The sequence below is a fragment of the Nonomuraea aurantiaca genome, assembly GCF_020215705.1.
Taxonomy (GTDB): Bacteria; Actinomycetota; Actinomycetes; order Streptosporangiales; family Streptosporangiaceae; genus Nonomuraea; species Nonomuraea aurantiaca.
Genome location: NZ_JAIWNB010000021.1, coordinates 112,753 through 202,186 on the forward strand (window position 1 = coordinate 112,753; position 89,434 = coordinate 202,186).

The 89,434-nt window shown below is 69.7% G+C and carries 92 protein-coding genes (1 of these 92 cut by a window edge); 37 read left to right on the forward strand and 55 right to left on the reverse strand.

What is annotated here, in order from left to right; genetic code table 11:
* A protein-coding gene (locus tag LDL49_RS38375) for a hypothetical protein (protein WP_225298928.1) crosses the window boundary here: on the forward strand, positions 1-461 show its 3' portion. The gene continues 751 nt to the left of window position 1, outside the view; the window shows 461 of its 1,212 coding nt (coding positions 752-1,212); its start codon lies beyond the left edge, outside the window; the stop codon is at positions 459-461.
* Here LDL49_RS38375 and LDL49_RS38380 read toward each other — a convergent pair.
* The gene (locus tag LDL49_RS38380; RefSeq protein WP_225298930.1) at positions 458-676 is read right to left on the reverse strand and encodes a DUF4229 domain-containing protein; all 219 of its coding nucleotides are present in this window, start codon (positions 674-676) and stop codon (positions 458-460) included. The two genes, LDL49_RS38375 and LDL49_RS38380, sit on opposite strands and share 4 nt — an antisense overlap.
* Before the next feature lie 256 nt (positions 677-932).
* Between LDL49_RS38380 and LDL49_RS38385 the strand changes: the two genes are divergently transcribed.
* A complete protein-coding gene (locus LDL49_RS38385) occupies positions 933-1,151 on the forward strand; it encodes a BldC family transcriptional regulator (protein WP_225298932.1) in 219 nt (72 codons plus the stop codon).
* Between the two features lie 93 nt (positions 1,152-1,244).
* Here the strand turns inward: LDL49_RS38385 and LDL49_RS38390 are convergent, their stop codons facing one another.
* Together LDL49_RS38390 and LDL49_RS38395 are read right to left on the reverse strand one after the other, a co-directional pair.
* Entirely contained in the window at positions 1,245-1,487 is a 243-nt protein-coding gene (locus LDL49_RS38390; protein WP_225298934.1) for a hypothetical protein, read from the reverse strand.
* A 10-nt stretch (positions 1,488-1,497) separates the two neighbouring features.
* Positions 1,498-2,535 (reverse strand): hypothetical protein, encoded by a 1,038-nt coding sequence (locus tag LDL49_RS38395; RefSeq protein ID WP_225298936.1) that lies wholly within the window; start codon positions 2,533-2,535, stop codon positions 1,498-1,500.
* Positions 2,536-3,112: 577 nt separating this feature from the next.
* Here LDL49_RS38395 and LDL49_RS38400 point away from each other — a divergent pair.
* The gene (locus LDL49_RS38400; RefSeq protein WP_225298939.1) at positions 3,113-3,418 is read left to right on the forward strand and encodes a PLDc N-terminal domain-containing protein; all 306 of its coding nucleotides are present in this window, start codon (positions 3,113-3,115) and stop codon (positions 3,416-3,418) included.
* A gap of 336 nt (positions 3,419-3,754) precedes the next feature.
* On the opposite strand, the gene ccsA is transcribed toward LDL49_RS38400, so the two are convergent.
* The 13 genes from ccsA to LDL49_RS38465 form a co-directional block, all read right to left on the reverse strand.
* On the reverse strand, positions 3,755-4,714 hold the full coding sequence (ccsA, locus tag LDL49_RS38405) for a cytochrome c biogenesis protein CcsA (RefSeq protein ID WP_225298941.1): 960 nt from the start codon (positions 4,712-4,714) through the stop codon (positions 3,755-3,757).
* Complete coding sequence (gene resB, locus LDL49_RS38410; RefSeq protein WP_225298943.1) at positions 4,704-6,245, reverse strand: cytochrome c biogenesis protein ResB; 1,542 nt, start codon at positions 6,243-6,245, stop codon at positions 4,704-4,706. Before resB ends, ccsA begins: the two co-directional genes overlap by 11 nt.
* On the reverse strand, positions 6,245-6,967 hold the full coding sequence (locus tag LDL49_RS38415) for a cytochrome c biogenesis CcdA family protein (RefSeq protein ID WP_225298945.1): 723 nt from the start codon (positions 6,965-6,967) through the stop codon (positions 6,245-6,247). Before LDL49_RS38415 ends, resB begins: the two co-directional genes overlap by 1 nt.
* Positions 6,960-7,538, reverse strand: coding sequence for a TlpA family protein disulfide reductase (locus tag LDL49_RS38420; protein WP_225298947.1), 579 nt, complete (start codon positions 7,536-7,538; stop codon positions 6,960-6,962). Before LDL49_RS38420 ends, LDL49_RS38415 begins: the two co-directional genes overlap by 8 nt.
* 55 nt (positions 7,539-7,593) lie before the next feature.
* Complete coding sequence (locus LDL49_RS38425; RefSeq protein WP_225298948.1) at positions 7,594-8,232, reverse strand: histidine phosphatase family protein; 639 nt, start codon at positions 8,230-8,232, stop codon at positions 7,594-7,596.
* Positions 8,233-8,512: 280 nt separating this feature from the next.
* Positions 8,513-9,436, reverse strand: coding sequence for a LysR family transcriptional regulator (locus LDL49_RS38430; RefSeq protein WP_225298950.1), 924 nt, complete (start codon positions 9,434-9,436; stop codon positions 8,513-8,515).
* A gap of 191 nt (positions 9,437-9,627) precedes the next feature.
* On the reverse strand, positions 9,628-10,929 hold the full coding sequence (hemL, locus tag LDL49_RS38435) for a glutamate-1-semialdehyde 2,1-aminomutase (RefSeq protein WP_225298952.1): 1,302 nt from the start codon (positions 10,927-10,929) through the stop codon (positions 9,628-9,630).
* 31 nt (positions 10,930-10,960) lie between these two features.
* Positions 10,961-11,590: a bifunctional DNA primase/polymerase gene (locus LDL49_RS38440; protein WP_225298954.1), complete on the reverse strand. Its 630-nt coding sequence runs from the start codon at positions 11,588-11,590 to the stop codon at positions 10,961-10,963.
* A 130-nt stretch (positions 11,591-11,720) separates the two neighbouring features.
* Positions 11,721-12,704: a porphobilinogen synthase gene (gene hemB / locus LDL49_RS38445; RefSeq protein WP_225298956.1), complete on the reverse strand. Its 984-nt coding sequence runs from the start codon at positions 12,702-12,704 to the stop codon at positions 11,721-11,723.
* Positions 12,701-14,257: a bifunctional uroporphyrinogen-III C-methyltransferase/uroporphyrinogen-III synthase gene (locus tag LDL49_RS38450; protein WP_225298958.1), complete on the reverse strand. Its 1,557-nt coding sequence runs from the start codon at positions 14,255-14,257 to the stop codon at positions 12,701-12,703. The genes hemB and LDL49_RS38450 overlap by 4 nt, the downstream gene beginning before the upstream one ends.
* Positions 14,254-15,159, reverse strand: coding sequence for a hydroxymethylbilane synthase (hemC, locus tag LDL49_RS38455; protein WP_225298960.1), 906 nt, complete (start codon positions 15,157-15,159; stop codon positions 14,254-14,256). Before hemC ends, LDL49_RS38450 begins: the two co-directional genes overlap by 4 nt.
* Entirely contained in the window at positions 15,156-16,412 is a 1,257-nt protein-coding gene (locus LDL49_RS38460; RefSeq protein ID WP_225298962.1) for a glutamyl-tRNA reductase, read from the reverse strand. Before LDL49_RS38460 ends, hemC begins: the two co-directional genes overlap by 4 nt.
* The gene (locus LDL49_RS38465) at positions 16,409-17,086 is read right to left on the reverse strand and encodes a redox-sensing transcriptional repressor Rex (RefSeq protein ID WP_225298963.1); all 678 of its coding nucleotides are present in this window, start codon (positions 17,084-17,086) and stop codon (positions 16,409-16,411) included. The genes LDL49_RS38460 and LDL49_RS38465 overlap by 4 nt, the downstream gene beginning before the upstream one ends.
* Before the next feature lie 116 nt (positions 17,087-17,202).
* On the opposite strand from LDL49_RS38465, the gene LDL49_RS38470 reads away from it, so the two are divergent.
* On the forward strand, positions 17,203-17,439 hold the full coding sequence (locus LDL49_RS38470; protein WP_225298965.1) for a glutaredoxin family protein: 237 nt from the start codon (positions 17,203-17,205) through the stop codon (positions 17,437-17,439).
* A gap of 30 nt (positions 17,440-17,469) precedes the next feature.
* Here the strand turns inward: LDL49_RS38470 and LDL49_RS38475 are convergent, their stop codons facing one another.
* A complete protein-coding gene (locus LDL49_RS38475) occupies positions 17,470-19,053 on the reverse strand; it encodes an antibiotic biosynthesis monooxygenase (RefSeq protein ID WP_225298967.1) in 1,584 nt (527 codons plus the stop codon).
* A gap of 178 nt (positions 19,054-19,231) precedes the next feature.
* Here LDL49_RS38475 and LDL49_RS38480 point away from each other — a divergent pair, with 178 nt between their 5' ends.
* Positions 19,232-19,870, forward strand: coding sequence for a sigma-70 family RNA polymerase sigma factor (locus LDL49_RS38480; protein ID WP_225298968.1), 639 nt, complete (start codon positions 19,232-19,234; stop codon positions 19,868-19,870).
* Positions 19,871-19,941: 71 nt separating this feature from the next.
* On the forward strand, positions 19,942-20,574 hold the full coding sequence (locus LDL49_RS38485; protein WP_225298970.1) for a DUF5667 domain-containing protein: 633 nt from the start codon (positions 19,942-19,944) through the stop codon (positions 20,572-20,574).
* A 56-nt stretch (positions 20,575-20,630) separates the two neighbouring features.
* Here the strand turns inward: LDL49_RS38485 and LDL49_RS38490 are convergent, their stop codons facing one another.
* A complete protein-coding gene (locus LDL49_RS38490; protein ID WP_225298972.1) occupies positions 20,631-20,834 on the reverse strand; it encodes a zinc ribbon domain-containing protein in 204 nt (67 codons plus the stop codon).
* A complete protein-coding gene (locus LDL49_RS38495; RefSeq protein WP_225298974.1) occupies positions 20,827-21,804 on the reverse strand; it encodes an RNA-guided endonuclease InsQ/TnpB family protein in 978 nt (325 codons plus the stop codon). Before LDL49_RS38495 ends, LDL49_RS38490 begins: the two co-directional genes overlap by 8 nt.
* A 70-nt stretch (positions 21,805-21,874) precedes the next feature.
* Here LDL49_RS38495 and tnpA point away from each other — a divergent pair, with 70 nt between their 5' ends.
* Both tnpA and LDL49_RS38505 read left to right on the forward strand, forming a co-directional pair.
* Positions 21,875-22,291: an IS200/IS605 family transposase gene (gene tnpA, locus LDL49_RS38500; protein WP_225298976.1), complete on the forward strand. Its 417-nt coding sequence runs from the start codon at positions 21,875-21,877 to the stop codon at positions 22,289-22,291.
* Between the two features lie 130 nt (positions 22,292-22,421).
* Entirely contained in the window at positions 22,422-23,297 is an 876-nt protein-coding gene (locus tag LDL49_RS38505) for an HAD family hydrolase (protein ID WP_225298979.1), read from the forward strand.
* A 171-nt stretch (positions 23,298-23,468) separates the two neighbouring features.
* Here the strand turns inward: LDL49_RS38505 and LDL49_RS38510 are convergent, their stop codons facing one another.
* The 10 genes from LDL49_RS38510 to LDL49_RS38555 all read right to left on the reverse strand — a co-directional run bounded on the left by LDL49_RS38510 (position 23,469) and on the right by LDL49_RS38555 (position 31,853).
* Positions 23,469-24,464: an LCP family protein gene (locus tag LDL49_RS38510; protein ID WP_225298981.1), complete on the reverse strand. Its 996-nt coding sequence runs from the start codon at positions 24,462-24,464 to the stop codon at positions 23,469-23,471.
* A gap of 2 nt (positions 24,465-24,466) precedes the next feature.
* Positions 24,467-25,048, reverse strand: a complete 582-nt coding sequence (locus tag LDL49_RS38515) for an RNA polymerase sigma factor (RefSeq protein WP_225298983.1) — start codon at positions 25,046-25,048, stop codon at positions 24,467-24,469.
* A gap of 197 nt (positions 25,049-25,245) precedes the next feature.
* Positions 25,246-26,040: an SDR family NAD(P)-dependent oxidoreductase gene (locus LDL49_RS38520; protein ID WP_225298985.1), complete on the reverse strand. Its 795-nt coding sequence runs from the start codon at positions 26,038-26,040 to the stop codon at positions 25,246-25,248.
* A gap of 51 nt (positions 26,041-26,091) precedes the next feature.
* Complete coding sequence (locus tag LDL49_RS38525) at positions 26,092-27,090, reverse strand: HesA/MoeB/ThiF family protein (RefSeq protein ID WP_225298987.1); 999 nt, start codon at positions 27,088-27,090, stop codon at positions 26,092-26,094.
* Between the two features lie 106 nt (positions 27,091-27,196).
* Positions 27,197-28,093 (reverse strand): lysophospholipid acyltransferase family protein, encoded by an 897-nt coding sequence (locus LDL49_RS38530; RefSeq protein WP_263656030.1) that lies wholly within the window; start codon positions 28,091-28,093, stop codon positions 27,197-27,199.
* Positions 28,090-29,085, reverse strand: a complete 996-nt coding sequence (locus tag LDL49_RS38535; RefSeq protein WP_225298989.1) for an NAD-dependent epimerase/dehydratase family protein — start codon at positions 29,083-29,085, stop codon at positions 28,090-28,092. Before LDL49_RS38535 ends, LDL49_RS38530 begins: the two co-directional genes overlap by 4 nt.
* 22 nt (positions 29,086-29,107) lie before the next feature.
* On the reverse strand, positions 29,108-29,206 hold the full coding sequence (locus LDL49_RS38540) for a 30S ribosomal protein bS22 (protein ID WP_018654693.1): 99 nt from the start codon (positions 29,204-29,206) through the stop codon (positions 29,108-29,110).
* A gap of 177 nt (positions 29,207-29,383) precedes the next feature.
* On the reverse strand, positions 29,384-29,587 hold the full coding sequence (locus LDL49_RS38545) for a helix-turn-helix domain-containing protein (RefSeq protein WP_026214222.1): 204 nt from the start codon (positions 29,585-29,587) through the stop codon (positions 29,384-29,386).
* A 311-nt stretch (positions 29,588-29,898) separates the two neighbouring features.
* Complete coding sequence (locus LDL49_RS38550) at positions 29,899-30,681, reverse strand: phosphatase (RefSeq protein ID WP_225298991.1); 783 nt, start codon at positions 30,679-30,681, stop codon at positions 29,899-29,901.
* Positions 30,682-30,689: 8 nt separating this feature from the next.
* Complete coding sequence (locus tag LDL49_RS38555) at positions 30,690-31,853, reverse strand: acetoin utilization protein AcuC (RefSeq protein ID WP_225298993.1); 1,164 nt, start codon at positions 31,851-31,853, stop codon at positions 30,690-30,692.
* 136 nt (positions 31,854-31,989) lie between these two features.
* Between LDL49_RS38555 and LDL49_RS38560 the strand changes: the two genes are divergently transcribed.
* The 4 genes from LDL49_RS38560 (at position 31,990) to LDL49_RS38575 (ending at position 35,532) form a co-directional block, all read left to right on the forward strand.
* Positions 31,990-33,168: a sensor histidine kinase gene (locus LDL49_RS38560; RefSeq protein WP_225298995.1), complete on the forward strand. Its 1,179-nt coding sequence runs from the start codon at positions 31,990-31,992 to the stop codon at positions 33,166-33,168.
* A complete protein-coding gene (locus tag LDL49_RS38565) occupies positions 33,165-33,824 on the forward strand; it encodes a response regulator (protein WP_225298997.1) in 660 nt (219 codons plus the stop codon). Before LDL49_RS38560 ends, LDL49_RS38565 begins: the two co-directional genes overlap by 4 nt.
* Before the next feature lie 80 nt (positions 33,825-33,904).
* Positions 33,905-34,795 (forward strand): ABC transporter ATP-binding protein, encoded by an 891-nt coding sequence (locus tag LDL49_RS38570; RefSeq protein WP_225298999.1) that lies wholly within the window; start codon positions 33,905-33,907, stop codon positions 34,793-34,795.
* The gene (locus LDL49_RS38575) at positions 34,792-35,532 is read left to right on the forward strand and encodes an ABC transporter permease (protein WP_225299001.1); all 741 of its coding nucleotides are present in this window, start codon (positions 34,792-34,794) and stop codon (positions 35,530-35,532) included. The genes LDL49_RS38570 and LDL49_RS38575 overlap by 4 nt, the downstream gene beginning before the upstream one ends.
* A gap of 57 nt (positions 35,533-35,589) precedes the next feature.
* Here the strand turns inward: LDL49_RS38575 and LDL49_RS38580 are convergent, their stop codons facing one another.
* From LDL49_RS38580 to LDL49_RS38600, 5 genes are all read right to left on the reverse strand, one after another.
* Complete coding sequence (locus LDL49_RS38580) at positions 35,590-36,774, reverse strand: ABC transporter permease (RefSeq protein WP_225299003.1); 1,185 nt, start codon at positions 36,772-36,774, stop codon at positions 35,590-35,592.
* Positions 36,771-37,520 carry an ABC transporter ATP-binding protein gene (locus LDL49_RS38585; RefSeq protein ID WP_225299005.1) on the reverse strand — a complete coding sequence of 250 codons (750 nt, stop codon included), beginning with the start codon at positions 37,518-37,520 and terminating at the stop codon, positions 36,771-36,773. Before LDL49_RS38585 ends, LDL49_RS38580 begins: the two co-directional genes overlap by 4 nt.
* Entirely contained in the window at positions 37,517-38,884 is a 1,368-nt protein-coding gene (locus tag LDL49_RS38590; protein ID WP_225299008.1) for an efflux RND transporter periplasmic adaptor subunit, read from the reverse strand. Before LDL49_RS38590 ends, LDL49_RS38585 begins: the two co-directional genes overlap by 4 nt.
* Positions 38,885-39,033: 149 nt before the next feature.
* Positions 39,034-39,828 carry a pyrroline-5-carboxylate reductase gene (gene proC / locus LDL49_RS38595; RefSeq protein ID WP_225299010.1) on the reverse strand — a complete coding sequence of 265 codons (795 nt, stop codon included), beginning with the start codon at positions 39,826-39,828 and terminating at the stop codon, positions 39,034-39,036.
* Positions 39,829-39,930: 102 nt separating this feature from the next.
* Positions 39,931-40,812 carry a proline dehydrogenase family protein gene (locus tag LDL49_RS38600; protein WP_225299012.1) on the reverse strand — a complete coding sequence of 294 codons (882 nt, stop codon included), beginning with the start codon at positions 40,810-40,812 and terminating at the stop codon, positions 39,931-39,933.
* Between the two features lie 205 nt (positions 40,813-41,017).
* Between LDL49_RS38600 and LDL49_RS38605 the strand changes: the two genes are divergently transcribed.
* The 6 genes from LDL49_RS38605 (at position 41,018) to clpB (ending at position 48,233) form a co-directional block, all read left to right on the forward strand.
* Positions 41,018-41,362, forward strand: coding sequence for a hypothetical protein (locus LDL49_RS38605; RefSeq protein ID WP_225299014.1), 345 nt, complete (start codon positions 41,018-41,020; stop codon positions 41,360-41,362).
* Between the two features lie 268 nt (positions 41,363-41,630).
* Positions 41,631-43,502: a molecular chaperone DnaK gene (gene dnaK, locus LDL49_RS38610; RefSeq protein WP_225299016.1), complete on the forward strand. Its 1,872-nt coding sequence runs from the start codon at positions 41,631-41,633 to the stop codon at positions 43,500-43,502.
* On the forward strand, positions 43,502-44,098 hold the full coding sequence (grpE, locus tag LDL49_RS38615; RefSeq protein WP_225299018.1) for a nucleotide exchange factor GrpE: 597 nt from the start codon (positions 43,502-43,504) through the stop codon (positions 44,096-44,098). Before dnaK ends, grpE begins: the two co-directional genes overlap by 1 nt.
* Positions 44,099-44,118: 20 nt before the next feature.
* On the forward strand, positions 44,119-45,303 hold the full coding sequence (dnaJ, locus tag LDL49_RS38620; protein ID WP_225299020.1) for a molecular chaperone DnaJ: 1,185 nt from the start codon (positions 44,119-44,121) through the stop codon (positions 45,301-45,303).
* Between the two features lie 3 nt (positions 45,304-45,306).
* Positions 45,307-45,657: a heat shock protein transcriptional repressor HspR gene (locus LDL49_RS38625; protein ID WP_113703558.1), complete on the forward strand. Its 351-nt coding sequence runs from the start codon at positions 45,307-45,309 to the stop codon at positions 45,655-45,657.
* A 5-nt stretch (positions 45,658-45,662) separates the two neighbouring features.
* Positions 45,663-48,233: an ATP-dependent chaperone ClpB gene (clpB, locus tag LDL49_RS38630; protein ID WP_225299022.1), complete on the forward strand. Its 2,571-nt coding sequence runs from the start codon at positions 45,663-45,665 to the stop codon at positions 48,231-48,233.
* A gap of 130 nt (positions 48,234-48,363) precedes the next feature.
* On the opposite strand, the gene LDL49_RS38635 is transcribed toward clpB, so the two are convergent.
* The gene (locus LDL49_RS38635; protein WP_225299024.1) at positions 48,364-48,894 is read right to left on the reverse strand and encodes a tetratricopeptide repeat protein; all 531 of its coding nucleotides are present in this window, start codon (positions 48,892-48,894) and stop codon (positions 48,364-48,366) included.
* Positions 48,895-49,058: 164 nt separating this feature from the next.
* On the opposite strand from LDL49_RS38635, the gene LDL49_RS38640 reads away from it, so the two are divergent.
* Positions 49,059-49,424 carry a hypothetical protein gene (locus LDL49_RS38640; protein ID WP_225299025.1) on the forward strand — a complete coding sequence of 122 codons (366 nt, stop codon included), beginning with the start codon at positions 49,059-49,061 and terminating at the stop codon, positions 49,422-49,424.
* Between the two features lie 21 nt (positions 49,425-49,445).
* Here LDL49_RS38640 and LDL49_RS38645 read toward each other — a convergent pair whose 3' ends face one another.
* From LDL49_RS38645 to LDL49_RS38660, 4 genes are all read right to left on the reverse strand, one after another.
* Complete coding sequence (locus tag LDL49_RS38645; RefSeq protein ID WP_372470523.1) at positions 49,446-50,108, reverse strand: TetR/AcrR family transcriptional regulator; 663 nt, start codon at positions 50,106-50,108, stop codon at positions 49,446-49,448.
* Positions 50,109-50,130: 22 nt separating this feature from the next.
* Positions 50,131-51,849 carry an SDR family oxidoreductase gene (locus LDL49_RS38650; protein WP_225299027.1) on the reverse strand — a complete coding sequence of 573 codons (1,719 nt, stop codon included), beginning with the start codon at positions 51,847-51,849 and terminating at the stop codon, positions 50,131-50,133.
* A 41-nt stretch (positions 51,850-51,890) separates the two neighbouring features.
* Positions 51,891-52,982 (reverse strand): CapA family protein, encoded by a 1,092-nt coding sequence (locus LDL49_RS38655; protein WP_225299029.1) that lies wholly within the window; start codon positions 52,980-52,982, stop codon positions 51,891-51,893.
* A 72-nt stretch (positions 52,983-53,054) separates the two neighbouring features.
* Positions 53,055-53,888 carry a helix-turn-helix transcriptional regulator gene (locus LDL49_RS38660; RefSeq protein ID WP_225299031.1) on the reverse strand — a complete coding sequence of 278 codons (834 nt, stop codon included), beginning with the start codon at positions 53,886-53,888 and terminating at the stop codon, positions 53,055-53,057.
* Between the two features lie 107 nt (positions 53,889-53,995).
* Between LDL49_RS38660 and LDL49_RS38665 the strand changes: the two genes are divergently transcribed.
* The 3 genes from LDL49_RS38665 (at position 53,996) to LDL49_RS38675 (ending at position 57,387) form a co-directional block, all read left to right on the forward strand.
* On the forward strand, positions 53,996-55,396 hold the full coding sequence (locus LDL49_RS38665; protein ID WP_225299032.1) for an MFS transporter: 1,401 nt from the start codon (positions 53,996-53,998) through the stop codon (positions 55,394-55,396).
* A 118-nt stretch (positions 55,397-55,514) separates the two neighbouring features.
* Positions 55,515-55,922, forward strand: coding sequence for a Fur family transcriptional regulator (locus tag LDL49_RS38670; RefSeq protein WP_225299034.1), 408 nt, complete (start codon positions 55,515-55,517; stop codon positions 55,920-55,922).
* Between the two features lie 19 nt (positions 55,923-55,941).
* Positions 55,942-57,387 (forward strand): catalase, encoded by a 1,446-nt coding sequence (locus LDL49_RS38675; protein WP_225299036.1) that lies wholly within the window; start codon positions 55,942-55,944, stop codon positions 57,385-57,387.
* Positions 57,388-57,663: 276 nt separating this feature from the next.
* On the opposite strand, the gene LDL49_RS38680 is transcribed toward LDL49_RS38675, so the two are convergent.
* Both LDL49_RS38680 and LDL49_RS38685 read right to left on the reverse strand, forming a co-directional pair.
* Positions 57,664-57,891, reverse strand: coding sequence for a DUF397 domain-containing protein (locus LDL49_RS38680; protein WP_225299038.1), 228 nt, complete (start codon positions 57,889-57,891; stop codon positions 57,664-57,666).
* A gap of 55 nt (positions 57,892-57,946) precedes the next feature.
* Positions 57,947-58,810 carry a helix-turn-helix domain-containing protein gene (locus LDL49_RS38685; protein ID WP_225299040.1) on the reverse strand — a complete coding sequence of 288 codons (864 nt, stop codon included), beginning with the start codon at positions 58,808-58,810 and terminating at the stop codon, positions 57,947-57,949.
* A 673-nt stretch (positions 58,811-59,483) separates the two neighbouring features.
* On the opposite strand from LDL49_RS38685, the gene LDL49_RS38690 reads away from it, so the two are divergent.
* The 6 genes from LDL49_RS38690 (at position 59,484) to LDL49_RS38715 (ending at position 65,133) form a co-directional block, all read left to right on the forward strand.
* Positions 59,484-59,699: a hypothetical protein gene (locus LDL49_RS38690; protein WP_225299041.1), complete on the forward strand. Its 216-nt coding sequence runs from the start codon at positions 59,484-59,486 to the stop codon at positions 59,697-59,699.
* Between the two features lies 1 nt (position 59,700).
* Positions 59,701-60,342 (forward strand): hypothetical protein, encoded by a 642-nt coding sequence (locus LDL49_RS38695; protein ID WP_225299043.1) that lies wholly within the window; start codon positions 59,701-59,703, stop codon positions 60,340-60,342.
* A 147-nt stretch (positions 60,343-60,489) separates the two neighbouring features.
* On the forward strand, positions 60,490-62,679 hold the full coding sequence (locus LDL49_RS38700) for a molybdopterin-dependent oxidoreductase (protein WP_225299045.1): 2,190 nt from the start codon (positions 60,490-60,492) through the stop codon (positions 62,677-62,679).
* 1 nt (position 62,680) lies between these two features.
* Complete coding sequence (locus tag LDL49_RS38705) at positions 62,681-63,292, forward strand: HD domain-containing protein (RefSeq protein WP_225299047.1); 612 nt, start codon at positions 62,681-62,683, stop codon at positions 63,290-63,292.
* 120 nt (positions 63,293-63,412) lie between these two features.
* Entirely contained in the window at positions 63,413-64,234 is an 822-nt protein-coding gene (locus LDL49_RS38710; protein ID WP_225299049.1) for a Rieske (2Fe-2S) protein, read from the forward strand.
* A 59-nt stretch (positions 64,235-64,293) separates the two neighbouring features.
* Positions 64,294-65,133 (forward strand): NmrA family NAD(P)-binding protein, encoded by an 840-nt coding sequence (locus LDL49_RS38715; RefSeq protein WP_225299051.1) that lies wholly within the window; start codon positions 64,294-64,296, stop codon positions 65,131-65,133.
* Positions 65,134-65,350: 217 nt separating this feature from the next.
* Here the strand turns inward: LDL49_RS38715 and LDL49_RS38720 are convergent, their stop codons facing one another.
* The 4 genes from LDL49_RS38720 to LDL49_RS38735 form a co-directional block, all read right to left on the reverse strand.
* Positions 65,351-65,572: a DUF8836 family protein gene (locus tag LDL49_RS38720; RefSeq protein ID WP_225299053.1), complete on the reverse strand. Its 222-nt coding sequence runs from the start codon at positions 65,570-65,572 to the stop codon at positions 65,351-65,353.
* Between the two features lie 30 nt (positions 65,573-65,602).
* On the reverse strand, positions 65,603-66,358 hold the full coding sequence (locus LDL49_RS38725) for a sulfite exporter TauE/SafE family protein (RefSeq protein WP_225299055.1): 756 nt from the start codon (positions 66,356-66,358) through the stop codon (positions 65,603-65,605).
* 32 nt (positions 66,359-66,390) lie between these two features.
* The gene (locus LDL49_RS38730; protein ID WP_225299057.1) at positions 66,391-67,314 is read right to left on the reverse strand and encodes an SPFH domain-containing protein; all 924 of its coding nucleotides are present in this window, start codon (positions 67,312-67,314) and stop codon (positions 66,391-66,393) included.
* Positions 67,315-67,382: 68 nt separating this feature from the next.
* Positions 67,383-68,171 (reverse strand): ABC transporter ATP-binding protein, encoded by a 789-nt coding sequence (locus tag LDL49_RS38735; RefSeq protein ID WP_225299059.1) that lies wholly within the window; start codon positions 68,169-68,171, stop codon positions 67,383-67,385.
* A 70-nt stretch (positions 68,172-68,241) separates the two neighbouring features.
* Between LDL49_RS38735 and LDL49_RS38740 the strand changes: the two genes are divergently transcribed.
* Positions 68,242-69,009: an Rv1486c family protein gene (locus LDL49_RS38740; RefSeq protein WP_225299061.1), complete on the forward strand. Its 768-nt coding sequence runs from the start codon at positions 68,242-68,244 to the stop codon at positions 69,007-69,009.
* 40 nt (positions 69,010-69,049) lie between these two features.
* On the opposite strand, the gene LDL49_RS38745 is transcribed toward LDL49_RS38740, so the two are convergent.
* Positions 69,050-69,991: a CPBP family intramembrane glutamic endopeptidase gene (locus LDL49_RS38745; protein ID WP_225299063.1), complete on the reverse strand. Its 942-nt coding sequence runs from the start codon at positions 69,989-69,991 to the stop codon at positions 69,050-69,052.
* A 136-nt stretch (positions 69,992-70,127) separates the two neighbouring features.
* Here LDL49_RS38745 and LDL49_RS38750 point away from each other — a divergent pair, with 136 nt between their 5' ends.
* Positions 70,128-71,327 (forward strand): sensor histidine kinase, encoded by a 1,200-nt coding sequence (locus LDL49_RS38750; protein WP_225299065.1) that lies wholly within the window; start codon positions 70,128-70,130, stop codon positions 71,325-71,327.
* Entirely contained in the window at positions 71,324-71,938 is a 615-nt protein-coding gene (locus LDL49_RS38755; RefSeq protein WP_225299067.1) for a response regulator, read from the forward strand. Before LDL49_RS38750 ends, LDL49_RS38755 begins: the two co-directional genes overlap by 4 nt.
* Here LDL49_RS38755 and LDL49_RS38760 read toward each other — a convergent pair.
* Positions 71,930-72,553: a response regulator gene (locus LDL49_RS38760; RefSeq protein ID WP_225299068.1), complete on the reverse strand. Its 624-nt coding sequence runs from the start codon at positions 72,551-72,553 to the stop codon at positions 71,930-71,932. The genes LDL49_RS38755 and LDL49_RS38760 overlap by 9 nt on opposite strands.
* On the reverse strand, positions 72,550-73,665 hold the full coding sequence (locus LDL49_RS38765) for a GAF domain-containing sensor histidine kinase (RefSeq protein ID WP_225299071.1): 1,116 nt from the start codon (positions 73,663-73,665) through the stop codon (positions 72,550-72,552). Before LDL49_RS38765 ends, LDL49_RS38760 begins: the two co-directional genes overlap by 4 nt.
* A gap of 112 nt (positions 73,666-73,777) precedes the next feature.
* On the opposite strand from LDL49_RS38765, the gene LDL49_RS38770 reads away from it, so the two are divergent.
* The 3 genes from LDL49_RS38770 to serB are packed head-to-tail and all read left to right on the forward strand — an operon-like array spanning position 73,778 to position 76,708.
* On the forward strand, positions 73,778-74,434 hold the full coding sequence (locus LDL49_RS38770; RefSeq protein ID WP_225299073.1) for an SDR family oxidoreductase: 657 nt from the start codon (positions 73,778-73,780) through the stop codon (positions 74,432-74,434).
* A complete protein-coding gene (locus LDL49_RS38775) occupies positions 74,431-75,441 on the forward strand; it encodes an S-adenosylmethionine:tRNA ribosyltransferase-isomerase (protein WP_225299075.1) in 1,011 nt (336 codons plus the stop codon). Before LDL49_RS38770 ends, LDL49_RS38775 begins: the two co-directional genes overlap by 4 nt.
* Positions 75,442-75,490: 49 nt before the next feature.
* Entirely contained in the window at positions 75,491-76,708 is a 1,218-nt protein-coding gene (gene serB, locus LDL49_RS38780; RefSeq protein WP_225299077.1) for a phosphoserine phosphatase SerB, read from the forward strand.
* Here the strand turns inward: serB and LDL49_RS38785 are convergent.
* The 4 genes from LDL49_RS38785 to LDL49_RS38800 form a co-directional block, all read right to left on the reverse strand.
* Positions 76,698-77,174, reverse strand: coding sequence for a SixA phosphatase family protein (locus tag LDL49_RS38785; protein ID WP_225299079.1), 477 nt, complete (start codon positions 77,172-77,174; stop codon positions 76,698-76,700). The genes serB and LDL49_RS38785 overlap by 11 nt on opposite strands.
* Before the next feature lie 345 nt (positions 77,175-77,519).
* On the reverse strand, positions 77,520-79,838 hold the full coding sequence (locus LDL49_RS38790) for a sodium-translocating pyrophosphatase (RefSeq protein ID WP_225299081.1): 2,319 nt from the start codon (positions 79,836-79,838) through the stop codon (positions 77,520-77,522).
* 772 nt (positions 79,839-80,610) lie between these two features.
* Positions 80,611-81,042, reverse strand: coding sequence for an ATP-binding protein (locus tag LDL49_RS38795; protein ID WP_225299083.1), 432 nt, complete (start codon positions 81,040-81,042; stop codon positions 80,611-80,613).
* Positions 81,043-81,044: 2 nt separating this feature from the next.
* Complete coding sequence (locus tag LDL49_RS38800; protein WP_020542579.1) at positions 81,045-81,395, reverse strand: STAS domain-containing protein; 351 nt, start codon at positions 81,393-81,395, stop codon at positions 81,045-81,047.
* Between the two features lie 219 nt (positions 81,396-81,614).
* On the opposite strand from LDL49_RS38800, the gene LDL49_RS38805 reads away from it, so the two are divergent.
* Positions 81,615-84,332, forward strand: a complete 2,718-nt coding sequence (locus LDL49_RS38805; protein ID WP_504854022.1) for a DEAD/DEAH box helicase — start codon at positions 81,615-81,617, stop codon at positions 84,330-84,332.
* Between the two features lie 379 nt (positions 84,333-84,711).
* Here LDL49_RS38805 and LDL49_RS38810 read toward each other — a convergent pair whose 3' ends face one another.
* Complete coding sequence (locus LDL49_RS38810; RefSeq protein WP_225299085.1) at positions 84,712-85,302, reverse strand: TetR/AcrR family transcriptional regulator; 591 nt, start codon at positions 85,300-85,302, stop codon at positions 84,712-84,714.
* Positions 85,303-85,381: 79 nt separating this feature from the next.
* Between LDL49_RS38810 and LDL49_RS38815 the strand changes: the two genes are divergently transcribed.
* Positions 85,382-85,822, forward strand: a complete 441-nt coding sequence (locus LDL49_RS38815; protein ID WP_225299087.1) for a VOC family protein — start codon at positions 85,382-85,384, stop codon at positions 85,820-85,822.
* 23 nt (positions 85,823-85,845) lie between these two features.
* Here LDL49_RS38815 and LDL49_RS38820 read toward each other — a convergent pair whose 3' ends face one another.
* On the reverse strand, positions 85,846-86,007 hold the full coding sequence (locus LDL49_RS38820) for a hypothetical protein (protein ID WP_225299090.1): 162 nt from the start codon (positions 86,005-86,007) through the stop codon (positions 85,846-85,848).
* Between the two features lie 78 nt (positions 86,008-86,085).
* Positions 86,086-86,364 (reverse strand): hypothetical protein, encoded by a 279-nt coding sequence (locus LDL49_RS38825; RefSeq protein WP_225299092.1) that lies wholly within the window; start codon positions 86,362-86,364, stop codon positions 86,086-86,088.
* 1,378 nt (positions 86,365-87,742) lie between these two features.
* Between LDL49_RS38825 and LDL49_RS38830 the strand changes: the two genes are divergently transcribed.
* Positions 87,743-88,102, forward strand: a complete 360-nt coding sequence (locus tag LDL49_RS38830) for a hypothetical protein (protein WP_225299094.1) — start codon at positions 87,743-87,745, stop codon at positions 88,100-88,102.
* The last annotated feature ends 1,332 nt before the right edge of the window (positions 88,103-89,434 follow it).

Sequence of the window (89,434 nt, forward strand, 5' to 3'; positions counted from 1 at the left end):
CCTCCTACGTACGCGGCCTGGACTTCGCGCCCGACGGCAGCTACTTCGCCGTCGTCACCACCGGCGGACCGGTGCGCGGGAAGCGGCTGTGCGACAGCACGGCCAGGTTCGAGACGTACAGCAGGGGCGAGCGGATCGCGCCCACCTGGGTCAACAAGACCGGCGGCGACTCACTCTACGCAGTGGCGGTGACCGGCGCGGCGATCTACGTCGGCGGCCACCAGCGCTGGCTGAACAATCCGCTGGGCCACGACTCGGCCGGGCCCGGAGCGGTGCCCCGCGAGGGCATCGGCGCCATTCATCCACTCACCGGAATGGCGCTGACTTGGAATCCTGGCAGGGAGCGCGGGATCGGGGTCAAGGCATTTCTGGCGTACAGCGGCGGACTACTCGTTGGTAGTGACACAACGAGACTCGGACGGGAGTACCATGCCCGGATTGGCATGTTCCCCCTGCCCTAGTCGCCCTGCGGCTTCGGCCGGTCGATCTTGTCGCTGATGCGAGTGCTAAGGGCGTCACGCTGCTTCGAGAGCAAGACGTAGCTGGCGATGCCGCTGATCAAGAAAGACGCGATGATCAGTAGCACCGGGTTTTGCAGGCCTAGCAGGCGCAGCACGCCGAGTGTCACGACAAACAGGCCGATCCGCGACGCGGTGTATACGAGAACGGGATGCACAGATCGAGGTTACTCGCCCTGTGTGACACGGTCGCTCTTCGCATCGGGCGCCAGCACTGCTAGTGTCCCAGTTAGGGTGTTTCGTAAAGAAACACCCACGAGAGCCCCAAAGAGGCTCTATCATATAACAATCGGGCAGTCAGCTGATAACAACCCGTGATCTTTGTCGAAAACCACGGATAAATCAGGCTTCGCTCGACACACTGGTTACCTGTCCGCCCGCTGGCAGGAAGCGGGATGCGAGGGGGAGAGATTGGTGGAGAGTAGCAGCGAGCGTCTGCTGACCCCAGGAGAGGTTGCCGCCCTCTTCCGGGTAGACCCAAAGACGGTTACGCGCTGGGCCGCGGCAGGCCGCATCAGTAGTATCCGCACCCCCGGGGGGCATCGTCGGTTCCGCGAGTCGGAAGTGCATGCCCTTCTTCGAGGCGAGGACGTTCTAACGGCCGACAGGTCGGGCGAGTCCCCGCGTGTTTGACGTTCCATCAGACGGTGATCCTGCCCGCAGGGTCGCCGTCTCCCCCTGTCTGTAAACGTCATCAGAAGCTTCTCGACCTCTGACCGGGCCGGCCTAGGCGTCTTCCTGCTCCGCCTTGAAGGCCAGGAACTCCTGCTCCAGGTCGTCGTTCTCGATCAGCCAGCGCTCCCGGCGGTCCGCCGCCTCCTCCTCCGTCAGGGACTCCGGTAGCCACGTGTCGTAGTCGGGGTCGCCAGGTTCGAGTTCCACGTACGCGTTGCCGATGAGACGCCCGTCTTCGCTGGTCAGGCTCTGCGGCACACGCAAAGTCCCGTCAGCGAGCCGGATGACGTACATGGCTCATCACCTAGATTCCGTAGCGCCGGTTGAAGAACAGCATGACGTTGAGCGCCGCGCGCGTGTCGCCGCCCAGCATGTCGACGAGGGCCGGTCGCTGGCGCGAGGCGATCGCGGCGAACGCGTCGGCGAAGAACTCCTTGCGCCCCAGCCCGTCCCCCTGGCGGTGGAACGCGGAGACCAGGAGCGGCGTGATGTCCTCGTACAGCATCGCGAATTCCCGCGAATCCGACACCCAATCGCCGTAAGCCGAGTCGACGTCGTCGATGGCGTGCCCGACCTCGTGCATCATCACGTCGGGCGTGGGTGAGGGGCGGTCACCCACCACGATCTTCCCGTCGCCGTAGGCGCCGGCGCAGATGTCCCACGAGGCCCGGCCGGACGGCAGGGGGGCGCCGCGCAGGTAGCCCATGTCGTCCAGGTCCGGCACACCGCCCGCGCCCACGTAGATGCCTTCGAGGCCGTCGGCGAGCTTCTCCTTCAGCAGGTCGGGCAGCATGGCCAGGCTCTCCACGGCCCGCACCACCTCCGGCGACGGCGGACCCTCCCCGGCGTCCCACTGGCGGTGCAGGATGGTCTCCAGCTTCCCGCAGTGCCGCAGGCCGTCGCCGAGCGAGGGCGCGTCGGGGCGGTTGGGTCGCGCCCGGAGCGCCACGTCGTCGAGCTCGAAGTCGTGCCACGTGTACGGCGGGCGGTCCACGACGGCGGCCGACAGCCGCTCCCCCGCCTCCCAACGCCGCGGCTCCCCGGCTTCGGCGGCATCCCAGCGCCGCGGCTCTCCGACTTCTTCGACACCCCAGCGCTGTGACTGCCCGGCTTCGGCGGCATCCCACTGCTGGTACTCCTCCTGCTGCCGGAACCCCTCCGGTCGGCGGCGCCCCGTCCAGGACCGTCCCCCGGAACCGTCTTCGCCGCCCTGGCGCCGCTCGCGACCCACCCAACCGAACAGCGCGAAGCTCCCCTCACTCCCGATCGAGTCCCGTCCGGCGGGCTCCCGGCCCGGCCACATGCGGCCCGGCCAATCCCGATCGGCTCGCTCGCGCCCCATGTGCTCGTGATCCGGCCGCTCGTAGTCCGACCGCTCGTAGTCCGACCGCTCGCGGTCCGGCCGCGCGGACGCCGGGCGGTCGCGACCTTTGGCCGCGCCCCCGGAACCGGGCCACCCGCGCCTGTCCCCGCCGGACCGCCCGTTCCTGTCTCCTGACCACCCGTGCCTGTCCCCGCCGGCGCCGGGCCGCCACGGCCAGGCCAGCCGTCCCGGGCGGTCTTCACGGGCCAGGTCCGGACGCCCCTCCGGGCCAAGTCTGCCGGGGGGCGTACTCCGGTCGTTCGTCCAGATGGAGCGGTCCGCGTCAGGGGGCGCCTCACTGCGGCGGGAGAAGAGATACGAGCCGCGCCGCCACCAACGACCCCGCCGATGGCGGCCCTTGTCGTTAGAAAAGGCCATCGCACCCCTCAACGCCGTGGGACGCCCGCGCGCATGGCACCCGGCCGCCCCGAACGGCGGTCCCAGCGGGCGGACGCCGCTGAATCGAGTCCACCGTACGACGTAGGTCTCGCTGGAGTCACCTGAAATGGGACAACGGGAAAACACGATCACGACGCGAATGGCTTACAGTTCGGACATGGTAGGTGTCGTTATCGGCCTGGCGCTGCTGGCCTTCTGGCTCTACTCGTTGTTCGACGTCATCACCACGCCGGAGGAAGAGGTAAGGAACGTACCAAAACCGCTCTGGGTGCTCGTCGTCGCACTGGTGCCCCTGGTGGGCGGGGCCGTCTGGATGATCCGCGGCCGTCCCCAGCAGACCCGCGAGACCTGGCCGGTCCCCCCGCGACCGGGCTCCCGCCGCCGCTCGGCCCCCAAGGGCCCGGACGACGACCCCGAATTCCTCCGCGACCTCGACCGCCGCATGCGGGGCGACGACAGCTAGAGCGGCGTCCACGACCGTCCACCGGGCATCCGCTCTGCCTCGCCTGTGACGGGGGTTCCCCTCCATGGGCCCCTGTCACGACGCGCCCCCGAAAAGGGCTACCCCTCCAAGGGCCCAGCCATCACGGACCGACTTCTTCCGCTCCCCGGAGAGGGCAATCCTTCAGAGGGGACCACACCCACGCCGGACCGTCCCCCTCCCTCCGGAGGGGCATCCTCACAGGGACGTCAGCCACGACGGACCGCCCGCTTGCCCATCCCCGAAGGGGGTATCACCCTCAGGGACCCCAGCCACCACGGACCGTCACAGGGATCGAGACGGCCGTGGGACAGACGATCAGCCCGACACATCCGCATAGCTGTGCAGCCCCGAGATGAACATGTTGACCCCCACCAGGTTGAACAGCAGGCACCCGAACGCCAAGAGCTGCACGATCGTCGCCGCGCGCCCGCGCCATCCTGCGGTGACCCGCGCGTGGAGGTAGGCGGCGTAGGCCACCCATGTGATGAAGGCCCAGACCTCCTTGGGGTCCCAGCCCCAGTAGCGACCCCATGCCTTGTCGGCCCAGAGAGCGCCGGCGATGACGGCGAAGGTCCACACCGGGAAGGCGAAGACGATCGCGCGATGGGCCGCCCGCTCCAGGTCGGCCCGTGACGGCAGCCGGGACATCCCATCGCCGCGGATCAGGTAGAGGATGCCCGACACACCGGCCACGATGAACAGGCCGCTCGCCAGGATCGCCGCCGTCACGTGGATGGCCACCCAGTACGAGTTGAGCGCCGGCACGACCGGACCCGCCGCCGTGTAGAGGACCTTGACCGCGAAGCCGAGCCCCAGGGCGGCCGTCACCATGACGAAGGCGCCGAGGAAGCGGACGTTCTGCCGGAGCTGGGTGCCGAGGAAGGCGGTGACCGCGGCGAAGCAGATGGCCACCACGAACTCGTACATGTTGCCCCACGGCCACCGGTCCACGGCCAGGCCCCGGGTGACGATGGCGGCCAGGTTCGCGGCCCAGCCGAGCCAGCCGAGCGCCATCGCCGCCCAACCGGCCTTGCGCGCCCAGGCCGGCGGCTCGACGACCGGCTCCGAAGCGACCTCCGCGGGGACGTCTGAGGAGCCCCCCGCCGAGCCGACTCCGGCGCCCACGGGCTGCCTGGCGGGTACGGCGGCCGAGTCGGCTTTGGAGCGGCCGAAGGCCAGCTCCAGCGCGAACCCGATCATGGCGGCCAGATAGAGCAGGACGGCGGCGACGACGAAGAGGTCGCTCACCCCGGCCAGTTGCTGCTCAGCGGGCATCCTTGCCTCCAGCTGATAGGACCTTGACGATGTCGGCGAACTCCTCGGTGAAGCCCGCCGCGGACCCTTCGGTACGGGTAAGACCGCCGACCTCGGCCACGCCGTCCTTGACCCGCACCCACACCCGGCGGCGGCGGATCATCAGCGACAGCGCGATGGCGACCACGGCCGTGCCCGCGGCGACCAGGGCGGGCAGCCGCCCCGGGTCGTAGGCGATCTGGAGCGTCATCCACTCCTTGACCCCGGTGAACTCCAGCTTTCCGGTCCCCTTGGGCAGGTCGATCGACCCCCCGACCGCGAGCGGCGCCTGCCCGGTGCCCATGACCAGCGGGGTGAGCTTGCGCATCACCTCGGGCGGCGCGAGCTCGTAGACGGACTGCGGCCGCCCGGAGCGTACGCCGAGGTCGCCGGAGAAGGCCCCGAGGAGCTGGACCTGGGGGTTGAGCGCGCCGGGGAAGAGCGAGGCCCCCGCGCCGTCACCCGTGGGCAGGAAGCGCAGCAGGAACCCGAGCTGCGACGGCTGGGCGTCGGGCACCTTGACCACGCAGCCCGAGGTGAGCGTGGGCTTGCTCTCGATCAGGCAGGGGACCGGCCCTTCGAAGGCGACCTGCCCCTTACCGTCGGTGACCTTGAAGACGGGCGCGTAGCCGTGGCCGAGGAGGTAGGTCTGGGTGCCGTTGACCTCCAGCGGCTCGTTGACCTTGAGCGTGTAGTCGCGCGTGGGCGCCCCTGGCGCGTCGTTGACCTTCATGAAGGCGGAGTAGTCGAGCTCCTGCCCCCTCTTGGCACCCTCGACCTGGTAGGTGGCCTGGAAGTCCGTGAGCGTGAACGAGAACGGCTCCAGCGACTCCGCCGACACCTGATTGCCCGGGATGAACCGGTCGTAGGCGGCGACCGTGTTGGCGAAGCCGTCGCCCTCGACCACCAGCACGTTGCCGCGGTAGCCGTACAGGGAACCGAACCCGATCGCGACGAGCAGGCCGAGCAGGGAGACGTGGAAGAGCAGGTTGCCCGTCTCGCGCAGGTAGCCCTTCTCCGCGGCCACCCAGCCGTCGCCGACCTCGACGCGGAAGCGGAGCCCGCGCAGCCGCCCGGCGGCCTCCTCGACCGTCAGCGGGTCGTCCAGCCGCGAGAAGTGCGGCAGGCGCGACAGGTTGCGCGGCGCGGCCGGTGGGCGGCGGCGCAGCTCGCGCACGTAGGTGGCGGTGCGCGGCAGGACGCAGCCGATCAGCGAGGTGAACAGCAGCAGGTAGATCGCGGCGAACCAGGCCGAGGTGAAGACGTCGAACAGCTGGAAGCGGTCGTACCACTCGGCGAGCGTCGGGCTGTTCTGGAAGAGCTGCACCACCTTGTCGGGCTCGACACTGCGCTGCGGCACCAGCGAGCCGGGCACGGACGCCAGCGCGAACAGGAACAGCAGGATCAGCGCCGTCTTCATCGAGGTGAGCGTGCGCCAGCCCCAGCGCAGCCAGCCCACGGGCCCCATTCCGGCGGGCCGCGCCCGCTCCCTCTCAAGCTCGTCGACGGTCATCAGATCACCGGCCTGAAGGCGCCGATCAGGCCCTGCATGGTCGCGATCATCTCTCCCCAGAGGCCGGTCACCAGCAGGATGCCGACGGCCACCATCATGCCGCCGCCGATCCTGGTGATCAGCTGTGAGTGCTTGCGGATCGCGCGGAACGTGCGCAGGGCCTTGCTGTAGGCGAGAGCCGCGCCCACGAAGGGCAGTCCGAGGCCCAGCGCGTACGCCACGGCGAGCAGCGCGCCGCGCGAGGCGCTGCCCTCGTTCAGGCCGAGCGCGAGCACGACGGCCAGCGTGGGCCCGATGCACGGCGTCCAGCCCAGCCCGAACACCACGCCCAGCAGCGGCGCCCCGGCCAGTCCCGCCGCGGGCAGCTTGTGGATGCGCACGTCGCGCATAAGGCCGGGCAGCACGCCCAGGAAGGCCAGGCCGAGCAGGATCGTCAGGACGCCGAGCACCCGCGTGATGATCTCCGCATTGCCCAGCAGGACCGCACCGAGACCGCCGAACAGCGCGCCGCTGAGCACGAACACCAGCCCGAAGCCGGCCACGAACAGCACCGTGCCGAGCACCAGCCGCCCCCGCTTGGGGTCCTCGCTCATGCCCGTCACGTACGACAGGTAGCCAGGGACGAGGGGCAGCACGCACGGCGACAGGAAGGACACCACCCCGGCCAGCACCGCGATGGGCACGGCCAGGAGCAGCGAGCCCGAGGCGACGACGTCATTCATCGCGCACCTTGGTCACCGCGTCCATCAGGTCGGTGTACTTGACCGCGCCCAGCGCCCTGGCGGCGATCCTGCCCTGCGCGTCGATGATCAGCGTGGACGGGATGGCCGCGGGCGGCACCGTGCCCTGGAAGGCCAGCGCGACCTTGCCCGGCTGGTCGAAGATGCTCGGGTAGCCGGTCTGCTCGGTGCGTTCGAACGCCTGCGCGTCGGCCTTGCGGTCCTTGAAGTCGACGCCGAGGAACTCCACGCCGCCCTTGGTCTTGGCGGCGACCTCCTTCAGCACCGGCGCCTCCGCCCGGCACGGCCCGCACCACGACGCCCAGAAGTTGAGCACCACGACCTTGCCCTTGTGGGCGGCGAGCGACGCGGTCGCGCCGTCGAGGGTCTGCCCGCCGATCTCGGGGGCGGCGTGACGGTCGGCGGCGGCGAACACCTGCATCTTCCCGTCGCCCGCGACGAAACGGGTGTCGCCCGCCTGCGGCTGGCCCGACTGGTTGGCGCCCGCGCAGCCCGCGAGGCCGCCCGCGACCAGGACGGCCGTAAGGACATGGGAGATGGACTTGGCGCGCACGGAGGAAGATCTCCTTGTACTACGACCGGTAGAGCTTGCAACTCTACCGGCGAGGTCAGGCGCCCGGCACGCTGGGGCCCGTCGCCAGTGATCCGGCAGGCTCGCTGTAGCCGACGCTGACCAGACGGTCGCCGTCGAAGGTGAGCGTGGTGAGGCTGGCCAGGTTGCACTGCCTGCGCCGGGGATCGTGCCAGAGCCGGCGGCCCTCGGCCGCCATCCTGATCGCCCAGATCGGCAGCTGGTGGCTGACCAGGAGCGCCTCGTGCCCGCGCGCCTCCGCCCTGACCTCCTCGATGATCGAGCGCATCCGCTTGACGATCGCCGGATAGGGCTCGCCCCAGGACGGGCGCAGCGGGTTCCAGAAGTAGCGGTAGTTCTTCGGATCGCGCAGGACCGCCAGGCCCTGGCCGACCTTGCGGCCCTGGAGCATGTTGGCGGCCTCGATCAGCCGCTCGTCGGTGTGCACCGGCAGCTCCAGCAGCGCGGCCAGGGGGGCGATGGTCTCCTGCGCGCGTTCGAGCGGCGAGCTGTAGAGGGTGACGATGTCACGGCCCGCAACCGACTTGGCCACCGTCTCGGCCATCAGCCGGCCGGTCTCGGACAGGTGGTAGCCGGGCAGCCTGCCGTACAGGACGCCTTCGGGATTGTGCACCTCACCGTGGCGCATCAGGTGAACTACGGTGGTTTCAGCCATGGTGTGCCACAGCCTATCCCGCTCTGCCCGTTCCGCGATCTCGGGCAGCCCGTGACCAACCCCGGCGCGCCGCCCCCGAAGGCGGACCCCTCGCAGGGACCCCGACCACAACAGACCGCCCGCTTGTCCGCCCCCGAAGGGGCATCCCCCAGAGGGACCCCAGCCACAACGGACCGTCCACTTACCCACCCCCGAAGGGGTATCCCTCCATAGGGACACGAGCCACGACGGACCGTCACACGTGGATCGAGACGGCCGCGTAACGAAACGCCCCAAGAACCTAGGCAACCGCCCAGGAGTTCTCCTTCGTACGGCTGGCGTCCGCGAGCGCCTCGACCGCGGCCCGGATCGCCGGTCGCCGGGCCGCGTCGCTCCGCCAGATGACGTAGATGCGGCGCGACTGCCGGGGCCGCAGCGGCACCACGGTCACCCCGTCGGGCACGCAGTCGCGCCCCAGCCGGGGGATGATCGCGCAGCCGAGCCCGGCCGCCACCAGCGCCATCTGGGTCGGATATTCATCGGCCATGCAGGAGATCTCGGGTTCGAGCTGCGCGTTGCGCAGCGTGTAGACCAGCCAGTCGTGGCAGACGGTGCCGGGTGAGGAGCTGATCCACCGCTCGTTCGCGGGCAGCGCCGCCAGCTCGACCTCCTTGCTGCCGGCCAGCGGATGGTCCGCGGGCAGCACGATGTCGGCGATGTCGTCGAGCAGCGTGGACCGCGACAGCCCCTCGGGCAGGGCGATCGGCCGGTTCAGCCAGTCCTGGATGACGCCCAGGTCGAGCTCGCCCCTGGCCACGTCGCGCACGATGCGCTCCGGCTCGCGCTCGTGCATCTGGACGTGCAGGTCGGGATGGCGCCGCTTGAGCGCGGTCAGAGCGGGAGGCATCAGCCCGCGGGCCGCCGTCGGGAACGCGGACATGTTCAGCCGTCCCACGACCTCGCCGCGCAGTGCCTCGAAGTCCGCCTCCGCGGTCTCCACCAGGGCCAGGATCCGCTCGGCGTGGTCGGCGAGCAGCCCGGCGGCGTCGGTCAGCCGGACCCCGCGCCCGTTGCGCTCCATGAGCCGGGCACCGGTCTCGCGCTCCAGCTTGGCGATCTGCTGCGACACGGCCGACGGCGTGACCATGAGCGCGTCGGCCGCGGCGCCCACCGAGCCGTAGATGTGCACAGCGTGAAGGGCCTTGAGACGGTTCAAGTCCAACATGTAAGCCAGTCTAAAGGGTTTAGCGTAGAAAGTCTCGCTTGTCCTTCACTCTGTAGCAGGAGAAAATATATGCATGAGAAACAACAAGGCGCGGAAGCAGCAGACGACCACCATCTCCTACCTCAAGACCCTCGCCGAGCAGGCTCGGGAGCAGCGCGTCCGCTACCAGAAGCCGGCCGCCAAGTAACCGATCAGAGGACCGCCGCGGCAGCCTTGGCGGCTGCCGGCAGGGCGTCGGCGATCCGGTCGAGCGCCTCGTCGTCGTGAGCGGCCGAGAGGAACCAGGCCTCGTACGCGGACGGCGGCAGGTAGACCCCGCGATCCAGCATCGCGTGGAAGAAGGCGGTGTACGCCGCGGTGTTCTGGGCCCGCGCCCCGTCGAAGTCCGTCACCGGCGCATCCGTGAAGAACACCGAGAACAGGCTCCCCGCCCGCTGCAACCGGTGCGGCACACCCGCCGCGGCGAGGGCGTCGGATGCGGCCTGGCCGACCGCCAGCGCCGCCGCGTCCACCTTGGCGTAGGAGCCGGCGTCGAGCGCCCGTAGCGTGGCCAGTCCGGCGGCGCACGCCAGCGGGTTTCCCGACAGCGTGCCCGCCTGGTAGACCGGCCCCTCCGGCGCCAGGCAGGACATGACGTCGGCCCGCCCGCCGAAGGCCGCCGCCGGCAACCCGCCGCCCATGACCTTGCCGAAGGTCATCAGGTCGGCGTCGACCGGGTCCAGCCCGTACCAGCCCGAGGGCGAGACCCGGAAGCCCGTCAGCACCTCGTCGATGATCAGCAGCGTCCCGTTGGCCGTGCACAGCTCGCGCAGGCGGGCGTTGAACCCGTCGAGCGGCGGCACCACGCCCATGTTGGCCGGGCACGCCTCGGTGATGACACAGGCGATCAGCCCGATGTTCTCAGGTGAGGCGAACGCCTGCTCCACCGCGCTGATGTCGTTGTACGGCAGCACGATGGTGTCGGCCGCCGATGCCCCCGTCACGCCCGGGGTGTCGGGCAGCCCGAACGTGACCACGCCCGACCCCGCAGAGGCCAGCAGCGCATCCACGTGACCGTGGTAGCACCCGGCGAACTTGACCACCTTCGACCGCCCGGTGAACCCGCGGGCCAGCCGCACCGCGCTCATGGTCGCCTCGGTGCCCGAGCTGACCAGGCGGAGCTTGTCCACGGGCGCCACCCTGGCGACGATCTCCTCGGCCAGCTCGACCTCGCCCGGTGTGGCGGTGCCGTACGAGAGGCTGTGGGAGAGCGCCGACGAGACGGCCTCGATGACGGCGGGGTGGCGGTGACCGAGGATCATCGGGCCCCACGAGCAGACCAGGTCGACGTAGCGGTTGCCGTCGACGTCGGTGAGATAGGGGCCCTGCCCGGAGGCCATGAAGCGCGGCGTGCCGCCGACCGCGCCGAACGCGCGGACCGGGGAGTTGACGCCACCCGGCACGATGGCGCGGGCGCGGGCGAACAGGTCCTCGGAGTTCTGTGTACGGCTCACGCGCTCCAGGTTAGTCCTGGGCCACGGCGGTCTAGTCGGCGAGCCAGTCGAGGATGCGCAGCGGATCGGGCAGCGGACGGCCGTCCGGCGGGCGCAGCCAGGAGACGGGCTGCCCGGTGGGCAGCGTGGAGGGCGGGGCCAGGACGTAACTGTCGCGGCAGTGCCAGCGCAGGCCCGGATTGTCCTCGATGGTGCCGGGCTCGCAGTCGAGCTGGCAGGACCACCACTCGTCCTCGTCGTCGGGATTGCCGCGCGTGGCCACATAGAACAGAACCCGGTCGCCGTTGGCGGCGACCGGGCCCGAGTGCGCCGAGGCGCCGTCGATCCGGGTGAGGGCCGACAGGCCCGTGTCGAGCGGTACGTCGAAGACGTCGAACACACGGCCGGTGGGCAGAATCACATTGGCGTCGGGGTCCATCCGCCACCAGCGGGTGAGCTGGGTGGCGTCCGTCGTGGCCTGCAGGTGCCAAGCGGGAGACAGCGGATGCGCGCCCGGATCGGGACAGCCGAGCCGGTCACAGGAGCAGGAGCGGGCGCCCTGACGCAGCGGATGGGCACCCGGCACGCTCGGCCAGCCGAGAGCGGCATAGCCCAGGACGGAGTCGATCCGTGTCGGGCGCGGCCGTTTCTTGGTACGCCGAGCGAGTGGTACCCCCACCATGGTGTCTCCCGTCGATCCAAGTGCCTGAAGAGGCCCCGGCTCCTGGCTGCAAAGCACACGCGGGACACACCAGCACTTGTTATCGCACTCTAACGCACACGGCTCAGTGATCAACGGCAAACCCCCTGGTTCACAGGCGGCGCGCCACCTCGGTGGCCCAGTACGTCAGGATCAGGTCGGCGCCCGCGCGCTTGATCGAGACCAGCGATTCCATGATCATCCGGTCGCGGTCGATCCAGCCGTTGGCCGCGGCGGCCTCGATCATCGCGTACTCGCCGCTCACCTGGTAGGCCGCCACCGGCACGTCGACCTCGTCGCGGAAGCGGCTGATGACGTCCAGATAGGCCATCGCGGGCTTGACCATGACGGCGTCGGCGCCCTCGGCGAGGTCGAGGCGTACCTCGCGCATCGCGTCCCCCAGCGGCCCGGCCGGGTCCTGCTGGTGGGTGCTGCGGTCGCCGAACTGCGGCGCGCACTCGGCGGCGTCGCGGAAGGGGCCGAAGAGGGCTGAGGCGTACTTGGCGGTGTAGGCGAGGATCGGCAGGTCAGCGAAGCCGTCGGCGTCGAGCGCCGCCCTGATGGCCCCGACCTGGCCGTCCATCATGCCGCTCGGCGCGATCATCTGGGATCCGGCCCTGGCCTGGGCGACCGCGATCGACGCGTAGCGCTCCAGCGTCGCGTCGTTGTCGACGTCGCCGGACGGGGTCAGCACGCCGCAGTGGCCGTGGTCGGTGAACTCGTCGAGGCAGGTGTCGGCCATGACCACCACCGCGTCGCCCACCTCGGCGCTCACGTCGCGCAGTGCGACCTGCAGGATGCCCTCGGGGTCGTCGGCCGCCGAGCCCCGAGCGTCCTTGACGGCGGGGATGCCGAACAGGATCACCCCGGACACCCCGGCGTCGGCGGCCTCGTGGGCGGCCTTGCGCAGCGAGTCGCGGGTGTGCTGGAACACGCCGGGCATCGAGGCGACCGGCTGCGGCTGGTCGATGCCCTCCTTGACGAACAGCGGCAGGATCAGGTCCGCGGGGTGCAGCCTGGTGCCCGCCACCATGCGCCGGATCGCGGGGCTGCGGCGGAGCCTGCGCGGCCGGGCGACCGGGTAGTCAGCACTCATTTGGCTCTCCTTCTGGCGCCTCTGCGGTTCTGCGACGGCCGGCGTGGGCTGTCGCCGGCGGCGAGGGCCGCCTGGCGTTGCTTCGCGCCGTACGCGGCCAGCGCGGCGGCCAGGGCGGACGCCGAGGGCCGGTCGGCCATGACGTCGACGCGCAGCCCGAACTCCTCGGCGGTCTTCGCGGTCTGCGGCCCGATCACCGCGATCACGGTGACGTTGTGCGGCTTGCCGGCGATGCCCACGAGGTTGCGCACGGTCGAGGAGGAGGTGAAGAGCACCGCGTCGAACCCGCCGCCCTTGATCGCCTCGCGGATCGGGGCGGGGGGCGGTGCGGCTCGTACGGTGCGGTAGGCCGTGACGTCGTCGCACTCCCAGCCTAGCTCTGTCAGGCCGGCCACGAGGGTATCTGTGGAAATGTCGGCCCGCGGCAGGAGCACCCGGTTGATCGGGTCGAGCATCGAGTCGTACGGCGGCCACTCGGCCACCAGGCCCTCCGACGACTGCTCGCCCGAGGGCAGCAGGTCGGGCTTGACGCCGAACTCGACCAGCGCCCGCGCGGTGGCGTCGCCCACGGCGGCCACCTTCAGCCCGGCGAAGGCGCGGGCGTCGAGGCCGTACTCCTCGAACTTCTCGCGCACCGCCTTGACCGCGTTGGAGCTGGTGAAGGCCACCCACTCGTAGCGCCCGGTGACCAGGCCCTTGATCGCGCGGTCCATCTGCTGCGGCGTGCGCGGCGGCTCGACGGAGATGGTCGGCACCTCTTCCGGCACGGCGCCGTAGGAGGTGAGCTGCTCGGACAGCCTCTCGGACTGCTCCTTGGTACGTGGCACCAGCACCCGCCAGCCGAACAGCGGCTTGGTCTCGAACCACGACAGCTTGTCGCGCTGCCCGACCGCGTCACCGACGACGATCAGCGCGGGCTCGGTGAAGCCCGCGTGCTTGATGTCGGCCTGCAGCCTGGCCAGCGTCGAGACGACGGTGTACTGCTCGGTCGTGGTGCCGCCGCTGCTGACCGCCACGGGCGTGCTGTCGGACTTGCCACCGGCCACCAGCGCCTTGCCGATCGCGACGGCCCCGGCGAGGCCGTTGTAGATGACCAGCGTGCCCTGGCAGGCGGCGTGGGCGGCCCAGTCCTGCTCGTGCGCGGCGTCGACGATCCGGAACTCCGGCACGTCGGCCGCCGGCGGGATGCCCGCGTAGGTGAGCACCGCGGTCGCGGGCGGCACGCCGGGCACGATCTCGAAGTCCACCTCCGCCGCGGCGCAGGCCGCGACCTCCTCCTCGATCGAACGGGCGATCGAGGAGAACAGCATCGGGTCGCCCTCGCACAGGCGTACGACGAACTGCCCAGCCTTGGCGCGCTTGACGAGGTCGCCGGACGCGATCTCCACGCCTTCGCGGCAGTGGCGCAGGTATGAGCCGAACAGCTCCTCGTCGAGGGCGACCGCGTCGGCCTTGGCGAGCAGTTCGGCGCCGCGGAGCGTGAGGAGGTTCGGATCGCCGGGGCCCGCGCCCACGAACGCGAGGAAACCGGAGGTTGGACTATCGGAGCTCAACGGGATTGCTCCCCCATCAATCTGTCGGCCCCTTCGGAGATCATCTCGGCCGCGAGGAGCTGGCCGAGTTTCACAGACTCGGAAGGAGAGCCGGCGGCGGACTTGCGCACCGCCTGCTGGCCGTCGAGAGAGACGACCATGGCGGTGAGGTTCAGGGTCTGCCCGTCATCGACGGCGAAGGCACCCACGGGGGATGAGCAGCCGGCCTCGAGGGCGGACAGGACAGTGCGCTCGGCCGTCACCGCGGAGCGCGTCCGCGGGTCGTCGAGCACACCGAGGAAGGAGATCAGGTCGGCGCGGTCGGAGAGGCACTCCACGGCCAGGGCGCCCTGCCCGGGGGCGGGCAGCAGCTCCTCGATCTCGAAGATCTGCGCGATCTCGGTGTCCCTGCGGATCCTGGTCAGGCCCGCCGAGGCGAGCACGACCGCGTCTACCTCGCCGGCGGCGATCTTGCCGATCCGGGTGTCGGCGTTGCCGCGGATCGGGACGTACTCGAGATCGGGGCGCAGCGCCCTGAGCATGGCGATCCGGCGCAGCGAGCCGGTGCCGACCCTGGCCCCGGTGGGCAGGTCGGCGAACTTCGCCGGGCCGACCAGCGCGTCGCGGTGATCGTGCCGGGCCAGGATGGCGGCCAGCGTCACCCGCGGGTCCGGCTTGGTCGGCAGGTCTTTCAGCGAATGGACGGCGAAGTCGATCTCGCCCTCGATCAGCTTGTCACGCAGCGCGCTGACCCACACGCCCGTGCCACCCAGCTGCGCCACCTGAGCCTTGGTCACGTCACCGAACGTGGTGACGCCGACCAGCTCGATCGCGCGGCCGGTCAGGTCGGTGTAGGAGTCGGCGACCATCTGCGACTGCGTGGTCGCCATCAGGCTGCGCCGGGTGCCCAAGCGCAGTGTCACAACTCCACCTCCCTCACGGCTTCGGGCATCTTCGGATCCAGGTCGAACAACTCGCGCAGCGCTTCGGCATAATGATCGCCTCCCGGGCTGGTGGCGAGCTGTTTGACACGCACAGTGGGCTCGTGGAGCAGCTTGTCGACGACCCGCTGCACAGTCTGCGCCACCTCGTCCCTGGCCTTGCCGTCGAGCTGGGGCATGCGCATCAGGAGCCGGCCCAGCTCGGCCTCGACCACGGTCGCCGCCTTGCTGCGCAGCGCCACCACGGTCGGAGTGACCTTGGCGGCCCGCTCGGCGCTGAGGAAGGCGGCCAGCTCCTCGGCGACGAGCCTGCGCACCGAGTCGACGGTGTCGCCCTCCCTTGAGCCTATGCCCGATTCCTGGATGGTCTCCAGGTCGACCAGCGTGACGCCCGGCACCTCGCGCACGGCAGGGTCGATGTCGTGCGGCAGCGCCAGGTCCAGCAGGAACGCGCCTGAGGGAACGATGTCGGGGGTGATGACGTGCCGGCCGCCGCCCGTGCAGGAGATGACGATGTCGGCCGCCGCGAGCTCTCGGGGAACCGCGGCGAACTCCACCGCCCTGCCACCTACGGACGCCGCCAGGCGTACGCCGCGTTCGAAGGTGCGGTTGGCCACCACGATGTCGGTCACGCCGGCGCGGGCCAGCGTGGTGGCGGCCAGCGAGCTCATCGAGCCCGCGCCGACCACCAGCGCCCGGCGCCCGGCGAGGTCGCCGGCCAGCGCCAGTCCGGCGGTGACGAGGGAGGCGCCCGCCTTGTCGATGTCGGTGTCGGCGTGGGCGCGCTTGCCGACCCGCAGCGCCTGCTGCACCAGCTCGTTGAGGGTGGCGCCGATCGTGCCCTGCTTCTGCGCCAGCGTGAGCGCCCGGCGAACCTGGCCGAGGATCTGCCCTTCGCCCACGACCATCGAGTCAAGGCCACAGGCCATCGCGAACAGGTGCTCGACGGCCTGGTCTTCGTAGTGGACGTAGAGGTGCGGCTGCAGCTCTTCCACGGGGACGCCCGAGTGGACGCCCAGCAGGCGGCTGATCGCGGTGACGGCGCCGTGGAAACGGTCGACGGCCGCGTAGATCTCTACTCTGTTGCACGTCGAGACCACCATGGCCTCCGCGACGCACACGTCCTGCTGCACGTCGTGCAGGAGCTTGACGAGCGCCTCGCCTGACACGGATACGCGCTCGAGCATGGCCACCGGAGCTGTCCGGTGGCTGAGTCCGATGGTGAGAAGACTCATTGACTGTCCACGGCCATAAGTGGCCCCCCTGCTTTGCGCTGCTCATGGAACGCAAGGATCTGCAGTTCTATTGATAGGTCGACTTTACGGACATCCACGCCATCTGGTACAGAAAGCACCACGGGCGCGAAGTTCAGGATGCTGGTGACCCCGGCCGCCACCACACGATCGCAGACTTCCTGCGCCGCTACCGCGGGTGTCGCCAGAACCACGATCGAGACTCCACGCCGTTCGATGACGGCTTCCAGGACGTCTATGTGCTCAACATTCAACCCCGCTATATCGTCGCCCACGACTTCGGGGTCGGCGTCGAGAAGCCCGGCCACACGGAAGCCCCTGGAGACGAAACCACCGTAATTGGCCAGTGCCCGGCCCAGATTACCCACTCCGACGATGGCCACGGCCCAGTCCTGGGTCAGGCCCAGCTCGCGGGAGATCTGGTAGACGAGGTATTCGACGTCGTAGCCGACGCCTCGCGTGCCGTACGAGCCGAGATGGGACAGGTCCTTGCGGAGCTTCGCGGAGTTGACTCCCGCGGCCATGGCCAGGTCCTCGGAGCTGACGGTCGCGACACCGCGTTCGGCCATCCCGTTCAACGCCCGCAGGTACAACGGGAGCCGGGCGACCGTTGCCTCGGGGATCCCGCGGTCACGGGACTGGGACGGGCTCTTCACGTGCCGGAGCTCCAGGGGACGAGCGGCCTGCCGGCCGCGTGAATGAAATCGAACCGCCTTTCAGGTTAATCCCTTTGTGAAGCGATGCACAAAGTCGGCACGATACGGTTGGGTGCATGCACCGCATCACGCTGCTCGGCAGGCCGGGCTGCCACCTCTGCGACGACGCGCGCGAGGTCGTCTCCCGCGTGGCGGGAGACCTGGGTGTGCCGTGGGAGGAGGTCGACATCGACTCCTCCGAGGAGTTGCGGGAGAAATACTGGGAGATGATCCCGGTCACTCTGGTCGACGGAGTCCAGCACGACTTCTGGCGGGTCTCCGAAGACCGGCTGCGCGCCGCGCTGAGTGCCTAGCATGCCTTGAGCAGCTAGAACGTTGAGTGACTAGAACATCGCGGTCGGGAGCGGCACGACCTTGGCGGCGTTGACGTTCAGCTCGATGATGTTGGTGGCCAGCACCATGGCCTGGCGCTCGTTGACGAACCGCTCGACGTGCGGCTGGCGCTGGTGGTCGCGGTAGGCCACCTCGTCGCGGTAGAGCTCGTAGACGATGCGCTGCAGCGGGGCCGACTTGACCGCGTGGCAGGCGTAGATGAGCGTGTCGGGCTCGCCCCGGCGGACGGCCTCGACGGTGAGCTCCGCCAGGCGGTCGAACGCCTCGCCCGAGCCGTCCATGAGGGTGAAGACGGTCAGCATGCCGTAGATGCTCGGTGAGGGCCTGCTGGAGGCCGCCTGCTGCTGTGGCTGGGCCTGCGGGACCGGCGTCCGCGCGGGCTGGGCCTGCGGAGGCTGGCCCTGAGGAGGCTGCTGGGCCGCGCGGGAACCGGTGGAGAACAACTCGCCCCCCGGGTAGCCCGCGCCCGTGGCGGGCATCCCGAAGTCCTGGGGACCGGTCTGCGGCCCGGCGCCGTGCCCGCCGTTCATGATGTAACCGGTCGAGGGGCCCTGGTCGGGCGGCGGCGCCATCCGGGCGGCGTAGTCGACCGGCTGGTCGCCCGCCCGGTATTCGGCCACCAGATCGCCCAGGCCGGACCTGCGGGGCTGGCCTGGAGGCGGCTGCTGCTGTTGCTGGGGCGGCCCCTGCATCGGCATGTCGGCGAGCGGCTGGGGGAAGGGCCCCGACCGAGGGAAGGAGTCCGACGGGAGGAACGGCTCCGAGTGGGGGAAGGAGTCCGGCTGGGGGAAGGGGTCCCGATCCCGCATGGCCCGGCGGCCGTGGGAGGACCGCTCGGCCGACCGCTCGCCGGACCGCTCGCCGCGCTGGCCCTCGAACTCGTCGTCCTCGTCGTCGTCCTCGTACGGCGCCAGGGGGCGGAGCACGGCGTACCAGATGCCCGCGGCGGCCACCACGAACAGCGCGGTGGCGAAGACGCCCGGCACCGCGAACCTCATCGCCCCGATGATCGCGATGCCCGAAGGCGCGATGACCATGACCGCGTGCAGGTTGTCGGTGTCGAGCTCGTCACCGTTGCGCCAGCGCAGCGCCGCGATCACCACGGCCGCCAGCATGATCAGCCCGGCGATGGAGTGTGCGCCGATCAGCAGGTAGCGGGGGATGACGTCCCAGTGGCCCTCGGCCGCGGGGAGCACCTTGCCCATCTCGCTGCCTCCGCTCACCGGGTCGAAGATGAGCACCACCACGGCGACGACGGTGAACGCGATCCCGAACAGCCAGGCGACGAATTTCGGCGGCACCTTCTCCGACAGGAGTTGAATCAGTCCGATGGCCAGCCAGAAGGGCGCGAGGAGGGATCCGGTCAGTTGGTAGACCTTGAAGGTGACGTCCCCGAACCCCATCAGGTAGCCGACGCCGATCGCACCGAGCGCCAGGCAGAGCGCGACGGCTGAAACGGTCCAGGCGATCAACCACCCCTCGACCTCATCGCGCAGGCGCCGGACCAGGGCGACTGCGCCGATCGCGGCGAGGAGGGCACCGACAAAGGCTAGGACAGCAACGAGGATCTCCATGGTGACTCCAATGCTGCCGGACTATGCCTCCCAGCCGGTAGCCGAAGAGGGAACGGGTCGGTCCACACGGTATCGGCCGATTACGGCTAGCAATGCCTTCGCGAAGCGGATTGTGGAATTTCCGGTTGATTTCTAGAGTGTTCGAGCACGCCGCACCCCTTACCCCTAGGGATACCGGATGCCTGACTCGTGGCCGTTCGCCGGGCTGCTCCCACCAGCGGTCGCTGGTCCCGCCCGGACGAGCGAGCTTGCCGTGCGCGAAGAGATTCCCGATGACCTCCGCATGCTGGTACTGCATGCCAAGACCGGAGACTCGGATGCCTTTGGCACGCTCTATGACCGATACGTGGATCTTGTCTATCGCTATATCTACTTCCGCGTGGGCTCGCATCCGCTGGCCGAGGATCTCACCAGCGAGACCTTCCTCCGTGCGCTTCGCCGGATCACCGACTTCACTTGGCAGGGCCGTGACTTCGGCGCCTGGCTGGTGACCATCGCCCGGAACCTGGTCACCGACCACTTCAAGTCCGGCCGCTATCGCCTGGAGATCCCGACCGGAGAGGTGATCGACGTCCCGCTCGACGGCCCGCACATCCCGGAGAACGCCGTCGTCACGGCCATCATCAACGACCGGGTGCTCCGCGCCGTCCAAGATCTGAACCCCGAGCAGCAGGAATGCGTGGTCCTGCGGTTCCTGCACGGCCTGTCGCTCGCCGAGACCGCGTTGATCATGGGGAAGAAGAGTGGAGCGATCAAAGCCCTGCAGTTCCGAGCGATCCGGGCCCTGGCCAGGGCTCTCAAGCACGACCTGGCGTAACCTCCACCAGCGACGTGTCGTTAGGCAGGTGTCACGATCGGATCTTTTCGCGGGGGCGTCGAGGAGCTGTCATGGGTAGGGCGCGCAGATCGCGCGAGCGCGTGCTCGATCACCTCACAGAGCTGCGACGGCTCCCGCTGGGCGGGGGTCCGGCCGCCGCCTTCCGCGAACGTCTCCGCGCCGAGCTCCTGTCCGCACAGCCCCTCCCCGAGTCCGTACGGCCGGCCCGCCGCTCCCGTCGCCGTCCGGGGCGGCTCTCCTGGCTCTCCCAGGTCGCCACGTTCGGCCTGGCGGCGGCCATGATGCTGTCGGCGTTCGCCACCTACCACGCGCTGCCCGGCGACACGCTCTACCCGCTCAAGCGCGCCGCGGAGAGCACGCTGGTCCGGCTCAGCACCGACGACGTACAGCGGGCCGAGCGCGAGCTGGTCTCGGCCAAGACCCGGGCGGCCGAGGTCGCCCAGCTGCTCGGCTCGTCCGGCGACGGGCCGCTGGTCACCAAGACGCTCAAGGAGATGGAGGAGTCGACCCGGTCCGGCATCAGGCGGCTGGAGCGGGCCGAGCCGCGCTCACCGAAGATCAACCGGTTCGCGCGCGACCAGAAGAACATGGTCGAGCCGATGCTCGAACGGCTGGACGGGGACCAACAAGACAAGGCGACAGGCTACCTCGACTACATAGACGGGCTTGTGGCCCCGCGCTAGTTGACCTGCTCTCCGCTCTAAAAGGACGGAGGTTCCCGTGCCGCTTACGCGGCAGCTCATGCCGCTTGCGCGGCTCGTGCTGTGGAACGGGGTGCTTGACGCTTCCCGGACCCGGATGGGTCTCCACGCCCTGGAACGACCAGCCCGGCCGCCCGATATCTGGCCAACGTGTTCTTCGCCCCGACGATGTCGGCGTGCTCGGTGTGCCCGCAGGCGGTGCAGGAGAAGACCGCTTGGCTCTCGCGGCTCTTCTCATCCACCTTCCCACAGGCAGGTGCCGGGGTATCGGCCCACCTGGCCGGAGTCGGGCTTGGGCCGCACGCTGGTGGTCATACCGTCGATGTTGAGGTTCTCCAGGACCACGATGGCGTAGCGGTGGGTGAGGCGGTGCGCGGTCTGGGCGTTGAAATCCGCGCGACGCCACCGGACGCGGCGCATCATATCGCCCATCGCCGCGACGACACGTTCACGCTGCCGGGAGCCCTTCTTCGACCGGGCAAGCCGCCGCTGGAGCCGCAGATAGCGTTCCGCCTCGCCCGGAGTGAGGAACCCCAGATCGGGCTGCCTGTCCTGTTTGCGCTCAGGGGGTGGCACCAGGCTGGACAAGCTGCCGGTTCCGGCGTGGCGGCGATCGAAGAACTCCCCGTCGGAGGTGACCGCAGCCGTGACCACACCCCGGTCTACCCCGGCCCGCCGGTCGGGATGGAGGTGGTGTTCAACTTGAGCCAGGCCGTCCTCCACCAGGAACGAGATGAACCACCGCCTGCCATCACGAGAGACGGTCGCGGACTTCACCGCCCCGCCCAGCGGGCGCGACATCCGGAACCTCACCCACCCGAATTTCGGCAGGAACACCCGGCCCCACCCGCCCTTGATCCGCTCGACGGAGATGTGTTTCGCGGTGGGGAACCGAAACGACGGCTTCCACTTCGTCCGCGACTTCCAACGCACCTTCCAGGTGCCGTGCTGTCGGCACGCCTGGTCCAGGTCCTTCAGCGTCTGCTGGATGACCTGGGCGGGGGCGTCGGCGAGCCAGTCGCAGTAGGGGTCCTTCTTCGCCTCGGCGAGTTGTGCGCACTGCTCCTCGTAGCTGAGGTAGGCGCCTCGCCGCCGGTATTCGCGGCGCTGTTCGAGGCCGGTGTTCCACACGCTGCGGCAGATCCCGCCCAGCCGCTCGGCGAACATCTGTTGCCCGAAGTCGAACTCCAGCCGGTACCTGCGACCCGCCAACACGAGGGAGCACCCCCTTGCCTGTGCGAAACTCACCTGCCATCGACTCGAACACACTATCATCCGGTCTATGAGTCAGGAAGTGGAATATCGGCGAGGTAGACATATGTTTTCCGCGATGCACGTCCATCTGGTCTTCGTGACCAAACAGCGGCGAGGCGTGTTCAACGACGAGATGCTGCGACGCTGCGAGGACATCATGATCGAGGTGTGCGACAGCTTCGAGGCCGAACTACGCGAGTTCAACGGCGAAGACGACCACGTCCACCTCCTCGTCCACTACCCCCCGAAGATGGCGGTCTCCAAACTCGTCAACTCGCTGAAGGGCGTCTCATCCCTTTACCTGCGCAAGGAGTTCCCGGGCCGGGTCGACCAGGCCATCATGCACGGCCCCTTCTGGTCGCCCTCCTACTTCGCCGCCTCCTGCGGCGGAGCCCCACTCACCATCATCAAGGCCTATATCGAACAACAGCGCCGCCCCACCTGACCGCTTCTGAGTCGGCGTACGCACCCCGGGGCTGGCCCGCCTCAGGCGGGCCATCTGACAGGACCGCATTCATCCCCGGCCCCGAACTGAAGGCCGAGGCTTTCAGCGGACCTTCGGTAAGCTGAGGCGCATGTGGCGGCTAATGCGACGACGGCGCGAGGTGGAGGCGGAGATCGCCGGCGAGGCCGCAGCGGCGGCCGCGGTGACGGTGACCCCTACGGAGCCCGACCAGGAGGCGGCCGCCTTCTTCGACGTCGACAACACGATGATGCGCGGCGCCTCCATCTACCACTTCGCCAGGGGCCTGGCGACGCGCGGCCTGTTCACCACCTCCGACCTGTTCAAGTTCGCCGTCGGCCAGGCGGTCTTCCGGCTGCGCGGCAACGAGAACCCCGAGCACATCGCGGTGGCCCGCGAGACCGCGCTGGCGTTCGTCGCGGGCGCGAAGGTCGACGACGTGATCCGGCTGGGCGAGGAGATCTACGACGAGGTCATGTCCGACCGCATCTGGGGCGGCACCCGGGCGCTCGCGCAGAGCCACCTCGACCGCGGCCAGCGGGTCTGGCTGGTCACGGCCACACCGGTCGAGCTGGCCAGGGTCATCGCCCAGCGCCTCGGCCTGACCGGCGCGCTCGGCACCGTGGCCGAGACCACCGACGGCATCTACACCGGGCGGCTGGTCGGCGACCTGCTGCACGGCCCGGCCAAGGCCGAGGCGGTGCGGGCACTGGCCCGCAGAGAGGGCCTCGACCTCAGCCGGTGCACCGCCTACAGTGACTCGGCCAACGACCTGCCCATGCTGTCGCTGGTCGGCCAGCCGGTGGCCATCAACCCGGACAGCGAGCTGCGCGAGCACGCCAAGAAGCACGACTGGCCGATCAAGGACTTCCGCACCGGCAGAAAGGCGACACTGACCGCCCTGCCGATCGCCGCGGGCGTCGGCGCGGTGGCCGGCGGCATCGCCGCCGGCATCGCCCTCCGCAGGCACTACCGCTCAACGCAGTAGCCGCCCGGCCCTCCCCCGCTCTCCCGGGGGGAATCCCTCCCTCATTAGGGCCCCAGCCACAACGGACCGGCTGCTTCCTCTCCCCCGGAGGGGGTATCTCCCTAAGGACCTCAGCCCACCACGCACCGTCACACGGATCGAGACGTCATGTGGACGGCCCCCCAGGGGGAACTACCGCAGCCCGGCGAAGAGCCGCTCCGCCGCCGGTTGCGCCCACACGATCCGGTTCGGGTCATCCGGATCGGGCCGCCAGGGGACCGTGACGAAGGTCATCTTGCTCTTCTCCAGCGTGCCGGCGATACCGAGCATGGTGTCGAGGTCGAACTCCGGGTCGGTCTTGATCGACTTGCTGGCCGTGGTGAGGAAGTCCCGCAAGGCCGCCGGATCCTTAAGCCGCTGCTTGGCCTTCTTCAGCATCGACATCATGAGCCCCTGCTGGCGCTTGATGCGCTGGATGTCCGACCCGTCGCCGTAGTAGCGCAGCCGGAGGTAGCCCAGCGCCTGCTTGCCATTGAGCACCTGCTTGCCCGCCGGGAGCTTCAGCTTCGCCTTCTTGTCGTCCACCGCCCTCGGCACCGTGACCTCGACCCCGCCGAGGGCGTCGACGATGGCCTCCACTCCGGAGAACCCGACCTCCATCATGTGGTCGACGCGCACCTTGGTCAGCGTCTCGACCGTCTTCACCGAACAGGCGAGACCGCCGGCGTGGAACGCCGAGTTGATCATGTCTTTCCTGGCCGGCCGGGACCCGCAGGCGGGGATCTGCACCATCGAATCCCTGGGGAAGGAGACGATCGTGACCTTCGTCCGGTCGGCCGGCAGATGCAGCAGCAGGAGGGTGTCGGAGCGGGCTCCCCCGTTGAACTTGCTCAAACCCTCCCGGTTGTCGCTGCCGACCAGGAGCACGTTCAGCACGCCGCTCGCATTGGCCGGACGGACCCCCGCCGGCGGAGGAACGGTCTGGCGGCCGGCCAGCATCAGCGTGGGCACGGCGACCGTGGCCACCGTCGCCATCGTGGCCACCGCGACGAGGCCGGTCAGCAGCCACGTCAGCCGCCTGCGCCGCGGTCTGGCCTGGAGCAGGCGCTGCCGCTGGCGGACCAGGGTCGCCGGAGGCTGGTGTTCGAGCTCCCTGCCGAGGTCGCGGAGCATCCTCAGGTCGTCCATCGTCACTCCTCCTCAAGCATCGGGTTGGTGTCGCCGAGCGCCGCGCGTACCTTCCGCCTGCCCCTGTTGAGGCGGGAGCGTACGGTGCCGATCGGGATGCCGAGCGCCTGCGCGACCTCGTCGTACGTCAGATCGCCCCACGCGATCAGCAGGAGTACGTCGCGGTCCTTGGCGGGCAGGGCGGCCAGCGCGCTGGCCAGCTCGGGGCGCGACGCCTGCGCGGTCACCCCGGCGGCCACACGGTCGGCCGGGGACTCCACGTCGGCGTCGACAGGGGCGCGCTGAAGGGCGCGGTAGCGGGCCGCCTCGGTGCGGTAGTGCCGGGAGACGAGCTTGGTCAGGATGCCGAAGAGCCACGGCCTGGCGTCCGGATAGCCCAGGTCGTAGCTCTTCCTGCGGGAGAAGGCGACCAGGAACGTCTCGCCGACGATGTCTTCGGCCGGCTCGGGGCCCAGCCGTTTGGAGACGTACCTGTAGAGCATGGCGGAGTAGCGGTCGAAGAGCTCGGCGAACACTTCAGGATCGGTCAACGAAGCGTTCACGAGGTCGGCGTCCGCACCCCTGGTGGCGGGTTGCGTGATCATCTCCGCCCTTCTGCGGGGGGAAGTCGGTCAGGGATGTATCACCACAACCCGCCGATCAGGTTCACAGCGGTCCGCGTTCAGCGGGCCGCTGCAAGCTGCGGAGTTTGCGCTTACAGCGGTCCGCGTTCAGCGGGCCGCTGCAAGCTGCGGAGTTTGCGCTTACAGCGGTCCGCGTCAAGCGGGCCACTGCAAGCCGCTTACACCTCCTTGACGCAGCCTCCGTCGATCACCAGATCGGCGCCCGCCGTACTGCCGGAGCGGGGCGAGACCAGGAGCGCGATCGCGTCGGCGACCTCCTGCGGGGTGACCAGGCGGCCGGTCGTCAGCTTCATCATCTCCGGGGCCACCTTGGTGATCACATTGTCCCTGTCAGAGCCGACCATGCCCGCGAAGACGTCCGCCGCGCCGCCCTCGTCGGTCCACCAAGGGGTGAGAACCGGCCCGGGAGAGACGGTGTTGACCCGGATGCCCTGCGGCCCGTACTCCTCGTCGACCGCCTTACTGACGAAGGTGAGGGCCGACTTGGCCGCGCCGTAGTCCATGTTCACCATCGAAGGCTGCCGGGCGCTGACGGAGGAGACGTTGACGATCGCGCCGCCGCCACCCTCCAGCATCACCGGTACGGCGGAGCGGATCATCCGGATGGCCGAGAACAGGTTGAACTCGAACATCGACCGCCAGGTGGCGTCGTCCGAGGTCATGAATCCGGCGTGCGGCAGCGTCACGCCGGGCGGCGGGCCACCGGCGTTGTTGACCAGGATGTCCAGCCGCCCGAACGCCTCGACCGCGTGGGCGACCACCTCGGCGGGCGCCTGGGGGTCCATCAGGTCGACCGGCACGTGCACCGCCTGGTCGGGCAGCTCGGGGGTGCGGGTCCTGGAGGCCGCGACGACGTGGGCGCCCTCCTCGATCAGGGTCTTGGTCACGGCCAGGCCGATGCCCTTGGACGCCCCGGTGACGATGGCGACGCGGCCGTTGAGTTGCAGATCCATGGTTTTCCTTCGCTTCCGGTGTGGTCTCGGTCGGAGAACACCGGGAGCCCGCTACTGGTTGCAGGTGCAGCGGGGACCGTCGAGGAAGTGCAGCTCGCCGTGGGCGAAGTCGAGGTGGGCGCGGCGGTTGAGCGTGGGGCACTCGGACGTGGCGATGTACTGGACGATGTCGTGCACCGCCCAGGCCGCGATGACCGTGTTGGTGGCGCCGAACGACCACGGCGTGGGGCCGTGCCCGCCCTCCAGCCGCCGCTCGCGCGAGAGCCCGGCCTCACGGGCGTGCTCGAAGCAGGGATGGCAGTGTCCCTTGCCGGGCGACAGCAGCGGCCCCCAGTGGCCGTGCTCGTGGGCGACCGCCGCGCGGCTCATGGCCACATCCCGTTCGCGGCACCACCGCCAGACCGTGTCGGCCAGCTCGGCGGGCTCGTCGGCGCCGAGGAGGACGAGGTCCGCGTGCGGCAGGCCGTCGAGGTCGGCCGCGCCGGCGACGCGCCGCCGTACAGGCACCACCTCGGTCTCCGGCGCGAAGTCGAGCAGCCGCGCGCGGAGCGCGTCGACCTTGGGCACGCCCACGTCCCTCGTCGTGTACGGCAGCTGCCTGTTGAGGTTGTGCAGCTCGACCACGTCGGGATCGACGGCCACGATGCGGCCGACCCCGGCGGCGCCCAGGTGCTGGGCCGCGACCGCCCCGATGCCGCCCACGCCGAGGAGCATGATCGAGCAGGCGGCGATGCGCGACTGGAGCTCGCGCGCGTCGGGGGCGAACAGCGTCAGATAACCGTGCTGGCGGGCGAGCCGGCCCATGGACTCGGCCGGCGACTGCGGCGGCTCCGAGGTGAGCCACCCCATGTGCGTCAGCGCCGCCACCAGGTCGGCCAGCAGCCGGTCCGCGTGGATCTCGCTGTCGTCGACGCCGTCCCGGAGCAGCGTGACCGCCTGCTCGACGCGGTCGAGGTCGCCCCGCAGCGATAATCCGTCACGTGAGCCGGTCGACAGGATCACCTGGTCGCCGGCGTTCGTGACGAGCACGGAGTCGACGAGCCGTCTCATGCACGCTCCCTAGGTGTCGAACCCATGGGTGTCCAGCCGCCGTCTTGCCTTGCTCGGTTTCCCCATCCTTGATGGCTTGACCGATCATGTCAAGATTCTGTTGAGTTCAGAAAAAGGGCGGGAAGGCGGGGCCGCGGCGCAGCCTCAGCTCGTTGAGCATCTGCTGGATGACCTCGCGGACGTGATCGGTGAGGTGGAACACCAGCACCGGATCGTCGGCGTCCGCCGCGTCGTACTCGTCGGTACGGATGGGCTCCCCGAACTGGATCATCCACTTCGACGGCAGCGGCACCAGGCCGAGCGGGCCGAGCAGCGGGAAGAGCGGGGTGATCGGCAGATAGGGCAGGCCGAGCAGCCTGGCCAGCGTCGGCAGGTCGCCGATCTTGGGGTAGATCTCCTCGGCGCCCACGATGGCCGTGGGCAGGATCGGCACCCCGGCGCGGATCGCCGACGCGACGAACCCGCCGCGGCCGAAACGCTGCAGCTTGTAGCGCTCGGAGAACGGCTTGCCGACGCCCTTGAACCCCTCGGGGAACACCCCGACGAGCTCGCCCTTGCGCAGCAGCCGGTCGGCGTCCTCGCGGCAGGCCAGCGTGTGGCCGGTCTTGCGCGACAGGTGGGCGAGCATCGGGAGCTGGTAGACCAGGTCGGCGCCGAGCAGCCGCAGCGGCCGGTCCGCCTCGTCGTGCAGCGCCACCTGCATCATCAGGGCGTCGACCGGCAGCGTGCCGGAGTGGTTGGCCGCGACCAGCGCGCCGCCCTCCTCGGGCACGTTCTTCAGATCGACGGTCTCGACCCTGAACCAGTGGTGGTAGAGCGGCCTGATCAGCTCCAGCAGCACCTTGTCCGTCAGCTCGGCGTCATAGCCGAACTCGTCGACCTCGTAGTCGCCGGTGATGCGCCGGCGGATGAAGGCCAGCAGCCTGGCGAGGGGCTCCGGCTCCTCGAAGGAGGGCGCCGAGCTGATGGGGATCACGCGGGCCTCGTCGTCCGGAACGCTCAATGCCGCACACCTCCGAGCGGATGCAGCCCCCGCGAGAGCAGAAAGTCGTCGAAAGCCGCTCCGGTGGTGAACTTGGGCTTCCAGCCCAGCTCGCTCTCCAGCCTGGAGCAGTCGACCGCCCGGCCGTAGCTCATCAGCCGGACCTGCTCGGGCGAGTAGTCGACCAGTCCGGCGCGGCGCGCGGCGTCGCCCAGCAGGCGGAAGGCGGGCTCGAACAGCGGCAGCGACGGCCGCCCCGCCCGGCGCGCGCACTGCGACAGCAGCAACACGCCTGCCCCGGCCACGTTGTACGTGCCGGGGTGGTCTTCGGTCGCCATCCGCCGCAGCACCTCGACGGCGTCGTCCTCATGGACGAACTGCAACCGCGGGTCGAAGCCGAACACGGTCGGCAGCACCGGCTGGGTGAAGTAGCGGGTGAGCGGCGAGTCGACGCCCGGACCCATGAAGTTGGCGAAGCGCAGCAGCGAGACCGTCATGTCGGGCCGACGGCGCGCGAAACCGCGCACGTAGCCCTCCACCTCGACCGCGTCCTTGGCGTAGCCGTGGCTGGGGCTGTCGTGCGGCTCCAGGTCTTCTGTGAACACCGCCGGATCCCGTGGCGACGAACCGTAGACGGCGGTGGTCGAGCGGACCACCACGCGCCGCACGGTCGCCGACCGCTGGCAGGCACCGAGCAACTGCATGGTGCCGATGACGTTGTGCTCCTTCATCACGGCCCTGCCCGCGCTCCGCGACGGAGCGCTGACCAGGCTCATGTGCACAACGGTGTCGATGTCGGCAGCCGCGATCACCTGGGCGATGTCGGGGCTGCGCAGATCGACCCGGACGAACTCCGTCCGGCCGAGGGAGATGCCGCCATCTCGCGTCAGCGAGGGGGGCGGCACGGTGTCCACTCCGATGACGCGACTGATGTCCGGGTCGGCGGCGAGCACGCTCGCCATCCGAGCGCCCACGTGGCGCGAGACCCCGGTGACGAGCACGGTGTGGGTCATCAGCGCCTCGCAGCTGCGTCTGTTACTTCTTGTTGCGCCGCTGGATGCGCGTCTTCTTGAGCAGCTTGCGGTGCTTCTTCTTGGCCATCCGCTTGCGGCGCTTCTTGATCACAGAGCCCACGGGACCCCCAGGTACTGATAGCAGATCTGAACCGATGCGCGAGCGCACACCGGATCACAGACTACCGGCGATCGGCTGTGGATCGCCCCCTGGGGGGTGAGCCCGGCCGCTCGGCGGCGGCCGGGCATCTCCCACGACGGCATTCACGGCGTGTGGCATACGCCGCTACCTCAAGTTCTACCCTGCCTCGATGTAGGCCTCCCGCAGATAGTCGTGGACCGCCTGCTCGGGCACCCTGAACGACCGGCCGACTCGGATGGCCGGCAGCTCGCCAGAGTGCACCAGGCGGTACACCGTCATCTTGGACACCCGCATGACCGTGGCCACTTCCGCCACCGTCAGGAACTTCACCTCACTGAGAGGTCTTTCGCCTGCACCCATCGGACGCCTCTTCCGCACGTGTTTACGGGTTATCCCCACTGGTGCCACTGCTCACGCACGTGTACTGCCGTCAGCGTAAGTCGGGACTCCGACAGCGCAAACCCCCTATTTTCTCAGCTGACGGAGCTACCTGTCAGCCAAACCAGCAAACTCGCTGGTTAACACCGGCTTGAGCACCTCGCCTGGACGTTGGAACTGTCCAACTTGTCACACATAAGAGTCGCCCAGCCCCCCTCAAAAGTTGGCAAAGGGACTGCGAGCCTCTTGGAATGCAGGCGCGAAAAGACGGTATGGGGATGACCGAATTGAACTCAAAGGGCCTGTGAGGCTCGTGTGACCAGATGGGCGATCAGCGGCCCGTAGTAGCGCGGTAGCACATTGTCATCCAGGGGTACGACCACGTCGATCTTGCCCTCGGCCTCGCCGAGGAAGAGCCCGGGGTCGTTGCTGTCGGCGAACGCCACTGTCGGCACACCCGCCTCTCCGGCCGCTCCCGCCCAGCCGTGGTCGGCGATGACGAGGTCCGGCGTGACCTCGCCCAGCACGGTCAGCATCCGCTCCATCGGGGCGGAGTCGTGGGTGTGCACGAACCCGCCCTTGTCGTCGAGCATGGCGATGTCCTGGAGGTAGCGGATCTTACGCGCGCGTCCGAAACCACGCCCGGAGTAGGTCCAGCCCTCGGCCGGCGTCAGCAGCGTCGCCCCGCGCTCGACGGCGAACCGGGCGAGCTCCAGGTGGACGGCCAGCAGGCCGGTGGGGTGCCCGGTGGCGAACAGCAGCCGCGGCTTGTCCCGCGACAGCACGCCGGCGATCCGGTCGGCCATGGCGTCGAGCGCGTCGATCGTCAGGTCGGGGTCGATGGTGTCCTGGCCCCAGCGGTGTCCCGCGTCGGCCTGCACGCCCGCCGACTTGGCCATCTGCGCGAGGACGTCCCGGAACGACCACGGCTGCTCGAGCGTCAGCCCCAGCAGGTAATAGGGATCGCGGTTGGCCACCGAGCTGTAATGGTCGAGATTGTTCTCGCGCGAAGTGGCGACCTCGCCGGCGATCCGGGTGCGGATCAGGTGTTCGCGGAGTTGGTCGCGGCTGAGCACAGCTCTCCCTAAGGCATCGGGTCGAGGCCGTGCAGGGGGAAGACCGCCTCTCGGGTCGCCATGACCGCACGGTCGATGGGGTCTGCTGGGTCATAACCACCAGACAGGGAGCGAAATTCCGGATTTCTGCCATCTGTCATGGTCAGCGGGGCCGTCTCACCCGTCCGCTCCCGTACGAACGCCCGCCAGGCCGGGGGTGTCTGGGTGGCCGGATCGAGCGGATGCCCGCACAGCTCGGCGATCAGGTGCGTCCAGGCCCGCGGCACCACCTGGACCAGCTCGTAGCCGCCCCCGCCCGTCGCGATCCACCGGCCGCCGGCCGTCTCGTGCGCCAGCCGGTGCAGGGCGGCATAGGCGGTGCGCTGCCCGTCGAGACTGAGCATCAGGTTGGCGAGCGGGTCGAGCGCGTGGCTGTCGCAGCCGTGCTGGGTCACCAGGATCTCCGGCCGGAACTCGCGCAGCAGCGGCGGCACGATCGAGTCGAAGGCCCGCAGCCAGCCCTCGTCTCCGCAGCCCGCGGGCAGCGCCACGTTGACCGCCGTGCCCTCCGCGCCCGTCTCCCCCGGGTAGCCGGTGCCGGGGAACAGCGTGCGCGGGCTCTCGTGCAGGCTGATCGTCAGCACCCGGGGGTCGTCGTAGAACAGCGCCTGCACGCCGTCGCCGTGGTGCACGTCGACGTCCACGTAGGCGATGCGGCCGACCCCCTGCGCGAGCAGCCAGGCGATGGCCAGCGCCGGATCGTTGTAGACGCAGAAGCCGCTGGCGTTACCGGCCATCGCGTGGTGCAGACCGCCGGCGATGTTGACCGCGTGCTCGGCCGTGCCCTCGAAGACCGCGCGGGCGGCCGCGAGCGTCGCCCCGGCGATGAGCGCGGAGGCGTCGTGTACGCCCTTGAAGGCGGGATTGTCGGACGTGCCGAGCCCCACGGACAGGTCGGCCCCACCGGAGGCGGAGACGCGCTTGACGGCCTCGATGTAGTCGCGCCGGTGCACCATGGCCAGCTCGTCGTCGGTGGCGGGCACACAGCCGACCACCTCGATCTTGTCCAGCACGCCGAGCTCGCGGGCTAGCGCCATCGTCAGCTCCACCCTGACAGGCGCCAGCGGATGGCTCGGCCCGAAATCGTAGGAAGTGAGAGCATCGTCCCAGATGGCCCGTGCCGTAGAACTCATTCCCGCTCCCGTCCCTCGCCCTTGGAGCGACGTTACCGCAGCGTCAACAGGCCGCGTCCATACGGTGACGGAGCCTGTTCCCAGGAAATATCATCGCTTTTCAATAAGTGCCGCATAGGGTTGGATCATGCGCTTCATGCGTCGCATCACGGCCGCATGGCGCTTCTTCAAGCGTCCGCGCGTCTTCGACATCACCCTGGTGGCCATGCTCTCCGGAGCCGCGACCATCGGCCTGATCGCCGTGCTGCTCCAGGGCTACCCGGATGTCGCCGAAGGCGCCGTCCTCTTCATCCTCAGCACGTTCCCGCTGCTGTTACGGCGGAGCCGGCCCGTCACGGTCGCCGCGATCGAGACCGCCGGCGACGTCTTCGGCACGGCCGCCGGCATCCTGACGACGGCCAACCTCTCCTCGGCGATCGCCTTCTACAGCGTGGGACGCTACACCCCGGGCAGGACCGCCGCGCTCACCGCCGTCGGCGGGGGCGTGGTCTACGGCCTGGCCAACCACCTGACCAGGCCGGTGCCCGGTTCCTGGATAGCCGGGTTGGTCTACCCGCTGGCCCCCATAGTGGTCGGCCAGTTCGTCAGAGTCCGCGCCGAACTCAGGGAGCGCGGCCAGCGGGAGGCCACCGAGAGCGCGGTCCGCGCCGAGCGGCGGCGCATCGCCAGGGAACTACACGATGTCGTGGCCCACCACATCAGCGTCATCAACGTGCTGGTCGGCGGCGCCAGGGCCACCCTGCCGCCGGGCGAGGCCGTCGCCCATGACGCCCTGGCCGGGGCGGAGCGGACCGCGCGCCAGGCACTGGCGGAGATGCGCCAGCTCCTCAACGTGCTCAGGGCCGACGACCCGGTCGGAGCCGGCGGCGTGTTCACCACGGACGGGCTGCTCAGGGTCGAGGGGGGCGCCGACGCCGCGACCGGGGTGGGCGCCGCCCGGCTGCCGGCGCTGGTCCAGGAGGCCGCGACCGCCGGGCTGCCGGCGAGCCTGACCGTGATCGGCGAGCCCGTCACGCTGCCGGCGGCCGTCGACCACGCGGTCTACCGGATCGTGCAGGAGGCGCTGACCAACACCCGCAAGCACACCGTGGGGGCGCGGGCCAGCGTCCGCCTGGCGTACGAGAGCGAGGCGGTCGAGGTGGAGGTCATCGACGACGGCCTGCCCGCGGCGGGCGGCCGGACCGCCCCGGCCCCGGGGTTCGGGCTGGACGGGATGGCCGAGCGCGTGGCGCTGTGCGGCGGCCTGCTGCGTACGGGCCCCCGGCTGGAGGGAGGCTTCCTGGTGCACGCCCGCATTCCCCTGGAGACGACATGATCACCGTACTGCTGGCCGACGACCACGCGCTGGTGCGCAAGGGCTTCCAGCTCATGCTCGACGCCCAGCCGGACATGCGCGTGGTGGGCCAGGCGGCCGACGGCGCGGAGGCGGTCGCGCTGTGCGGGCGGCTGCGCCCGGACGTGGTGCTCATGGACCTGCACATGCCGGGCCTGGACGGGGTACGCGCGACCGAACGCATCACCGCGGAGTTGCCCGGTGTGCGGGTGCTCGCGCTGAGCACGTTCGACCTGGACGAGAACGTGGTGGCGGCCCTGCGGGCGGGCGCCGCCGGGTTCCTGCCCAAGGACGTCTCCCCCGAGGAACTGGTCGAGGGCGTCCGCGTGGTCCACCGGGGCGAGTCCGCCGTGGCGCCGCGCCTGCTGACCCGCCTGATCGGCACGTTCGTACGGGCGTCGCGGCCGCGCGGCCGGGCGGCTCCCACGAAGCTGGACGGGCTGACCGAGCGCGAGCGCGAGACGCTCGTCCTGATCGCCCGCGGCAGGTCCAACGCGGAGATCGCCGAGGAGCTGGACGTCTCCCCCTCGACCGTCAAGAACCACGTGACGAACCTGTTCGCCAAGATCGGTGTCCGGGACCGGGCTCAGGCGGTGATCGTGGCCTACGAGGCGGCGCTGATCACCCCTGGAGAGTAGGAGCAGGGTCCCAGAGGCGGCGCCCGCGAACGGTCCTCCAGCAGGAAGAAACCCCGTTCCCGCACGGCCACGCTGGAGTCATGACCGCGATCCGGGCAACGCACCTGAGCAAGCGCTACGGCGGCACCGTCGCCGTCGCGGACCTGTCCTTCGACGTCGAACCCGGCCAGGTGACCGGGTTCCTGGGCCCCAACGGTGCCGGGAAGTCGACGACGATGCGCATGATCCTCGGCCTGGACCACCCGTCGGGCGGGTCGGTCCTCGTGGACGGCAGGCCGTACGGGGAGCTGCGGCACCCACTGCGTAAGGTCGGCGCGCTGCTCGACGCCAAGGCCGTGCACGGCGGGCGCAGCGCCCGCAACCATCTGCTGGCCATCGCGCAGACCAACGGCATCCCGGCGAGCAGGGTGGAGGAGGTGCTGGAGGTGGTCGGCCTGGCCAAGGTGGCCAAGCGGCGGGTCGGCGGGTTCTCGCTCGGCATGTCGCAGCGGCTCGGCATCGCCGCCGCGCTGCTGGGCGATCCGGAGATCCTGCTGTTCGACGAGCCCGTCAACGGGCTGGACCCCGACGGCATCCTGTGGATCCGCACGTTCATGCGGAAGCTGGCGGCCGAGGGGCGCACGGTGTTCGTCTCCAGCCACCTGATGAGCGAGATGGCGCAGACGGCCGACCACCTGGTGGTGATCGGCAAGGGCGCGCTGATCGCCGACACGAGCATGTCGGAGTTCATCGGGCGCAGCTCTCAGTCGTACGTACGGGTGCGCTCGCCCCGCCTGGCCGAGGTGGCCGATCTCATCAGGGTCGGTGACCTGCACGCCGATCACCTGCGGGTGACCGGGGTGACACCGTTGGAGATCGGCACGATCACGGCGCGGGCCGGGTTGCCGCTGGAGGAGCTGACGCTCGTCCAGCCCTCGCTCGAAGCGGCCTACATGGAGCTCACCAAGGACAGCCTGGAGTACTCATCATGATCGACGTTTTCCGCTCCGAATGGACCAAGATCCGCTCGGTCCGCTCGACGGTGTGGACCCTGGCCGTCACCGCCGTACTGATGCTGGGCTTCTCCGCCCTCGTCAGCGTCGCGGCCAAGAACATGGCCAACGGGCCGGTACCGGGCTCGCAGGTGATCGTGTCGAGCCTGACCGGGGCGATGATGGCCTCGATCGCCATGGCCACCCTGGGCGTTCTGGTGATCTCCAGCGAATACCGCACCGGCGGCATCCGCACCTCGCTCATGGCCGTGCCCCAGCGCATGCGCCTGCTGACCGGCAAGATCGTGGTGTTGGCCGCGGTGTCGCTGGTCGTCTGCCTGGTCGCGTCGGCCGGCGCGGTGGGCGTCGGCGTGGTGATCTCCCAGCCGCCGTCCGTCGAGATGGGAGAGGTGGCGCGGGCTTCGCTCGGGTCCGGTCTCTACCTGACCGCGTGCGGGCTGTTCGGGCTGGGGCTGGGCACGCTGATCAGGCACACGCCGGGCGCGATCGTGTCGGCCATCTCGCTGATCATGGTGCTGCCCACGGTCGCGAGCCAGCTCCCGGGCCAGTGGGGCAGGACCGTGGCCGAGTACTTCACCACGAACGCCGGCCTGCTGGTCGTGTCCGGCGAGAGCCGCGGCTCCCTGGGCCCGTGGAGCGGGTTCGCGGTCTACCTCGCCTGGGTGGCGGTCGCCGTGATCGCGGGCGCCGTGCTGATGCGGCGCCGCGACGCGTAACCGCGTCGCTGGGCGCGCCATTCAGCACGTCGCTGAGCGCGTCACTCAGCCAGTACGTCACTCGGCGCGGAGGGCGATGACCGGGTCCAACCGGCCGGCCCTCCGCGCGGGCGCGACGCCGAAGAACACGCCCACCGCCGCCGAAACCCCGAACGCCAGCGCGACCGACCACCAGGTGACCGAGGCGGGCACCGGCGTGAGCGCCTGGATGGCGAGAGCGCCGCCGACGCCGAGCAGGATCCCGATGACCCCGCCGATCGTCGTCAGCAGCACCGCCTCGATCAGGAACTGGGTCAGCACGTCGCGCTGCCTGGCCCCGAGCGCCTTGCGCAGCCCGATCTCGCGGGTCCGCTCCCGGACGCTGACCAGCATGATGTTGGACACGCCCACGCCGCCCACCAGCAGCGAGATGCCGGCGATCGCGGCCAGCACGCCGGTGAGCATGCCGAGCACGCTGCCGATCGTGCCGAGCAGCTGGGTCTGCGTGACGGCCGAGAACTTCTCCCCCGGATACCTGTCGGTCAGCGCCGCCACGACCCGGCTCTGCAGCGGCCCGATCTCGTCGGGCCCCGACGCGCCGACCGCGATGCCGTTGACCCTGGCGATGCCGAGCAGCCGCTGGGCCGTCGTCACCGGGATGTGCACCTCCTGGTCGCGCGAGACCCCGAAGGTCTGGCCGATCTTGGCGTAGACGCCGACGACCCGGAACCGCGCCCCGGAGATCGTCAGCTGCCGCCCGATCGGATCGAGGTCGCCGAACAGCTTGTCGGCCACCTCCGAGCCGAGCACGGCGACCCGGCGCCGGGTGTCGACGTCGGTCCCGCTCAGATGGCGGCCCTTGTCGAGCGGGCGGTCGAAGATGTTGGTGAGGTTCTGGTCGGTGCCGACGACGGTGACGAACGCCTCGGTCCCGCCGACCCGCACGGTCTCGCCCGACTGGAGCGAGACCGTCACCTTGGCCGGGTCGCCGACCACGCGCCGCACGTACGCGACGTCGGCCAGGTTGAGCTTGCTCTGGGTCGGCGCCGCGCCCACGGTGAGCCGGCCCGGGACGACCAGGATGATGTTGGTGCCGAGGCCGGAGATCTCCTTCTCCACCGCGTCCTTCGCGCCGGTGCCGACGGCCACCAGGATCACCACGGCGAGCACGCCGATGACGACCCCGAACATGGTCAGCACGCTGCGCATCCGGTTGACCCGCAGCGCCTCCAGCGCCATGCCGAACGCCTCGCGCCCCCTCACCCCGCGCCGCCGCCGTCCCTCTGCTCGGTCTCCCCTGTTCCGGTACGGTCGGCGGTGTCCAGCTCGATCAGCCCATCGCGTACGTGGATCTGCCGCCGGGCGTGCCCCGCGACCTCCGGCTCGTGCGTCACAAGCACCACGGCCACCCCGCTGTCACTGTTGAGCCGGTCGAGTATGGCCATCACCTCGGCGCCGTTGCGGGTGTCGAGATTGCCCGTCGGCTCGTCGGCCAGCAGCACCTTCGGCTCACCCACCAGCGCCCTGGCGATGGCCACACGCTGCTGTTCGCCGCCGGACATCTGCGAGGGCCGGTGCTCCATCCGGTGGCCCAGACCCACCGCCTCCAGCGCGGCCCGCGCCCTGGTCCGGCGCTCGGCCTTGCCGACCCCCCGGTAGACCAGCGGCAGCGCCACGTTCTCCAGCGCCGTCGTCCTGGCCAGCAGGTGGAACGACTGGAACACGAACCCGATGGTCTTGTTGCGCAGCTCGGCCAGCTGGGTGTCGGACAGCTGGGACATCTCCACCCCGTTCACCCGGAGCCGCCCGGAAGTGGGCCGGTCGAGGCAGCCGAGTAAGTGCATCAGCGTGGACTTGCCGGACCCGGACGGCCCGATGATGGCCACGAACTCGCCGCGGCCGATGCGCAGCGACACACCGCGCAACGCCTCCACGGCGACGCCGTCGAGCTGGTAGCGCCTGGTGAGATCCACGGCTTCCAAAGCGGCGTCCGACGCGGCGGCGGTCATGGCAGCCGCTGCCCTTGCCGGACCGAGTCCGCGCCCTTGACCACGATCCGGTCACCGACCGACAGTCCGTTCAGCACCTCGACCACCGCCTCTCCCTGGGCGCCGAGCTTGACCACGCGGCGCTCCGCCGTACCGTTCCTGACCACCCAGACCACGCTCTCGCGCCCGCTGGAGACGATCGCCGAGGCAGGGGCCGCGATGGCGGCGGGCGACTCGCGGACCGTCAGCCGCGTCACCGCGCTCATACCCGGTTTGGGGGTGGGCGCCGCGGCGCCGTCGTCGAACCGGCCCGCGCCGAGCGTGAGCTGCACCGGGTAGCTGACGCCGCCCGTCGTGCCGGGCATCGGCGTCACGCCGACGCCCGTCACCCGCGCGGTGTAGGCCGCGCCGGGGACCGCGTCGAGCTCGACCGCGGCCCTGGTGCCCTTCTTGACCAGCAGCACGTCGGTCTCGTCGATGTCGGCGGAGAGGGTGAGCTCCGAGATGTCCGTGACGGTGACGATCGGGTCGCCCGCCGACACGGGAACACCGGTCGCCACCGGCGTGCCGCCGCTCGCCGAACCGCCGGAGGTGTCGGCGGGCAGCTGCTGGCCGCCGGTGGGCAGCTGGCTGAGCAGGCCGTTCAGGCTGCTCGCGGCGCCGCCGCCCGAGGGCCGGCCGAGCGTGATCACCCCGCCGAACGGCGCCTTGACAGTGAGCGACTTCACCGTGCTCTCCGCCGCCTTGACCGCGGCCTTCGCCTGGGACTTGGAGGCCGCCTGCAACGACGCCATGGACGACGTCAGCCCGCCGAAACCGCTGGTGACCCCGGCCAGCACGCTGTTGATCGACCGGTTGAGCTGCGCGGTGATCGACTTCAGTGCCCTGGTCTGCGCCTTGTGCTGGGCCTCGGCCAGGCCGATGGCGCTGAGCAGCTGCCTGCGGGCCTGGGCGTCGTCGATCTTCTTCGCCTCCCTGCGCGCCCTGGCGAAGTGCCTGGCCACCTTGCGGTCGAACGCGCCGGTGTCGAAGGAGGCGAGCCGGACGTTCGGGCGGCCCAGGGTCGGGGTCGCGGGCGCGGCCGACTTCGACGCCCGCCGGGCCTGTTTGAGCTGGTCCTGGGCCTGCGGCGAACGGATCTTGGCCACGATCTGGCCCTTGCGCACGTGGTCGCCCTCGCGTACGTACAGGTGGGCGATGGTGCCCTGGGCGGGCGAGCGGAGGGTGGCCGTGGCGCGGGCGCCGATGGTGGCGGGCGCCTCGACGACCTCGGTGACGGGGGCGCGCTTGACGTCGGCCAGTTGTACGGCGGCCGGTGCCTCGGCCGAGCAGCCGGTCAGCGCGAGCAGGACGAGCAGCGGGGGGATGCCGCGACGGATCGTCACCCGACCCATCGTAGGAGCAGGGTGCCCGGGGTGGCTTGGGCCTCCCGAACTCGGCCGGACGCACTCCGGACCCAGCCCGGACGCACTCCGGACCCAGCCTGGGCCCAGCCCGGACCCAGCCCGAGGTCGGCTCGCAGCCGGCTCGGGGCTCAGCCTGAGGCCAGCTCGCGGCTTCGGTCGCGGGCGGCCTCGATGGCGGCCAGGAAGGCGGCGCGGACGCTGTGGCGTTCGAGCTCGGCGATCGCCGCGATCGTGGTGCCGCCGGGCGAGGTGACCGCCTCGCGCAGGATCACCGGGTGCTCGCCCGAGTCACGCAGCATCACCGCGGCGCCGACGATCGACTGGGTGACCATGTCGAGCGCGGCGGCCCTGGGCATGCCGAGCAGGATCCCCGCGTCGACCATGGCCTCGACCAGGTAGAAGAAGTAGGCGGGCCCGCTGCCCGACAGCGCGGTGGCCGCGTCCTGCTGCGACTCGGGGATGCGCAGCACCTTGCCGACCGGCTTGAGCAGGTCCTCGGTGTGCTGGAGGTGCTCCTCGCGCGCGTGGGCGCCCGCCGAGATCACGCTCATCGCCTCGTCGAAGCGGATCGGCGTGTTGGACATCACCCTGACGACCGGCACCTCGACGCCGAGACGCTGCTCGACGAAGGCGCTGGTGATGCCCGCGGCGGCGGTGATCACCAGGCGGTCGGCGGGGACGTAGGGGGCGATCTCGGCCAGCAGAGCCGCCATGTCCTGCGGCTTGACCGCCAGGATGATCGTCTCCGCGGCCTTGGCGGCCTCGGTGTTGGTCACGGTCCGCACGCCGTAGGCCTCGCGCAGCGCCTGCGCCCGCTCCGGCCGGCGTACCGTCGCCAGGATGTCGCCCGGATCGAACCCCGCTCGCAGCAGCCCGGACAGGAGGGCCTCGCCCATCTTGCCCGTGCCCAGAATCGCAATCACCCCGGTAGCCTATCGAGCCGGTGCCGGTTGACCGGCGACCGGGCGAAGCCAGTGCCGGCTGACCAGGGAGCGGGCGAAGCCGGTGGCGGCTGACCGGCGAAGCTAGTGTCGGCTGACCAGGGACCGGGCGAAGAAGGCCAGGTTGCGCGGGCGCTCGGCGAGGCGGCGCATGAGGTAGGCGTACCAGTCGGCGCCATAGGGCACGTAGACGCGCACCTGCGCGCCGAGCCCGGCCAGCCGGGCCTGTTCGGCGGGCCGCACGCCGTACAGCATCTGATACTCGAAACCCGTCGCGTCCCGCCCGGTGAGCACGGCCAGCGCCGAGGCGATCTCCACCAATCGCGGATCGTGCGTGGCGACCATGGGGTAGCCGGTGCCCGCCATCAGCACCTTGAGGCAGCGCACGAACGACCGGTCGATGTCCGTCCGGGAGGTGAGGGCGCCGGGCGCGCTGTAGGCGCCCTTGCAGAGCCGCACGCGGGCGCCGTCGAGCCTCTCGCAGCGCTCACGGGCGTCCGGCAGGTACGCCTGCACCACGACCCCCACGTCGGGATGCTCCTTGCGCAGCGTGGCGTGCACGGAGTGGAGCCCGTCCACCGTGTCGCGCTCCTCGGCGTCGAGGGTGATCGTCACTCCCCTGGCCGCGGCGGCCTCGCAGACGGTGGCCGCGTTGTCGAGCGCGAGCTGCTCGGAGAGCCGCAGGCCCAGCGCGGTCAGCTTGACCGACACGTCGGCGTCCCGGGGCAGCCGGCCGAGCACTGCGAGGTAGCCCTGGAGGGAGTGCTCGACCTGCGCCCGGTCGGTGACGTCCTCGCCCAGGTGAGCGACGGTGACGAGCAGCCCGTCGCGGGTCAGCCGGGCGACGACCGCGCCGACGTCGTCGGCGACGTAACGCCTGACCACGTCTCTGGTCAGCGGCGAGGTGGTGACGACCCGCTCGACGAGGTCGCTTCTGGATACGGCTAGCAGGGACTGACGCAGCACATATCCCACCCTAACTTCGCGGGCGCGAAACCCGCCGGATTCGGCAGCTGAACCTGCGAGCCGTCCCAATCGTTCTAGAGGTATGCGCACAATGACAGCGACTCTTCTGGCCGGATGTCTGGTGCTTGCGACGAGTTGCGGGGCCCCGACGCCTGCCAAGCAGGCCACCGCCCCCTCCCCACAGACGCCGGTCACTACTGACCCCGTGGCCAGTGTTCCCGCTGAGACCACTCCCACGAAGTCTCCGAAACCGGTCAAGCCCACGGGCGACACCATCAACACGCACAAGGTCCGCTGGACCAAGGCGCGACCGACGTCCCAAGGCCGCAAGCTCCAGCTGACCTGGTGGTCGGGCGTGGCCCCGTGCACCGTCCTGGACCGGGTGAAGGTCAAGGAGACGCGCAAGAGCGTCAAGGTCACCCTGTACGAGGGCACCGCCCCGAAGGCCAAGGACGTCGCCTGCATCATGATCGCGGTGGAGAAGACGACGACGGTCAAGCTCAAGACCCCGCTCGGCAAGCGCAAGGTGGTAGACGGCGCCAAGCCCTGAACCCCGAGACAGACCCCGACCCACGACCCTTGTCGCACCGGGGTCGGTCCGTTCCAGGACGGGGAGTCTCGGGGAAGGGACGACCGGACCCCGGCACGCCACCCCCTGTCGTGCCAGGGTCCGTCAGGGTTTTAAGGGGGGAGCTTTCAGGGGGAATACGGGTGCCCGAGGGTGGGTTGAGTCGAGTAGGCTCAAGCTGTTTGACAAACACCCCGGGCATTCGTACGTTGAGTCTGACCGACTCAACTTTAACTACAGGGACGTACTCATGGCACGTGCGGTAGGTATCGACCTTGGGACGACCAACTCCGTCGTCTCGATCCTCGAGGGCGGTGAGCCCACCGTCATCGCCAACGCGCAGGGCTCGCGGACCACGCCGTCCGTGGTCGCCTTCGCTAAGAACGGCGAAGTCCTGGTCGGCGAGGTCGCCAAGCGACAGGCCGTCACCAACGTGGACCGGACCATCCGCTCCGTCAAGCGGGAGATGGGCACCAACTGGTCCCAGGAGATCGACGGCAAGAAGTTCTCCCCCCAGCAGATCAGCGCCTTCGTGCTGCAGAAGCTGAAGCAGGACGCCGAGGCCTACCTGGGCGAGAAGATCACCGACGCGGTGGTCACCGTCCCGGCCTACTTCAACGACGCGCAGCGCCAGGCCACCAAGGAGGCCGGCACGGTCGCGGGCCTCAACGTGCTCCGCATCATCAACGAGCCCACCGCGGCGGCCCTCGCCTACGGGCTCGACAAGGAGCAGGACCAGACGATCCTGGTCTTCGACCTCGGCGGCGGCACCTTCGACGTGTCCCTGCTCGACGTCGGCCAGGAGGACGGCCACGGCTTCGTCGAGGTCAAGGCGACCTCCGGCGACAACCACCTCGGTGGTGACGACTGGGACCAGCGGGTCGTCGACGAGCTGGCCAACCGATTCAAGAACGCCCACGGCGTCGACCTGTCCAAGGACAAGATGGCGCTCCAGCGCCTGCGTGAGGCCGCCGAGAAGGCCAAGATCGAGCTGTCCAGCCAGGCCGAGACCAACATCAACCTGCCCTACATCACCGCTTCCTCCGAGGGCCCGCTGCACCTCGACGAGAAGCTGACCAGGGCCGAGTTCCAGCGGCTGACCGCCGACCTGCTCGAGCGGACCAAGGGCCCGTTCCACCAGGTCATCAAGGACGCCGGCATCAAGATCTCCGACATCGCCCACGTGGTGCTCGTCGGCGGCTCGACCCGCATGCCCGCCGTCTCCGAGCTCGTCAAGGAGCTGACCGGCGGCAAGGAGCCCAACAAGGGCGTCAACCCGGACGAGGTCGTCGCCATCGGCGCCGCCCTGCAGGCCGGTGTGCTCAAGGGTGAGGTCAAGGACGTCCTGCTGCTCGACGTGACCCCGCTGTCGCTGGGCATCGAGACCAAGGGCGGCATCTTCACCAAGATCATCGAGCGCAACACGACGATCCCGACCAAGCGCTCCGAGGTCTTCACCACGGCCGAGGACAACCAGCCGTCGGTGCAGATCCAGGTCTACCAGGGCGAGCGCGAGATCGCCTCTTACAACAAGAAGCTGGCCACCTTCGAGCTGACCGGCATCGCCCCGGCGCCGCGCGGCATCCCGCAGATCGAGGTCACCTTCGACATCGACGCCAACGGCATCGTCAACGTCTCCGCCAAGGACCTGGGCACGGGCAAGGAGCAGACGATGACGATCACCGGCGGCTCCGCGCTGCCGAAGGACGACATCGAGCGGATGATGCGCGAGGCCGAGTCCTACGCCGAAGAGGACAAGAAGCGCCGCGAGGAGGCCGAGGTCCGCAACAACGCCGACGGGCTCGCCTACCAGACGGAGAAGTTCCTCCGCGAGAACGACGACAAGGTCCCCGGCGAGATCAAGACCGAGGTCGAGGAGTCGCTCGCCGAGCTGAAGAAGGCTCTGGAGGGCACCGACACCGACGTCATCCGCAACTCGGCCGAGAAGCTCGCGACCGTCAGCCAGAAGATGGGCTCGGCGATCTACGCGCAGAGCCAGGCCCAGCAGCCCGGCGGCGAGGGCGCCCCGCAGGACGCCGCGGCCGGCGAGCAGCAGAAGGCCGATGACGACGTGGTCGAGGCCGAGATCGTCGACGAAGACCAGCCGAAGAAGGACAAGTGATGCCGACGCGTGACAACGGGCACGACGAGCCGGTGATCCGCGACAACCGCAAGATCGACCCGGAGACGGGCCAGGTGCGCGAACGACCGCAGGACCAGGACGCTCCCCCTCCTCCCGCCGCCACCGAGGCGGCGGCGCAGGACGGAGACCTGCTGGCGCAGCTCTCCGAGCGGACGTCCGACCTGCAGCGCCTCCAGGCGGAATACACCAACTACCGCCGGCGGGTCGAACGCGACCGCGGAGCCGTGCGGGAGCAGGCCGTCGCGAGCGCCCTCCAGGAGCTCCTGCCCGTGCTCGACGACATCGGCCGGGCGCGTGATCACGGCGAGCTCACCGGCGGCTTCGCGAAGGTGGCAGAGTCACTGGAAGCGGCCGTCACCAAGCTCGGGCTCAACTCCTTCGGCCAGAAGGGCGACCCGTTCGACCCGACCGTCCACGAGGCGCTGATGCACAGCTACTCGCCGGACGTCACCGAGCCGACCGCGATCGAGGTGCTCCAGCCCGGTTACCGGATGGGTGACCGAGTGCTCCGCCCGGCGCGGGTGGCCGTGGCGGAGCCAGAAGACGCCCCCCCGGCGTCCGACGACGACAACTGACGAAGAACGAAGGGCGATAGATGAGCACCAAGGACTACCTGGAGAAGGACTACTACGCCGTCCTTGGTGTGCCCAAGTCAGCCACGGCCGAAGACATCAAGAAGGCCTACCGCAAGCTGGCCCGGCAATACCACCCCGACACCAACCAGGGCGACGTGGCCAAGGAGACCAAGTTCAAGGAGATCTCCGAGGCCAACGACATCCTGTCCGACAGCAAGCGCCGCAAGGAATACGACGAGGCGCGCGCCCTGTTCGGGTCCGGGGTGGGGGCCCAGCGTCCCGGCAGTGGCGGCTTCCCGTTCGACTTCGGCGACCTGTTCGGGGGCACCGCCAACCAGCAGCAGCAGGGCCACGGGGCGGGTGAGCGGCTCGGCGACCTGTTCGGCGGGCTGTTCAACCGCGGTGGCGGCGGCTCGGCCCGTACGACCAGCGCCACCAGGCCGCGACGTGGCCAGGACGTCGAGTCCGAGGTCACGCTCACGTTCTCCGAAGCGGTCGACGGCTCCACGGTGTCGCTCAGAATGACCAGCTCGGCCGCCTGCACGGCCTGCAGCGGCACCGGGGCCAAGGCCGGCACCACCCCGCGGGTCTGCCCGACCTGTGAGGGCACGGGGGCGGCCAGCCGCAACCTGGGCAACTTCGCCTTCTCCGAGCCCTGCCGCGACTGCAAGGGCCGCGGCCTGCTCGTGGACGACCCCTGCCCCGTGTGCGAGGGCAGCGGCCGGGCCAAGAGCACCCGCAACATCCAGGCGCGCATCCCCGCGGGGGTGGCCGACGGACAGCGGGTCAAGCTCAAGGGCAAGGGCGCTCCGGGCGAGAACGGCGGCCCGGCCGGCGACCTCTACATCCTCACGCACGTCAAACCGCACGCCGTCTTCGGCAGGACGGGCGACAACCTGACCATCACCGTGCCGGTGACCTTCTCCGAGGCCGCGCTCGGCGCCGAGATCAAGGTGCCGACACTCAAGGGGCTGCCGGTCACGCTGCGTATCCCGACGGGCACGCCCAACGGCCGCACGTTCAGGATCCGTGGCAGAGGCGTCGCCCGCAAGGACGGCACCAAGGGCGACCTGCTCGCCACCGTCGAGGTGCTCGTCCCCAAGACACTGGACGACAAGTCCCGCGAGCTCCTCACGGAGTTCAACACCGCGACGGCGGGCGAGGACCCGCGGGCTGATCTCATACAGAGAGCCAGAAGCGAGTAGCCGATGGACGCCAACTATTTCGACCTGTCAGACGAGACTCCGGTCTATGTGATCTCGGTGGCCGCGCAGCTGTCGGGCCTCCATCCGCAGACCTTGCGGCAGTACGACCGGCTCGGACTGGTCTGTCCAGGCCGCACGGCGGGGCGCGGCCGCCTCTACTCCACCCGCGACATCATCCAGCTCCGCGAGGTCCAGCGGCTCTCCCAGGAGGAGGGCATCAACCTCGCGGGCATCAAGCGGATTCTCGAGCTCGAGAACGAGGCTCTGCGGCTGCGTGAGGAGGTTCACCGCCTCCGCGCCGAGATGCAGATGGTCAGGGCGCTGATCCGCTACGAGCTGCCACCGGGGGCCTAGAACACATGGACTACAAGCTCACCCAGAAGAGCCAGGAAGCTCTCTCCGGGGCCATGCGGCGTGCCGCCGCGGAGGGCAATCCGGAGATCGCGCCCGCCCATCTGCTGACCACGCTGCTCGCCCAGACGGGCGGCACCGCCATACCTCTGCTCGAAGCCGTCGGCGCCGACTGGAAGACGCTGCGCGCCAAGGCCGAGGAGCAGCTCGCCGGGCTGCCGAAAGCGCAGGGCTCCACCGTGAGCGCGCCGTCGAGTTCCCGCCAGCTGCTCACCGTGATCAACACCGCGGCGCAACGGGCCAAGCGGCTCGAAGACGAGTACGTCTCCACCGAGCACCTGCTCGTCGGCCTGGCCACCGACGGCGGCCAGGCGGCCGAGCTGCTGAAGTCCCAGGGTGCGACGCCGCAGGCGCTGCTCGACGCCTTCGAGAAGGTACGCGGTCACGCCCGTGTCACCAGTGAGACGCCCGAGGACACCTACCAGGCGCTGGAGAAGTACGGCGTCGACCTGACCGAGCGGGCCCGGGGCGGCAAGCTCGACCCGGTCATCGGCCGCGACTCCGAGATCCGCCGGGTCGTGCAGGTGCTGTCGCGGCGCACCAAGAACAACCCGGTGCTGATCGGCGAGCCCGGCGTCGGCAAGACGGCCGTCGTCGAGGGCCTGGCCCAGCGCATCGTGGCCGGCGACGTGCCCGAGTCGCTGCGTAACAAGCGGCTCATCTCGCTCGACCTCGGCGCGATGGTCGCGGGCGCCAAATACCGCGGCGAGTTCGAGGAGCGGCTCAAGGCCGTGCTCTCCGAGATCAAGGAGAGCGACGGGCAGATCGTCACGTTCATCGACGAGCTGCACACGGTCGTCGGGGCGGGCGCCGCCGAGGGCGCGATGGACGCCGGCAACATGCTCAAGCCCATGCTGGCCCGCGGCGAGCTGCGCATGATCGGCGCCACGACGCTCGACGAATACCGCGAGCGCATCGAGAAGGACCCCGCGCTGGAGCGCCGCTTCCAGCAGGTCTACGTCGGCGAGCCCACGGTCGAGGACACGATCGCGATCCTGCGCGGGCTCAAGGGCCGCTACGAGGCCCACCACCAGGTCCAGATCGCCGACAGCGCGCTGGTCGCCGCCGCCACACTCTCCGACCGCTACATCACCAACCGTTTCCTGCCCGACAAGGCCATCGACCTGGTCGACGAGGCCGCCTCCCGGCTGCGTATGGAGATCGACTCGCGTCCCGTCGAGATCGACCAGCTCCAGCGCAACGTCGACCGGATGAAGATGGAGGAGCTGGCCCTTTCCAAGGAGACCGACGAAGCCTCCATCCAGCGGCTCGAACGCCTGCGCAAGGAGCTGGCCGACCGCCAGGAGGAGCTCAACGCCCTCGTCGGCCGCTGGGAGCTGGAGAAGGCCGGCCTCAACAAGGTCGGCGAGCTGAAGAAGCAGCTCGACGAGGCCAGGAGCGGCGCCGAGCGGGCGCAGCGCGACGGCGACTTCGAGGCCGCCTCCCGGCTCATGTACGCCGAGGTGCCGCGCCTGGAGCAGGCCCTGCAGGCCGCCTCCGAGGCCGCGACGCCCGACCACGCCATGGTCAAGGAGGAGGTCGGCGCCGACGACATCGCCGAGGTCATCTCCTCCTGGACGGGCATCCCGGCGGGCCGCCTGCTGGAGGCTGAGACGGCCAAACTGCTGCGGATGGAGGAGGAGCTGGGGCGGCGCCTCATCGGGCAGCAGCAGGCCGTACAGGCCGTCTCGGACGCCGTACGCCGGAGCCGGGCCGGGATCTCCGACCCCGACCGGCCCACGGGCTCGTTCCTGTTCCTCGGCCCGACGGGTGTCGGCAAGACCGAGCTGGCCAAGGCGCTGGCGGAGTTCCTGTTCGACGACGAGCGGGCGATGACCCGCATCGACATGAGCGAATACTCCGAGAAGCACAGCGTCGCCCGGCTCGTCGGCGCGCCTCCCGGCTACGTCGGCTACGAGGAGGGCGGCCAGCTCACCGAGGCCGTCCGGCGGCGGCCCTACACGGTCGTGCTGCTCGACGAGGTGGAGAAGGCCCATCCCGAGGTCTTCGACATCCTGCTGCAGGTGCTCGACGACGGCCGGCTGACCGACGGCCAGGGCCGTACCGTCGACTTCCGCAACACGATCCTGATCCTCACCTCCAACATCGGCTCGCAGTTCCTGGTCGACCCCAAGCTGGCGAACGGCGCCAAGCGCGAGGCCGTGATGGGCGCGGTGCGCAACTCGTTCAAGCCGGAGTTCCTCAACCGGCTCGACGACGTGATCCTGTTCGACGCGCTCGGCTCGGAAGAGCTGACGCGCATCGTCGACCTCCAGGTCGACCGCCTGGCCCAGCGGCTGGCCGACCGCCGGCTCACGCTGGAGGTCACCGACGCGGCCCGCGAATGGCTGGCGCTCACCGGCTACGACCCCATGTACGGGGCGCGCCCGCTGCGCCGCCTGGTCCAGTCGGCGATCGGCGACAAGCTGGCCAAGGCCGTGCTGTCGGGCGAGGTCGTGGACGGCGACCGGGTCCTGGTGGACCTCGGCGACGACGAGCTCTCCATCGGCCGCGGCTGAGGTCTGAGCTGAGGTCTGATACGTGACGCCCGGGAACCGGTTGGTTTCCGGGCGTCGGCGTTCACCGGCAGGTGGGCAGGCTCACGCCACCACCGGGCCGGTCACGTCCGCCTTCTCGTGGCGTCCCTTCTCAGGACACCAGGGCGTCGAGGTCGTCTTCCGGTAGACCGAGGTCCACCCTGATGCGATAGCGGGTACGCAGCAGAGCCACGTGCTCGGGGTCGTCCTCGTCGCAGGCCAGCACCGCCTGGGTCGCCCACTCGTGCCCAGCCCGCAGGTCACCGTAGGCGACCAGGGTCTCGGCGATCGTGTGGGCGGTCGCCGTGGTGGCTCTGCCCTCCGCACGGATGGTCTCGATGACCTCCCTAGCCTCGTCCGGCCGGTCGAGCTCGAAGAGCGTGTCGGCTATGCCGGCTCGCGGATCGATGCTCGACTCGCCACCGTCCTCCATCGCACGCTGGAAACACTCCATCGCACGCGCGGGCTGTCCCGCCGCCCGCCATTCCTCGGCGGCCAGGACCAGGATGGATGCCCTGGAAACGTCGCCCGTCGAATAGCCGAGCGCGACGTCGTACAGCCGCTTGGCCAGCGAACCGTGGTCGTCGGCCAGCAGTGCCTGCTCTAGCAGGCGATCAAGGTGCTCACGGGTCACATGCGCCACACCGCGAGACTACCGAGCCGCTTGCGGTTTTGCCCGGTCAATACACATCGCGGATCTCGCACAGGTTAGGCAACGTAGCGTTAAAGTGTGACTACAGTAAGCGTGTCTGTGCTGGTCGAAGGGGATATTACCGTCGCGCTCGTCCGCTAGTGGAGGGAGTCGCGATGGGCCTGTCCAGGCAGATGACCTTCATTTTGGTCTGCCTCGTCGTGCTGTCCGCCGTGATTCCCGGTGCGGTGGGCTACCTTTCGGCCCGTCTGGAGGCCATCGAATCGGCGGAGCGAAACCTGCACGCGCTTGAGGCGAGGCTGCACACCAGGATGGTCAGGGAGGCCCGTGACGCACGGTCGGTGACGTTCCTGACACCGTGCGCGCCGGGCACCGACACCTCTCGCACCCAGCTGCGAGAGCCGCCCGCCACCGCGCTCGTCCCGGAATCGGGCGACCGGCTCCAGTCCAGGTACGACCCGCGCGGCTCGACCCCCGCCTGGCTGCCGGAGCTCCTCAGAGAGCTACGCGCGGCCCACTGAACGGCCCGGCAGCCCGACGCCTCACGCGGGCCAGGACTTGAGCTGGCGGGACAGGAAGCCGCGGATCAGCTGCTTGGCCGCCTCGATGATCTCCGGCGCGCCGTCCGGATCGCGGCGGAAGGCCAGCTTCAGCACCGCGTCGCCCGCTTCGACCGCGACCAGAACGGCCATGTCGAGCTCCTGGCTGTCGGCCAGCCCGAACTCCTTCAGCAGCAGCCCGCGCAGCCGCCCGGCGATCACCATGTTGTTGTCGGAGTCGGAGTCGAGCAGGTTGAGGTCGACCACGTCGCCGAAGCGCAGGTTCCTGAACCCGGGCACGCTCCGGTGCATGTCGACGAACTCGTCGATGATCGCGTCGACCGCCTCCCACCAGCCGCGGTAGTCCTCTTCGAGGAACCGGCGGCCGACCCGGGAGACGAACTGCTCGACGTTGCGCCGGGTCAGCTCCTGCGTGATGGCTCGCTTGTCGGGAAAGAACTGGTAGACCGACCCGATCGCGACGCCGGCTCGCTCGGCGATGCGGGTGGTGGAGAGCCCCTCGTAGCCGATCTCGTCGAGCAGCTCGGCGCACGCGTCGAGCATCCGCTCGACGCGGCGGGCACTGCGGCGCTGCGTCGGCCGTCGCCGGAGCGATTTGGGCGCTGCGCAGCCGTCTTCAATCATCGGGGAGGACACGTGCTCCATCTTCCCCCCAAGTGCACGATCGTTACCTGGCGAATGGCGGATTTCTCGTGACGGAGGTCACTCTCGCGAACCGCCGCAGCGCTCCCGGCGAGATCCTCGACAGCGCGTAGCCGATCTTCCCTTCCGCGTTGACCGGCACAACCGCCTGGTCACGGTGTACGGCGCGCAGGATATGAGCGGCGACGCGCTCGGGCGGATAGCCGCGGCGGGCCAGCCCCCGTTCGGCCGACTCCCTCATGTCCGGACCGACGTACGTGGCGTTGCGCGCGATGGGCGTGGACACGAAACCGGGGCAGATCACGCTGACCCCGATGCCCTGTCCGGCCAGCTCCGCTCTCAGGCAGTCGCTCAGCATCTTCACCGCCGCCTTCGAGGTCGAGTAGGCGGGCAGCAGTCGCGACGGCACGAACGCGGCCGCCGAGGCGATGTTGATGATGTGGCCGCCTTCTCCGCGTTCGACCATCTGCGCGGCGAACAGCCGGCAGCCGTGGATGACGCCCCACAGGTTGACGTCGAGGGTCCTGCGCCAGTCGTCGAGCGAGTGGTCGAGGAACGGCCCGCTGACCGCGATCCCGGCATTGTTCACCACAATGTCCGGCACGCCATGCTCAGCGCGGATGTTTCCGGCGAAGTCTTCCATCTGGGCGGGGTCGGCGACATCGACTCGTACGGCGTGTGCCGTACCGCCGAGGTCCTTGGCGATGCCGTCAGCGGTACGGGCCGCCGCTTCGCGATCGAGGTCCGCGCAGACGACCTCGGCGCCGTGCGCGGCGAAGGCCCGCGCGGTGGCGCGCCCGATGCCGCTGCCCGCACCGGTGATCACCACCAGCTGCCCGTGAAAGGCCTTGCGGCCCTCTTCGACGCGGGCCCCGCGCAGGCTCCTGGTGGGCGCGCCGCCGTCGGCGTGGCCGGCGAACTCGGCGATCATCCTGGCGATGACGTCGGGGTGGCTGCGCTGGACCCAGTGCCCGGCCGCGATCTTGCGGTGCCAGAACTCGGGAACCCCCTGCCCCAGCGAGGCCAGCAGCGCCGGGGAGACGAACGGATCCCGGGTGGCCTCGATGAGCTGGACGGGCACGGCGACGCTCGGACCGCCGACGTCGCCGCCCCCGGCCATGTTGCTCCGGTAGAGGTGCAGCCCGTTGCGGGCGTCGCTCCTCAGGGTGCCGGCCGGGTGGCCCGGCCTGGGCTCAAGGCCCTCGCCCCGCCGCATCGACCGCTCCAGGACCCGCGGCATGAACGTGCTCCAGGCCAGCTCGGGCAGCACCGGGAGCCGGAAGGCGCCGATGTACCAGGACTTGGCCGCCTGCGACAGGACGTCGCGCCGCCTGCCGTGCCGCATGAAGTGGCGTGCCTGCGCGAGCCCCGGACCGCCGAAGCTGGTGAAGGAGGCGATGCGGTCCCGGATGCCGGGCCGGGTCACGGCGTCCCAGCCCTGCAGCGAGCCCCAGTCGTGCCCGACGAGGTGGACGCGGGGCTTGCCGATCGCGTCGAGCACCGCCGCCAGATCGCCCGCGAGCCGGTGGAGGGCGTAGTCGCGGGTGTGGCGCGGGGCCGTCGAGTCGCCCGCGCCGCGTACGTCGTAGCGGACCACGTGGAAGCGGTCGCGCAGGCGCTCGGCGACCTCGTCCCAGACCCGGTGCGTGTCCGGATAGCCGTGGACGAGCAGAATCGTGGGGTGGCCGGGATCGCCTTCCTCGAAGACCGCCAGCCGTACGTCATCGAACTCGACCCAGCGCATGGCGACCTCCTATTGGACGTGGAGTCCAATGATAGATCTCGTCAAGGGCGGGCTGCCAGCCCCGTACATGATCGCAGTGCCCGCCACTCGGCCACCGCCTGTGTCTTGGCCGTGCCCGTCATCGGGATCGGTATGCCCCCCTGGATGGTGGCGGGCGTCCACTGGTCTTTGAGCACCTTGCGGCCCTTGATGGTGAGCGTCAGCACGCCGGTCCTGCCGGTGGTGCCGGGCGTGGAGTTGTAGAAGACGAAGTTGCCCAGGCCGTAGCTGACGTAGGCGTTGCCGATGTACCCGGCGCCGAGCAGGATGTGCGCGTGACCGCCGACCACCACGTCGGCGCCCGCCTTGACCAGCTTCGGGCCGAGTGCGAGCTGCGCAGGGTTGGGGCACTTCTGCATCTCGGTGCCCCAGTGCAGGTGCACGATGACGGTGTCGGAGTTCTTGCGCGCCTGCCGTACGGCCTGGAGCAGGCGGTCCTCGTCCTTGGCCGACGCGAGCCCGCCCTTGGTGGACGTCGCGGTCCACGCCTGGATGAACTCGGCGTCGAGCACCTGAGTGGCCCCGATGATGGAGACCCGGTTGCCGTTGACGGTCTTCCTGTACGGCTTGTAGGCCTGGGTGGAGTTCGCCCCGATGCCCACGATCGGGAACTTGCTCCGCTTGATCTCCCCCAGCGAGTCGGCGAGCCCGGTCTCCATGTAGTCCATGCCGTGGTTGTTGGCCATCGACGCCACGTCGACCCCGGCGGCCTTCAGCGCGGCGAACGCCGTGGGGGGCGCCCTGAACGTGTACTGCTTGCCGGGCGCGGGCGTGCCACCCGTCGTGATCGCCGTCTCCAGGTTGACCATCGCCAGGTCGGCCCCGCGCAGCACCTGCGCGATCGGCCCGAGCGCCGTGCGCGGCGCGGCGAGCCGGTTACGGAGCCCGCCCTCGAAGTGCACGTCCCCGCCGAACGCGATCGTGTACGGCTTCCGCGCGGGGGCGGCGGGGGCGGTGGTGACGGCCACGTCCTTCGGTTTCTCCGCCGCCTGTTCGCTCTTCGGCGGCGGCTCCGACTTGGCCGCCGAGCACGCGGCGGCCGAGGCCAGCATGACGGCGAGGGGCACCGCGAGGAGGGGGCGGGGGACTCTCATGTGCGGCTACTTCCGCTCGATCCTGACTTTCAGCCATCGAGCATGCCATGCGCGGAGGAATCGCGCGCGGCCCTAGGGGCGCTGACCTTCGGTCATGAGGCGGGTCATGGCGTCGAGGCACCGCTGGTCCTGCGGCGAGTAGACGATCATGCGGGTCTCCGGTGCCGACGAGAGGTGGAAGCTGGTCGTGCTGAAGCCGATCCGGCCCATCTCAGGGTGCTCGTACGTCTTCACCCGCGGCCCGGGCTCGGCCACGTCCTGCCTGGCCCACAGCCTGGCGAACTCGGCGCTCTCCGCGGCGAGCCGCCGGACGAAGTCCTGCCAGCACGGGTCGTCGGCGTGGCGGCTGTAGGCGCCCCGGAAGACGGCGACGGCGCGCGGCAGCTCGTGGTCGCGGTTGACGAGCATGGTCGTCCACGAAGGGCTGACGAACGTCTGCCAGAGCGAGTTGCGCTCGCCCTCCGGGGCGTTGACGATCTCGGGGAAGATCGTCGCGTAGGCGGGGTTCCAGGCCAGCACGTCGCAGCGGCTGTTGGTGATGCACGCGGGCATCACGCCGAGCTGGTCGAGTATGGCCTGCATCTCCGGCGTCACCGGAGTGGAGCCGGCCAGGACGGGGGTGCCCGGCTGGCCGGCCAGCCGGTAGAGGTGCTCCCGCTCGGCGGTGTCGAGCCGGAGCGTGCGTGAGATCGCGTCGAGCACCTGGCTGCTGGCGTTGATCGGCCGCCCCTGCTCCAGCCACGTGTACCAGGTGATGCCCACCCCGGCGAGCTGGGCGACCTCCTCGCGGCGCAGGCCGGGCGTACGCCTGCGGGGTCCCGGCGCCAGATCGACCATCTCAGGGGTGATCCGCTCGCGCCGGGTGCGCAGGAACGCCGACAGATCGGAGCGCCTTGCCTCTGTCACGGTCACCCCTTCACTATGGTGGAACGGGCGTAAGTCATCCAGGTAGCAGTAATACCAGTATAAAGGGGCTCTCGTTACTGGTACTGGTTTGCCGCCAGACTCGATCTATGACGCAATCCGCTCCTGTCGCTCCCCCGATCCCGGCCGTACAGCCGGAGAAGGGCAAGGCCAGCGGGCTGCTCCTGGCGATCATCCTCGTAGGGCAGTTCCTGGCCATCTTGAACGTCAACATCGTCAACGTGGCCACCCCGACCATCGAGGCCGATCTGCACTCATCAGGTGCCGGGCTGCAGATGATCGTGGCGGGATACACCATCGTCTACGCCGTCTTGTTGATCACCGGCGCCCGGCTCGGCGACCTGCTCGGCTACCGCAAGGCCTTTCTCGCCGGGCTCGCCTTCTTCACGCTCACCACGCTGGGCGCGGGGCTCGCCCCCACGACCGGCACGCTGGTCGCCGCCCGGCTCGCCCAGGGCGCCGGGGCGGCGCTGATGATGCCCCAGGTCATGACGCTGATCCAGCACAACTACCAGGGCGCGGCCAGAGGCCGGGCGCTGGGCCTGTGGTCGGCGGTGGTGAGCGGCGGCATCGTGGTCGGCCAGGCGCTCGGCGGGATTCTGCTCGGGCTCGGCGCCGGCTGGCGGATCGTCTTCCTCGTGCTGGTGCCGATCGGCGCGCTGCTGTTGGTCGCGGGCCTCCGGGTGCTCCCCGCCGACCACGGCGGCGGCCAGGGCGGGCTCGACCCGTGGGGTCTGGTGAGCCTGTCGGCCGCCGTGCTGCTGTTCGTGGTGCCGCTCGTGCTGGGCAGGGACCTCGGCTGGCCGCTGTGGGGCTGGGCCTCGATGGCGCTGAGCGCGGTGGTCTTCGTGGTGTTCGTCCGCGTCGAGCGCTGGGTGACCAGCCGCGGCGGGCGCCCGCTGGTCAACGCGCGCGTGCTGCGCGCGCCCGGCATGCGGCCGGGGCTCGCCGTGCTGCTGCTCGGGCCGGCCACCTGGGGCGCGTTCCTGTTCACCTCGGCGCTGCACCTTCAGGGCGACCTGCGCCTGTCGCCGCTGGCCTCGGGCATGATGCTCGTGCCCTGCGCGCTGGCGTTCGCGCTCGTGGGGCTCTGCTGGCCGCTGCTGCCGCCCGGCCTCCAGCGCTCGCTCGTGCCCTTCGGCTACGTGGTGGCTGCGCCGGCCTACCTGGGTCTTGGGCTCGCCTCCGGAGGCGGCGTCCTGTACGCGGTCATGAGCGCGCTCATCGGCGCCGGACTCGGCGTGCAGGTCGCGGTGACCAACATGGCGACCCAGCAGGTGGACGACGTCTACGCCGCCGACGCGAGCGGGGCGCTCCTCACCGTGATGCAGCTCGGCCAGGTGATCGGGGTGTCGACCGTGGGCACGCTCTTCATCTCCCTGAGCCAGGGCGGGGGCACCGGCTCCGCCTCGATGGCGACCGCCGTGGCGCTCGCGGCGCTGGCCGTACTGGCCGGATTGAGCTCGATCTTCTTGGTACGACGCCGCTGAGACTCTTCTTGGTACGACGCCGCTGAGAGCTGCGCCAGCGCTTCTTGGTACGGCGCGGCCAAGACCTGTACCGGTCCTTTGCTTGAATCATTCAGGTTTATCGCTAGCGTGTCCGGATATGGGGGACAACGACCTAATTCGCCAGGCTGGGTTGCGGGTGACCGCGGCCCGCCTGGCGATCATGCGGACCGTGCGCGAAGGCGACCACCTCGACGTGGAAGCCGTCCACCGCGGCGTGCTCGACCGTGTGGGTCAGGTGTCCCTTCAGGCCGTCTACGACTCGCTGCACGCGCTGCACCAGGCCGGACTGCTCCGCAAGATCGAACCCATGGGCAGTCCGGCGCGCTACGAGGCCAGGGTGGGTGACAACCACCACCACCTCGTCTGCCGGCGCTGCGGCGGCATGACCGACGTCGACTGCGCGACGGGGATCGCCCCGTGTCTGGCGCCCGTCGACGCGGCCGGATTCGTCGTGGACGAAGCCGACGTCACCTTCTGGGGCGTCTGCCCGAACTGTCAACGATGATTTTCGGAGGACCGCACTGATGACGAACAGGCCTATCACCACCGACGACGCCGGCCTACCCGCGCCGAGCGACGAGCACTCGCTCTCCGTCGGCCCCAACGGCCCACTTCTTATGCAGGATCACTATCTGATCCAGAAAATGGCGCACTTCAACCGGGAACGTGTTCCCGAGCGCGTCGTACACGCGAAGGGCGGCGGCGCCCACGGCGTCATGCGGATCACCGAGGACGTCAGCCAGTTCACCAAGGCCGGCCTCTTCCAGAAGGGCAAGGAGACCCCGCTCTTCCTGCGCTTCTCGACCGTCGCCGGCGAACTCGGCAGCCCCGACACCGCCCGCGACCCGCGCGGGTTCGCGATCAAGTTCTACACCGAAGAGGGCAACTACGACCTCGTCGGCAACAACACCCCGATCTTCTTCATCCGCGACCCGCAGAAGTTCTCCGACTTCATCCACAGCCAGAAGCGCCGGGCCGACAACCACCTGCGCGACAACAACATGCAGTGGGACTTCTGGACCCTGTCGCCGGAGTCGGCGCACCAGGTCACGTTCCTCATGACCGACCGCGGCATCCCCGCCTCGTGGCGGCACATGCACGGCTTCGGCTCGCACACCTTCCTCTGGTACAACGCCGGGGGCCAGAAGTTCTGGGTGAAGTACCACTTCAGGACCGAGCAGGGCATCAAGAACTACACCGGCGAAGAGGCGGCCGCGCTGCTCGTCGACCCCGACCACCACATCCGCGACCTGCACACGGCCATCGAGGCGGGCGACCACCCCTCGTGGAAGGTGAACGTGCAGATCATGCCGTTCGAAGCCGCGGCCGACTACCGCTTCAACCCCTTCGACCTGACCAAGGTCTGGCCGCACGAGGACTACCCCGAGATCACGATCGGCACGTTCACCCTGAACCGCAACCCGCGAAACTACTTCGCGGAGGTGGAGCAGGCCGGCTTCGAGCCGTCGAACCTGGTGCCCGGCATCGGCGCCTCTCCGGACAAGATGCTGCAGGGCCGCCTGTTCTCCTACCCCGACACGCACCGCTACCGGATCGGCCCCAACTACCTGCAACTGCCGATCAACCAGCCGCGAGCCGCGGTCAACTCCTACAACTTCGACGGCCCGATGTCCTACAGGAACTCACAGGACCCCGTGTACGCCCCCAACAGCGTCAACGGCCCGGCGGCGGACCCGGCGTTGTACGACGGTGAGAACTACCAGGTGGCCGGCGAGATCATCCGGTCCGCGTACACCAAGCACGCCGAGGACGACGACTACGTCCAGCCGCGCGCCCTCTGGGAGAACGTGCTGTCCGAAACGGACCGCGCGCACCTGGTGAGCAACATCGTCGGGCACGCCTCGGCCCCCGAGGTCACCTCGGAGATGAAGCAGCGCGTCGTGGAGTACTGGAACAACATCCACAAGGACCTCGGCCAGGGTGTCTCCCACGGCCTCGGCCTCTCCTGACGCCGTACGCGAAACGGCCCGCGCCGATGTTCTCGTGGCGCGGGCCGTTCCCGTCGTGGGCGGTCCAAATGGAGGGCAGAGGGCTCTTCGGCAGGAGTCGTCAGACCGTACTCCGCGGTTGAGGACCGATCCTCTGCTTCGAACCGGGTGTGGCTGGTTGATCTTCAAGGCGGTTCGGGCCAAGATATGAAGATCTTCGGATCTCGCGTACAAGGTCGAGCTGGAGTGCGTGGCGGCCCTGATGGTGTTGTGCTAGCAACCTGCCAGGGCCGTTTTTCATGAAGCGGTAGCGGCAAGCGAGTTCAGGTCGAACTCGCCGTCACGGACCCCGGCCGTGAAGGCGGCCCATTCACTCGGCGTGAAGACCAGAACGGGGCCGTCCTGCTCCTTGCCGTCTCGCAAAGCGACGTTTCCGTCGGCAAGGGGCGCGACTTCGACGCAGCTGCTCGCGCCGTTGCAGAAGCTGCTCTTCTGCCAGGTCGCTACCACGGGATCGATGTACATTTTCTCCCCAAACGGGCGAAAGGGGCACCATTGCCCCTTGTTATGATCTTTGTCGCTAGCCTCGCCACATCATCGCCTTGCGCTGGATGAGGACACGTGACTCGTCCTCGTCAAGCGCTTGGGACTTGATGTAGTCGAAGGCCGTCTCATATCCAGCCACACGTTCGAGATCCTCGACGAAGTTGGCCGTGTAGAGCTGCTCCAGGTATACAACATCGTCGAATTCCGCGAACTTCAGGTGGATGAACGCCCCCGTGTTGACGGGGTGCAGCGCATCCGTCGCCAGCACCTGCACGCTGACGTGCGGCAACAGCGACATCTCCAGGAGATGCTCCATCTGCGCACGCATGACCGAGGGCTCACCGAAACGACGCATCAGCGCCGGCTCGTCGATCACGAAACGTAGCTGGGACGGCTGCGGGCGGTGCAACACCCGCTGCTGCCGATCCAGGCGCGCCTCGACCCGGCTCCGGACACCGCTGTGCGTGATCCGTGAGATGCCACGGACGGAGAGGACGACCTCCCGTGCGTAGTCCTCAGTCTGGAGGAGACCAGGCACGATCTGGGGTTCCCAGTTGCGCTGGAATGTCGCCTCCGCTTCCAGCCCGAGGAATCTTGTGTATTCCTCCGGGAGGGCGTCTTCGTAATCTTCCCACCACCCACGCTGATCCGCATCCCTCAGCAGGGCGAAGAGTTCGTCACGTTTCTCACTGTCGATCTTGTAGAGCTCTGCCATTGCCTTGATGTCCTCGGCACTTGGCATCGTCTTGGCCGCTTCGATCCGGCTGATCTTGCTGGGACTCCAGCCCAGATCGCTGGCCACCCTGGCCCCCGTCAGCTTCTTTCGTTCGCGGAGGAGGCGTAGCTCTTGACCGAGTCTGAGCCTGCGAACAGTCGGACTGCCCTGCTGCGATGGCACCGTCCACTCTCCTCGTCGGGAATGAAGGTGAAGGTGTAACGGGGGAAGGCCACTTAGCCGTTCGGTCAATCTTACACTGCAACTTGCATGAGTACTGCCGCTGAGGCTTGCCGTAAGGGTTTCACGGAGTGAGCGTAAGGGGCAAGAGGGAGCCCAATCCCGAGGGGAAGAGGCTCCCCCCACCTGCTCTTGACCCAGGGCACCTGACAGTTGCCGTGCAAGTTGCACCCACAGATGCACCCAAAATATCAAGCAAGGACCAAGAAAACTAAATCTTCTCTTGCTGAATGTATTGCACCCGGCCCATCCGGGAGAGACGATCGAGCTCTGGAAGGTAACCGACGGATGGGGGCCGAGATGACGACACGGCCTACCACACCGGGCCTACCGCTCTTTATCGCTGGCGGCCACGCGGGCCGCACCTCCGGCAACGTCGCCGTCCCGGACTTGAATCTCTGCCCCAGGGAGGCCGCTTGCCGGAAGGACCCCGCACGCATCTGACTGACCACCGCGAATGTCGCTCATTCGAGCATGGAGAAACGCCAAGAAGCCGGACCCAGGCTGACCACCTATTAGCCGCTCAAAAGGGCTGCCACCCTGCGGCGACACCGGTCATCAGCCTGCGATCCGGCGAAAGAACCCACCTCGAGTAATGCCGCGAAAGAGGTGTTCCATGTACTCACAAGGTACCAAGGGACTCAGCCGAATCAAGACCCGGATCCGGGAACTCATGGCATGGGCGGATCGAGAGATCTGCATGGAGCCGGATGAGTTCGCCTACCGGCGCGGCTGGACCGTCGCCAAGACCGGATTCGGCGCCCGTCGCTACCGCGACCCCCGATTCGACCAGCTCACGATCCCCTCCCGAATCGCCGAGGAGGTGTCCTGAGATGTCGAGGAACCCGCGTAACCAGATCTACCCCGCCAACGAGGACCTGCCGCCCGCCCGTACCGGGCTGCCGGCCAGGCTCTGGCGGATCCGTACCGAGTTGCTGCTGATCGGAGCGCTCGGCCTGGTGGTGCTGACCCTGCTGGGCGCCACCCAGCAGGGCCGGTGGTGGCCGTTCATCATGCTGACCAGCGCGATCTCCGCGCCCGCGGTGACCAGGACCGGCCGCAACTGGGTGGCGGCGCACTTCTGGTGCGTGGCGTCCCGGCACCGGCTGCAGAAGACCTGCCTGGAGACCACCATGCACACCCGCGCGGGCCGGATCCCGCTGGTGTTGTGGATCACGCCCACACGTACGGGCGAGAAGGCCCTGGTGATGACCAGGGCGGGCATCTCCGCCGCGGAGTTCGAGGCTTACGCCGAGGAGATCGCGGCGGCGTGCTGGGCCAGGAGCGCCAACGTCTACCGGCACCGCAAATGGGCGCACCTGCTGATCGTGGAGATCGTCCGGCGTGACGAGCTGCCCGGCGCCGCCTCCCCCGGACTCGACCGGCTCTACGGCCGCTCCTGGGCCTCTCTGAGGACCGACCTCGAGGAGCCCCCTGATCTGGCCAGGCCGTTCGCCCTGCCGCAGGTCGGCTGACGATCTGCCGATGACCTGGAGAGTGGCGGCTCGGGCCTGGGCCGAACGCTCTCCAGTGCAAGCCCCGGAGACCGCGGGGGCTCCGGGGCTTCCCCATGGGTGCCGTACGAGCCAAGATGAGTTCAACCGACGAACTCAGGAGCCGTGATGACGTCGACCGTTCACCGGACCTGTCCCCTGTGCGAGGCCGTGTGCGGCCTGACACTCACCCTCGACGAGGGCGGGCACGTGACGAGCGTGCGGGGCGACAAGGACGACCCGTTCAGCAAGGCCTTCATCTGCCCCAAGGGCGCCAGCCTGGGCCGCCTGGACGAGGACCCCGACCGGCTGCGCAAGCCGCTGATCAGGGAGGGCGAGCTCTGGCGCGAGGTCGGCTGGGACGAGGCGTTCGCCGCCGTCAAGCAGGGCCTCGACCAGGTCACGGAGCGGCACGGCCGCCAGTCGGTCGGCGTCTATCTCGGCAACCCCAACGTGCACAACATGGCGGGCCAGCTCTACGGCACGCCGCTGCTCAAGTCCCTCGGCACCCGCAACATCTTCTCGGCCAGCACCGCCGACCAGATGCCCAAGCACGTCGCCAGCGGGCTGATGTTCGGCCATCCGCTCGCCGTCCCGGTGCCGGACCTCGACCGGACCGACTACCTGCTCATGCTGGGCGCCAACCCGCTGGAGTCCAACGGCTCGCTGTGCACCGCGCCCGACTTCCCCGGCCGGCTCAAGGCGCTGCGCGCCCGCGGCGGCCGGCTCGTCGTGGTCGACCCCCGCCGCACCAGGACCGCCGGACTGGCCGACGAGCACGTGTTCGTACGGCCGGGCACCGACGCCTACCTGCTCTTCGGGATCGCGCACACGCTCCTCGCCGAGGACCTGACCACGGTGTCCCACGAGGTCAACGGCCTGGACGAATTACGCGAGGCGGCCAAGCACTTCCCGCCCGAGGTGGTGTCCCGCCGCACCGGCGTGCCCGCCGAGGTGATCGTCCGGCTGGCCAGGGAGCTGGCGGCGGCCAGGACGGCGGCCGTCTACGCCAGGATCGGCACGTGTACGGCCGAGTTCGGCACGCTGGCCCAATGGCTGGTGGACGTGCTCAACGTGCTGACCGGCAACCTCGACCGGCCCGGCGGCGCGATGTTCGCCAAGCCCGCCACCGAGTTCGGCCTGGGCCGCCGGCCCTACACGGTGGGCCGGTGGAAGAGCCGGGTCAGGGGCCTGCCCGAGGCCAACGGCGAGTTGCCGGTCGCCACGCTCGCCGACGAGATCGAGACGCCCGGCGACGGGCAGGTCCGGTTCCTCCTCACCGTGGCGGGCAATCCGGTGCTCTCCGCGCCGCACGGCCCCCGGCTCGACGCGGCCTTCGGGCGGCTCGACTTCATGGTCAGCGTCGACCCCTATCTCAACGAGACCACCAAGCACGCGCACGTCATCCTGCCGCCGCCGCGCGCCCTCCAGTCGGGGCACTACGACTTCGCCCTGCTCAACTTCGCGGTGCGCAACTACACCCGCTACTCGCCGCCGTCGCTGCCCCTGGACGGGCAGCCGTCGGAGGCGCAGATCCTGGCCAGGCTGACCATGATCGCCTCCGGGCAGGAGGGCGATCTCGATGAGTTCGTCCTCGACCAGATGCTGCGCAAGGCGGTCGACCTGCCGGGCTCGGGCGTGGAAGGGCGCGACGTGGCCGAGCTGCGGGCCGCGCTCGAAGGCGATTGCGGGGCCGAGCGCCGGCTCGACCTGATGCTCAAGCTTGGCCCGTACGGAAAGTGGGCGGGCAAGGGCGACCTGTCGCTGCGCAAGCTGCTCGACAACCCGCACGGGCTGGACCTCGGCCCGCTGGAGCCCCGGCTGGGCGAGGTGCTGAGGACCGCCTCCGGGGTGATCGAGCTCGCGCCGCCGCAGCTCATCGAGGACGTGGAGCGGCTGCGCGGCGGGCTGGAGCAGGAGCCGCCGGAGATCGTCCTGATCGGGCGGCGCCACCTGCGCTCCAACAACAGCTGGCTGCACAACGTGGGCTCGCTGGTCGGCGGCAGCAACACCTGCACGCTCCAGATCAACCCGGCCGACGTGGCCAGGCTCGGACTGGACGGGGAGGCCCTGGTCCGCTCGGCCACGGGAGAGCTCAGGGTGCCGCTCGAACCCACCGACACCATCATGCCCGGCGTGGTCAGCCTGCCCCACGGCTGGGGACACGCGGGCAGCGCTCAGCTGGTCGCCGCCGAGCACGCGGGGGTCAGCGCGAATGTGCTGACCGATGAGTCGGCAATAGACGTTCCGTCGGGAAATGCCGTGTTCAATGGGGTTCCGGTGACGATTTTGCCAACCGGGGTGATCACCGCACATTAAGGTGTCGCGCGTGACTATCGCACCAGAAGAGGACCGCCTGACCGCCCAGATCGCCTTCGCCGTCGAGATCGACAAGTTGAAGCGGATCATCCGCCGCAACCATCTCATGGACGGCTCACGGCGAGAGAACGACGCAGAGCACTCCTGGTACGTAGGCATGCTGGCCATGGTCCTGGGCGAGCACGCGCCACCCGGGACGGACATCCAGCGGGTGGTGTCCATGCTGCTCGTGCACGACCTGGTCGAGATCGACGCCGGTGACACCTTCATCTATGACACGGCCGCGGTGGCCGCCCAGCCCGACGCGGAGCGGGCCGCCGCGGACCGCATCTTCGCGCTGCTCCCGGGCGAGCAGGGGGCGGCGATGCGGGCGCTCTGGGACGAGTTCGAGGCCCGGGAGACGCCGGAGGCGAAGTTCGCCCGAGCGCTCGACCGCTTCGCGCCGATCCTGGCCAACCACCACACCGAGGGCGGCACCTGGCCGCTGTTCAAGGTGACGGCCGCGCAGGTCAAGGAGAAGGTACGGCTCATCGAGGACGGCTCGCCGTCGCTCGGGGCGTACGCGCTCGAGCTGGTCGAGCTCTCCATCGCCAGGGGACACCTGTCCGAGTGATGCCCTTATGGCCGGGGTAGGGGACATGTCGTGAAAGAGAAAGTACGAGCGAGAAGGCGGCAGTCGCGGCGTTTCGTAGGGCCGGTCGCCCTGGCTGACCGGCTCGAGAGGTCCAAAGTCATGGACCAGCCGATCCGGGTGCTGGCCAAGGCCATACGCGACGGGATCCGGCCGGGACGGCTGCGCGACTGGCTGCACGGCGTGCCCACGGGCAAACCGCTGCACCCGCCGCTCGCCACCTTCAGCCTGGGCTGCTGGATGTCCACCGCGGTGCTCGACTGGACCAACGCCGAGCCCCGGGCCGCGCGGCTGCTGCTGGCCACGGGCCTCGGCAGCGCGCTGCCCACCGCGGCCGCCGGCCTGACCGACTGGTCGTCTCTCCATCGCGAGCAGCAGCGGGTCGGGTTCGTCCACATGCTGTCGAACGTGACCGCGCTGGGCTTCTTCTCCGCCTCGCTCATGGCCAGGCTGCGCGGGAACGAGCGCACCGGCAAGATGCTGACCGTCGCCGGTCTGAGCGTCGGCGGTCTCGGCGCCTACCTGGGCGGGAACCTGGCTTACCGGCAGGCGGCGGGCGCCAACCATGCGCCCCAGGTCACCCATCTCGTGCCGCTGGGCTGGCACGACCTCTGCCTGGTCAACGACCTGCCGCCGGACCGTCCCGTGTCGCGGCGGCTCGGCTACATCCAGCTCTTCGTCCTGCGGCACAGCTCGGGCGTCACCGTGCTCGCCGACCGGTGCTCGCACCTCGCGGGCCCGCTCCACCAAGGCCGGCTCGTCGTGGAGAACGGCGATCCGTGCGTGGTCTGCCCCTGGCACGGCAGCACGTTCCGGCTGGCGGACGGCTCCGTCAAGCACGGTCCCGCGACCGCGCCGGCGCCCACCTTCGAAACCCGGATCCGCAGCGACGGCACGCTCCAGGTACGGCCGAGCTTGACCTGACCGGCTCCCGCTACGGCCGCGCTTGACCTGAACATTGGTTGAAGTTCTACGGTCCGTCCATGAGCAGAATTCTGGTGACCGGCGCGACCGGCAACGTAGGCAAGCACGTGGTCTCCCAGCTGGCCGAGGCGGGCCTCCAGGTCCGCGCCCTGGTCCGCGACCCGGGCCGCGCGAAACTCCCCGAAGGGGTCGAGGTGGTCAAAGGCGACCTGTCCGTCCCCGAGACCCTGGAACCGGCGCTGAAGGACGTCGAGTCCGTCTTCCTGATCTGGCCCGGCTTCGCCGCCGAGACCGCCCGGGACGTGGTGCAGGCCATCGCCGCCCACGCGCGCCGCGTCGTCTACCTGTCGGCCGACGTCGAGGATCTGGCCGACGGCGAGGAGGCGACCCTCTTCCACCAGGAGGTGGAACGGCTGATCAGGCACACCGATCTGAGCTGGACGTTCCTGCGGCCGGTCGGTTTCGCGGCCAACACGCTCGGCTGGGCCGACCAGGTCAGGGAGGGCGTGGTGCGCTGGCCGTTCGGGGAGGCGCGCAGGTCGCTGATCCACGAGAAGGACATCGCGGCCGTGGCCACGCACGTGCTCACCTCGGCCGGGCACGGCGGGGCCAAGTACGTCCTCAGCGGGCCCGAGCAGCTGTCACAGGCCGAGCAGGCGCGGATCATCGGCGAGGCGGTCGGGCGGGAGGTCCGGTGGGCGGAACTGCCGCCGGCCGTCGCCCGCGAGCAGCTGCTGGCCGCGTGGGGCGACGCCCGGTTCGTCGACGGCGCGCTCGCGGGCTGGGGCGCGTTCGTGGACACGCCGGAGCGGGTCACGGACACGGTCCCGAAACTGCTCGGCCGGCCCGCGCTGACGTTCCGGGAGTGGGCTGCCGACCACGCGGCCGACTTCCGCTGACGTTCCGGGAGTGGGCTGCCGACCACGCAGCCGACTTCGCTGACGCTCCGGAGTGGGTCGCCGACCACGCGGGCGACTTCCGCTGCCGTCGCCCGCCTGAGCCCGCCGACTCCCGCCCTTCCGCTCCCCCCGACGGGGGCCGCCTTCGCCCTCTCCCCGAAGGGGGCATCCCCCAAGGGACGCCGGCCACCGCGGACCGTCACAGGACCGCGGCGGGTCAGCTCTCGTCGGCCGGGTGTTCCACCAGGGCCAGGATGCGGCTGGACATGAATCGCGCCGTACGTACCGCGGTGCCGCTCCTGGTCACCTCACTGACCTCGACCAGCCCCCGCCGCGTGGCCACCTCGACGCGGCGGCCCGCGCGGGTGGCGACGATCTCGTAGGTGCGCGGGGATGAATCGCCCGCGTCGATGACGATCTCCACCCGATCACCCTTCATGTACGGATTTATACCCAGAATGCCCGGTATTTATCCGTACACCAGTTTGATAATCGCCACAATTCCCACACAAACGATGATCCCCCGCAGGACCGGAGCGGGGATGCGGCGCCCGACCTTGGCCCCGACGAACCCGCCCACCGTGGCCCCCAGCGCCACCGCCAGCACCGCCCACCAGTCCACGTGGGCGATGAAGACGAACAGCACGGCCGCGGTGCCGTTGACGATCAGGGAGAGCACGTTCTTGGCCGCGTTCACCCGCTGCAGGGGTTCGGTCAGGAAGCTGCCGAGCAGCCCGATCAGCAGCACGCCCTGGGCCGCGCCGAAGTAGCCGCCGTAGATCCCCGCCCCCACCACGCCGAGCCAGAGCAGCAGACCGCCGTGGGGATCGTCGTTCTGGCGCCGGGCCGACAGCCAGCCGTTGAGCTTGGGCTGCACCACGACCAGTACGCAGGCCAGCCCGATCAGCACCGGGACCACGACCTGGAAGACCCTCGGGTCGAGGAACAGCAGCAGGATCCCGCCGATCAGCGAGCCGATCGCCGAGGCGGGCCCGAGGCGCAGCAGCCGCTCGCGCTGCCCGGCGAGCTCGGCGCGGTAGCCGTACGCGCCGGTGAAGGAGCCGGGCACCAGGCCGATGTTGTTGGAGACGTTCGCCACGACCGGGTCGACGCCGATGGCCACGAGCGTGGGGAAGGTGATCAGCGAGCCCGATCCGACCACCGCGTTGATGGCTCCGGCCGCGACCCCGGCCGCGAACACCGCGACCGCCTCCCACACTGTCATCCGACAGAGCTTAGAGGCGGGCCCTTTCCCGGCTACAGGTCGGGGTCGTCCTTGGGCGGCGAGAAGAGACCGCCCAGATTCTCCAGCGCCCGGCCCATCTCCGACGGGACGATCCAGATCTTGTTGGCGTCGCCCTTGGCGATCTCCGGGAGCATCTGCAGGTATTGGTAGGCGAGCAGCCGCTGGTCCGGTTTGCCCTCGTGGATGGCCTTGAACACCATCCCGATCGCGTCGGCCTGCCCCTTGGCCCGCATCGCCTGAGCCTCGGCCTCCGCCTGGGCGCGCAGCACGGCCGCCTCCGCCTCGCCACGGGCGCGCAGGACCGCCGCCTGCTGCTCGCCCTCGGCCGTCAGGATGGCCGCCTGCCGCTGACCCTCCGCGGCCAGCACCGCGGCCCGCTTGTCGCGGTCGGCGCGCATCTGCTTCTCCATCGAGTCCTGGATGGAGGACGGCGGGTCGATGGCCTTGAGCTCGACCCGGTTGACCCGGATGCCCCACTTGCCGGTCGCCTCGTCCAGCACGCCGCGCAGCTCGGTGTTGATCTCCTCGCGGGAGGTCAGCGTGCTCTCCAGGTCCATGCCGCCGACCACGTTACGCAGCGTGGTGACGGTCAGCTGCTCGACGCCGACCAGGAAGTTCGCGATCTCGTACGTGGCCGCCTTCGGATTGGTCACCTGGAAGTAGATGACGGTGTCGATCGAGACCACCAGGTTGTCGGAGGTGATCACCGGCTGCGGCGGGAACGAGACGACCTGCTCGCGGAGGTCGATCAGATCCTTGATCCGGTCGACGAACGGCACCACCAGGTTGAGCCCCGGCTTCAGCGTGCGGTGATAGCGGCCGAGCCGCTCGATGATCGCCGCGGTCGCCTGGGGGATGATGCGGACCGTCCGCGTCACCCCGAACCCCACCGCCGCGACCACGACGATGGCGACGATGAGCTGCTCCGTGGACATGCCAACGCTCCGAGGCCGAGGGGATCGCCTCCGTAGATGCTACTGGCCGTTCAGGGGATTGACGCGATCTAGTGCGCGCGGGCGTACCAACGTCCTTCGGCGCTGCGGTCGAGCGTCAGTGGCACCCCGAACGTCTGCGACAGGTTGTCGGCCGTCATCACGTGCTCCAGCGGCCCCTGGGCCACGACCGAGCCGTGCTTGAGCAGCAGCCCGTGGGTGAACCCGTTGGGCACCTCCTCCACGTGATGCGTGACCAGCACCAGCGTGGGTGAGCGGAGGTCGTTGGCGAGCACCGACAGCCGGCGTACGAGGTCCTCCCGGCCGCCCAGGTCGAGGCCGGCCGCCGGCTCGTCCAGCAGCAGCATCTCGGGGTCGGGCATGAGCGCGCGGGCGATCTGCACCCGTTTACGCTCGCCCTCGGACAGGGTGCCGAACCTGCGCCTGATCAGATGCGCGGCGCCCATCATGTCGATCAGCTCGACGGCCCTGGTGACATCGTTGGAGTCGTATTCCTCGGTCCAGCGGCCCATGATCGCGTAGGACGCCGTCAGGACCAGGTCGATGACCTTCTCCTCCGGCGGAATGCGCTCGGCCAGCGCGGCGCTCGCCAGGCCGATGCGGGGCCGCAGGTCGAAGACGTCGGCCTGACCCAGCCGCTCGCCGAGCACCTCCACGATCCCCTCGCTCGGATAGAGCAGCGTCGCCGCGACCTGCAACAAGGTCGTCTTGCCTGCCCCGTTCGGCCCGATGACGACCCAGCGCTCGTCCTCGTTGACCGTCCAGTCGATGCCGCGCAACAGGGCTGCTCCGTCGCGCCGGACGGCGACGTCCTGGAGCCGCAGCACCTGACCACCCATCCCCGTATCCCTCCTTTAGGAGTAACGCTCGGGACAAACCTATTGCAGGGCGAGCGCATATCGTGGATCGGTGCGCCCTGAATCACCTGTCTCCCCTCCGCTGGTCGCCTGGGGCAACGCCTGGCTCGCCGGTCACGTCGGTCTCGACGAGGCCGTGGACCGGGTCGAAGCCGCCGCAGGTCCCGCCGTCGTGGGCCCCGCCGAGGTGCCCGGCTCCCCCGCCGTCGCCGTAGGTCCCGTCGTGGGCGACGTGCCGTTGCGTGCCTACTTCGCCGACCTGCGATCCGACGGGCTGACCGAGCTCCGGCTCGCGCTGCCCGCGCCCGGCGACCCGCTCGGGCTCTCCGGGCCGCCCGCCTTCAACGCGGCCGCGGTGGAGGCCGGTCAGGCGGTCATCGCGGTGCTCTCCGGCCGGTGCCTCGGGCTGGTGCCCTCGCCTGACCTGCGCGGATCGTCCTATGTGGGGGTACGGCTGGCCGTACACACCTCGGGGCCCGTACGCCTGGACCTGCCTTCGGTGGCCGAGGCGGAGCGGGAGCTGTCGATCGCGATGCGGTCGGCGACGGAAGCGCTGGCCTCGGTCGACGGACCCGCACCCGAGCGGCCCGACCGGCTGGGGCGGCTCGGCGGCGAGCTGGCCCCCGGCTATCCGGGACGGGCGCACCGCGTCTCCACCCTGGCCACGCGGCTGGCCGCGGTGCTGCGGGTGGCCGACGAGCGAGGGCTCACCTCAGGCCAGCTCGCGGCGAGCGGCGAGGCCCTGCGGGAGCTCGACCGCGCGGTACGCCGCGCGCTCGTAGCCGCGCACCACTCCATCTTCGAGCCGGTCAGACCGTGATCCTTCCGGATGAATCCATGATCCTTCCGGATGAATACGGTCAGGCCGCGGCGGTGAGTTCTCTCGCGCGGGACCTCCTGAGGTAGACCGCGAAGGCGCCCGCGCACAGGACGGCCAGCAGGAGCGTGGTCGGCAGGCCGGTGAACGGTCCGGCCAGCGCCGCCTCCCCGGCCAGCGGGCTCGCCTTCGGCTGGCTCAGCAGGAACACGGCCATGTCCGGCAGCCGCTGCCCCGGCACCACCACCACGAAGGCGTAACTGGCCAGCCAGAGCGGCGTCGCGTGGAACGCCATGGCCGCCCACAGACCGCGCCCGGTCAGCGTGAGCAGTGCCGCCAGCACCGACCAGAGCACCAGGTTGGTCGCCAGCACCCAATGGAAGGTGTGCAGCGGCGCGATCAGCATCAGCGGCCCGACGAAATGGAAGAGCGCGAACGCGGCGGACGACACGGCGATGCCCGCGGGCACACCCCACCGCGCCCCGGCGCTCTGCAGGATCCATCCCCGGTAGAGGATCTCCTCGATGGCGATCATGATGACCCTGGCCAGGTAGGCCACAGGCAGCAGGTAGAGCAGGGCGGAGTTCCACCGCGATCCGTCCACGCGCAGGTTGCCCGTGGCGTACTGCAGGGCCAGCCAGCCGGCGATGAAGGCCGCGCCCAGCCCGAAGCCGATCAGGTGCCGCCGCCAGGCGCCGCGGCCCCAGGTGAGGCCGAGCGAGACGAACGGCCGCTTCTCGTAGAAGCGTGTCCAGAGCCACAGCAGCGCGAAGATGGGCGCGTGCCCGAGCACGACCGACAGGAGCAGCACGGCCGCGAGCACCGGACCCTGCGGCGTACCGGGGAGGAGGCTGCCGAGGAGCGGCGTGAGCGCCATTCCCATGACCACCCCCGCGGCGTAGATCAACTGCGCCAGCACGACCGCCACCAGCGGATGGGTGGTGCGTTTCCCGGCCGTCACGGCATTGATGAAAGCGTTGTCCATATGGCCGAACGTAAGGATCGGCGGAGCCGGGCGAATCATGCGCGAGACCGATCACGGCCTGTCTTCGTATGTGTCGCAGGTCATGTTCGGTCGCCGACCCCGAGGGCTTCGCCGTCCCCGCTGTTAGCGTGGAAGCGTGGCCGGAAGTGATCGTTGGACACATGGCACCGATGAGCGGGCCCCCTACATCCTGAGCGCCCTTTTCGGCGGCTCGGACCTGATCCTTCTCTGGTCCGCGCTCCAGATCGCGGTCGGTGGCCACGGATCGTGGCTCTTCTGCGCGCCTCCCTTGGCGATGCTGGGCATGTGGCCGTTCCTGCGGTGGAATCGGGCGGCCTCGCCCACCCGTAGAGCGGTCAGCCTCCTTTTCGTGCTGGCCGCGCTGGCTGGGATGGGCACCGGGTCCGCGATCACGACCATCCCCCTGGTGGTGGTGGTGCTCACGCACATCGTCTCCGTGTTCGGGTTCGGCGGCGGTGTGTGCTTCAGCGCGGTCGCGGTGGGCTTCACGCTGGCCGCGAATCTGATGATGGGGCGAGATGCCTGGCGGTCGCTCGCCGAGACGATCGTGATGGCCGTGTTCACGGTGTGGGCGCTGATCGCCACCCGCGTGCTGCTGGGCGCCAGGCAGCGCGCCGCCGACAACGAACGGCTGCTGGCCGAGCTGACCGGTGCCCACGCCAAGCTGCGGCGCTACGCGGCCAGGGTGGGCGAGCTCACGGTGGCCGAGGAGCGGGCCCGCATGTCGCGCGAGATGCACGACTCCGTCGGCCACTACCTCACGGTGATCAACCTCGGCCTGGAGAACGCCCAGCGCTACCGCGCGGCCCGCCCCGATGAGGCGTGGGCCGAGGTGCGACAGGCCCAGCAGCTCACCGTGGAGGCCCTGGCCGACACCAGACGCTGGGTGCGGGCGCTCAAGCCGCTGGCTCTGGAGGGCAAGGCGGGCGCCACCGCGCTGGCCGAGCTGGCGCGGTCGTTCGAGGGCACCGGACTCGACGTCACCTTCCAGGCGGAGGGCGCGGGGCCGGCGCTTGACGAGGAGGCCGAGCTGGTCATGTACCGGGCGTTGCAGGAGGGGCTGACCAACGCGGCGCGCCATTCCGGGGCGCGGCGCGTGGAGGTCGTGCTCGGTGCCTCGGACGGCCGCGTCGAGCTGGCCGTCACCGACGACGGGCGCGGCGCGGCGGACGAGGAGGTCGGCGGCGGGCACGGCCTGGCCGGGCTGCGCCAGCGGGTCACCGCGCTCGGCGGCTCGCTGCACGCGGGGAGCCGCGCGGAGGGCGGCTTCGCGTTACGGGTCTACCTGCCCGCCGGTACGGGGGCGGGCCGGTGATCGTCCGGGTGCTGATCGTCGACGATCAGGTGCTGATGCGCCAGGGCCTGCGCAAGCTCCTGGAGCTGGAGGAGGGCATCGAGGTCGTGGGCGAGGCCGCCGACGGCCTGGCCGCGCTCGACCTGCTCCCCTCGGCCAGGCCCGACGTGGCGCTGGTGGACGCGCGGATGCCGAGGATGGACGGGATCGAGCTGGTCGGCCGGCTCGACATCCCCGCGATCATCCTGACCACGTTCGACGACGACGACTACATCTTCGGCGGCCTGCGCGCCGGTGCCCGCGGCTACCTGCTCAAGGACACCCCGCCCGACGAGCTGGTGGCGGCCATCCGCAAGGCGGCCAGGGGCGAGACCGTGCTGGGCGGAGTCGCCGCCGAGCGGGTGGTCGCCGAGCTGCGCAGCGCCCCCGCCACGCCGGACCTCGCCGACCAGCTCTCCGAACGCGAGCACGAGGTGGCCGTCCTGGTCGGGGACGGCGCGACCAACCGGGAGATCGCCAGGCGGCTGTTCATCACCGAGGGCACGGTGAAGAACCACATCTCCAGCATCCTGCGCAAACTACGCCTGCGCGACCGTACTCAGCTCGCCATCCACATCGCGAGGTCAAGCTAACCCGTGGCGGACGGCGTACAGGGCGGCCTGGGTGCGGTCCTGGACGCCGAGCTTCATCAGCACGTTGGACACATGCGTCTTGACCGTCTTCTCGGCGACCGACAGGCTCCTGGCGATCTCCCGGTTGGAGCGGCCGGCCGCGATCAGCGCCAGCACCTCGCGCTCCCGTTCGGTCAGCGGCACCGGGCCCGTCGCCGACGGCGAGCCGTTGGCACCGGCCAGCATCGCCTCCGCCGCCTCGGGGGCGAGCAGCACCTGCCCTCCATGTACGGCCCGCACCGCCTGCACGAGCGCGTTCGGATCGACGTCCTTGTAGAGGAACCCGGAGGCGCCCGCCCGCATCGCCGGCCCCACGTCGGACCGGTCGCTCACCGAGGTCAGCACGATCACCCTGGGGAGCACCCCCGAGAGCCGGGCCAGCGCGCCGAGCCCGTCGAGCACCGGCATCTTCAGATCGAGCAGCAGCACGTCGGGGACGAGCTCGCCGGCCAGCTCGACGGCCTGCGCCCCGTCGGCCGCCTCGCCGACGACCGTGATGTCCTCTTGGAGGTCGAGGAACGTCCGCAGGCCCTGCCGTACCACTGGGTGATCGTCGGCGATCAGCACCCGGATCACACACCCACCTCCACGCGGACCGTCGTCCCCTCGTCGCGGACCGAGGCGACGGTCATGACCCCGCCCACGGACTCCGCCCTGTCCCTCATCGACACCAGGCCCAGGCCGCGTGACTCGGCCTGCTCGAAGCCCTTGCCGTCGTCGCGCACGGTCAGCACCAGCTTGCCGCCCTCGTCGACCAGCCGCACCTCGACGTGAGCGGCGTCCGAGTGCCTGAGGGCGTTGTGCAGCGCCTCCTGCGCGACCCGCAGGACGGCCACCTCCACCGCCGAGTCGAGCGGCGGCAGCTCGCCGCCCTCGAACGTGACGCTCGCGGGCTGGAGCCGGTCGAGCAGGCGCACGTGCTTGCCCAGCGTCTCCGCCAGCCCGTGCCGGTCGAGCTCGGCCGGGCGCAGCTCGACGATCACCGCCCGGAGCTCGGCCAGCGCCTCTCCCGCCAGGCGCTGCACGCGTTCGAGCTCGGCGGCGGCCTGGTCGGGGGCGTTGCGCAGCAGGACGGCGGCGGACTGCGCGGTCAGCCTGAGCGAGAACAGCTTCTGGGTGACGGCGTCGTGCAGCTCGCGGGCCATCCGGTTGCGCTCTTCGAGCATGGCCAGCTCGCGACCCCGCTCGTACAGCCTGGCGTTGGTCAGCGCGATCGCGGCGTGCGCGGCGAACAGCGTGAGCAGGTCCTGGTCCGCCTCCGTGAACCCGTCGGGCGCGCGCTTGTTGGCCAGGAAGATGATGCCGAGCACCTCCTCGCCGTCGCGGATCGGGGCGCCGAGGAAGTCCTTCATCACCGGGTGCGCCTTGGGCCACCACTCGAACCTGGGGTCCTCGCGCAGGTCGGGCAGTCGTACCGGAGCCCCGTCGCGCAGCATCGCGCCGAGCATGCCATGCTGCCTGGGCAGCGGGCCGATCGCGTCCCACTGCTTGTCGGTGAGCCCCTCGGCGACGAACTCGGCGAACGAGCCGTCCTCGTCCGGCACGCCGAGCGCGGCGTAGCGGGCGTCGAGCAGCCGCTGGGCCGAGCGGACGATGACCTGCAGCACCTCGCGCACCGAAAGGTGCCGGGTCACCGCGAGCACGGCGGTGCTCACCGCCTGCATGATCTCGTCCCTGTCGGAGGCCACGGCACCCACTCTATGGTCCTAGGTCCATATGCCGGTCCTAGGTCCATATGCCCAGGCGGAGGCGGCCCTTCAGCCCGATGTACGGCCGTTGCCGCGCTCCTACCGTCAAGACATGACGAACACCGCACTGATCACCGGGGCCTCCCGCGGCCTCGGCCTGGCCCTGGCGACGACGCTCGCCGGCGCCGGATGGGAGCTCCTGCTCACCGCGCGCGGCGCGGCGGACCTGGAGCGGGTCGCGGCCGAGCTGGGCGCCACCGCCATCGCCGGCGACGTGAGCGATCCGGCACATGTCGAGCGGCTCGCGCGCGCCGTACCCGAGCTGGACCTGCTGGTCAACAACGCGAGCGGGCTGGGCGTGACCCCGCTGCCCCCGCTGTCGGTCTACCCGAGGGATGAGTTCAGGGCGCTGCTGGAGACCAACGTGGTCGCTCCCCTGGCCCTCATCCAGGCGACGCTGCCCGCGCTGCGCGCCTCGCGCGGCGCGATCGTGAACATCACCTCCGACGCCGCCACCGGCGCCTACGAGGGCTGGGGCGGCTACGGCGCCACCAAGGCCGCGCTGGAGCAGCTGTCCAACGTCCTTTCGGCCGAGGAGCCCGACCTGGCCGTCTGGTGGGCCGACCCCGGCGAGATGAACACCCGCATGCTGGCCGACGCCGTCGGCGCGGAGGAGGCGGCCGGCGCGGCGGATCCCGCCAAGGTGGCTGCGGCACTGTACGACCTGGTCAGGGCCCGTCCGGCCAGCGGCCGGGTGAGCCTGCAATGACCGCCACGCTCGACTTCGCACTGCCGGACACCCTGTCGGCGCACGAGCCGCCCGAGGCCCGAGGGCTGACCCGCGACTCGGTACGGCTGCTGGTCTCGCACGGCCATCTGCCGCCGGAGCACCGCCGCTTCACCGACCTGCCGGGGCTGCTCGACCCCGGCGACCTGATCGTGGTCAACAACTCGGCGACGCTGCCCGCCGCCATCAGGCTCGACCGGCTCGCCGTGCACTTCTCCACCGCTCGCGAGGACGGCACCTGGCTGGTCGAGCTGCGCCGCCGTACCTCGAAGTCCTCCGAGCCGTACGGCGGCGGCGAGCCGGGCGAGTGGCTGCCGCTGCCCGGACGGGCGACGCTGCGGCTCATCGAACGCGAGACGCCGCGCCTGTGGCGAGCCAGGCTCGACCGTGACGTGGAGGCGTACCTGCGCGATCACGGGGTGCCGATCCGCTACTCCTACGTGTCGCGCGACTGGCCGCTCGACGCCTACCAGACCGTCTTCGCCACCGTGCCGGGCAGCGCGGAGATGCCGAGCGCGGCCCGCCCGTTCACCGCCGAGCTGGTCACGGCTCTGGTGGCGCGCGGCGTCGGGATCGCGCCGATCACCTTACACACCGGCGTCGCCTCGCCGGAGAAGGACGAGCCGCCCTACGCGGAGCGGTACGAGGTGCCCGCGGCCACGGCCCGCCTGGTCAACCTGACCACGGCGAACGGCGGCCGGGTGGTGGCCGCCGGGACCACCGTGGTGCGCGCGCTGGAGACGGCCGTCGGCGACGACGGGCTGGTGGCCGCCTCGGCGGGCTGGACCAGGCACATCGTGACACCTGAGATTGGGGTCAAGGCCGTGAGCGGGCTGATCACCGGGCTGCACGAGCCCAGGTCGAGCCACCTGATGATGCTCACCGCGATCGCCGAGCGGGAGCCGCTCGCCCGCGCCTACGAGGCGGCGTTGCGGGAGGGCTACCTCTGGCACGAGTTCGGTGACACCCACTTGCTGCTGCGCCGATAGTGGCCCCTCGTGCTCGTGTGCCGGGGGTCGCCCAGTAGCCTGGCTCAATGTGGACCAGCGCACCCTCCTGATCACCCTGACCGGCCCGGACCGACCGGGCGTCACCTCGAGGCTCTTCTCGGTTCTGTCAGGCTTCCCGGTGACGGTGGCCGACATCGAGCAGGTCGTCATCCGCGGGCGGCTCACGCTCGGCGTGCTCGTCGCCTACGCGGGCGGTCCGTCGACCGGCACGGGCAGCACACTCGGCGCCATGTGGACCGCCGTCGAGCGGGTGGCCGAGGACCTCGGCCTGGAGCTGGAGCTCTCCACCGGCTCCCAGACCAAGGAGCAGCGCCGGCGCGGCCGCCTGTCGGTCAGCGTGCTGGGCGCGACGCTCCAGCCCGCCGCGATCGCGGGCATCGCCGGGCGCATCGCCGCCGCCGGCGCCAACATCGACCGCATCGAACGCCTCGCCCAGTGGCCGGTCACCTGCATCGAGCTGTCGGTCTCCGGCGCCGACCCGAGCGCGCTCCGCGTCGAGCTGGCCGCCGAGGCCGCCGCCCTGCACGTCGACGTGGCCGTGCAGCGCACCGGTCTGTCACGGCGGGCCAAGCGGCTGGTCGTCATGGACGTCGACTCGACGCTCATCCAGGGCGAGGTCATCGAGCTGCTGGCCGGCCACGCGGGCTGCCTCGAAGAGGTCGCCCGGGTCACCGAGGAGGCCATGCGCGGCGAGCTCGACTTCGCCGAGTCGCTGCGCCGCCGGGTCGCGCTGCTCGAAGGGCTGCCGGCCGAGGTGTTCGAGCAGGTACGGCAGCAGGTCGTACTCACCCCCGGCGCCCGTACGCTGGTCCGCACGCTCAAGCGGCTCGACTACCGCTTCGCCATCGTCAGCGGCGGCTTCACCCAGATCACCGACAGCCTCGTCGAGGACCTCGGCATCGACTACTCGGCGGCGAACGTGCTGGAGGTCGTCGACGGCAAGCTCACCGGCCACGTCGTCGGCGAGATCGTCGACCGGCCGGGCAAGGCCCGCGCGCTCGAGCGGTTCGCCCGCGAGGCGGGGCTGCCGATCAGCCAGACGGTGGCCATCGGCGACGGGGCCAACGACCTCGACATGATCGCGGCGGCCGGGCTCGGCATCGCGTTCAACGCCAAGCCGGTCGTCCGGGAGGCGGCGGACACCGCGGTCAACACCCCCTACCTCGACTCGATCCTCTACCTGCTCGGGATCTCCCGGGACGAGGTGGAGATGGCGGACGCCGAGGACGGCGTGCTCACCCGGTGACCTCTCCCTTGGGGTCCCAGCGGGTGACCAGCTGGGCCTCGCCCGGCCACAGATCCACCCAGTCCGATTCGGTACGGATGACCGCGAACGACCCCGGCCGGAACCCGTAGTCGCCCCCGGCAAGCGCGATCGCCAGCTCGTGCACGCCCGGGTTGTGGCCGCACAGCACGACCGTCTCCAGCTCCGGATCGGTCAGCTTGACCAGCGCCAGCAGCTCCTCGGGGTAGGCCTGGTAGACGTCACGCTCGTAGCTGACCGCCACCTCGGGGAAGGCCAGCTCGGCGGTCTGCTTCGTACGCAGGGCTGGCGAGCACAGCACCAGGTCGGGCGCCAGCCCGAGGGCCCGCACCTCGTCGCCGGCCCGCTTCGCGTCGCGCTCGCCCCGGTGCGTCAACGGACGCTCGATGTCCTCCAGACCGGGGACCTGCGCGGCCTTGGCGTGGCGGAGCACGATCAACGTACGCACGCGGTCATGCTCCTCTCGTCGCCCACACACCCAGCGCGACGATCACCGCGAGGATGGCCAGCATCGCCAGCAGAATGTAGGCCAGCGCCTTGCCGCCGCTGGGCCGCTTGTCTTCCATCCGCCCAGTTTCCCACCGGGGGCGCCGGGTGCCGCACCTGACCCGCGATCCGTCTTTGTTTCTTATGACCCGCTGATTTCTTGAGACCCGCAGCTGACCCGCTGGTTTCTTGAGACCCGCAGCTGACCGCTGGATTCTTGAGACCCACAGCCCTTGGGGCGGCGCCTCTTGAGACGTGGAACGCCCGCTCCCCCAGACCTCGGAGGAGCGGGCGTCCGGACGGGTCGCTACGAGGCCACCGGCTCGTGCTCCCGGTCCTTGTCGTTGCTGGCCGACTCCTTGGTGACCGAGCGGCGCTTGGAGACGAGGATGGCGCCGACCACCACGCCCACCGCCACGACCGTGATCCCGATGCGCAGAGCCGGGTTGCCCGCGTACAGGACCACCGCAGGCGCCACCAGGAGCGCCACCAGGTTCATCACCTTGATCAGCGGGTTGATGGCCGGGCCAGCCGTGTCCTTGAACGGGTCGCCGACCGTGTCACCGATGATCGTGGCTTCGTGGGCCTCGGAGCCCTTGCCGCCGTAGTGACCGTCCTCGACCAGCTTCTTGGCGTTGTCCCAGGCACCGCCCGAGTTGGACAGGAAGACCGCCATGAGCGTGCCGCAGGCGATGGCCCCGGCCAGGAACGCGCCCAGCGGCGCGTAGCCGAGGGCGAACCCGACCGCGATCGGCGTCATGACCGCCAGCAGGCCCGGCGTGGCCAGCTCGCGCAGCGAGTCACGGGTGCAGATGTCGACGACGCGGCCGTACTCGGGCTTCTCGGTGCCATCCATGATGCCCGGGTGGTTGCGGAACTGGTCGCGTACCTCGAAGACCACGCGCATCGCGGCCCGCCCGACCGCGCTGATCGCCAGCCCGGAGAACAGGAACACGACCGCCGCGCCGATGACCAGGCCGACCAGCACGTTGGGCTGGTCGATGCTCAGGCTGAAGGTGGAGAACGCGCCGAGCGCCTCCTTGGCCGCCTGGCTCGCCTTGCCGAGCTCCAGCTCCACAGCCGTGCGGAACGCGCCGAACAGCGCGGTCGCCGCGAGCACCGCCGTGGCGATCGCGATGCCCTTGGTGATGGCCTTCGTCGTGTTGCCGACGGCGTCGAGGCTGGTGAGCACGCGCGCGCCCTCACCCTCGACGTCGCCGGACATCTCGGCGATGCCCTGCGCGTTGTCGGAGACCGGGCCGAAGGTGTCCATCGAGACGATGACCCCGACCGTGGTCAGCAGGCCGGTGCCGGCCAGCGCCACCGCGAACAGCGCGATCGTCACGTTCCCGAAGCCCAGCAGGAACGCGCCGTAGACCGCGCCGGCGATGATCAGCGCCGAGTAGACAGCCGACTCGAGGCCGACGCTGATGCCCGCCAGGATGACGGTCGCGGGCCCGGTGGCCGAGCTCTCGCCGATCTCCCGTACCGGGCGCCTGGTCGTCTCGGTGAAGTAGCCGGTCAGCAGCTGGATGGCGCTGGCCAGGATCAGGCCGATGATCACCGCGCCGATGGCGATGAGCCTCGGGTTGGCGGTGGATTGCACGGCCGAGCCGGTCAGCTCGCTGAAGGTGCCGGGCAGGTACCAGAACGACGCCGCCGCGACCAGCACCGCGGAGATCCCGGCCGAGATGAAGAAGCTGCGGTTGATGGCGGCCATGCCGCTGCGGTCGCCGTCGCGCATCCGGGTGACGAAGATGCCGATGATCGCGGTGAGCACGCCGATCATGGGCACGATCAGCGGGAAGATGAGTCCCTGCTCGCCGAAGGCCACCTTGCCCAGGATGAGGCTGGCGACCAGCATGACCGCGTACGACTCGAACAGGTCGGCGGCCATGCCGGCGCAGTCGCCGACGTTGTCGCCCACGTTGTCGGCGATCGTCGCCGCGTTGCGCGGATCGTCTTCGGGGATGCCCTGCTCGACCTTGCCGACCAGGTCGGCGCCCACGTCGGCGGCCTTGGTGAAGATGCCGCCGCCGACTCGCATGAACATCGCCAGCAGCGCCGCCCCGAAGCCGAAGCCCTCGAGGACACCGGGCGCGTCACCTTGGTAGACGAAGACGACGACGGCCGCACCGAGCAGGCCGAGGCCCACGGTGAACATGCCGGCCACGCCGCCCGTACGGAAGGCGATGCGCATGGCGCGCTTCTCGCCCGCCTCACGGGCGGCCGCCGCGACGCGTACGTTTCCGCGTACGGCCAGCCACATGCCCATGAAGCCGGTCAGCGCGGAGAATACCGCCCCGACCACGAAGAATATCGAGCGGCCGATGCGCACATCGGTCTCACCCGGTAGAAGGAGCAGCAGGAAAGGGATCACGACGACGAAGACCGCCAACGTGCGGAACTGCCGCGCGAGATAGGCGGCGGCTCCCTCTTGTACGGCACGGGCGATGTCCTGCATGCGCTCCGTGCCGGGGTCGGCGGACAGCACCTCGCGTACCAGGCCGCCGGCGACGGCTAGGGCGATCAGTGCGACCGCGGCGACCACGATCACGATGGTGAGATTGTTACCGCTCAGGGCCAGATTGGACGCTGGCTCCACCGCCAGCATGTGCCTAAACATCGTTCTCCTCGGCAAGACCGGTCGTCCTGCCCGGGCGGTGCTGCAAAGATCGGCGGGCTGGTGCGGCACCATCCGGGTTGTGGGTGCCGCTTCCGGTTGAGTCCGCAGTTTCGCCGGATCACCTTGGCCGGTGCCGGGAGTCTACGCACGGGCTGCGCGGATATGAAGGCTCTGCCGGTCGCTATTTGGCCACGCGTCCAGTAATCCCCCAGTAATCCCCAGCCAGCAAGGCGATTTGCCATCTGACAACCGATATTTCCCCGGGTTTACGGCCATGACAGGGTGCCCGAAACGACACGCCCGAAACATGGGTTTGGGACATACCAGTGGGATGACCCGCCGAACCCGGGCCGTGGGTGCGTCGCCTGGGGGATGCCCTCGGCGGCCGGCGGCCGGGATGACATGCAGATGCCAAGCCGTGGGTGCGTCATCTTGGGGACGGCGCCCAACGGTCGGAATGGCATGCCGGAGCCGGGCCGTGGATGTCCACGACCCGGCCGGTCACTTGGAAGGCACGGCGGCGACGGCCCTGCGACTGCCAGCCGGTGCTCTGTGGCTGCAGGGGTGTCCGGCGACCTGTGTGGCTGCCGGGCCCGATCCCCTGTAGCCGTCGAGTTCGGCGCCCTATGGCTGTCGGCTTGTGGAAGCCATGGGTGCCGTGCCTCGTATCGGCGCCCAGCCCCGTATCACCAGAGGAGCGTACCCCTGGACAGGGCTCAGCCACGGTCGGCGGGCGGGGCCCACCGTGCCGTGCCGTAAAAGAGAATTGTCGTTATATCGGCGCGTGGCCATTGGTGGCGGCGGGCCAGCTCATGCGGATGCGCATCCCCTTGGGACTGGGGAACACCTCCACGTCGTCGGCCAGCCCCGCGATCACCGCGATGCCGAACCCCGACATGAACGAGTCAGAGAGCATGCCCAAATCGAGGGGCTGCTCCTGCTTGATCTCGTCGCTGGGGGCCTGATCGCTGACCGTGACCTCGAACCGTCCCGAGTCGTCTTTCAGCTCGATGCGGATGGGCTCTCCCGGGCAGTGTGCGCGATGCGCCTCGACCGCCCGGGAGCAGGCCTCACCGACGGCGAGCCTGACCTCGTCCAGCAGTGACTCCTCCACGCCGGTGCGCCGGGCGATCGCCGTCGCGACCAACCGGGCGGTCCGCACATGCGCGGGGAGGGCGCTGAACGTCAGCTCGACGGTAGCCATGACTACTTGTCTTTGCCGTGAGCTTCCTTGGCCTCGTCGACCGAAGCGTAGATCCCGAAGACCTTGGTCAGTCCGGTGATCCGGAAGATCTTGAGGATGCGCTCCTGCGTGCACACCAGCTCGAGCGAACCGTCGTGCGCCCGAACCCGCTTGAGCCCCCCGACCAGGACACCGAGGCCCGTCGAGTCGAGGAAGTCGACCTTCTCCATGTTCACGAGAAGGTGGAAGTTGCCCTTGTTCACCAGGTCGATGAGGAGCTCACGCAATCTCGGCGCCGTGTAGACATCGATCTCACCCTCAACCTCGACGATGGTGAGTCGGTCCTCGTTGTGGTGATCCAACTTCAGATCCACAGATCCTCCAGCGCCTCGCCTGCGAAAGTACCCTTGCGGGCCTGGCAGTCTGGAACGGGGCTCCAGACCGTCTGACCCTGACGCGCGGCATTCAACCACGCGTCTGGCTTGTGTCTATACGAAATCACGATTCCCGGCGACTTTGCCCACGGATGCAGACTGGAAACAGTGACTTCCTCCGCTTCCTCCCCACACCGGCCAGGTCCACTCCTCGGTCACCTGCTCGGTGTTCCCGCACGTCATGAGCGCGTCACTCATGTGGAGCATGTTCCAGCACGTCAGGCGGGTCAAGTGAGTTGGCCGAAATGGGCGCCGGAACTCTTGGTTACGCGCTTGGCGAACCGCGGAATCTCGGGATTGTGGCCACACCAGTACGAAGCGGCCGACCTGGCCCATCGTGGCCGAAACGTGATCATTTCCACCGGAACGGCGTCCGGGAAGTCGCTCGCGTACCTCACGCCGGCCGTCGCCTCCTGCCTCGACGGCGGCACGATCCTTTACCTCACGCCGACCAAGGCCCTGGCCGCCGACCAGCTCCGCGGCCTCCGCGAACTCCGCATCACCCAGCTCCGCGCGGCCTGCTTCGACGGCGACACTCCGTTCGAGGAACGTACGTGGGTCCGGCAGCACGCCAACTACGTACTAACAAATCCCGACATGCTGCATCGGAGCGTCCTGCCCCGGCACGCCCAGTGGTCGTCGTTCTTCCGGCGGCTGCGGATGGTCGTGGTGGACGAGTGCCACGGCTACCGCGGGGTGTTCGGCTCGCACGTGGCCCAGATCCTGCGCCGCCTGCGCCGCGTCTGCGCCCGCTACGGCTCGCAGCCCGTCTTCCTGCTGGCCTCAGCGACGGCCAGCGAGCCGGGAGCGTTCGCGATGCGGCTGACGGGGCTTGAGATGGCCGAGGTGACGTCGGACGGGTCGCCTAAGGGTGCGACGACCATCGCGCTCTGGGAGCCGCCCCTGACCGAACTGCGGGGCGAGAGAGGCGCTCCGGTGCGCCGCACGGCCACCGCCGAGGCCGCGGACCTCCTCACGGACCTCGTCTTGGCGAACGTCCGCACACTCGCCTTCGTCCGCTCCCGGCGCGGCGCCGAAACAGTCGCCCTGACCGCCCGCGCCAAACTCGCCGACGTCGCCTTCTCCCTGGCCGGAACCCCGGGACCGCTACCGGTTGACGGCTCATCAGGTACGGCCTCCAGTCCCGCAGCAGGTACTCCCGGCCCGCTCTCTCCGTTCAGCGGCCAGGCCATCCCCTCATCGCCCACAGACCACGGCACTTCCCTGCCATCCCCCACCCAGGACGACGCTCCCCCAGCGTCTCCAGACGGCCACACCCCCATGGCCTCCCTGGACCACGGCACTTCCTCGCCACCCCCGACCCAGGACGCACACCCAGCGTTCGCCGACCCCAGCACCACCCCGCCGTCCCCAGGCCAGGGCGCTCCGCCAGCATCCCCTCACCACGGCACCACCCCACCACGCTCAAGCCACGGCATCACCCCACCAGGCTCAGAACAGGGCACCACTCCGCCAGGCTCAGAACAGGGCGCGCTGTCCTGGGGAGGGTCCGTGTCCGACCCGGCCGACTGGGCTGCACTTCCGGACCGGATCGCCGCCTACCGGGCCGGATACCTCGCCGAAGACCGCAGGCTCCTGGAGAAGGCCCTTCGCTCGGGCTCCATCATGGGCCTGGCCACCACGAACGCCCTCGAGCTCGGCGTGGACGTCTCCGGCCTTGACGCCGTCCTGATCGCCGGCTGGCCGGGCACCCGCGCCTCCCTCTGGCAGCAGGCGGGCCGAGCCGGCCGCGACGGCCAGGAGGCACTCGCCGTACTGATCGCGCGGGACGACCCCCTCGACACCTACCTCGTACACCACCCTCAGGCCCTTTTCGGCCAGCCCGTAGAGGCGATCGTGCTCGACCCGGACAACCCGTACGTCCTCGGCCCGCACCTCTGCGCCGCCGCCGCGGAGATCCCCCTGACCGACGCCGACCTGCCCGTATTCGGCCCCACCACCGTGAACGCCCTCGACGACCTGGTCACCCAAGGCTTGCTCAGAAAGCGCCCCGCAGGCTGGTTCTGGACCAGACGCGAACGTGCCACCGACCTGGCCGATATCAGGGGCGGCGGAGGCGCGCCCATCCAGGTCGTGGAGTCCGCGACCGGCCGCCTCCTCGGCAGCGTGGACGAGCCGTCCGCCCACACCACCGTCCACACCGGTGCCGTCTACCTGCACCAGGGCGAGACGTACCTGGTGGAGCTCCTCGACCTCGAAGCCGGCGTCGCCCTGGTGGGCGGCGCGGAGCCCGACTACACGACGTTCGCGCGCGATGTGACGGAGATCTCGGTACTGGCCTCCCTGCGTTCGCACGACCTCGGCCCCGGCAGCCTCCACTTCGGTGAGGTGGAGGTGACCAGGCAGGTGGTCTCGTACCTCAGACGCCGCCTCCAGTCCGGCGAGATGCTCGGCGACGAGCCCCTGGACCTCCCGCCGCGCACCCTCCGCACCCGCGCGGTCTGGTGGACACTCCCCGCCTCAGAAGTCGCCACTCTGGCCGAGGAGGGCTTCGACCTGGGCGGCGCCGCCCACGCCGCCGAACACGCCGCCATCGGCCTGCTCCCCCTCTTCGCCACCTGCGACCGCTGGGACATCGGCGGCGTGTCCACAGAACTTCACGCGGACACGGGCCTGCTGACGGTGTTCGTGTACGACGGCCACGAGGGAGGCGCCGGATTCGCCGAACGCGGGTACGCCCGAGCCACAGACTGGCTCACAGCCACCCGCGAGGCCATCGCCTCCTGCGAGTGCGAACGCGGCTGCCCATCCTGCATCCAGTCCCCCAAATGCGGCAACGGCAACGAGCCCCTGGACAAACGCGGCGCCATCCACCTTTTGGACACCTTGCTACGCTCCACCCCCACCGCAAGCTAGTCCGGCGTCGACGAACGTTCGCCAGGCGTCCGTGCTCCCTCTCCCAAACGGGCATCCCTCCGCAGGAACCCCCGCCAGGACGGACCGTCAGAGGGATCGGACCAATCCCGGGGACCATGGTGGTCACCCCAGCATGGTGGTCACCGCGCTAGGCAGCGCGCGACCGCCCGAACTCCAATACACCCAGGCGAGAGCACCCGCTGAGCGATTCTTCTGGGGTCCTTGGCGGGTTGGTCGAGGCGAGAGCACCCACTGACCGACTCCTCCAAGGTCCCTCGCAGGTTGAGCGAGGCCAGACCACCCACTGACCGCATTCCTTCAGGGTTTCTGGACGCGCTATCGCGAGCCAGGCCCACTCGTAGCACGCAACGATGCGCGCTCACTCGATGCGCAGCCCCTGCAGGATCCGGGACAAGGCGGCCCACACGTCGTCCAGGTCGCCGGGACCTCCGGAGTCGGCCAGCCACAGGGCGGCCTCGTTCATCGCCCCCGACAGCAGGTGAGTCAGCGGGGCAACCGGCTGTCGTGCGATGATCCCTGCCTCGATGAGGCCGGACAGCGCCTCGGCCAGATGGCGGACGGAGGCGGCCTCGTCCAGCGCGCGCCACTCGCTCCAGCCCAGAACTGCGGGGCCGTCGATGAGCATGATCTGCTGGATGTCCGGATCGGTGCAGGCTGCGAGGAACGCCCGGCACCCGGCCACCAGTTGCTCCCATGGGTCGTCCTGAGCCTCGGCGGTCGCGGCCACCGTCTCGGCCACCTCCCCCTGCACCTGCTCCAGGACCGTGCGGAACAGGTCGGCCTTGCTCTCGAAGTGGTGGTACAGCGCACCCTTGGTGACCCCGGCAGCGGCCACGATCTGCGACAGGCCCACCGCCCCGTAGCCCCGGCTCGCGAACAACAGCCTGCCCTCGCGTATCAGAATCCGCCTGGTCTGCTCGCGCTGCTCGATCCTGCTGCCCTGGCTCATCGCGGCCACCCCAGTTGACGTACCGATGGTATGCCAATAGCGTAGCTTGACATACCAACGGTATGCGAAGGAGCTTTCCGTGATGCTGACCAGCTTCTATCCGGTCCTATGCACCTCCCTGCTGCGGGAGTCCCGGGACTTCTATGTCGAGTGGTTCGGGTTCGAGGCGACGTTCGAGGCGGACTGGTACGTGAGTCTGCGCCGACCGGGGACCCCGCCATACGAGCTGGCCCTTCTCGACCACCGCCATCCGACGCTGCCCGAGGGCCATCGTGCGCACGTTCAGGGGCTGCTGCTCAACTTCGAGGTCGAGGACGTGGACGGGGAGTGGGAACGGCTCGTGGTACGGGGAGGTCTGCCGGCCGTGCTCGAACTACGCAGCGAGGATTTCGGACAGCGGCACTTCATCGTGGCCGACCCCAACGGAGTGCTCATCGACGTCATCACACCCATCGCTCCCATCGCTGAGTACGCCGGCCAGTACCAGACTCAGGATTCACGAAGCTCTGCAGCCCTTTGACGCACAACAGAGCCCGCCTGGCCTCAGCTCAATAACGCTTGCTCGCTGTGCCAGATGACCTCACCCCCCACATCAGTTCCCAGGTCAGGTAGCTCAAAATCCGACGGCATGCCGTTGATCTCGGCAAGACCGATCGCATCAGGAAGACCGATCGCATCAGGCACACCCTCGACGCGGAGGAACACGCCGAAGGACTAGCGCTGGCCGAGGCAAGCACTCCCACCGGCCGATTCCTTCGGCGGTCTTGGTGGGTTGGTCGTGGGCTAGCTATCGCCGCCGCGATGGCGGTGACCCGCGAAGGCGTTCTCGTCGTCGTCAGCCGCCCAGAAGTCACCTGCTCCGGGCTGCGGGCGCTCCCAGAAGCCGCTGTCCTCCATCGCCCTGGGAGCAGGTGGCAGGTAGTCGTCCCAACGCTCCTCGATGCGTACAGCGGGCGGCGTAGCGGCGACGCCCGACTCGGACACCTCGATCACGGCCGAGCTGGGCAGCGCGATCCGTACGGGCTCCTGACGGGCCGCCCGACCATCCAGCTCAACACGCATCCGACCGGGCTGGTCGAGAGGCTCGCGATCACCCTGAGCCGCTCCCCTCCAGCCGTCCTGATCGACGGACACCCGGTCATATCGACCGGCACCCGTCCGGCCATCTCGATCCCCGGACGCCCACGAAGCCTGCTCAACACCCGCCTCCGACCGGCCATCCCGACCGCCAGACGCCCAGGAAACCTGCTCAACACCCGCCTCCGACCGGCCATCCCGACCGCCGGACACCCAGGAAACCGGCTCAACACCCGTCCGACCATCCTGATCGCCGGGCGCCCAATCATCCGGATCAGCAGGCCGCATGTCGGCGTCGCTGAGGTGTAGCGGGAGGGCAGCGCGTACCTGCGCACGAGCCTGCCCCGGCACCGGTCCATTAGCCCGACCGGCGGCACTCGGCCCCTCCGCGTAACGCCGTGCTGCGGACGGCGTGGCTAACAGGTCAGACGCTGTCGAGTTGAAGCGATCGGACGACACCCCACCGAGCTGTTCAGATCCGCCCGAACCGAACCCATTGGGCCCGCTCGCACCGGACCGATCAGAAACCCCCAGACCAGACTGGTCGGACACCTCAGCGCCAAACCGATCGGACCCGCCTGGACCGGGCACACCGGCAACACCCCGACCAAACCGATCGGACACCCCCAGACCGGAAATTCCCAGAATGGGCCCTCCTTGGGCGGACGCTTCCAGCCCAGGGGCTCCCGAACCGGGCTGGTCGGACACCCCCGACCTGGGCCGGTCGGACGCCGTCGAGCCAGGGTGTTCCAGTGCCTGCATATGGGATTCCAGTGCCTGCATACGAGCTCGTACGGGCGTCTGCGCGCCGGGACGTCCTGGTGGCGTACGTGAGGCTCCGGGAGCCTGGCCACCATGCCGCTCCGACGCGCGCGAACGCTCAGGCGTCTGAACGCCGGACCGCTCCGACGCGCGGGACTGTTCAGGGGACTGCGTACGAGGATGCTCGCCGGCCGGTCGGACCTTGGCGACTGCCAGCACCACGGCAGGGCGTCGGGGCGCCGAAGCGGTGGGCGGGATGCTATCCGTACTGTGCTGAGCAGAAATGCCGGGACCTGGCGAAGCAGCAGCCGAGGGCGGCACCGGACCCCCGGCACCAGCGGCGGCGAGAGACCGGCGACGCGCCCACGCGCCCCCGTGCGCGGCCAGCAGCAGCAAGACGAGCCCGCCTGCGACGTACAGGCCGTACTGGCCGATGCCTCCGGCGGCCGACTCCGACGACTGAGCCTTCACCTTGGAATCGATGGCAGCAGAGTCAGCGTCGCCTGTGGTGCCGTTCGGAGTGAGGCCGTCGGTCTTGCCCGAATCCCCGGTCGTGTCAGCGGTCGGAATCGGGAGATTGCCCTTGGGGTCGGTGTCGGGCATGGCGGGGAGTTTGTCGGTCTTCTTCGTCGTGGTCGCCTTGTGTGTGGGCGCGACCGTGGACTGCGCGTGCTTCTTGGCGGGCAGCGTAGGGAGGGTCTCGACGCCCTTCTTGGTGCCCGGGATCTCCTGTTTCGTGGCGGTCTTCTTCGGCTGGGCGGTCGGCGGTGCTGGGATGGTCACGTACGCGGCGCCGGAATTGCCCGACTCGATCGACCCTCCATCCCCGTCACCTCTGAACGCCTTCACAGTGAACCCCACTCGCTGCCCGGCCGCCTTGGTCGGTACGGCGAGCACCGCCTTGCACGATGATCCGGAGCAGGCGCTGTCGGCGGGCAGCCTGCCCACGATGCCGGACTGACTGGTAGCCACCTCGTACGACTGGAGGTCCGGCTCGGAGCCCTTGCTCCAGGTCACCACGATCTTCTCGGCCCCCTGCAGGGCGGCGGCGACGTTGTCCGGCGTGGCGGCGGGCCGCCTCAGCTTGAAGGTGCTTGTCGCGTAGGTGCTGCCGGTGATCTCACCCTTGAGGACCACGTTGAAGGTCCCGTTGGGTGCGCTCCCCGCGTCGAACGTCCCGGAAATCGTCTGGTTGGCACCTCCACCGGCGACCTTCTGCCTGGTGGTGGAGGGGCCCTCTACGTACACGCCCATGTTGAGCTGCATCAAACCGGTATGCGCTGAAATCGGCACCGATCCACTCGTGACCACCTGGCCGTCGGACGGAGACGTGATCTCTCCGGGGGCCGCACCTTGCCGCGCCACCACGGCCGCTTGAGCGGACCCACCGAGCACGATGGTTCCCGCCACGACCGCCGTCGCGACTATCGCTCTGCCAACCGTCACGGCGCTTCCCTCCATAGAGAGCCTCGCGCCGCCTGACCACCCTGGGGCGCTCACGCGACGACCGGAATGCAGTCCGCTTGGCCGATGTCGATCACCGACCGCCCCTGAACCCGCACCCTAGCGGCTCAGGTCCGGGCTATCCCAGACTCCGGCCCCAGACGGCATGGACTCACGAGTAAGCGGCACCTTATGTGAGCTATCTAACTCTTGGACACTCTGTCCAAGAAGTCGTAATTCGATTGCGACCTAGCCCCGAGAGCCCCACAAGCCACATTGTTCGTGGAAGTGAAAAACGCCTCTACTTTCACGAACTTTGCGCTAAATACCGGTCCGCCCGCCCCAACGCCGTCAGCAATGGGGCCGGGATCCACTGCCCACCCCCAAACCATGAGCCACCTTAAAACCGAGGCCCACAGTCCGCAGACTCACAGCACAGGTCGGGCCCAGCCAGGCAGGCGACGACCCAGAACTGGGGGCGTGGACCAGGACTGGGGCAGGGCCATGGTCATGACGGGGACCGGGACGCCGCGCCATGGTCATGGCCAGGACCGAAGTCGAAGCCAGGAACCAGAACGGGGCTCAGATCCGGGACCGGGACCCAGGACAAAGGCTCAGGGCAAAGGCTCAGGGCAAAGGCCAGGGGCCAGGGCCACGGGAGCAATGCTAGAGACCTGTGGATCGACCGGGAAGGGGTGTACCTTCCCGGTGATCGTTTGAGGTCTCACACGCATGGCCGACGCGCCAACGTCGGCTGGGAAGGCACACCCATGCTCACCGTAGTCCCCGACCCCGCCGACGGCGACCGTCGCATGACCGATGGCCTCGTCTCCGCCGCGCTGATCGACGA

Bases quoted from the DNA above. Each gene is read 5' to 3' on its own strand.
- LDL49_RS38390 (WP_225298934.1), bottom strand. From the start codon at position 1,487: ATGTACGTCATCCGGCTCGCTGACGGGACTTTGCGTGTGCCGCAGAGC.
- LDL49_RS38395 (WP_225298936.1), bottom strand. From the start codon at position 2,535: ATGGGGCGCGAGCGAGCCGATCGGGATTGGCCGGGCCGCATGTGGCCG.
- LDL49_RS38400 (WP_225298939.1), top strand. From the start codon at position 3,113: ATGGTAGGTGTCGTTATCGGCCTGGCGCTGCTGGCCTTCTGGCTCTAC.
- ccsA (WP_225298941.1), bottom strand. From the start codon at position 4,714: ATGCCCGCTGAGCAGCAACTGGCCGGGGTGAGCGACCTCTTCGTCGTC.
- resB (WP_225298943.1), bottom strand. From the start codon at position 6,245: ATGACCGTCGACGAGCTTGAGAGGGAGCGGGCGCGGCCCGCCGGAATG.
- LDL49_RS38415 (WP_225298945.1), bottom strand. From the start codon at position 6,967: ATGAATGACGTCGTCGCCTCGGGCTCGCTGCTCCTGGCCGTGCCCATC.
- LDL49_RS38425 (WP_225298948.1), bottom strand. From the start codon at position 8,232: ATGGCTGAAACCACCGTAGTTCACCTGATGCGCCACGGTGAGGTGCAC.
- LDL49_RS38430 (WP_225298950.1), bottom strand. From the start codon at position 9,436: ATGTTGGACTTGAACCGTCTCAAGGCCCTTCACGCTGTGCACATCTAC.
- LDL49_RS38440 (WP_225298954.1), bottom strand. From the start codon at position 11,590: ATGGTGGGGGTACCACTCGCTCGGCGTACCAAGAAACGGCCGCGCCCG.
- hemB (WP_225298956.1), bottom strand. From the start codon at position 12,704: ATGAGTGCTGACTACCCGGTCGCCCGGCCGCGCAGGCTCCGCCGCAGC.
- LDL49_RS38460 (WP_225298962.1), bottom strand. From the start codon at position 16,412: ATGAGTCTTCTCACCATCGGACTCAGCCACCGGACAGCTCCGGTGGCC.
- LDL49_RS38470 (WP_225298965.1), top strand. From the start codon at position 17,203: ATGCACCGCATCACGCTGCTCGGCAGGCCGGGCTGCCACCTCTGCGAC.
- LDL49_RS38475 (WP_225298967.1), bottom strand. From the start codon at position 19,053: ATGGAGATCCTCGTTGCTGTCCTAGCCTTTGTCGGTGCCCTCCTCGCC.
- LDL49_RS38480 (WP_225298968.1), top strand. From the start codon at position 19,232: ATGCCTGACTCGTGGCCGTTCGCCGGGCTGCTCCCACCAGCGGTCGCT.
- LDL49_RS38485 (WP_225298970.1), top strand. From the start codon at position 19,942: ATGGGTAGGGCGCGCAGATCGCGCGAGCGCGTGCTCGATCACCTCACA.
- tnpA (WP_225298976.1), top strand. From the start codon at position 21,875: ATGAGTCAGGAAGTGGAATATCGGCGAGGTAGACATATGTTTTCCGCG.
- LDL49_RS38505 (WP_225298979.1), top strand. From the start codon at position 22,422: ATGTGGCGGCTAATGCGACGACGGCGCGAGGTGGAGGCGGAGATCGCC.
- LDL49_RS38510 (WP_225298981.1), bottom strand. From the start codon at position 24,464: ATGGACGACCTGAGGATGCTCCGCGACCTCGGCAGGGAGCTCGAACAC.
- LDL49_RS38515 (WP_225298983.1), bottom strand. From the start codon at position 25,048: ATGATCACGCAACCCGCCACCAGGGGTGCGGACGCCGACCTCGTGAAC.
- LDL49_RS38520 (WP_225298985.1), bottom strand. From the start codon at position 26,040: ATGGATCTGCAACTCAACGGCCGCGTCGCCATCGTCACCGGGGCGTCC.
- LDL49_RS38525 (WP_225298987.1), bottom strand. From the start codon at position 27,090: ATGAGACGGCTCGTCGACTCCGTGCTCGTCACGAACGCCGGCGACCAG.
- LDL49_RS38535 (WP_225298989.1), bottom strand. From the start codon at position 29,085: ATGACCCACACCGTGCTCGTCACCGGGGTCTCGCGCCACGTGGGCGCT.
- LDL49_RS38545 (WP_026214222.1), bottom strand. From the start codon at position 29,587: ATGGGTGCAGGCGAAAGACCTCTCAGTGAGGTGAAGTTCCTGACGGTG.
- LDL49_RS38555 (WP_225298993.1), bottom strand. From the start codon at position 31,853: ATGAGTTCTACGGCACGGGCCATCTGGGACGATGCTCTCACTTCCTAC.
- LDL49_RS38560 (WP_225298995.1), top strand. From the start codon at position 31,990: ATGCGTCGCATCACGGCCGCATGGCGCTTCTTCAAGCGTCCGCGCGTC.
- LDL49_RS38565 (WP_225298997.1), top strand. From the start codon at position 33,165: ATGATCACCGTACTGCTGGCCGACGACCACGCGCTGGTGCGCAAGGGC.
- LDL49_RS38570 (WP_225298999.1), top strand. From the start codon at position 33,905: ATGACCGCGATCCGGGCAACGCACCTGAGCAAGCGCTACGGCGGCACC.
- LDL49_RS38575 (WP_225299001.1), top strand. From the start codon at position 34,792: ATGATCGACGTTTTCCGCTCCGAATGGACCAAGATCCGCTCGGTCCGC.
- LDL49_RS38585 (WP_225299005.1), bottom strand. From the start codon at position 37,520: ATGACCGCCGCCGCGTCGGACGCCGCTTTGGAAGCCGTGGATCTCACC.
- dnaK (WP_225299016.1), top strand. From the start codon at position 41,631: ATGGCACGTGCGGTAGGTATCGACCTTGGGACGACCAACTCCGTCGTC.
- grpE (WP_225299018.1), top strand. From the start codon at position 43,502: ATGCCGACGCGTGACAACGGGCACGACGAGCCGGTGATCCGCGACAAC.
- dnaJ (WP_225299020.1), top strand. From the start codon at position 44,119: ATGAGCACCAAGGACTACCTGGAGAAGGACTACTACGCCGTCCTTGGT.
- LDL49_RS38625 (WP_113703558.1), top strand. From the start codon at position 45,307: ATGGACGCCAACTATTTCGACCTGTCAGACGAGACTCCGGTCTATGTG.
- clpB (WP_225299022.1), top strand. From the start codon at position 45,663: ATGGACTACAAGCTCACCCAGAAGAGCCAGGAAGCTCTCTCCGGGGCC.
- LDL49_RS38640 (WP_225299025.1), top strand. From the start codon at position 49,059: ATGGGCCTGTCCAGGCAGATGACCTTCATTTTGGTCTGCCTCGTCGTG.
- LDL49_RS38645 (WP_372470523.1), bottom strand. From the start codon at position 50,108: ATGGAGCACGTGTCCTCCCCGATGATTGAAGACGGCTGCGCAGCGCCC.
- LDL49_RS38650 (WP_225299027.1), bottom strand. From the start codon at position 51,849: ATGCGCTGGGTCGAGTTCGATGACGTACGGCTGGCGGTCTTCGAGGAA.
- LDL49_RS38655 (WP_225299029.1), bottom strand. From the start codon at position 52,982: ATGAGAGTCCCCCGCCCCCTCCTCGCGGTGCCCCTCGCCGTCATGCTG.
- LDL49_RS38665 (WP_225299032.1), top strand. From the start codon at position 53,996: ATGACGCAATCCGCTCCTGTCGCTCCCCCGATCCCGGCCGTACAGCCG.
- LDL49_RS38670 (WP_225299034.1), top strand. From the start codon at position 55,515: ATGGGGGACAACGACCTAATTCGCCAGGCTGGGTTGCGGGTGACCGCG.
- LDL49_RS38675 (WP_225299036.1), top strand. From the start codon at position 55,942: ATGACGAACAGGCCTATCACCACCGACGACGCCGGCCTACCCGCGCCG.
- LDL49_RS38680 (WP_225299038.1), bottom strand. From the start codon at position 57,891: ATGTACATCGATCCCGTGGTAGCGACCTGGCAGAAGAGCAGCTTCTGC.
- LDL49_RS38690 (WP_225299041.1), top strand. From the start codon at position 59,484: ATGTACTCACAAGGTACCAAGGGACTCAGCCGAATCAAGACCCGGATC.
- LDL49_RS38695 (WP_225299043.1), top strand. From the start codon at position 59,701: ATGTCGAGGAACCCGCGTAACCAGATCTACCCCGCCAACGAGGACCTG.
- LDL49_RS38700 (WP_225299045.1), top strand. From the start codon at position 60,490: ATGACGTCGACCGTTCACCGGACCTGTCCCCTGTGCGAGGCCGTGTGC.
- LDL49_RS38710 (WP_225299049.1), top strand. From the start codon at position 63,413: ATGGACCAGCCGATCCGGGTGCTGGCCAAGGCCATACGCGACGGGATC.
- LDL49_RS38715 (WP_225299051.1), top strand. From the start codon at position 64,294: ATGAGCAGAATTCTGGTGACCGGCGCGACCGGCAACGTAGGCAAGCAC.
- LDL49_RS38720 (WP_225299053.1), bottom strand. From the start codon at position 65,572: ATGAAGGGTGATCGGGTGGAGATCGTCATCGACGCGGGCGATTCATCC.
- LDL49_RS38725 (WP_225299055.1), bottom strand. From the start codon at position 66,358: ATGACAGTGTGGGAGGCGGTCGCGGTGTTCGCGGCCGGGGTCGCGGCC.
- LDL49_RS38730 (WP_225299057.1), bottom strand. From the start codon at position 67,314: ATGTCCACGGAGCAGCTCATCGTCGCCATCGTCGTGGTCGCGGCGGTG.
- LDL49_RS38735 (WP_225299059.1), bottom strand. From the start codon at position 68,171: ATGGGTGGTCAGGTGCTGCGGCTCCAGGACGTCGCCGTCCGGCGCGAC.
- LDL49_RS38745 (WP_225299063.1), bottom strand. From the start codon at position 69,991: ATGGACAACGCTTTCATCAATGCCGTGACGGCCGGGAAACGCACCACC.
- LDL49_RS38770 (WP_225299073.1), top strand. From the start codon at position 73,778: ATGACGAACACCGCACTGATCACCGGGGCCTCCCGCGGCCTCGGCCTG.
- LDL49_RS38775 (WP_225299075.1), top strand. From the start codon at position 74,431: ATGACCGCCACGCTCGACTTCGCACTGCCGGACACCCTGTCGGCGCAC.
- LDL49_RS38790 (WP_225299081.1), bottom strand. From the start codon at position 79,838: ATGTTTAGGCACATGCTGGCGGTGGAGCCAGCGTCCAATCTGGCCCTG.
- LDL49_RS38795 (WP_225299083.1), bottom strand. From the start codon at position 81,042: ATGGCTACCGTCGAGCTGACGTTCAGCGCCCTCCCCGCGCATGTGCGG.
- LDL49_RS38810 (WP_225299085.1), bottom strand. From the start codon at position 85,302: ATGAGCCAGGGCAGCAGGATCGAGCAGCGCGAGCAGACCAGGCGGATT.
- LDL49_RS38825 (WP_225299092.1), bottom strand. From the start codon at position 86,364: ATGCGTGTTGAGCTGGATGGTCGGGCGGCCCGTCAGGAGCCCGTACGG.
- LDL49_RS38830 (WP_225299094.1), top strand. From the start codon at position 87,743: ATGGCGGGGAGTTTGTCGGTCTTCTTCGTCGTGGTCGCCTTGTGTGTG.